Consider the following 114,732-nt stretch of genomic DNA (forward strand, 5'->3'; position numbering starts at 1 on the left):
CGCACCCACAAATGCCGGGAGCAAATCAGATGAGGCAACAGCCAACAATCAGGGAGCATTTCTCGTGAGGCAATGCGCATCCTCTGACATTCAGCGATTGGAATTTCGATTCCAATATGTATACCGACGCGCCCACAGACCATCGCGAATTTGCCTGTTACGACTGGCTTGATCACCCTGTATTGACACTCAACGTCGAATACAACGAGGGCGAGCATGATCACGTCGAATGGAGCGTTTTCTGCGAGATGTCGTATTCGACGGTTGCGAGCGGCTATGCGGAATCTATCGAGGCTGGAAAACACGCAGCGGCAATCATCGCCAAGCGCACGCTAATGATGCTTTCCGCATTGGAAGACGAGCTCGCAGTCAATTAGTCCGAAAGGGGTAAGCCCCCTTTCTTCCACATATCCCGTAAGTCTTACTATACGACAGTGCGCTGTCGTATAGTATAGCTGCGCGACGTTGTTACAAACTGTCTATACTAACCGCATTAGCATAGACAGTTCGTAACATAACGGCAAAACTAGTGGAAACCGCCGCTCAATATCAAGCAAAGTCAACATATTTTTCTCGAAATTATTTTTGATTCTTCCTATATTTACTATTGACGCCGACGATTTCCTCTAAAATACTATATATAGGATGATTGATAGAGATCACCTAAGTATAGGAGAATTTGAATGTCAAATATTGAAGTAAGCAATATCGAAGTCATCAACGAGGGCGGTGGCGACCACTACTATCGTATCATCAATTTTCATGCGCTTGGCAAAGATCGCATCGAATTGCTCGATGTAGATGGCGATCTCTGTCTCAGGGAAGATTCCCAGTTGTATGCAGATGACAGCTTAGATGCTGGTGATGCGAAAAATATCCGCCAGCAGCTTATCGACTGGCTTGAAGCCAATCCCCAGTCTGATTTGACCGAAGAAGCAGCGCTGACCCCAACACCTTAAATGCCTCGCCCAAACCCCTTCTTTTGAAGCCAGAAGGGGTTTTAGAGGGGCATCCAGCCCGATCAATCTCAGGAAAACAAACATGCAGACAGAACACATTCAACTCAACATTCAGATCGGCCATGAAGCCAATTCTGGCATTATCGAACTCAAGCCTGGTTTCATCGAAGATTACGACATCGACACTTCGCAGTCGATTAATCTCGAACTCGCATTTGATGACGGTTACCTCGCAGCGACATGGGTAAATACAGGTGGGGCTTATTGCACCGCCACCAACGACGACCCTGACGTCATCGACACGGTTTGCAGTAACCCCGAAATTGGTGTCTTGGCTGTCATCACGACTGCAATCGACAACGACGATTACGAATGTGAAGCAGACGACGAGCCGGAGCCGTCTTCGTCATCCTTCACAATCTAAAACCCAGCCCCTTCCATCAGGCAGGGGCAACTATTTCAGCACCTATAAGGATTTCAGCCATGTATTACTCCGACCGCCCAATCTTCGCTAAAACGCCTGCCGAAAAGGCTTGGCGTGACGATGAGTATCGTCGCCTCCGTAGCGCGCTATCGCTGTCTCAAGTCGAGCTCGCAAAAGTTGCGGGCTTGACCGTGAGTTCTGTGAACCAGCTTCCGTATCGCTCGCGGTATATATCGCTCGCGGTGCTTGAGCGGATGCGAGGGGTCTTAGAAGAGCGCAATCAGCAGCGCGCTGCATGATTTCGTGTCGTCACGTAAAGGATTTTCAAAATGTATTACACCGCCCGACCTCAGAAAGCGCTGCCTTACTCTAGTGAGGCAAAATGGCGATGCCGGGAATACAACTTTATTCGCGAGTGCTTGGGTCTTTCGTATTCCGAGCTTTCAAAGATTGTGGGGCTATCTGCGATCACGCTTGAGAATAATTCACACCCCTATCAACCTCCAGCACTTATGACTCTTGAACGTATGCGTCACGCTTTAGAACAACGTCAGTCTGTCAACAAAGTATCTAAAAGAATAAATGAGAAATAATATTACAAATAGGAATAAAAATAAGCAGCATAATCGCTAATTATTTTATCAGATTTCCTATATATGCTATTGCGCCGACAGAAATATATAACAATAATATATATAGGATGATTAATAAAGATCATTAAAACAAAATGAATAATCAGATGGAACAATTTATTGAACTATATTCTCAGCTGCCATTAGAAGCCAAAATTGGATATGGCGTCGTTGGCATCATCGTCATTGCAATGATTATTGCAGTCCAGTTCGTTGTTTACTTCTCTATTCGCCTGCCAATTCTTGCCGCCGCCTGGGCAGTCAACAAATTCAATTCCAAGCCAGACGAAAAGAATCCAGACGACAACGACAACAACGACACACCCGCAGCGGCCTAAATGCCTCGCCCTAACGCCTTCCAGACCGAAGGCGTTTTAGAGGGGCATAACAACGAAAACCCTCAAAATGGAAGGAAATACAATGTATTATTCACATAGACCGAAAGTCGCGAAAACGTTTGACGAGAAAGAATGGCGCGCTTGCGAATATCGGAAGTTGCGACGACATCTCAGTCTTACGCAACGGGAAGTCGCTAAACTGACGGGCCTCTCTTACAATACTACCCGTCAGATACCGAACCTTGAGCAAAACAGAATTCCGTCGCTTTACGTGCTAGAACTCATGCGCGAAGAGATCGAACGCAAGCCGTTTTATCAAAAAAACGGATGGGAAGAATCCAAGTCAAGCAACGAACGGGCGCGTGAAGCACGTAAGAGATATCTAGGGCGATACGAAACGAGATTCACCCCCAGCGCCTAATTCCGTGTCGTCACGAAAACCGCCAGAAAGGAGCTAACATGGCAAAAGCAACCTCAGCCACCCGCGCCGCCAACAAGCGCTTAAAACAGGCACTTATTGCTCGCGAAACCGCATCGAAAGTCCATAGCGAGGCCCGCATCTGGAAAATCGGAGCCGCCAGTGAGGATGACCGCCTGTGGGAACTCGCAACCCGCAACAAACTTGACGACGCCATTTGCGAAGTTTCCGCAGCCGAAGCCGAGGTAAGACGAGCAATGCTTGCGAAGTCCTGAGCGACACAGTGAAATCCGGCATGTCGGAAATCTCCGGTGTGCCATGCTCTTTGAAAATTCGACCTGTAGATAGCTTTCAGTGATTTATCCATTGCAAGGGGCCTGAGTTGGGCTAAAGCCCTGCCCACGCAAAACCCCTGGCAATTCAATCACTTGCAGCTTATTATGGGTCAGATTTTCAGACAGCATCTAACAAACCAAGGAGAACCAACATGGCTATTCACCCTTTCGCTCTCATCGTTGCCGCAAGCATCGCATTCTACCCAATCGCCATCGTCGGCGGCCTCGTAATGACGGCTCTCGGCTACTAAGTCGGGAGCCATTTAGTTCCCAACAAAAGGCCCCCAATTTGGGGGGGGGGGGGGCTTTTTGGTGTCTGTACTTTGCTTTTAAGAGCAAGCACGCCCAATCGGATATCTAAACACAAACTTTGCGCCGCTGGCGGGCGCTGAAAATGTATTACAAGTTATTTTATTATCCCCTTCCGGTTTTTCTTCCGGCTTTTCAGGTGCAATAACAGTAAAGTTAACATCGATTTTTTGTTCACTTTGAAGATCGATGACTTGAAAAGTATAAGATGTTGTCTTTTCCGGTGAAATACTACCTTCTATTGTCATCAAATAACTTGTATTCTTCACAGGCAATTCTCTTGGAACATTTTGGGAGGCAAGGGAGCTATAAGGTTTTGAGAATACAATAGAAATCGGCTCTCCCGATTTATATGAATTCTTTAAATTGGTAGTACTGATGAGCTCGTTATCTTTGTATATAAAACTATACGTCTTCGACTGGCCTTGCCATCCCAGCGTTACTTCATACATGCCTGCTGCCATATTCTTTGGCATCCGAAGCGCGCATGTCGATATATCAGTCAGTGTTATATATCCGGCTTGAACGCCATTCCTTGCTATTGGCTGACCGTATTTCCAATTCGCGCTTACCATGCTGCACCAAAGGCTCGCAGGCAGGCTGTTTCCGGAGATAGAAAACGGCAAGAGGTAATAAACATCGTCGCTCGCCGGATTCGCTGTCGACTCGTAAGTATAGGTGTCTTGAGTCGGCAAAAAGGCGGCTTGTGTCGCCGTAACTGAAAATAACGCTACTGTAGCAGTCAGAAGTGCTTTTGGATTTTTGAACATTTTGATTTCCCCAGCGGCTTGTTAATTTTTAATTTCCCTACCGTCGCCGCCATGACGGTAGGGTCTTCTGTTAATTTGTGCTTGTTTTGTCGCCAATTGGCGCGCTTTTTACCGTGCGCTTGCCGCCGCCGTTTTCGCCTTCGCCGGAGCTGTCGCTCGATCCTTTTGGCGTTGAAATTTTCGGTAGGCCAGGCATTCCACGCCCCATAGTCGCGGCAACTGCGGTAGCCGCTGCTAGAGCCATTCCCTTGTCGCCGAAATCGCTACCTTGACCGCCACCAGCCCACATGATCACGCGTTGCGGGATCGTCAGAATCTGGCTGAAAACGTGCATCGTTAGATAGAGTGTGAGGAAAGTAATCATCGCAAAACTGGTGATTAACGCCGTAATTCCGACCGGATAACCGCCCGTTTGGCTATAAAATGCCTTGGCCCAGAGGACTTCAACAGTGCCGACGACCATCGGCAAGAGCACGAATGAAGCGGCATAAGATAAGACACCCAGAGCAGGCATTAGAAAGACCTGATAAATGATTTTCGAGCCGAGTTCCGAGCCGCGATGCATGAATTCATCGCCGTCCATTTTCAGCCATGACAGAGCCCAGACTCCAAGCTGAATTACAACTTCTATCAGTCCAATTAGCCACGTACTTGCAAAGATCATTATGGAAATAAAGGGGATAATCGGCTGGACGTAAGCGCGTAGAATTCCGACGACGCCAAGCGAGCTAATCGGTAAGGTCAGCCAGATCATTGACCAGAGGGCCGCGCCATCCATGCCCGCCACATCTCCTGCAAAAGTATATGCGGCGATGATTGGCACGTAAGCAGCGATCAGCATTCCTCCAGCAATCGTTATAAACCAGTGGCCGGATTCAATCTGGTCAAGGATGGGATCGGATTTTCGAATTTGATCTACGGTCGAATCGTTGGCATCTTTTTTGCCTTTCGACATCGCCCATTCTTGCAGTGGTCTCGAAAACTTATTGATGATTTTCGTGAGAATATTACTGTCTTCGTCGGCGTTGAACGTCATTTCTTGGGAACTGACTTCAATCTCCGCTTCTTCGGCCATGAGCGATAAGCGAAATGCTTTTATCGCTTCTTTTGCTGTTTCATATTGGCCTTTCCCGTCAGCATCTCGTTGCAAAACATTTCGTGTATGTTTTACGTCTGTCAGCGCGAGCACCTGCTGGCTCTGCGTAGACAGGTTCACGAAATACATGCCGATTGAGATAAAGCCTTGCTGTTTCAAGCTTTCCTTGAGCTTGTCGCGAATAGCCTGCCCCTGGCTTTCAGCAGCTAGGTCCTTTTCGACGGCCTTCATATTTTCAGTATCGTATTGATTTGCTAGCGATTTCACACGATCCAGTAATTTCGGTAGAAGTCCGCTATTCATGAAGGCGATTGCCTGCTGTTGGGATTTTATCCCTCTGCTCGTATCGAAGATGAATGATGCGAATGGTTTTACATCATTTCTCGCAGCGAGCACGATTTTGCCGACCGCGATTTGTCTTTCGAGATTTAAGGTCGTATGGCCTTCCAGCATAGGCATTTTTATCGTGCCGCAAGATCCCCATCGCCATTCTGTAGCCTTGTCATCGCGGTAGCCCATCGCAGGCGTTGGCCTGATGAGCTCCAAATAAGTATGTTTTTCCTGCATGAAATTCTTGAACGTGGCGCAAATTTCAGACTCGTATATGTCGAGAACCAGCTCCAACCCGTTTTTCGTCGGCGGGACCATTGGCATTTTTTGAGCGCCGTCGAACCACACATTTGCAATATTGTCTGCAAAATTAATGCCCGCCCGTGCGACGACATCACGTAAAAGATAATGCCCGCTCGCAAAGCTTGCGCCGAGCGGCAGTAGCAGGCCGAAGCCTACAAAGACGCGCAATGGTGCCCAAATTTGATGGAATTTATCACCGAGCACCTTACCCGTATAAGCGCTATGAATAATGCCTTGTAGAACGGCCCATATGACTGCCAGAGCACCGAGATAAACGAGAATAGAATTGAACGCGCCGATTGCATAACCGAACGGCGTGCTCACGTCTGTCGGTATGAGCGTTGTGACCCAGCTCCATGCGATATTGTGTTGTGACGGCTCTCTCAGGAGATCGGTGAAAATTGCCATTTCACTTACTCCTGTTTTGCGATTACCACGCCATCGTTATCGCCATTTTCCACTTCCGTTTTTCCAAAATCGAAAATCGCTTTGTCTCTGTCAGATGCGAACGACATCACCAGATTCTGAATCCAGTTATCGCTTAATTTCCCGTCCGAAACAGCCTTTATGACGCATCCGCCAATGACAATTTTGCGCCTGCTGTCGAGCTTCCTAGCAGCCGTCTTATCCGCATTCTCCAGCCTCTTTATATCCGCTTGCAGTTTCGCCAGCTTCTGCAACTTCGAATCCAACTTCTCGCGAGTGGGTGATTTTAAAACTATCGACATCAATTTTTCTCCCAATAAGCGCCGACGAAACCAAATATTCGCCGAAAGAATTAAGTTTTTTAATTTCCAAAAATGTAGACTACGCAAGTTGTATCTAGTGATACTGCAATATCTATTTTCGTAATCTATTATAATGATTTGCTGACACCTTGTATTAGTCAAGCATCGAAACCAAAATCCTCTTACGGCAACAGCAACGGCCCACTGCCGTTAAGAGCGCGGTTATGCATTCTGCGAATGCACCACGGTCTTGCAGACGGCTTTTAGGTGTCAAATGGGAGAAAATCGATGAATCAAGTCCATCTTCACTACACACACTTTCCAAACCGACAATATATGTCAGTCGCGGCGCTTGGTCTTACACCTGAGCAGCTTGAATATTACACTACACGTGCAGGATTCTTTATAATCAGTGCGCCGAAAAATACTCAGAGATTTTTGACTAAGAAGAACAATCTCAAGGCGAAAGTTAGACTGTTTATGGCTTTGGAAAATGCCGGGTATGATGTGACCGTTTCCGCATCGTCTTGCGACATGCTTCCGCCCACTCCTTCAACACTGCCGCCAGATTCTCCGCTCCGGCAATGGTTGGGCGATGAAGCTTGGTACTGCGGTTTGTGAGGTGCGGCATGACTCTCACAGAAGTCTTCGCATCTTTCGGTCTAGCCGATTGGATCGCTTTCAGCCTGGTGGCTTCAATCATCATCGCATTTCCGGTGATTGTGATCCTCGCAACTTATTACACCGTCCGCACGAATTACCGCGTTGCTGTCCGCCTCTGGCGAGATCGCAAAGAGGTGAGCCGGGACGTAATCAATTCCATTTTTCTTTGAGAGAGGTGAATCATGAGCCTCTTCCTCGAAACCATTCTTCATGATGTATTGACTGGATTTGGTTTTGATCCAGAGTTTGCGATTGTGATTATCGTCGCAACGCCAATCATCATCGTTTTCCTCATTATTGAGATTGTTGTGGCGTGGCGCGTTCTGCGTTTTGTACGCCGCTCATCCTCACCCACCGAAACCACCCCCACCACCGACGCCGCCACGTCGTCGCTTGACGACGACTGGGCAGACATCGCGCTCGAACTCAAAAAGGAAAACGACCATGCTTAAAAAAAGACGCACCAAAAAGGCCTATCCGCAGATTCTTGATCGATTGAACTTTGACGACAAAATCGAGAGCAAGGAAGAATCCGAAGCGCGGTTAGAAGAAGCTGTCAGGGAGCAATACGACTGTAATTGTTTGGGAGGTGTTGCCGTGACCTTCCTTACAGCAGACTGCTTTCTCGGCCCTCGCACCGCAGAAAATCATTCCGCTTACGATCACATCAATTTTCTGCTCGCAGAAATCCGCAACTTGCCAGGTCGTCGAAAGTCGCCCCAGCGGATTGTTGAGGAATTCCACCTGTGCCGAGACATAAACAAAGCATTCGACACCCTGCCGCATCTATGCGGCTGGCGTCTTCTATCAAATGAAAAGTGTGAAAAAGTCTATGAAATAGACGGTAGATATTACATTTGTCAGGCTGGGCGTAGTTCTGATGCTAGTGTTTGGGCGCTTGAGCTATTTTGGCCTGACGAATTCGGCCTGCGGCCTTTCTCTTCTGGGGCATCTCTCCTTATCGCCGCGCAGCGAATAGAAGACCAAATTGAGATTTTGCGCCTCGAAGGCCATGGCCGCGTTGATTGCGAGGGGTTGGGCATATGAACCTCCTTTCTCGCATCCGATTTATTTCCGTCACAGAAGCGAAGGCCAACGCCTTTGAGCGCGTTCATCCGGTCGTCGCGAAACGTAACAAAGCCCTGTTGTGCGATATGACCGCCGCCTGGAATCGCATGCTTGAATGCATGAACGCGGGTGATTTTCGCAATGCTGACCGCTACGCCCAGTCTGTCATCAAGCTCCAGCGCAAATTCGTTGCTCGCGAGTTTCCTGAAAGCCCCGCACATCGTGCACTGCTGCGCGACATGGAGGCCTTTATTGTCGCCAAGCCAGCGACGGTTGAATCCGTCGCTATCGCAAAACGTGGAGGTTTGAATTGAAAACCTCCCTTGCTCCCGATCAGGCCCTTTTTCGCGCCGAACATCAAATCTTCTCCAGATCGAAGGGCAGATCATCATGCGCCGCAAGTGCCTATAGGTCTGCGAGCAAGATAACCGACCCCCGAACAGGTGAAATGTTCGACTATCGCGACAAAGGCCATGTCATTTCCTCGTTCATTGTCGCACCTGAAAACGCGGCGTTTTGGACACAGGATCGCGAACAGATTTGGGGCCGTGCCGAGCTTGCAGAGCGTCGTCAAGATGCTCAAGTCGCCAGAGAATGGCTTATAACAATCCCTCGCGACCTTCCCCTCAATCAGTGGGAGCCGTTCACTCGCGAAATCGTCGCGCCGTGGATCGACGCAGGCGCAATCGCAGATATCGCGATTCATTGTCCTTTGGATCAATACGGCCAGCCGCAACCGCATGCCCACATAATGTTGACAATGCGTAAGCTCGATTCCGGCACGGAAACAGGCTTTGCAAGCAAGAAAAACGCCGATTTAGAAGCCTTACACGCCAGTGGAGGACGCTACGGCGGCGAGCGCGGAGATAAGCTTAAAATCCAGCGTGAACGCATTGCGAGCGTGATGAACACCTACCTCGAACACGCCAATTCCCCGCGCCGAGTTTCCCATCTTTCAAACGCTGCCCGTGGCCTTGAGGCCGAACCAGAACCCACCATGGGCGAGCAAAGAATTCAGACAGCAAAGAGTCTGAAAAAGCCCGATCACGTAATCAACGAGGTCGCAAATCACCGCGCAATTCGCGCGACCAAACAGGCACTCACAACCATAGAGGAGGAACTAATGTCTGAATTCCCACGCATGCAATCCAACGCCGAGAACGGTATCCGCCCGAAGCATCAGCAGAATTTTAAAGCCGACCTCATGCGCAAACACTTGCCAGATGTCGATTGCGATATTCAGCAACTTTACATGATCGACATCAAAGATAAGGCCAAGATTAAGATTCAAATGCGCGATAGCTCTTGGGTCGAAGTCGAGCACGCTACTCGCAAAGCTACCGTTTACGGCCCACGGGGCCAGGCTGATAAGTTAGCTGCTGCCATCGTAGCAGCCGATCATGCTGACTACATCGACCGTCTGGCGGAAACCGCCACTATGGCGAAGCGGGGCCAGAAGCGTCAGCAGCAGGTCGCCCCATCTGGCAATGTATCGCCTCAGATACCTGAAACCGTAGTTGATAATCTGGCACAAAAATGGATGGAGCGTGGCTACACTTCTGTCATTTCTGCTCCAGATGGTTGTTTTGTGACGATTGGCAACTGTCGGATTCAGGACACAGGAGCGGACGTTAAAATTCACGGTAAGCCGAGCGAAGCAGCTATAAACGCTCTTATCGTTAAAGCACTTGATGAATGGCAGGGCGAAGTTGAGTTGCATGCCGGATCGTCTCAGGACTTTAAAGATCGTCTATGGCTCGCCGCTCAACGCGGGGGAGTGAAAGTCTACGACCCTGACACGGGCAAACTTTACGAGCCATCGCCAGCAATCAGAGCTCAATTCGAAGCCGACAAGGCAAAAATGGACGCCCAAGCGCTGGACCTGGAAGGCATCAGACAGCGCAAAAAAGTTTCCGACCTGATGCTGGAGGCCGCGAACGGGAGCAAAGACGCCCTCACAGATTTGCGCGAGCGTGATTTTCATTTGTGGCTATTGCTCACCAACTTTGACGAGGAGCAAATCGCGGCATTCCGGACAGAGACAATTGAATCCATCGAGAGCCAGCTTGATGGCTTCCGCGCAGTCGGTCGCGACATCGAAGCAGAGGCAGGCACGCCGGAATCCGCAGCGCCTACGCCATCGCCCGACGACGAGCCAGAACCGCGCAAAACCAAGGCCCCACAGCCTGCCTAATCAAAAGAAAAGGGGAACGAAAATGAAAACAAATATCGCAAAAAACTTTGACGAATTTTTCGCAAAACACGCCGAGGCATTGGAAGCATATTCCGCCAAAGCGGAAGCGCCCACTTCTGAAAAACCTTATTCCGCCGAAGCTTATATCGATGAAGCGCTAGCAATCGAAGACGACTTTGACGACCTTGATGACGAAGACGTCTACGACTTTGACCCCGTGCCCGAAGACGACGAGCCAGCGCCAAGGTTTACGCCATGACCATCGCCACCGACCTCGCTCCCGATATCGCAGAAATGGCGCAGGCGCATAGCCTTCGCCGCTACCTTTTTCGGCGCTCCAAGGGCCTTAAAATGTCCGAATACTCATCAGGCGGGCAGGAAATCGAAAGGGCGTACGCGCTCGCTAATGCCATGCCTTTTCGTAAAATCCGACAGGATGGGCAACCGTGGGACGTATATTTAGGTCCAGATACGACCGTAAAAGATGATGTCTTCTTGCAAGCCTATTTCACGCTCTGCGCACCCGACCCCGGCGACGCAGAGGCAAGCTATCGCTGGCAGCGGCTCTTGAAAGAATGTCAATCGAACAGGCTCAAGGCCTTGCGCAAGTGGCGCAATCTCGGCGCAGAAGCCATTTCACGCTCCGCTATGCAACGCTCATCACGAATGGCAGATTCAGAAGTCGCCAAAACCAAGCTTAAACCCATCTATCTTCGCAAGCCCAACGGCAAAAAGCCCCTAAAAGCGCCGGTAGAACCAGAAAAACCGCGTGGACGTGTACGGGAGGCCTAAAAACGAGAAAACAGGTCAAAACTAAATTGACTGTTAGCAAATAATACGATTCATATATCGCGTATATATATTGGGGGCGAAATATGGGAAGATCTAGTTCTGGCAAGTTGAGCAATATTCTTTTTTCACTTGCAACAGTTGTAGCCGTTTCACTTACATCACCAGCATTAGCTACTAACGACCCTTATGTCGGTGGTTACATCAAAAACTGTCCCGGAGCGCAGTGTCTCATTGAGATCACGACAAAAAATCACAAGAAATACAATCTCCGATTCGTCGCAGCCGATCCAATGAATGCGAAAAAGATTCTTTGCGAGGCAAATATTCCGATGAAACGGGATGCGATCTCTTTCACCGCTCTTGAGCAGTATGATGATGCATTACTCGGCTCTTATAAATCCGATACGCTCGTATGGTTGCTTCCTGCCAGCGAGTTCGACGGCTCCATAACTTTCCGAATTGAAGACGCGCCGTGCGGAAAATTTGATATGTCGGGTGAATACGGGGCTTTTGGGGATGAATAATGGGGTAGGTATGCGTAAAGTTGATATTGGCGACAATATTTATGTCGTGAACGGAAGAATTACAGAGAGAAGCGGCGGCGAAGGTGATTCACAAATAGGCACCGTTTATAGCCATATACTTATCGATGATACTGCGTTCAGTAATGTTATTATTCCTCACTCGCTGAAGAACCATCTAGAGGGTCAGAAAGAGTTTTATCTTACAAAATTCCGTAGTGCGTGGATTCTGACAGCCGTGAATGATGGGAAAGACGGAAGGATATCAGATTTCACGCAAGTCCCGTTAAATCCGATAGCGATATTCGTCTTTTTCGCTGGTATTGTCGCGTCGTACTTCTCTATTCAAGCCGCTTCCCACCCCGCAGGTGGAATATTTTACGTAATCGCCTTGGTTGTCTTCGTAGGCTTTACGTTTGTGGCCTTCAATGCCAGCAACCTTTTTCTCTTGTCTCGTTATGTCGACAAAAACATATCACTGTTGAAAAAGGCTGCCGTTTGAGCCTCTGGAAACGAAGAAACCCGCCATCAACCGTGGCGGGAGTCTAAGAAAATATCCGTTATGCTCGCAATCATCGGCATCCCTGCCTGTACTGCCCTCATAGCATCGCTCGTCGGCTAACTTGGCGCAAGCCCCACCCATCCGGTTGCTCTACAAATATCCACGGTGAGACATGCGGAGCATGTCGAGGGGCGTGCCCCTTATTCCTTCACCGCTGGCTCTGGCACTTCCGGCACAAGCGGGAGTTTTTCCCGCCGCGACTCTTCACGCACAATTTCGTAGCGCTTCTTCGTCACGGCGCGATAGCTACGAAACTTTTCCAAAAATAGCGTCATGCGATCATGCGCTTTTTGCTCTTGCGCCGCATCCTTAGCCGGATCGTCGGGGTATCGCTTAAATTGCTTAAGCCGCATCGGCCCATCACCAACGCCCGTTTCTACGATTTTCAGCGTCCGCGTTTTATAAACTACCTTCGCAGACCATCTACCGCCCGTGTTTGCCCCATCAAGCATTTCCGCTTCATTGTAGCTCACACTTGTAGCAATCAGATAATCGCCTTTGTCGGTATGGTCCATTGCAGAATCATAGGGGCGATCATCTTTGATTGTTTTCTTAGCCATCAGTGCTATTACCCTGATTTTTCGTTGTTTTCCTTGACGGTATCGCCGCAAGTTTATCAGCAAGGAATGTTTCACGGAGGTTGGCATATCGCTTGAGCGATTTGGGATCGAGGTGGCCCGTTTGTGCCATGACTTCCGTGTCAGACCATCCCGCCTCGATAAGATTTGATGTTCTTTCATGGCGAGCATCGTGCAATCTGAAATGAGGAAGCCCAGCCCGTTTGCGTGCTCTGTCATAGGCTGTTTTCAAGGCATCCTTTGTCATTTTGAAAACTTGCCCGCTACGATTGGGCTCATCAGGCAAACCTTGCAAAATCTCGATAGCGTCGGGCGAAAGGCCAATCTTGATGTCGCGAGCCTCATGCGGATTTCGGCTGTTCTTCACCCGTCTCAACAGTACCGTGCGCTTTTCAAGATCGACATCTTTCCAATCCAGACGCAGGATAGAACCGCGACGAGCGCCGGATTCAAATGCAAACTCGATAACTGGCGCTAGCCACGGATTTCGAGCCTTTCGGCACTCTTTTAGCAGTTTGTCGATATCCTTGTGATCTAACCGAATATCACGCTCGTCATTCACCGTAGGCCGTTTCACGTCCTCGGAATTGACGGGATTGAAAGGGAGGTTCAGCCGCAATTTGCTATGCGCGATAATGTTCTTCCATAATGTGAGTTCCCGCTTCACCGTGCCTGGAGATATCAGTTTTGGCGCGATAGGTGGCGCTTTTGGCTTAGCTGCATTCGTTCTCGGCGTTCCGTCTTTCCGCAACTTCACTTCATGCTCGACCATCTTGTAGCGCCCACGACCGCCTTCCTTACCGCGTGAAGCTGTTTCGGTCAGACGACGATCCCGATACTCAATAAAATGCTCAGGGCGAAGGTTTGCCACTGCATACGAGCATAGGATGGTTTCATCGCGCAAAAAGCGGTCAAGGCGGGCATTCTCCGCTTTTCGAGAATCTTCGCCGGGGCGCTTATCGGTGACCTCTTTCCGATACACTTTTATAAGATCGGCAAGTGTTTCCTCATGTCCGCGAGAACGGTCAAAGAAGACGCCTTTATCCATCGTGGATTCAACATCACGCGCCCAGGTTTCCGCTTCGATTTTCGTCCGAAACGTCCCTGTCTGGTTCGGCCATCCTTTGCGTCGAACTTGAACATGCCATTGCCCCACGCCTTTTTGTCGAATCGTTGCCACCTGAATTCACCGTAATCGCTAGTGTGCCGGGGTTTCGGCACTGTGCCAAAATTGTGCCAACAAATAGCTAAAATCCAATCGCCAATTTTGCGAGTTCGTTAAGTTATTGATTTTATTGAGGTTTTTGGCGCACCCGACAGGATTCGAACCTGTGACCTCTGCCTTCGGAGGGCAGCACTCTATCCAGCTGAGCTACGGGTGCAAACTGGACGGCTGAAAGCCTGTTCTGTCGCGTTTCTAGCTGAACCGCGCAATCGCATCAATGACTTATTTTCATAAACCAAGTTAAATCTGACGCGCGGTGCATGAATCGCCAGTTGGTTCTGTTGCCTATGGATGAATAGGCCTCAGGTCTTAAAACTCCCGGCCAAACGGTCAGCCGGGAGCTTGAATTTTGAAACCTTTATGCGTGATGTTTGGCGAGTTCGCTTCCGCCATTCCTTGCCCGCAGTCCGATCAGAACGACGATGGCAAGCGCACACAGAAGAGCCAGAACGTAGAACCCGGCATCGTGATTGCCGACGGCGACATCGGCCCAGTTCTTGATCTGCGGCGCGAAGAATGCGCCTAGATTGCCGATGGACACGATAAAGGCGATACCGCTTGCCGCACCCACACCACCGAGATAGCGCGTCGGGAGGCTCCAGAAAACCGGTTGCGATGCGGTCAGTCCGGGCACGGCGATGCAGGCCGCAATCAGCATAATCCAGGTATTTCCGGTCAGACCGATCATCCCCAAGGCGATGGTGCCTGCGGTGACCATCAGAGCGCAGATGAGCCGGTGTTTGCCGGTATTATCCGCAAGCACGGTGAAATAGCGGGTTGCTATCACCGAACACAGCCACGGCAGGCTCAACAGCGTGCCGATCAAGAGGTTCATTTCTCCACCCGATGCCGCGTCCGCGAATCGGGAGGGGAAATAGAACGTGAGCGGTGCTGTACCAATCTGCAGGAAGAAGTAGATCGCGATAAAGGCCCAGACTCTGGCGTCTTTCAGAACAGAAAGTGCCGAATGCTTGTGCGTATTCTCCTTGGCGGCTTCTTCCGCCTTCACAACGGTCGTCAGCGCATCTCGTTCTTCCGGCGTGAGCCAGCTCGCCTTTTCGGGCCGGTCGGTCAGGTAAAAGAGCGCAATGATGCCCATGAGTGAGGCGCCAAGACCTTCGACAAGGAACATCCATTGCCAGTTGGTGAGCCCGAATATGCCGTGATGCGTGAGAAGCCAGCCGGACAGGGGGCTGCCCAACACCAGCGCCAGAGGGACGCCGAGATAGAACAGGCCCGTCGCCTTCGCGCGTTCCTTCGCTGGGAACCAATAGGTCAGATACAGCAGAACGCCGGGATAGAAACCAGCCTCGCAAACGCCCAGCAAAAAACGCAGCGTGTAGAACACCGTTTCCGTATGGGCGAACATCATCGCCGCCGATACAAGCCCCCAGCTGATCATGATGCGGCTAAGCCAGAGCCGCGCGCCCACTTTGTGCAGGATGATGTTGCTCGGCACTTCAAACAGCGCGTAACCGATGAAGAATATGCCCGCTCCGAAAGCATAGGCTGCATCGCTTAGGCCCGTATCGAGCTGAAATTCCTTCTTGGCGAAGCCGATATTCGCGCGATCAAGAAAGGCCATGATCAGCATCAGCGCCAGAAATGGCAGCAGTCGCCGTGTGGCCTTCCGAACAGCGCTATCAATATGTGTAGCACTCATTCCGGTGTGTCTCCTCCTCATCACCTCAAGAATGCGCGCACGCTAATGTAAACTCGTATATGGATAAAGACTGCAAATATAAATAGAGAGAGACATGGATGAGGTTTATGGGACGAAAAGCTTTTCGAAGGGCCGGGAAAAGCGGACTAATCTAGCAATTAATTTATATACAAATGGAATGTAATTCTAATGAATTTCTGATGTCGTAAACAAATACTACAATTTGCAACATAGCGTGTTGTCACATTGATTGTATCATATGCGCATCGGAATACGCGGTTTTATCCGCGATTTGGGCCGCGTTAGACCTGCAATCTCCAGCTTCAAGGCGTCTGAAATTCAATTTTCTCGTCCCGAAAGCCGGTCGCCTCGTTTTTGTGAAGATTTGGACGCGCGGATAAGTTTCAGGATTCTACGCTAACGACAGAGCCAACCCGTGCGGTTATCGTCAATCATCTAATAAAGGGCATCCGAAAACACTGTTCAAAGTGGTCGCTGCTATGCGGTCGCTGGGGGAGGTCCTTTGCATTTGAAGAATTGACATAAACCGGATGAGTATCGCGGGAGGTTTTTGTGAGCATCATCTTCAAATCGTCGAGTATATTCGCAGAGCGCATGTCTACGCGCCGCATTCTTGTCGCCGGCGGTGCAGGATTCCTAGGTTCGCATCTTTGCGAGCGACTTCTGCGCGAAGGCAATTTCGTTATCTGCGTCGATAATTTTTCCACGGGGCGCATCGAAAATCTGCGCAATCTGTTGCGCTATGACACGTTCAGCTTCGTTCGCCATGACATTGTGCACCCGCTCGATCTGCCGGTTGATGAAATCTACAATCTGGCATGCCCGGCTTCGCCACCGCATTACCAGGCTGATCCGGTTCACACGATGAAGACGAGCGTTATCGGCTCGCTCAATCTGCTGGAACTGGCCGCTCATTATCAGGCCCGGATTTTCCAGGCTTCGACATCGGAAGTCTATGGCGATCCGCAGGTGCACCCACAGCCGGAAACCTATTGGGGCAACGTCAATTCGTTCGGTCCACGGTCCTGCTATGACGAGGGCAAGCGTTCGGCTGAAACGCTGTTCTATGATTTTCATAAGCAATATGGCGTTGATATCCGCATCGTGCGCATCTTCAACACCTATGGTCCGCGCATGCGCCCGGACGATGGCCGCGTCGTTTCCAATTTCATCGTACAGGCTCTGAAGGGTGATGACATCACCATCTATGGCGATGGCTCGCAGACGCGTTCCTTCTGCTATGTCGATGATCTCATCGAAGGCTTCTGCCGCCTGATGGGCAGTCAGCCTGCCATCCACACGCCGGTCAATCTCGGCAATCCCGGCGAATTCACGGTGCGGGAACTGGCGGAACAGATCATCGCTCTGACCGGTTCGTCATCGCGGATTGTGCAGCGTCCGCTGCCAACCGACGACCCGCGCCAGCGTCGGCCAGATATCACCGTTGCCAAGCGCGAGCTTGGCTGGGAACCGGCGATTGCCCTCACTGAAGGGTTGAAATCAACGATAGCCTATTTCGAGCGCCAACTGGTCCGACCTTCGGGAGAGCTTGTTGAGGTGGCATGATGACCAGGCAAAACGTACTCGTTGCCGGCGGTGCTGGCTTTATCGGTAGCCATACGGCCAAGCTTTTGGCCGGGCACGGATTTTCTCCGGTCGTCTACGACAATCTGTCGACCGGTCACAAGGCTTCGGTACGTTGGGGCGAATTCGTCGAAGGCGATATTCTCTCGCAGGAAAAGCTCATCGCGGCGATCGAGACTTTCGATCCCGTTGCTGTCATCCATTTTGCGGCTTCGGCCTATGTCGGTGAATCCGTCACTGACCCGGCAAAATATTACCGGAACAATGTCTGCGGCACGCAATCGCTTCTGGAAGCGTGCCGTTTGACGGGCGGACGTCCGGTTATCTTCTCGTCCAGCTGTGCGACCTATGGCATCCCAGATCGCTTGCCGATCCGGGAAGGCGAGGTGCAACGTCCGATCAATCCTTATGGGCGGACCAAGTTGATCGCCGAACATATGCTTGCCGATTATTCGACAGCCTATGGGATGCGTTATGCGGCGCTGCGTTATTTCAATGCGTGCGGCGCGGATATCGATGGAGAACTGGGCGAAAAGCACGATCCCGAAACGCATCTTATCCCGCGCGCCATGCTGGCGGCGGCTGGTAGCGCTGATGCGCTTGAAGTTTTCGGCGATGATTACGATACGCCGGACGGCACCTGTATTCGCGACTATATCCACGTTGTCGATCTGGCGCGGGCCCACGTGCTGGCCGTCGAACATCTGGCGAATGGCGGCGGCAATCTCGTTCTCAATCTCGGCACCGGACGCGGCACATCGATCAAGGAAATCGTCGATGCCATCGGGCGGGTAACGGGACGTGAGGTGCCGGTAGAAATGGGCGCGCGCCGGGCAGGCGATCCGCCAGCGCTTTACGCCGATCCGACAGAAGCCGCCGCAAAGCTCGGCTTCACGACGCTTCATTCCGATCTCGATACGATCATTCGTACCGCTGCTCCGTTCTTCGGTCTGGAGGCGCGATCATGAAAACGCCTCGAATTCCTCCGCTCACGGACAATCATGAACCCTTGCTGACACCCATTTTCACAGGCCGCAAGCGGGTGGAATATATTATCGGCATCGTTCTCTGGGCTATGGCCATTGCTTATTTCTGGCAATGGTGGCTGATCAGCGCCGAACATATCCATCCGGTCGGTTCTGTTCTGGTTACGGCGCTTTTGGCCTGGATAACCATACTGCCGCTCTATTTCATCCTGATTTTCTTCCACGCGGCGCGCCCGACCGGCCCGTTACGGCTGCCGAAAGGAAGCCGGGTGGCCATGGTGGTCACCAAGGCACCGTCCGAACCGTTTGAAGTCGTGTCGGAAACATTGCTGGCCATGCTGGCTCAGAATGTCCCGCATGACACCTGGCTTGCCGATGAAGATCCGTCACCATCAACGCTGGCATGGTGCCGTGAGCATGGTGTGTTCGTATCAACGCGCAAGGGACGCGCCGATTATCACCGGCAGACATGGCCGCGCCGCACGCGCTGCAAGGAAGGTAATCTGGCGTTCTTCTACGATCATTACGGCTATGAACGCTATGACTTCGTATCGCAGCTCGATGCGGACCATGTGCCAGAGCCGGATTATCTCTACAACATTCTGCGTCCATTCGCAGACCCGGCAATCGGCTATGTTTCAGCGCCAAGCATTTGCGATCGCAATGCCCATGAAAGCTGGTCGGCACGCGGACGTCTCTATGTCGAGGCGAGCATGCATGGCTCGTTGCAGGCGGGGTACAATGGCGGCTTTGCGCCTGTGTGCATCGGTTCGCATTATGCAGTTCGTACAGCGGCTTTGAAGGAAATCGGCGGCCTTGGTCCCGAACTTGCAGAAGATCATTCGACAACCCTGTTCATGAATGCGCATGGCTGGCGCGGCGTTCACGCACTGGATGCCATTGCCCATGGCGATGGTCCGCGAACCTTCGGCGATCTGGTAACGCAGGAGTTTCAGTGGTCGCGTAGTCTGGTCATGATCCTTTTGCAGTACACGCCGAAGTTGATCGGTCGACTGCCGCTGCGTCTGAAGTTCCAGTTTCTGTTTTCACAGGTCTGGTATCCGCTCTATGCCTTCTTCCTGGCTATGACCTTTCTGTTGCCGATCATTATCCTTGCCTATGGCGATAATTTTGTCAGCGTCACATATCCGGATTTTCTGCTTCACTTCATGCCGCAGTCGCTGATGATTTTGTTCCTCGCGTTCTGGTGGCGGTCGAGCAAGACGTTCCGCCCGGTCGACGGCAAGATTTTCAGCTGGGAAGCGATGCTGTTTCTGTTGGCGCGTTGGCCATGGGTATTGGCTGGAACCTTCGCAGCATTTCGGGACTGGGCAACGGGTTCATTCGTCGACTTCCGCGTTACGCCGAAGGGCTCATCAGAAGTCGATCCGGTGCCGTTCCGAGTGCTTGCACCCTATGCCTCCATCTCCATGCTGTCGCTTGTTCCGGTTCTGTTGGTCGATGACGCTGATCAAACACGCGGCTTCTACGTCTTCGCCATCATCAATGCGTGCTTCTACCTGTTTTTGATCGGCATGATCATTGTGCAGCACGCACATGAAAACAAGGTGCGGATGCAAAGCCGGTTCTATCAGCCGGTCCTCGCAAGCAGCTTCATGGCGCTTGTCATGGTCACAGGTTTCACGACCGCTGAACGGGGCCGCGACGGCATTGAAGCGCTCACCTGGGGCACATTGAGCTTTTCAGTATTCGACGACCAATTCTCGGTAGCCGGAGCAGGCGTCGGCGGACGCGACACGCACAAGACAATATTCAACCCACGTTGGCGCGAGAACCCATTGGGCGGCACGCGCAACGAAAACAACTAGCGGAGAGGCGGGACTTGTTATGAAGATCGCTGTTATTGGAACGGGATATGTCGGTTTGGTCAGCGGCACCTGCTTCGCTGCCTGGGGACATGAGGTTGTCTGCGTGGACAAGGACGCGCAGAAAATCTCCGGACTGGAACGTGGCATCGTGCCCATTTACGAGCCGGGGCTGGACGAACTGGTCGAACGCAACTTCGCCTTCGGTCGTCTCAGCTTCACCTGCAATCTGGCCGAAGCCGTCAAAGGCGCTGAGCTTGTGCTTATCGCCGTCGGTACGCCCGCGCGGGCTGGCCATGGCGATGCGGACCTGTCTTTCGTCTATATGGCGGCACGCGAACTGGCACCGCTCATCGATGACAATACGGTTGTCGTGGTGAAATCCACTGTTCCGGTCGGGACCGGCGATGTGGTGCAGAAGATCATCGGCTCGGTGCGCAAGCCCGGAACATTCTCTGTTGCATCCAATCCGGAATTTCTGCGCGAAGGCGTTGCCATCCGCGACTTTCTGGAACCCGACCGCGTGGTTATCGGCGTCGAGGACGAGCGTGCGCGCAAGCTTCTGGTCGCGCTTTATAGCGCTGCACTCGAAGCAAACCAGACGCCCATCGTGGTGACGCAGCGCCGCACGTCCGAACTGATCAAATATGCGGCCAACGCGTTTCTTGCCACCAAGATCACCTTCATCAACGAACTCGCCGATCTCTGCGAGGAAGTGGGCAGCGATGTCTCCGATCTCGCTTTGGGCATGGGGCTGGACAAGCGGATCGGCACCAGCTTTCTGAATGCGGGTCCGGGCTATGGCGGCTCCTGTTTTCCAAAGGATACCATTGCGCTTCTGCGCACGGCGCAGGACCACGGCGTAGCGTTGCGTCTGGTCGAGGAAACCGTGACAGCCAATGAAGCACGCAAGCGCCGCATGGCGCTGAAGGTCATGGACGCGCTCGGCGGCGATATCGAGGGCCGCACCATTGCCGTGCTTGGCCTGACATTCAAACCCGATACGGATGATATGCGCGATGCGCCGTCCATTCCGCTGATTGAAACCTTGCAGCGTTTCGGCGCACGCATTCGTGCCCATGATCCGGTCGGCATCGAAAATGCACGCCGCATCCTCAGCGATGTGGAGTTTTGCGAGAACGCCTATGACTGTGTGGCCGATGCCGATGCCGCCGTTGTCGTGACCGAATGGGACAGCATTCGCAAGCTTGATCTCGTTCGCATGAAGCGGCTAATGCGCCAGCCGGTTCTCATAGATCTCAGAAATGTCTTTTCCCGGGCGATGGCCGAAAGGCTTGGCTTTCGTATTTCGACCATCGGTCGCCCCGTTCATCTGCGGCAGGAAATAAAACCAATAAACTTGCTGCCGCAGGCGCGCGTCCGCCCACCACAAGAACCCCCGGCGGGCGCGCGCAATCTCAAAATCGTGGGAGGATCAAATGAAACTATCGATGTTTGATACCGGCCGCTATTTCAGCCGCCGGAGCAGGCTGTCCCTTACAACTCTTGCCCTGATGGCTGGCCTGACCGGTCTCGCAGCAGGTGCTGCCGAAGCTGCGACCATGCCCGGTGATAATATCCCCGCCGGGACGCGCGTGATGACGCCGTTTGAAATCTACGTGCTTTACCGTGACAAAAACTGGCAATGGGCCGATGGCTCCGGCCAGATGGTGAGTGCGGATCGTCGTTTTACGGCGCGTGTCGATGGCGAAAAGGGCAAAGCCTGGGCGGAAGGTCGCTGGATGATCACCAAGACCGGGCGCATGTGCTTCAAGGCTGACTGGCACACCGAAAAAGGCAAGTTTCCGGCGAAGACGTGCTTTTCGCACCGTATCGGCGATGGAGCAGTCTATCAAAAGCGCGAGCCCAACGGCGTCTGGTACGTCTTCCGTCACGCTGACGGTCGTGTGGAAGACGAGGCGCGCAAACTCATATCCATCAGTCTTGCGTCGGAAAAAAAGAATGGCGAGCTGACAGCGGCGGAAGCCGCCCAGCGATCGCCAAAACAATAGAAGGGAGGGGGCCATGAAAACCCCTTACAAGATAGCTTCGATCTTGCTCTGCGGAGCATTCGTTACCAGCGCTGTCTATGCCGCAAGCGGGGTTTCCGGTGCGACGGTCGATACGCGCAATCTGTTCCACGACAAGCGCCCGGTGATAACGCCGAAGTCGATCACGCCCGGCGCTTACGACCCGCACGGGGATTACACCAATGATCCCAATTCGAAGATCGAACATCTGTTCTTGCCATGGGAAGATGTGGATCTGACAAGCCTCAGTGCAGCTGATGCCTATGCGCGGGAGCGCGGTCGTGATCTGCTGATCACCATCGAGCCATGGTCATGGGCGCGCGACTGGCGTGTTGCGCCGGATGCGCTCCTGAGCGGAATCGTCAATGGTCGCTACGACTCCAACATGGGTGCCGTCTGTTCGGCGGCGTCAAAACTGAAAAGTCCGGTGACTATTCGCTGGGCGCAGGAAATGGACGACAAGACCGGCCAGTTCACATGGTCATACTGGTCGCCGCAGGGGTATGTCGCCGCTTATCAGCATGCCGTGAAGGTCTGCCGGAAAACCCTGCCTAACGCCAAATATATGTGGTCGCCGAAGGGGGATGAGGGGCTTCAGGCCTATTATCCGGGCGACGCCTTCGTGGATGTGATCGGCCTCTCGGTGTTCGGCTACGAACCTTATGACAAGCTGGAGGTCGGGCGCCCCACGAGTTTCGTCGAACGCGCAAAGCCCGGTTACGACCGCGTGGTGGCCTTCAACAAGCCGATCGTGATTGCGGAACTCGGTTATGAAGGCAGCGACGACTATGTGCGGGCATGGGCTGCGGAGGCAAACAAGCCTCAGCCCGAATTCCCGGAGCTGACAGCCGTTGTCTATTTCAATGACCGTGAAGTCTATCCATGGCCAAGGGGTGTCGGGCGGCCTGACTGGCGCGTCGCGAACCATCCGTTGGATTAACCGAAACTCGAAAGATTGGACAGGAAAGCAAAATGGTTTCGATCCGTTTCACAGCTGTGAGTGCGGCGCTGTCCGTACTCCTCGTGGCAGGTGTCGCCGAAGCTGCACCGAAGCCAAAAGCAGATGACGCAACGGCCAAGCTGGCCGCTGCCGCTTCGCCAATGTCCGCACAGGCGCTTGAGGCGATCTATGCGGGCAAGACATGGAAATGGAAGGACGGCGGCGGCTTTTTCTCTGCCGACCGACACAAACTGGCGGCCTGGTCCCAAAAGGGAAAAGCCTGGTCCTATGGTGAAGGACGCTGGTACGCGACCGACGGCGGCAAGCTCTGCATGCAGGCTTACTGGCGCAATAAATCCAGTGGTGGCGGCGGAGATATAAGCTGCTTCCTGCATCGCGAGAAGGCAGGCGTGATCTACCAGAAGCGCTCCATTGGCGGCGACTGGTACATATTCCGGAACAACCCTTCGAAGCCGACGGATGAAGCACAAAAGCTCGTGCGGGGCGATCTGGTCAGCAAAGGACTGATGCGAATTAAGGCGTCAGCCAAATAAATCCCAGGCGGGGAACCGGCTCGCCGACTTCGTGCGTTAGGAGTGCATGAGCGGAGTTGGCGGGCTGGTGGTCGTTAGAAGCCGACATTCATGTCCCAAGGATGCGAATGTCGGCCCCGGGTTACGAACATTATTAGTCACGCATAAAACAGCGTGACTTTTGCCCAAAGCCGCTCGGTGTGCAGACATAGGGAGTACCGCTATAATACTGCGAAGCCGAAACCTTGACGACCTTGCCCATCGGGTTCTTGTTGTAACGGACTTCGTTATTGACGCGATACTTCACGAGGTAAACGGACTGCGTGTCATTCTTCGGTTTGTATTTGTCTTTGGCCTGCGCATTTGCAGAAAGACACAAAGAAGCTGCAAGACCTATCGCGGCCGTTGCTGCCCATTTTACGCTTTCACGGCGTACAGCATTGAAAAATACATTGTTCATGCGACTGCCTCCTGTTGGTTATTTTGGAGGTGTTTTAGCAAGAGCGATTTAATATTCCTGCCGGAAATTCCAGACAATTTTCATCAAATGGGATGCATCCGCATATATCCCATGAAAGGCGTACGCCTGTCCACTGTTAGGTAATGCTAATATACGAAGGGATATGGAGCATTTGAGGGAACACTGCGTGGCGACTGGTTATTTTGGATTTTGCCGCTACACCAAGATGACTTTTAAAATGGAGTATCAGCGCCAAGTTTTCGCCGACTTTATACATGAAACGAATTTAATAGTTCGCCCGCGAATTCGATTTATTTAATTTTCCCAAATGTTATCATCTAGGCCTAAAGTCTAAGGCGAAGTGCATCGCTTGGATCAAGCGGTGAAATCAAGGAATTGCCGTGACGTCCGACAATGACAAGACCGCGCAAGATTTTGAGTTGGAATTTGTCGAGCGCCGACAATCAGTGCGCGTGCCGGTTTCTCCCTTGGGCGAAATTGCTGGCGGTAGCAACCGTCTGGAACCTCTGGTTTTCACCACGGAATGTTATGAACCCTCCGAACAATTTGCTGCCTGGCAACAGCACATGCTGCCCTTGCTGGACATGCGCCTGCCGGATGGAGTTCATGCCAGCGACGGATTTCTAGCATCTCAAACGGTGTGGAATCTGGGTGGCATGCTCCTCATCCAGCAGTCCGCACCGGCTTTCAGCTACGAGCGCCCGAAGGAAAAGGTGCGTTTCAGCACGATTGATCACTGGCAGATCGGCTTTTTGCGCAGCGGCCACAGCTGGACCGGCGTTGATGGGCGTGTGGCGGAAAATGAGCCGGGCATGATCGACGTGCGCTCGCTCGGCTATCCTTTTCGAGGGCGGGCCATCGCTTCAGAGTCCGTTTCCCTGATCATCCCCGTCGATCAGTTTGCCGGACGCGGCGGCATGCCTGAATCGAGTAACAACGTCACTTTGGGCGGCTACCGCGCCAAATTACTGATCGACTTCGTTTCGAGCCTCGAAGACGGTCTCAGCCGGGTCACCAACGAAGATTTGCCGACATTGCGGGGTAGTCTGCGACAGATCATATTTGACACCATTGCGCCGCTTGTAAAGAAAATCGACGTCAGCGAGCAGATTTCCCAGTTGGGATTGATGACAAAGGCGCGGCGGTTCATCCAGAAAAATCTTATGTCGCGGGATTTGACGCCGGAAGCGTTGAGCCGTGAACTGGCGATTTCGCGCACGCATCTTTATCAGCTCTTTGAAGGGTCAGGCGGCGTGCTGAATTATATTCGCCAACGGCGCTTGTTTGCGGCTCATGCCATGCTGGCGGATGCATCCGAAAATCGAAAGGTTGCGGATGTCGCGCTCGCTTTCGGGTTCGATTCCGCTGCTAATTTCACGCGCGCATTCACACAGCAGTTCGGCTATAGCCCCAGCAGTGTGCGCAAGTCATCGTCAAGGACCGATGCGGTGGCAGACGCGCATCAGGATCAGGCCCAGCCTTCGACATTCGAAACATTGTTGCGAACGCTTGCCATGTACGAGGCATGAAAGGAATATCTGGGCGAGAGCAGGCGAACAGGCATAAAAAAGGCGCCAGCGGCGCCTTGTGTTATGAACTGATCATTCGTCCGACCCATATGAGTATACACGCCCCGACGAAGCCTGAAATCAGATAACCGAGCCAGCCACCGAAGGACACGCCGAGCAGACCGAACAGAAAGCTCGCCACTGCAGCGCCGATGATACCCAAAATGATATTCATGAATATGCCGGTGTTGCTATTCATGAAATTGGAAGCAATCCAGCCAGCAAGGCCGCCGATGATGATGGCAGCAATCCAGCCCACGCCTGCACCGCTCATATGATCCACTCCTCTAATCCGGTCTCGACAAACGGCATAGCCATCTGCCCAACCTTGAAACATGCCTTTCGAAATCATGCCCTCAATGCGGGTTTCATTCGGAAAACAGGCACGCATGACAATAGGTCTTCAGAAGCGTCCAAAAAGTACGGAAACACTTCACAAAATCGGATCGATCGTTCGAACTATCGACAGACGCCCGGAACCTCTGCTTATCCCTTCAGATAAACTCGCCGATCCAAGCGTCTGTTTATAAACGTGTTATGCGGCCAAATGTTCCCATTGGCCGCAAGAATATCAAAGGCCGCTTGGAACGATGCCGCCATTGTCCTTGAGCTTCTGAATGACCTGCTTGTGCAACCAGACATTCATCGTCGCGGAATCACTCGTGTCGCCGGTATAACCAAGTTCCTTGGCAAGTTCCTTGCGGTGTTCAAGGCTGCTGTCGAGCCCGAGCGCCTTCATCAGATCGACGATAGACGTTTTCCAGTTGAGCTTCTGGCCGCTTTTCGCCACCGCTGCATCAAGCACAGCGCTGACATCGATAGAGCCTGTGGCGGCAGGTGCCGACGGCGCTGGCGCTGCAGTCGTGGAAGGTGCTGCTGCTGTTGTCTGGCTTGGTTCGGCGGTTGCGGTCGTTTCGGCGGTAGGTGTCGCTGCTTGTGCCTGACCCCAAATGGCGCCCTTGATCTTGTCGAAAATGCCCATGTCGAACTCCAGTTGTAAAACAGGTGGTCCGACCGGGGGATTGTCACAACAGACGTGGTCGGACACTTCAATCAGCCAAAGGACTGGATGACTGTGCCGAACAGAATGCATTATTTTGCAATTGGTTCCAGACAATATTGCATGTCAGTCTTCGATAACTGAATTTATGTCTGTATATCTAGTTAAGATGAACGACTTCAGCTCGAAATAAAGGGTGTCCGCTCAGTCTGGTGAATATAATAGTGCTCGATAGCAACATCGGGAAGCTCGGACAGATAAAATGATTGTCTGTCTGTTGCTTTCGCCGTTCCTTCACCGGACACGTTCACGTTTGATGCGCTCTTCAAAGGCACGGCAACGGAGAGGCCATAAAGAATGGCGCCCCAGATCACGAAGGGTGAGGCCGCAATAAGTACGAATATGTATTGACCTGTTTCCATGTTGGTAATTTTGAGGTCATAGCCTGTAAACGTCAAAGAAAAGACGACCTCTTCAGGGCATGTCAGGCGCTTTGATTTGCCAATCTTTGCTGGAAAGAGGGGAATAAATGTTCAGCTGCTCCGTGGCAGCGCCTTTCAGTTGCCGACACCCGCCATGCGTGTGCTGTTGAATATCAACAATCTACGAAAACAAACGTTGCATTTTCGCCACAATGCGTTGCATAGATGCAACGCTATTGGGTATCATGGTTAATATGGACGCAGCGAATCTGACCACGGATATGGATAAGACGGAGAAAACGTCGCGCAAAGGCGAGGGGCGCAGGCTTCTTGCATTGCCCGGTATTATCACCGTCGTTTCGGCGCTGATAACGGCGTCTATTTCCTTTGCGATCCTGATCGGCATTACCCCGATCACCCCTGACCGCACAGTCACGCTGGCCTTGGTCATCATCAATGTCGCGTTGATTTTGTTCCTGATTTTGCTGATTTGCCGTGAGGTCTACCGCATTGTTACGGCCCGGCGGTCGGGCAAGGCGGCGTCGCGGTTGCATGTTCGCATTGTCGCGCTGTTCTCCCTGATCGCCGCTGTTCCGGCGATTGTGGTAGCCATTGTCGCATCGGTGACGCTTAATCTCGGTCTGGACCGATGGTTCGACACCAATACGCGCGACATTGTGAATTCCTCACAGAGCCTCACCACGGCCTATATTCGCGAGACCGCGCTCAATCTGCAAAGCACGTCGTACTCGATGCTGCAGGATCTGGATGCGCAGCGTACGCTCTATAGCCTTGATCGGGGCGGGTTCATCGAATTGATGACGCTACAGACGCGTGGACGCGGTCTGCTCGGTGCATTTCTGGTGCGCGAAAACGGTTCCATTGTCGTGAAAAGCGGCACCGGGCTGGAAACGCGCCTGCCGCCGCCGACAGAGGATGCGCTGAAGACGGCGACTGACGGCAAGCCTGTCATCATTCCACCGGGCAACAGTAATTTTGTCGGCGCAATCATCAAGATGCGCGAAATTCCGGACGTTTTTCTCTACACGGTGCGCGCCGTCGATCCCCAGATCCTCGACGCAATGCGCCTGATGGAAGCCAATACGCAGCGCTATCAGGCGATGGATGCGAACCGCATTCCAACCCAGATTGCCTTTGCGCTTTTGTATTTCGGTCTGACACTGATTGTTCTTCTGTCGGCCATCTGGACCGGTATTGCCGTTGCGGATCGTCTGGTTCGCCCGATCCGTCTGCTGATCGGCGCTGCCGATGACGTAACAGCTGGCGATCTTGACGTTTCCGTGCCGGTTCGTTCGTCCGACGGCGACGTCGGCGCCCTGTCGGGTACGTTCAATAATATGGTCGCGGAGCTTAAAAGCCAGCGTAACGAACTGATTTCGGCCAAGGACCAGATCGACGAACGCCGCCGCTTCTCGGAAGCTGTGCTTTCCGGCGTGACGGCTGGCGTCATCGGCATCGAAACCGACGGTTCCATCTCCATTCTCAACCGCTCGGCCGAACATATGTTCGGGGTCGTTTCGGAGGATGCAGTGGGCAAAAGTCTGAGCAGCATCGCACCCGAAGTCGGTCAGGCGTTTGAAGTTGCCCGCACTGCGGACAAACCCGTGCATCGCGAGCAGGTGAGCATGACACGCAGTGGTGTGGCGCGCACATTCAACGTTCAGGTTACGGTTGAAGATATTGAATCTGAAGACCATTCCTATGTCGTGACGGTGGACGACATTACCGATCTGGTGCAGGCGCAGCGCACGTCCGCGTGGGCCGATGTCGCGCGGCGCATCGCGCATGAGATCAAGAACCCTCTGACCCCGATCCAGCTTTCTGCCGAACGCATTCGCCGTCGTTATGGCAAGGTCATTACCGAGGATCGCGAGGTCTTCGACCAGTGCACCGACACCATTATCCGTCAGGTTGGCGATATTGGCCGCATGGTCGATGAGTTTTCCGCCTTTGCGCGCATGCCGAAACCGGAAATGCGACAGATGGATATGCGCGAAGCATTGCGTGAAGCGTCCTTCCTGATCGAAGTCAGCCGTAGCGATATCAAGTTCGAAAATGATTTCGGCCACGAAAAGCTGACTGGCTCTTTTGACAGCCGCCTGATCGGTCAGGCCTTCGGTAATGTCATCAAGAACGCAAGCGAAGCGATTGATGCCGTTGCCAAGGAAGACCGCGGTGAGGGACATATTCTCATTCGGTCTTACAAGGCGGATGGGCAGTTGTTTGTTGATGTGATCGACAATGGCAAGGGCCTGCCCGGTGACGACCGCCAGAAGCTGCTTGAGCCCTATATGACCACGCGGGAGAAGGGCACCGGGCTTGGCCTCGCCATCGTCCGCAAGATTGTCGAGGATCACGGCGGGCATCTCGAATTGCATGACGCGCCAGCGTATTTCCACGGAGGTCGTGGCGCGATGATACGTATGGTCTTTCCTGATACGCAGGCCGGTACACCCGGCGCTGCCAACGGAAATGATGAGACAAAGATAGCTGGACAGGTGAATTGATATGGCAGCCGATATTCTTGTAGTTGATGACGAAGCGGATATCCGGGAGCTCGTAGCTGGTATTCTCAGCGATGAGGGTCATGAAACCCGTACCGCGTTCGATGCGGACAGCGCGCTGGCCGCCATCGGTGATCGCGTGCCGCGACTGGTTTTTCTCGATATCTGGCTTCAGGGCAGCCGTCTTGACGGTTTGGCTTTGCTGGACGAAATCAAGAAGCAGCATCCCGATCTGCCGGTGGTGATGATTTCCGGCCACGGCAATATCGAGACGGCGGTTTCGGCCATTCGTCGCGGCGCTTATGATTTCATCGAAAAGCCATTCAAGGCGGATCGCCTGATCCTCGTCGCCGAGCGCGCACTGGAAACGTCTAAGCTGAAGCGCGAAGTGTCCAATCTGCGCAAGCGCTCCGGCGAAAGCATGGAACTGATCGGCGCATCGCTGGCCATGAGCCAGCTCAAGCAGACCATCGAGCGCGTTGCCCCGACCAACAGCCGTATCATGATCACCGGCCCTTCGGGTGCCGGCAAGGAACTCGCGGCCCGCGCCATCCATGCGCAATCGGCGCGTGCCAATGGGCCCTTCGTGACCGTTAATGCGGCGACGATCACGCCGGAGCGCATGGAGATCGAGCTTTTCGGCACCGAAATGGACGGGGGCGAACGCAAGGTCGGCGCTCTGGAAGAAGCGCATGGTGGTATTCTCTATCTCGATGAAGTTGCCGATATGCCGCGCGAAACGCAGAACAAGATTCTGCGCGTTCTGGTCGATCAGCAATTTGAGCGCGTGGGCGGCACGAAGCGCGTCAAGGTCGATGTGCGTATCATCTCATCCACGGCACAAAACCTTGAAGGGATGATTGCCGAAGGCACATTCCGCGAAGACCTGTTCCATCGGCTGTCGGTTGTGCCGGTGCAGGTTCCGCCGCTCGCAGCTCGTCGCGAAGATATTCCGTCGCTTGTCGAATATTTCATGACCCAGATTGCCGGGCAGGCGGGCATCAAGCCGCGCAAGATCGGTGCGGATGCCATGGCCGTACTTCAGGCCCATAGCTGGCCAGGCAATATTCGTCAGCTGCGCAACAATGTCGAACGCCTGATGATTCTGGCGCGGGGCGACGACGCGGATGCGCCGGTAACAGCTGATCTTCTGCCAGCCGAAATTGGTGACACGTTGCCGCGTGCGCCGACGGAGTCGGACCAGCACATCATGGCGTTGCCATTGCGTGAAGCGCGTGAGCGTTTCGAGAAGGAATATCTGATCGCGCAGATCAACCGTTTTGGCGGCAATATTTCGCGTACTGCGGAATTTGTCGGTATGGAACGCTCGGCCCTGCATCGTAAATTGAAATCACTCGGCGTATAAGCATCTGGTGATTATAGAAGCGGAGCAGTCATGCGGGTGATCGTATGCGGAGCGGGGCAGGTCGGCTATGGCATAGCTGAGAGACTGGCGGCCGAGGAGAACGACGTTTCGGTCATCGATACGTCGGCGCGTCATATCGAAATCGTGCGTGATACTCTGGATGTGCGTGGGTTCGTCGGCCATGGTTCGCAGCCGGATGTGCTGGCTGCGGCTGGCGCTGACGAGGCGGATATGATCATCGCAGTCACGTTGTCTGACGAAGTGAATATGGTCGCCTGTCAGGTTGCACATTCGGTTTTCAATGTGCCGACGAAGATTGCGCGCATTCGCGCCCAGTCCTACCTTCAGGCCGAATATCAGGACCTGTTTCTCCGCGAAAACCTGCCGATCGATGTGATCATTTCGCCCGAACTGGAAGTGGGCGAGGTGGTGCTGCGCCGCATCGCCTTGCAGGGTGCGACGGATGTTCTGCGCTTTGCCGATGATCGCGTCATCGGCCTGGCCATCGAATGTCTGGAAGAATGCCCGGTCATCAACACGCCGCTCAAGCAGTTGACCGATCTGTTTCCCGATCTCGCGGCAACAGTGGTGGGCGTGGTGCGCAATGAAAATCTGTTCATTCCGCGCTCGTCCGATGAGCTGAATGCAGGCGATCTGGCTTATGTGGTCACCACGCGCGAGCAGGTTCGCCGGACGCTGTCGCTGTTCGGCCATGAAAAGCCGGAAGCGCGCCGCATCGTCATAGCAGGCGGCGGGAATATCGGGCTTTATGTCGCCAAGGCTATCGAAGACCGCAAATGGCAAACCCGCGTGAAGATGATCGAAAGCGACCACGAGCGCGCCTTCACGATTGCCGATCAGCTGAAGCGGACCATGGTGCTGCATGGCAGTGCGCTGGATCAGGCTTTGCTGCAGGAGGCCGATATTCAGGATGCCGACCTGATGGTGGCGCTCACCAATCAGGATCAGGTGAATATTCTCTCCAGCATCATGGCGAAACGCCTTGGCTGCAAAAGCAACATGGCGTTGCTCAACACGGTCGCCTATCAGGATTTCACCCACATGGTGGGGATCGACGCCTATATCAATCCGAAGGCGGTGACGGTCTCCAAAATCCTCCAGCATGTGCGCCGCGGCCGTATCCGTGCCGTCTATAGCGTCTATCGCGACATGGCGGAAATCATTGAAGCTGAAGCGCTGGAAACATCGTCGCTCGTCGGCGCGCCGCTAAGGGACCTCGATCTCCCAGTCGGCTTGCGAATCGGTGCGATCTACCGGGATGGGCAGGTGATCCGGCCCAATGGCGACGTCCGCATCAAGCCGAAGGACCGGGTGGTTATTTTCGCTACTGCGGAAGCTGTAAAGCATGTGGAACAGATGTTCCGTGTCAGTCTGGAATTTTTTTGATTATAGAATTCTGATATAGTTAATTAAATATGAATGGTATAAGTCTTCAAGCTGCAATCTTGGGGGCTTGTATGGATATTTGTACCTTCTGGTACGGACCTCGCTTGCGCGAGGTCGATCGGATTTGTCTGGCGTCGATGGTGATGACGGGCCAGCGTGTGAAGTTATTTGCTTACGCGCCAATTGAAAATGTGCCGTCTGGCGTGGAATTGCATGATGCCAATGCGGTTCTGCCGGAAAGTGCATTCACACGGCTGGATTGCGACTATCCGAATTTTCGTTCATCGCGAACCATTGTGCAGTTCAGCGATATTTTCCGCATCATGCTGATGAAACACCAGCAGGGCGTATGGCTCGACACGGATGTTTTTCTCGTAAAGCAATTCCACCCAGATCCGCAGAAGCCGTATCTTGCGCGCGAAAACCGGTTTCGCGTCGGTGTATCGGCGCTTTACTTCCCGTCGGACCATCCGATTATTGGCGAGTTTGAAGCCTATATGGGCGCGACTTATTCCCTACCGCGATGGCTGGGAGTACGGCGTGGAACGCTGCGACCGCTCTATTACCGGGCAATCGGCAAGGAAGTTACGCCAGCATCTATCGGTATCACGGTTTTCGGCAATGACGGCATTTCACGCCTTGCCCGCAAATACGGAGTTTTCAAAAACGCCGCTCAGCAGGAGAATTTCTATTATTGGGTGGGCAAGGATGCGACCCGTATCTACGATCCTGCCTATGGTCTGGAGCCGCTCAATCATCCCGATTTCATTGGCTTCCATGTTCATAAAAAACACAAGGAAGTTGTTTCATTGCAACCCGGAAGTTTTTACATGTGGATGAGGGATCAGGTTAAGCCTTTGCTGGAACGCAATGATAATATTGAGCTTTCAAAGGCAGGCTGACCGACAGCCGACAAGCTTGTGAGCAATATTTGACACGTGTTCAACAAAAATGTCGGTTGCGCAAAGATTCCCATCCTGTTAACCGAAGCTAGAGGGCGAAGCAGTTGTCTTTCCACAGCAATTGCAGTTCTGTACTGGCGCCTCGCGCTCCGGTGCTTGATTTATGCAAATGCGCATGCTCGTCTGGAGCATTTCCAGCAAAAGTGTGAAACGGTTTTGCGTTTGGAAATGAGACAAGGAATAACTGCATTCCAGCAAAAGTGTGAAACGGTTTTGCTGGTCGAGAAGTGCACGAAAACAAAGAGATAAGCGGGTTCACCGCTTTGACGTATCGCGAACAGGCTGCTGATCGATTAAAGGAATAAAAACAATGGCTGAACGATCGCAAAATCTTCAAGACCTTTTTCTGAACTCCGTACGCAAACAGAAGATCTCGCTGACGATTTTTCTGATCAATGGCGTAAAACTGACCGGTATTGTGACGTCGTTCGACAATTTCTGTGTGCTTCTGCGCCGCGATGGTCATTCGCAGCTCGTTTATAAGCACGCAATTTCGACGATCATGCCGAGCCAGCCGGTTCAGATGTTCGAAGGCGAGGAAGCCTGACGCTTTCCGAATTCCATTCGGGTGTAGCGGCTTCGTCCATCGATGTCGCGTCGCGTGGATGTTTTGTTAGGCGATTATTTCCGGGTCTCAGCCATGGGACTCGGATATATTTGCTTTAACGCCCGGGGCGTCTTCCATTTGAAACACGCATTGCGGCGACCTATTTGTGCTTGATGATGGAGCGCAATGTCTCTGCACTCCCCGGAGAAAATTTATTTGTCCAAATTCAAGGATAAAAACGCGTCGTCCTTCGACGCGCATAAAGACGATGCGAACAAAGGCTACGGCCTTTCCGAGCAAGAACCGACCAGAGCTGCCGTCGTCGTTCCCATTTTGCCGGAGCGCTATAGTGCGAACGGCTCGGGCGATGAAGGCGCGCGTACGCAGTTTCAGCGCTCGAACGAAGCACGTCTGGAAGAAGCGGTCGGTTTGGCGCGCGCCATCGATCTGGAAATCATTCACGCAGAAGTGGCGATTGTCACCAATCCACGGCCCGCAACCTTGCTTGGTGCAGGTAAGGTCGAAGCCATTGCCGATACGGTCAAGGAAAACGATATCGGGCTGGTCATTGTCGATCATGCTTTGACACCGGTACAGCAGCGCAATCTCGAAAAGGAATGGAACGTCAAGGTCATCGACCGCACGGGGCTGATTCTTGAGATTTTCGGTGAACGTGCGCGCACCAAGGAAGGCGCGCTGCAGGTCGAACTGGCGCATCTGAATTATCAGAAGGGCCGACTGGTTCGCAGCTGGACCCACCTGGAGCGTCAGCGCGGCGGTGGCGGCTTCCTCGGCGGTCCGGGTGAAACGCAGATCGAAGCCGACCGTCGCTTGTTGCAGGACAAGATTCTGAAGATCAAGCGCGAACTGGAAACCGTGGTGCGCACCCGCACACTGCACCGACAGAAGCGGCGCAAGGTTCCGCATCCGATTGTCGCCCTTGTCGGCTATACCAATGCCGGGAAATCCACGCTGTTCAATCGTATGACCGGTGCCGAGGTGCTGGCCGAAGACATGCTCTTCGCCACGCTCGATCCGACTTTGCGACGCATTCGTCTGCCGCATGGCGAGACGGTGATCCTGTCTGATACAGTTGGATTCATTTCCAACCTGCCGCACCATCTCGTGGCTGCCTTCCGCGCGACGCTGGAAGAAGTGGTGGAAGCCGATCTCATTTTGCATGTGCGCGATATTTCTGATCCGGACAATGCCGCGCAGGCTGAAGATGTCGAGAATATTCTGGCTGGTCTCGGGATTGAGCCGCAGGACCGCAAGCGCGTCGTCGAAATCTGGAACAAGATTGACAATCTGGACGAAAGCGGGCGTGAAGCGGCGCTGCGTCTGGCCGCAGCCGGCGGTGATGAAGGCCGCCCCATCCCCCTGTCAGCCATCACAGGCGAGGGCGTTGATCGCTTGCTAAACCTGATCGAAACGCGGATAGCGGGCGTGCTTGGCACGGTGGATGTCGTTCTGTCGCCTTTCGAGTTGCACATATTGAACTGGATTTACCAGCACGGCAGTGATGTGCAACGCGAAGATCTCGAAGACGGTTCGGTCCGGGTGCAGGCGCGTCTGACCGAAGTGGCGCGCAAGACGCTGGACGAAAAGCGCGGCATCAAGCCGGAGAAGCCGGAAAACGACTGGGAGTAGCACTACAGTTGCAAATTCGTCAGGTCGTGGCGAACCGAGTGGTTTTCGAGCACCGGAGCGGAGCGTACTTTTGGGTACGTGAGCACCGGAACACAGGAAATTGCTCATTGCAGACCGACCTCACGAAGAATGCAACTATAGTGTTAGTCATGATTCCGTGAGGAACCGAGCACCACTTGCGGAACAGGGGCGCAACGCCCTATGTATGGAAGTCCGACGATTCAAATCCACTCAATACGCATCCAATATATGCAGAGGCCCATAATGAGAGATCCGATTGAAACCGTCATGAACCTCGTGCCGATGGTGGTCGAGCAGACCAACCGCGGCGAGCGGGCCTATGATATTTTCTCGCGCCTTCTGAAAGAACGCATCATCTTCGTCAACGGACCGGTTGAAGACGGCATGTCGATGCTGGTCTGCGCGCAGCTTCTCTTCCTCGAAGCCGAGAATCCGAAGAAAGAGATCAACATGTACATCAACTCGCCCGGTGGCGTGGTGACGTCCGGCATGGCGATCTATGACACGATGCAGTTCATCCGTCCGCCGGTATCCACGCTCTGCATGGGCCAGGCCGCGTCGATGGGCTCGCTGCTTCTGACGGCAGGCGCAACCGGCCAGCGTTATGCGCTGCCGAATGCCCGCATCATGGTCCACCAGCCTTCGGGCGGCTTCCAGGGACAGGCGTCCGACATCGAACGCCACGCGCAGGACATCATCAAGATGAAGCGCCGTCTCAATGAAGTCTATGTGAAGCACACGGGCCGCGACTACGAAACCATCGAACGCACTCTTGACCGCGATCATTTCATGACCGCTCAGGAAGCGCTCGAATTCGGTCTCATCGACAAGGTCGTGGAAGCCCGCGACGTGAGCGCCGACGAATCGAAGTGAGCCTGAATCTGGCTCCCTTCCAATTATTGGCCCCTTTTGCCACAAAAGGGGCTCAATTCTTGGACCAACGTGAAGGTTAATGCGCCGCGTTAAGCATCTGTTGGGCATCAAGGCGCTAAAGTTGGTCAGATCAGGCCGAATCTTTGCCGGGAACTTATTTTTTGTTTGTTCGACGGTTCAGGTTCTGCAAAAGTCACCAAATGACTCCTTCGGTCGGGGAGTCTACGGTGATTGGAATCCTAGAGACTACAGGGGCAGTGCGTATCAACTGTCAATGTGACCGGTAGAAGGTGAGTGTTTCCTTCCGTACTGGGTCCGAACCGGAAGAAACGATCGGAATGAACAGCCCAAGGTTCGTTTCGGTTTATTGAAAGGAAACTGCAATGAGCAAAGTCAGCAACAGCGGCGGCGATTCCAAGAATACGCTTTATTGCTCGTTCTGCGGCAAAAGCCAGCATGAAGTGCGCAAGCTGATTGCAGGCCCGACCGTTTTCATCTGCGACGAATGCGTCGAACTTTGCATGGATATCATCCGCGAGGAAAACAAATCCTCGATGGTGAAGTCCCGCGAGGGCGTGCCGACGCCGCAGGAAATCATGGCCGTTCTTGACGACTATGTCATCGGCCAGAAGGATGCCAAGCGCGTTCTGTCGGTCGCGGTGCACAATCACTACAAGCGTCTCGCACATCAGTCGAAGAGCAACGATATAGAACTGGCGAAGTCGAATATTCTTCTCGTCGGTCCGACCGGCTGCGGCAAGACCTATCTTGCCCAGACGCTCGCTCGCATCATCGACGTGCCATTCACCATGGCTGACGCGACGACGCTGACCGAAGCCGGTTATGTCGGTGAAGATGTTGAAAACATCATCCTGAAACTGCTTCAGGCTGCTGATTACAACGTCGAACGCGCACAGCGCGGCATCGTCTATATCGACGAAGTGGACAAGATCAGCCGCAAGTCCGACAACCCGTCCATCACGCGCGATGTATCGGGCGAGGGCGTGCAGCAGGCACTTCTGAAGATCATGGAAGGTACCGTTGCTTCGGTTCCTCCGCAGGGCGGTCGCAAGCATCCGCAGCAGGAATTCCTGCAGGTGGATACGACGAACATCCTGTTTATCTGCGGCGGTGCTTTTGCCGGTCTCGACAAGATCATCTCCGCTCGTGGCGAAAAGACGTCCATCGGCTTCGGGGCGACTGTCCGCTCGGTTGACGAGCGTCGTATCGGTGCGGTGTTCCGCGAACTGGAACCGGAGGATCTGCTGAAATTCGGTCTCATTCCGGAATTCGTCGGTCGTCTGCCGGTTATTGCAACGCTCGAGGACCTCGACGTCGATGCACTGGTCCAGATCCTGACTGAGCCAAAAAATGCGCTAGTGAAGCAGTATCAGCGCCTGTTCGATATGGAAAATGTCGAGCTGGTGTTCCATGACGACGCTCTACGCGCCATTGCCAACAAGGCAGTTGAACGCAAGACGGGTGCGCGCGGTCTGCGCTCGATCATGGAAAAGATCCTGCTCGACACGATGTTCGAACTGCCGACACTGGAAGGTGTTCGCGAAGTCGTGATCTCCGGTGATGTCGTGGATGGCAGCGCCCGTCCGCTCTACATCTATGCGGAGCGTCAGGACGAGAAGGGCAATGTTTCGGCCTAAGAGATAGATTTTCTCCTCAAAAGGCCGCGAAAGCGGCCTTTTTTGTTGCCAGTTTGGCAATTCGCTTTAGTGTTATGGGTTCGAAGCGCTTGTATCGGAGCATATCCAAAGCGGCATATTGTGCAAATTGCCCGGACGGCGCAGGATAGTTAACGATTCTATGAAAGCCGCCCGAAACTGGCTATTGAATTGCCGGGCTTGGCTCTCCAAGTATGAACCGAAGCACGCTGTGCGACCTGCCTCATGATGAAAGGGGGCGTCGGCGTGGCAGTCGGGTCGAAAGGCCTGAGAAAGGACTTGAATTATGACGGGTATTGAAGACAAGACCCTGATGGGTGGAGCAGAAGCGGGCGGTGCAGACGGGCTTTATGCCGTTCTTCCGTTGCGCGATATTGTGGTCTTCCCGCACATGATCGTTCCGCTTTTTGTCGGACGCGAAAAGTCTATTCGCGCTCTGGAAGAAGTGATGGGTGTCGACAAGCAGATATTGCTTGCGACCCAGAAAAATGCTGCCGACGACGATCCGGCGCCGGATGCAATTTATGAAATTGGCACCATTGCCAATGTGCTTCAGCTTTTGAAGCTGCCGGACGGCACTGTGAAGGTGCTGGTCGAAGGCACGGCGCGCGCCAAGATTTCCAAGTTTACGGATCGCGAAGACTATCACGAAGCTTACGCTGCGGCTCTGCCGGAGCCGGAGGAAGATGCCGTTGAAATCGAGGCGCTGGCCCGTTCGGTGGTTTCCGACTTCGAAAACTACGTCAAGCTGAACAAGAAGATTTCGCCGGAAGTGGTTGGCGCCGCCAGCCAGATCGACGACTATTCCAAGCTTGCCGATACGGTTGCTTCGCATCTCGCGATCAAGATACCTGAAAAGCAGGAAATGCTGTCCATTCTCTCGGTGCGTGAGCGTCTGGAGAAGGCTCTTGCCTTCATGGAAGCCGAAATCTCGGTTCTGCAGGTTGAGAAGCGCATCCGCTCGCGCGTCAAGCGCCAGATGGAGAAGACGCAGCGCGAATATTATCTCAACGAGCAGATGAAGGCGATCCAGAAGGAGCTTGGTGACGGCGAGGACGGTCGCGATGAAGCGGCTGAACTGGAAGAACGCATCAACAAGACCAAGCTTTCCAAGGAAGCGCGTGAAAAGGCTCAGGCTGAGCTGAAGAAGCTGCGCACCATGAGCCCGATGTCTGCGGAAGCGACGGTTGTGCGCAACTATCTCGACTGGCTGCTGTCCATTCCATGGGGCAAGAAGTCGAAGGTCAAGCAGGACCTGAACTTTGCGGAAGAAGTGCTCAACAATGATCACTTCGGTCTCGACAAGGTTAAGGAACGCATCGTCGAGTATCTGGCGGTGCAGGCTCGTTCGACCAAGATCAAGGGCCCGATCATTTGCCTCGTCGGACCTCCCGGCGTCGGCAAGACCTCGCTTGCACGTTCGATCGCCAAGGCGACGGGCCGTGAATATGTCCGTATGTCGCTTGGCGGCGTGCGGGACGAAGCTGAAATCCGCGGTCACCGCCGCACCTATATCGGCTCGATGCCCGGCAAGGTCATCCAGTCGATGAAGAAGGCGAAGAAGTCCAACCCGCTCTTCCTTCTCGATGAAATCGACAAGATGGGCCAGGATTTCCGTGGTGATCCGTCGTCGGCAATGCTCGAGGTGCTGGATCCAGAACAGAACGCAACCTTCATGGACCATTACCTTGAGGTTGAGTATGACCTGTCCAACGTCATGTTCGTGACGACCGCCAATACGCTGAACATCCCCGGTCCGTTGCTGGATCGTATGGAGATCATCCGTATCGCCGGTTACACCGAGGATGAAAAGCTCGAGATCGCCAAGCGGCACCTGCTGCCGAAGGCTATCAAGGACCATGCTTTGCAGCCGAAGGAGTTCTCGCTCACGGACGATGCATTGCGTAATGTGATCCGCCTTTATACCCGGGAAGCCGGTGTGCGTAGCCTTGAGCGTGAGATGATGACGCTCGCCCGTAAGGCTGTCACCGAAATCCTGAAGTCGAAGAAGAAGTCGGTGAAGATCACCGACAAGAATCTTTCCGACTATCTGGGTGTGGAGCGTTTCCGCTTTGGTCAGATCGACGGCGAAGATCAGGTCGGTGTCGTTACCGGCTTGGCCTGGACGGAAGTTGGCGGGGAATTGCTGACCATCGAAGGCGTCATGATGCCCGGCAAGGGTCGCATGACCGTCACGGGTAACCTGCGTGACGTGATGAAGGAATCGATTTCCGCTGCTGCATCCTATGTCCGCAGCCGAGCAGTTGATTTCGGCATCGAGCCTCCATTGTTCGACAAGCGCGACATTCACGTCCACGTGCCGGAAGGTGCGACGCCGAAAGACGGTCCGTCCGCAGGTATCGCCATGGTCACGACCATCGTTTCCGTGCTGACCGGCATACCGGTTCGCAAGGACATCGCGATGACCGGCGAAGTGACGTTGCGCGGTCGGGTTCTGCCGATCGGTGGCCTGAAGGAAAAGCTCCTTGCGGCTCTGCGCGGCGGCATCAAGAAGGTTCTGATCCCGGAAGAAAACGCCAAGGATCTGGCGGATATTCCGGACAATGTGAAGAACAATCTTGAGATCGTTCCGGTGTCTCGCGTCGGTGAAGTTCTGAAGCACGCGCTCGTGCGTCAGCCCGAACCAATTGAGTGGACCGAGCCTGAAACACCTGCAAAGGTGCCTTCGGTTGACGATGAAGCAGGCGCCACAACAGCACATTGACAGTCGGTAAGACGACCAACAAACGAAATGCCGGGCCAAAAGCCCGGCATTTCTGTGTTTAACCCCAGAAAACCGGGCTTTTTTGCCATTGACAGGCTTGGTTTGGCGAGCGTTTCGAATAAACTCCGCCCAATCCGGTCACGTTATCCGTTCCGGTAGGTAAAGAAAGGAAATGCCAATGAACAAGAACGAATTGGTTGCCGCAGTCGCGGAAAAGGGCGGTTTGACGAAGGCTGATGCCGGTACGGCTGTTGACGCTGTGCTTGCTGCTGTCACCGGCGCACTGAAGGCTGGTGAAGAAGTCCGCCTGCCGGGCTTCGGCGTTTTCTCCGTTTCGCACCGTGCAGCTTCGACCGGCCGCAATCCGTCGACCGGCAAGGAAGTTGCCATTCCGGCTCGCAACGTGCCGAAATTCTCGGCCGGCAAGGGCCTGAAGGATGCCGTCAACGGCTAATGCATGATCTCGGAAAGCCGACAGGCTTTTCGAAGCATTTATGTGTGAAGGCAAGATTTCGGTCGCTGCGGTTTAAACGTAAGCGGCTGTCGAGAAGGCCCGGCTTGTCCGGGCTTTTTTCGTTTCAGATACTGCGCCGTCACGGATTTTCCGTTCATCGTGCAAAAAAGCCGGGCACAAGGCCCGGCTTTTTTCCAAATTGTCGAACTGCGCTTACTCCGCAGCTTCCGAGTTTCGCTTAGGGCGCCGCTCCAGCAGTTCCTTGAGGAAATGGCCGGTATAGGAGCGCTTTTCCTTAACGATGTCTTCCGGACGGCCCACAGCAACGATTTCACCGCCGCCATCACCACCTTCTGGACCGAGGTCGATCACCCAGTCGGCAGTCTTGATGACTTCGAGATTGTGCTCGATCACCACGACCGTATTGCCCTGTTCGACCAGTTCATGCAGCACTTCCAGCAGCTTTGCTACGTCGTGGAAATGCAGACCGGTGGTGGGCTCATCGAGAATATAAAGCGTGCGTCCGGTTGCGCGACGCGATAGTTCCTTGGCGAGTTTCACACGCTGCGCTTCACCGCCCGAGAGCGTTGTCGCCTGCTGCCCGACCTTGATATAGCCGAGGCCAACCTTGACCAGCGTTTCCAGCTTGTCGCGTACGGCAGGAACAGCGGAGAAGAACTCCGCGCCTTCCTCGACAGTCATATCCAGCACATCGGCGATGGACTTGCCCTTGAACAGCACTTCCAGCGTTTCGCGATTGTAACGCTTGCCGTGGCAGACGTCACAAGTCACGTACACATCCGGCAGGAAGTGCATCTCGATCTTAATGACACCGTCGCCCTGACAGGCCTCGCAGCGTCCGCCCTTCACGTTGAAGGAAAAACGACCCGGCTGATATCCGCGTGCCTTGGCTTCCGGCAGCCCCGCGAACCAGTCGCGGATCGGCGTGAAGGCGCCGGTATAGGTCGCCGGGTTGGAACGCGGCGTGCGTCCAATCGGCGACTGGTCGATATCGATGACCTTGTCGAGGAACTCCAGCCCTTCAATGCGGTCATGCTCTGCCGGATGCTCGCGTGAGCCCATGATGCGGCGCGAAGCGGCCTTGAACAGCGTTTCGATCAGGAAGGTGGACTTGCCGCCACCCGAAACGCCCGTTACAGCGGTGAAAGTACCGAGCGGAATATCTGCCGAGACATTTTTCAGATTGTTGCCGCGCGCACCGACGACGCGGATACGCTTGGTCTTGGAAATCTTGCGGCGTTCCGCCGGAACAGCGACTTCCATAACGCCCGAGAGATATTTGCCGGTCAGCGAATTGGTATTGGACATGACGTCCTTCGGCGTGCCCTGTGCAATCACCTTGCCGCCATGGACGCCAGCCGCGGGACCAATATCGACCACATAATCGGCGGTCAGGATCGCGTCTTCATCATGCTCCACCACGATGACCGTATTGCCGAGATCGCGCAGATGACGAAGCGTGTCCAGCAGGCGGGCATTGTCGCGCTGATGCAGGCCGATGGACGGCTCGTCCAGCACGTAGAGAACGCCAGTCAGGCCAGAGCCGATCTGGGAGGCGAGGCGAATACGCTGGCTTTCACCCCCGGAAAGCGTGCCGGAATTACGCTCCAGTGTCAGATAATCGAGGCCGACATCATTGAGGAACTGCAGGCGTTCACGGATTTCCTTGAGGATGCGCGCTGCAATTTCCCGCTGCTTTTCATTAAAGCTGCCATCGACGTCGCGGAACCAGGCATCTGCCTTGCGGATCGACATTTCGGTGATTTCGCCGATATGCTTCATGCCGATTTTCACGGCCAACGCTTCCGGCTTCAGACGATAGCCATTGCAAGCCGGGCAGGGCGTCGAAGACATGAAGCGTTCAATCTCTTCACGCGACCATGCAGAATCAGTTTCCTTCCACCGGCGCTCCAGGTTCGGAATCACGCCTTCGAAGGGCTTTGTGGTCTGATAGGACCGCAGGCCGTCGTCATACTGAAAGGTGATTTCTTTGCCGTCCGTGCCATGAAGAATGGCGCGTTGCGCTTCCTTGGAAAGATCAGACCAACGGGTGCCGATCTTGAAGCCATAGGCCTTGCCCAGCGCTTCCAGCGTCTGATTGTAATAAGGTGACGACGACCGCGCCCACGGTGCAATCGCACCATCTTTCAGCGCCGCGCTTTCATCGGGAACAATCAGGTTCGGGTCAATGGCTTGCTGCGTGCCGAGACCGTCACAGGTCGGGCAGGCGCCAAAGGGATTGTTGAACGAGAACAGGCGCGGCTCGATTTCCGGGATCGTGAAACCGGAAACCGGACAGGCGAATTTTTCTGAGAACAGAATGCGCTCGTGGGTCTCGTTGGCCGACTTATTGGCTGCGCCGCCTTCCGCCGTTTCTTCGGGCGGAAGCGGCTTGTCGGCGAATTCAGCGACGGCCAGACCGTCGGCGAGCTTGAGGCAAGTTTCGAGACTGTCGGCAAGGCGCGAGGTGAGGTCAGGGCGCACGACGACGCGGTCTACCACCACATCGATATCGTGCTTATATTTCTTATCGAGCGCCGGAACATCGGCAATCTCGTAGAAAGTGCCGTCCACCTTGACGCGCTGGAAGCCCTTCTTCTGAAGCTCTGCCAGTTCCTTCTTATATTCGCCCTTACGCCCGCGTACGATCGGCGCCAGAATGTAAAGACGCGTGCCTTCTTCCAGAGCGATCACACGATCAACCATCTGGCTGACGGTCTGGCTTTCAATGGGAAGGCCAGTTGCAGGCGAATAAGGCACGCCCACACGCGCGAAAAGAAGGCGCATATAGTCGTAGATTTCGGTGACAGTGCCGACCGTCGAGCGCGGATTACGGCTCGTCGTCTTCTGTTCGATGGAAATGGCGGGCGACAGACCATCGATCTGGTCCACATCCGGCTTCTGCATCATTTCCAGAAACTGGCGCGCATAAGCCGAGAGGCTTTCCACGTAACGACGCTGGCCTTCCGCATAAATCGTGTCGAAGGCAAGCGACGACTTGCCCGAGCCGGAAAGGCCTGTCATGACGATCAGCTTGTCGCGCGGCAAATCAAGATCGACATTTTTAAGATTGTGCTCGCGCGCGCCACGTATGGAAATGAATTTCTGATCGCTCATTCCGCGTCCTGCCTGCTTCGTGATGCCATGGATAGATTGGCCCCGGCGATGAACCGCCGCGCCAATCCCATAATATGGGGCGAAGCCCTCCAAAGAAGAAGGGGCTTGGTTATCCTAATTTGCGCTCTTGTAGCACCGGAACAAATATCGAACAACCAAGCTTCTGATAGGCGATACGAAATGTGAACGCAAGAGCGTTGACTGTCACTCCTGACAGGAGCACACTTCCCCTACTCGCTGATGCGAAGAGGTATTGCGGAGGGATGACGCGATATCGGCAAGAGGTTCGCAGGAGGCGGGAAATCCGGTAGGGAGGTAAAGGAGCATGAGTCCACCTGACTACACTGCCTAGCTTTCACACAGATGAAAGCACAATCGATCTTTGTCGCGGATGCGTTCTTTCGCAAGGAATAATACATCGTTGATGAGAAGTTCGATTGCCGAAAATCTATATATGCGCGGAAAACGATTGGCCGCGTGCCTTCGAGTTCCGAAAGATTTTGTCGACGAATTAATGCCGACATATGAGCTTTGCTCAAACCCCAAGCCCCGCGCGCCAAAGAAACAGTGAGCGGCGGGGCTTTTCATTGTCTGACTGTGACGCGCTTTGTTGTATCTTCGGCTGTCGCTATGCGGCGGGTCAGGCATTCTCCTCGTTAGTCACTGGACCTCGTTAGAAATGAGGGATGTTTTGTCGATTTGATGCGACAAGCACTTGCATTTTGAACAAAACAAGAACATAAACTCTGTGGACATTGACCATTCGCCGCCTGGGAAATTGAGCGTGATGCGCGCCAGTCCTGTAAGGTGGATAATTGAGTTTCAGGTGATGGCGCAATTCATGCGCCTGATCCTTCTTTAGGAAAGCGCTCTTGTGAGGATTTCAGATCCGGCGAGGCGCGCATGAGACCCGGAGTAGGTTTTCGATGGCTGGTAGCGTCAACAAGGTCATTCTGGTCGGCAATCTCGGTGCCGATCCGGAAATTCGTCGTCTGAATTCAGGCGATGTGGTTGCCAATCTGCGTATTGCGACCTCGGAAAGCTGGCGTGATCGCCAGTCCGGCGAGCGCAAGGACCGCACCGAATGGCATAGCGTTGTTATTTTCAACGAAAACCTTGCCAAGGTCGCAGAGCAATATCTGAAGAAGGGTGCCAAGGTTTATATCGAAGGCGCGCTCCAGACCCGCAAGTGGCAGGATCAGAACGGCAACGACCGTTATTCGACGGAAGTTGTGCTACAGAAGTTCCGTGGTGAGCTTCAGATGCTTGATAGCCGTGGTGAAGGCGGCGATCAGGGCCGTTCTTTTGATCGCGGCAGCGGTGGTGGACGTAACCAGATGTCGGATTATTCCGGCGGTGGTGGCGATTTCGGTTCGTCCGGCCCATCTTCTTCGGGCGGCGGCGGTGGTTTCTCCCGCGATCTCGACGACGAAATTCCATTTTGATGAATCTAACGGGCGCTTTAGGCGCCCGTTTCATTTTGGTCTGAGGATCAGTAAATCGGAACTTTATGAATTCATATTATCTAACTGATTAATAAAGAAATTCATGAATTTATCGGCTCAATATGTATCGATCGAAAACTCCATGCGATCCGCAGAAAACCGCGTCAGAGAATATTGAAGGGGCTGACCGTTCGTATCGACATTGATGGCGCGTGCCATCAGCACGATCGCACCGGGCGAGAGCTTCAGATGTTTCAGATCATCTGAATCGGCGTGCTGGGCAGATATGGTTGTCGATTTGCGGAAATAATCTTCGATACCAGCTTTCCTGAGCGCCCAGGTAATAGACCCATTTTCAGCATAGTCAGCAACAAAATCGGGAAAGCGCGCCGCATCCACCCAATGCGTTGCGCGCGATACAGGGCGTCCATCGGCACTATGCGCCGTCTCAAGCCGCGTGACTTCGCTTCCGGCGGCGATGCCCAGGGCGTCGGCAATGTCGGCGGTCGCGATTTCGGTGCCGCTGCTGAGCAATATGCCTTTGACTTCGCTCGCCTGCGTGCCCAGTGACTGTGAAATGCGGGTGCGTGGCCCGATCTGGTAGGTCAAACGCTTTGCATTGGCGACGAATGTGCCGCGACCCTGTTCGGCACGAAGTACGCCTTCTTGCGTCAGCGCGGCAATGGCGCTGCGCACCGTATGGCGGTTGACGCCGAAGCGATCCGCAAGTTCCATTTCGGCAGGCATGCGTGCGCCGGACTGAAGTTTCCCGGCCATGATGTCGCCGCGTATCTCATCGGCAATCTGCCGCCAAATCGCCACGCCGCTATTTCTTTCAATTCGTCTGGTCTTTGTCATCAACTGTCATCGTCCTGTCATTGGCAGGGAGTAATAATTTTGTTATTGTATGGTTGTCTAGATAAATAGACAAATGTGCAAAGCAAGTCAATGGAATTGAACAGGGCGGAAAAGCTCATGCAAACGACAGAGCCCAAGGCAGGCAATGGCACTGCCGCCGGTGGGATGCACGCCTCGGCCAGTAACGACAAGTCCGGCAACAGCAAGGCGCTTGACGCGGTGCAGGCTGCACGACAGGCCAGCATGGCAACGCTTGCGCAGGCAAGCGGCGAAGAGCTGAAAGCTTTCTGGCAGAATTGGTCGGACAAGCCTGATTTCGAAATTCTCCGTGGTCCGGAAACAGGACTGGTAATGCTGCGCGGCCGTATCGGCGGCGGCGGTGCGCCTTTCAATGTCGGCGAGGCGACGGTGACGCGCGCGACTGTGCGTCTGACCGATGGTTCCGTCGGGCATTCCTATGCTCTCGGTCGCGATCAGGAAAAGGCACGACTGGCCGCTTTGTTTGATGCGCTCTGGACCGACGAAGCGCGCCGTGAAGCGGTGGAGCGTCAGGTCCTCGACGTCTTGCGCAACCGGCTGGAACAGGCCGACACAAAACTGCGCAGCGAAGCTGCTGCCACCAAAGTTGATTTCTTCACCATGGTTCGGGGAGACAATTGATGCTGCATTCTTCACCCCATTCGTCTCCGGCCTTCGAAGGTGGTTTGGCAAATCCGGTCACGGATGCCCAATCGGCATTTCATGCCGTCATGCATGCGATGGCCAATCCGGGCCGCGTCTACGCTCTGACCCGGGGTGCCACGCCGCCCCAGCCATTGACGCCGGAACTGGGCGTCATAGCCGCCACCTTGCTCGACCATGATGCCACCGTCTGGTGCGACCGCGCCATTGCAGCCGATGCAGACGCTACAGCCTGGCTGACATTTCAAACCGGCGCGCCGCAGGTTGAATCTTCCGCTTCTGCGCAATTCGCATTGGTTACCGATGCTTCGCTGTTGCCGCCCTTGGCTGAATTCTCGCAAGGGCAGCCGGAGTTTCCGGACCGTTCGACAACGGTGGTTCTGGCGGTCAAGTCGTTTGAGAGCGGGCAGGGCCTTGTTCTGAAGGGGCCGGGCATTAACGGTGAGCGGGAAATTCACATCGACGGTCTTCCGCAGGACTTCGTTTCGCAATGGCGAGACAACGGCGCGCAATATCCGCTTGGCGTCGATCTGGTTCTGGTCTGCGACGGCGCGGTCATCGCATTTCCGCGCACCACACGCATAATCAAACTGGAGGGCTGAACATGTATGTTGCCGTAAAGGGTGGCGAAACAGCCATTCGTAACGCCCACCGACTTCTCGATGATCGCCGCCGGGGTGATCGTGCAGTGCCTGCACTGCGTCTGGATCAGATTGTCGAGCAGCTTGCGCTGGCCGTTGACCGCGTGATGGCGGAAGGTTCGCTCTATGATCGCGAGCTGGCCGCGCTCGCCGTGCGTCAGTCGCGTGGCGATCTGATCGAGGCCATTTTCCTCGTGCGTGCTTATCGCACCACATTGCCGCGCTTTGGCTATTCCCGTCCAATGGAAACCGGGCAGATGCTGATCGAGCGCCGCATTTCCGCGACCTATAAGGATCTTCCGGGTGGCCAGTTGCTCGGCCCGACCTTCGACTACACCCACCGTCTTCTCGATCCGGATCTGGCGGGAGACGTTGCTGTGCCAGAGCCGGAAGCACGCGAAACCGAGAAGGAAGAGACGCCCCGCGTCACCGATATTCTCGGCGCGAACGGCATGATCGAGGACGATGGCTCCCTGCCGGAAGGTCATGAGCCCGGCGATCTGACACGCGAGCCATGGACATTCCCGATGGAACGCGATCTGCGCTTGCAGGCGCTGGCGCGCGGTGATGAAGGTTTTCTTCTCGCGCTCGGTTATTCGACCCAGCGCGGCTACGGCAACACCCACCCCTTCGTCGGCGAAATTCGCATCGGCGAAGTGGAGGTCGAGTTCGACGTGCCGGAGTTGGGCTTTGCCGTCTCGCTTGGCCGGGTGCAATTGACCGAGTGCCAAATGGTGAACCAGTTCAAGGGCTCCGCAAAGCAGCCGCCGCAATTCACGCGTGGCTATGGTCTGGTGTTTGGCCAGAGCGAACGCAAGGCCATGTCTATGTCGCTCTGCGACCGCGCCTTGCGGGTTCGTGAATTCGATACCGACGTGACCGCGCCCGCCCAGGATGAGGAATTCGTCATTTCTCACTCCGACAATGTGCAGTCAACCGGCTTCGTCGAGCATCTGAAACTGCCGCATTACGTCGATTTCCAGGCTGAGCTCGAACTCATCCGCAGCATGCGTGCTGAATATGAGAAGACGCAAAATCAAGCAGAATCTCCAGTGAAGGAGGCCGCAGAATGAGCGATCTGGCCAATTACAATTTCGCCTATCTGGACGAGCAGACCAAGCGCATGATCCGCCGCGCCATATTGAAGGCCATAGCGGTGCCCGGCTATCAGGTACCTTTTGCGAGCCGCGAAATGCCGATGCCCTATGGCTGGGGCACGGGTGGCGTGCAGGTGACGGCTGCCATTCTTGGGCCGGACGATGTGCTGAAAGTTATCGATCAGGGTGCGGACGACACGACCAATGCCGTTTCGATCCGCGCGTTCTTCCAGAAGACCGCCAATGTGGCCGTGACCACCAGCACCGGCGAGGCGACGATCATCCAGACGCGCCACCGCATTCCGGAATATCCGCTGACCGAAGGGCAGGTGATCGTCTATCAGGTGCCGATCCCGGAACCGCTGCGCTTTCTGGAACCCCGCGAGACGGAAACGCGCAAGATGCATGCGCTCGCCGAATATGGCCTCATGCACGTGAAGCTCTACGAGGACATTGCGCGTCACGGCCAGATCGCCAAGACCTATGATTATCCCGTGATGATCGAAGGTCGCTACGTGATGGCACCATCGCCGACGCCGAAATTCGACAATCCGAAAATGCATATGTCGCCCGCCTTGCAGCTGTTCGGCGCAGGCCGCGAAAAACGCATCTACGCAGTTCCGCCATACACGCAGGTCGTAAGCCTCGATTTCGAGGATCATCCGTTTGAAGTGCAGAAGTTCAAGGAACCTTGTGCGCTGTGTGGCGCGAAGGGCGTCTATCTGGATGAAGTTGTGCTCGATGATCGCGGCAGCTCGATGTTCGTGTGCTCGGATACCGATTATTGCGAAGACCGTCAGGCAAAGGGCCATTTTGGTCATCTGGCTGCCAATAAGGAGGCCGCAGAATGAACGACGAACCTCTGCTGAGAGTAAACAACCTGTCGAAGTTCTACGGCAGCCGCCGTGGCTGCGAGGATATCTCCTTCAATCTTTGGCCCGGCGAAGTTCTGGCCATCGTCGGGGAATCCGGCTCGGGCAAGACGACGCTGCTCAACAGCCTTGCAACCCGGCTGGAACCGACGTCTGGCACCGTTGAATATCGGATGCGCGATGGCGCATTCCGCGATCTCTACAAGATCGGCGAGGCCGAGCGCCGTTTTCTGATGCGCACTGACTGGGGTTTTGTGCATCAAAACCCGGCTGACGGACTGCGCATGACGGTTTCGGCTGGCGCCAATGTCGGCGAGCGCCTGATGGCGGTGGGTGAGCGCCATTATGGCAATATCCGCTCCACCGCCACGCAATGGCTTGGCCGTGTGGAAATTGCTGCCGACCGTATCGATGATCAGCCGCGCGCTTTTTCCGGCGGTATGCGCCAGCGTTTGCAGATTGCCCGCAATCTCGTCACCGCGCCGCGACTGGTGTTCATGGACGAGCCGACCGGTGGTCTCGACGTTTCGGTGCAGGCGCGCCTGCTCGATCTGTTGCGCGGGCTCGTCAACGATCTGGGGCTTTCGGTCATCATAGTCACGCATGATCTCGCCGTAGCGCGGCTTCTGTCGCACCGGATCATGGTCATGAAAGACGGTCATATCGTCGAGCAAGGTTTGACGGATCGCGTGCTGGATGACCCGCAAGCGCCTTATACGCAGTTGCTCGTATCATCGATCTTACAGGTATAGATCAATTAAAACAGATATTTATCGCGTGTTTTTTCCAAACTGACGGAACTTCATGCGTGAGGTGAGAAATGTCTCTGTTGCAAACATCCGCTTCCCAATCCACGCCGCCCCTGGTGGTATCCGGCGTTATCAAGACCTTCACCATGCATTTGCAGGGCGGCATTGAACTGCCGGTCGTGCAGGGCGTGAATTTTGAACTCAATGCCGGTGAATGCGCCGTGCTGGGCGGCCCATCGGGTGCCGGCAAAAGCTCGATCCTGAAGATGGTCTACGGCAATTATGCTGTGAATGGGGGCTCCATTCTGATCCGCCATGCGGATCGCGCTGTCGATCTGGCCACGGCTGATCCCCGCGAAGTGCTTGGCGTTCGCCGTGACACGATTGGCTACGTTAGTCAGTTTTTGCGCACACTGCCCCGAGTGGCGGCTATCGATGTCGTGGCCGAACCTCTGATCGCTCGTGGTGCCGACCACGACATGGCGCTGGACCGCGCGCGGGAATTGCTGGCCAAGCTCAACCTGCCGGAACGCCTCTGGGCGCTGCCGCCTGCAACCTTTTCCGGCGGCGAGCAGCAGCGCGTCAACATCGCTCGCGGTTTCATCACCGATCATCCGGTGTTGCTGCTGGACGAACCGACAGCTTCGCTTGATGCGAAGAACCGCGCGGTCGTGGTGGATCTGATCAAGACCAAAAAGGAAGAAGGCGTTGCGATGCTCGGCATTTTCCACGACGAGGATGTACGCGAGGAAGTGGCCGACCGCATCATCGACGTTACCGCCTTTTCGCCGAGGGCGGCGGCATGACCAAGCTCTCGGTTGAACCTCTGGTTCACGAAACGGCAGATGTCACCGGCAGCAAGCTTGGCCGTTACACGGAAGTCGGCGCGCGCAGCCGTCTGTCGGAAACTGTGCTGGATGACTACTCCTATCTCGGCATCGATTGCGAAATCTGGTGCGCGGAGATCGGTAAATTCTCCAACATTGCAAGCCATGTGCGCATCAATGCCACCAATCATCCGACCTGGCGTCCAACTTTGCATCACTTCACCTATCGCGCTGGCGATTACTGGCCGGATGCGGAGAATGAAACCGAGTTTTTCGACTGGCGTCGCGGCAATGCGGTTAAGATCGGCCATGACACATGGCTCGGTCACGGATCGACCATCCTGCCGGGCGTCACCGTGGGCAATGGCGCAGTGATCGGTGCCGGTGCGGTCGTCAGCAAAGATGTTGCGCCTTACACGATTGTGGGCGGTGTCCCGGCGCGTTTCATCCGCGAGCGCTTTGACGCCGCGACCGGCAATCGTCTCGACCGGCTGGGCTGGTGGGACTGGAGCCATGAACGCCTGCGCGACGCGCTCGATGATTTCCGCGCGCTCGATATCGAAACTTTTCTCTCGAAATATGAAACTGCCGCCAATACCGAGGCGGTCATGAAAGAGCTTTCTCATGGCGAATGAAATCGTTCTCAAAAATGCGCGCATCGTGCTCGCCGACGAGGTCGTTTCCGGCTCCATCCTGATACGCGACGGCAAGATCGCCGCCATCGATCAGGGCAATGTAAATGGCGGCGAGGATATGGATGGTGATTACGTCATTCCCGGCCTGATTGAACTCCATACCGACCAGTTGGAATCGCATTATGCACCGCGTCCCAAGGTGCGTTGGAACGTGGATGCCGCCGTTCAGGCCCACGACGCGCAGGTTGCCGCATCGGGCATCACAACTGTCTTCGATGCGATGCGGGTCGGTTCCGATTATGATCGCGACTTCGTCGGCAAGGATATGCGTCTGCTGGCCGATGCAATTGAAAGCGGCGTGCGCGAAAACCGTCTGCGCGCGGACCATTTCCTGCATCTGCGCTGCGAGGTTTCCGCAGCCGACTGCCTTGAAGGCTTTGCGCTTTTTGAAAACGATGATCGGGTGAGGCTGGCTTCGCTGATGGATCATGCGCCGGGGCAGCGTCAGTTCGCGGAGATCGAAACCTATCGCACCTATTACATGCGCAAGCTGAAACTCAACGACGAAGAGTTTCGTTTGCATTGCGAACAGCGCATGGCAGACTCCGACGCCTATTCGGCCAAGCATCGCCGGGCGATTGCCGATATGTCGGGCGCACGCGGTATTGTTTTGGCAAGCCATGACGACGCCACCAGCGCTCATGTGGGGGAATCGCTTGATCACGGCGTCCGTATTGCGGAGTTCCCGACCACACTGGAAGCGGCTTCTGCCTCCAAGGGCGCAGGCTTGTCCATCTTGATGGGCGCGCCGAATATCGTGCGTGGCGGCTCGCATTCGGGCAATATCGCCGCCCGCGATCTGGTGGATAATGGCAGTCTCGATATTCTGTCGTCGGACTATATTCCGTTCAGCCTCATCCAGTCGGCTTTCGGCCTTGCTTCCGGCGAGCGCCCGATTGGGCTTCCTGAAGCCATCCGCCTTGTCAGCAAGAACCCCGCCGATGCAATGCGCATGGATGATCGTGGCGAAATTGCTGTCGGCAAGCGCGCCGATCTGGTACGAGCACGCACCAGAAGTGCGATACCGGTGGTGCGCACCGTCTGGCGGGAAGGCGAGCGGGTGCTCTGATGCGTATGGAAAATATCCGGCCGAAAGGCTGTTTCGTTGCTGTCGTCGGCCCCAGCGGGGCCGGCAAGGACACGATCATGGATGGCGCGCGCATGGCCCTCGCAGGCGATGCGCGCTTTCATTTTGTACGCCGCATCGTCACGCGCCCGCAAATGCCGGGAACCGAAGACCACGACAGTCTGGATGAAGCGGCTTTTGCGAAAGCCGCGGGTGAGGGCGCCTTTGCGCTTCATTGGCGCGCCCATGGTTTGAACTACGGTCTTCCGAAGTCGCTTGATACGCTGATCGATGGCGGAACTGTGGTGATAGCCAATGTCTCGCGCCGCGTTCTGGACGACATGCGCAGGCTTTATTCGTCGCGTTCGGTGGTGGTCATTACGGCACGCGCGGAAGTCCTCGCCGAGCGGCTGGCAAGCCGTGGCCGCGAAAGCAAAGACGAGATCGCCTTGCGGCTTTCGCGCGAAGTGAGCTTCAATGACGGGGCTGGCGATGTTGTCATAATAGACAATTCCGGCGATGTTGGTGAATCCACAGAGGCATTTATTCGTCATCTGACAGAAATGTACGCTAAAACAAAGGCTTAACTAATAAACCTATAGTAGCGTGTAAATTTACACAAACGTCACGATGCTTTCATTGCAATGTCATGGAAGCAATTCAGAGTGAGCATGAATGGAGATGAATTCATGCTTCAACTGAAAAACGTAACGCGCCGCTATAATGACAAGGTGGCGGTTTCGGGGGTTGACCTCGAGATCGAGCCCGGCACGTTTGTGGGAATTATCGGACGTTCGGGCGCGGGTAAATCGACGCTGTTGCGTATGATCAACCGCCTCGTCGAACCGTCGGAAGGGACCATTCATTGGGACGGGCGCGATGTGACCGGGCTGAAAGGCTCCGGACTTCGCGATTGGCGCGCGCAATGCGCTATGATTTTTCAGCATTTCAATCTGGTCGATCGTCTCGATGTTCTGACCAATGTGCTGATGGGGCGTCTCAATTACGTTTCGACCCCAAAGTCGCTCTTGCGTATCTGGAGCGATGAAGAACGCCTGATCGCACTGTCCGCCCTGCAGCAGTTCGATATCGCCCATCTGGCCGCTCACCGCGCCGATGAGCTGTCCGGTGGCCAGCAGCAGCGCGTGGCGATTGCCCGAGCACTGGTTCAGCAGCCACGCATTATCCTCGCCGATGAACCGATCGCCTCGCTCGATCCGCGTAATACCCGCAGCGTCATGGACGCCTTGCGCCGCATCAACCGCGAATATGGCATTACGGTTCTCTGCAATCTGCATTCACTCGATATCGCGCGCAGCTATTGCGACCGCCTCGTCGGCATGTCCGCTGGCAAGGTCGTGTTCCGCGGCACGCCGTCGATGCTGACTGATATGGCATCGCGCGATCTTTACGGCATGGAAGCAGCCGACGTTGTCGATAGTGACGACACGGTTGACGCAATGCCTGTACCGGTTCCGCAGTCGGCTGAAGCCGCACTGCGCCAGATTTCCGCCTGAGCGAATAAAGCTGCGGAAAAAAACTCGCTCCAAACTCAGGATTAACAGGAGAGACTTATGCTTAACCGTAGAACTTTTCTGGCGGCTGTTGCGCTCACCGCTACCATGACCTTCCATGCTCAGGCTGCTGACTGGAGCAAGGAATATCCGGAACTGGTTCTGGGTGTTATCCCGGCTGAAAACGCCTCGACCACCAGCGACCGTTATGCGCCGCTCGCCGCTTATCTCGGCAAGGAACTGGGCACCAAGGTCACGCTGCGCGTTGCAAACGACTACGCCGCCGTTATCGAAGGCCAGCGCGCTGGCAATATCCAGATCGCTTTCTATGGCCCGGCTTCCTATGCACGCGCCGTCATGACCGGCGTTGAAACCACGCCGCTCGTCAACCAGCGTCACGACACCGGCGTCAATGGCTATTATTCGGTCGTTTATGTTCGCGCCAACAGCCCATACCAGAAAATGGACGACCTGAAGGGCAAGAGCATCGCGCTCGTCGATCCGAACTCCACCTCGGGCAACAATGCGCCACGCTACTTCCTGAACCGCGACGGCTATAGCGTCGATACGTTCTTCGGGAAGAACTTCTTCGCTGGCAGCCATGAAAACGCTGTTCTGGCGCTTGCTCAGGGCACCGCTGACGCCGCCGCCAATTCGTGGAACTCGGAAAACGACTCCAACCTGACCCGCATGATCAGCCGCGGTGTTCTCAAGGACGCAGACGGCAAGGCGCTGACGAAGGACGATTTCCGCATCATCTTCAAGTCGGACTTCCTGCCGGAAGGTCCGTTTGCCGTGCTCAGCACGTTGCCTGACCAGCTGAAGGCTGACATCAAGCAGGCTTTCCTCGACATGCCAAAGAAGGACAAAGCCGGATTTGACGCCCTTTCCGATGGCAAGGACCAGGAATTCGTGGCGACCGAAACCAAGGATTATGAGCCGATCATCGAGATGCTGAAGTTCAACGACAAGGCACGCAAGTCCTGATCCGAAAAACAATCGAAATGCCCGAAGCCGCAAAAGCTTCGGGCATTTTTGTTAGGGAATCTCGCATGACGATATCCACTCTCGACGGCAGCGGCTCCAAGGGCCTGCTCGCCGAGTATCGCAGGGAAGTCGGGAAACGACGCCTTTACGGCATCGGTTTCCTCGTCGGCCTTATCGTTATCGCCATAGCTGCCTCTGTTGTTGCCGACGTTCGGCCGGGCACACTGGTTGAAAATCTCTTTCGCTTTACAAGTTATCTCGGGCGCATTCTGCCAGATCTGACCATCGCCAATTTCTGGGGCGACATGGCCGCGTGGTACTGGAATATCGGTGGCTGGCTCAAGATGCTCTTCGAGACGTTGCTGATCGCCTATCTCGCCACGCTGATCGGGGCGGTTATCGCTTTTGCGGCTTCCTTCGCAGCGTCCTCCAATATGGCCCCGAACTCGACGGTGCGTTTCATCGTTCGTCGTGGACTAGAACTGCTGCGGACCGTGCCTGAAATCGTGTTCGCCTTACTATTTGTTATCGCTTTCGGTCTGGGACCAATGGCCGGTGTGCTGGCTCTGATGCTTCACACGACCGGCGCGCTCGGCAAACTCTTTTCGGAAGTAGTCGAAAACATCGACATGCGGCCCGTGGAAGGCATCCGTGCTTCCGGCGGCTCCGGCCTTCAGGTCATCCGCTTTGCCGTACTACCACAGGTCGCCGCCAATTTCGCCTCCTACGGGTTGCTGCGCTTTGAAATCAATGTGCGTGGTGCTTCCGTCATGGGCTTTGTCGGTGCAGGCGGTATCGGTCAGGAACTGCTCACTTCCATCCGGCAATTTTATTACAGCGATGTCAGCGCCATCCTGTTGCTGATTATCGTCACGATAGTCGTGATCGATCTCATCACCCAGCGTGTGCGTCACGCGCTTCTGGGCCGCATCGGTTAAAGGGGAGCTTATCATGACAGACATTGCACAAAGCCTCTCCCGCGAAGCCCATGCCCACGATAAGGAATTGCGCGCGGAATATGCGGAACTGTTCGGCAATACGCGCACATGGCGCAATCTGACGATTGCCGGCGTGCTCATCATCGCCTCGTTGTGGTTTGCCTTCTACTGGCTGGATTTTTCGCTGCTGCGTATCCTGAACGGCTTCGGTCGTCTCGGCGATTTCGCCTTGATGATGCTGCCACCGGCATCCAATGGCCGTTTCAGCCTATATCTGTGGTCAATGCTGGAAACGCTGGCCATTGCCTATCTGGGCACGCTTTTGGCCGCCTTACTGGCCTTTCCGTTCGGGTTTCTGGCGGCGAAGAACATCATCCCGAACATCTTCCTGCATTTCGGCATACGTCGCTTTCTCGATACCATCCGTGGCGTCGATACGCTGATCTGGGCGCTGATCTGGGTGTCAGTGGTGGGGCTAGGACCTTTCGCCGGTATTCTGGCTATCGCCTGTTCCGACTTTGGCGCTTTCGGCAAGCTGTTTTCGGAAGCCATTGAAGGCGCGGACAAGAAGCCGGTTGAAGGTGTTCTGTCGTCGGGAGGCAACCGTCTGCACGGTTATCGTTTCGGCGTGCTGCCGCAGGTTCTGCCGCTGATCGGTAGTCAGGTTCTGTACTTCTTCGAGTCCAACACGCGCTCGGCAACGATCATCGGTATTGTCGGGGCAGGCGGCATCGGCGCGCATCTGGCCGAACAGATCAAGGTTTTGAACCTTCAGGACGTTTCGTTCCTGATCATCATGATCCTTATTGCTGTTGCGGTTATCGACTGGTTCTCGTCAAAGCTGCGTCATGCCATGATCGGCAAGAAGGCACAGAAATCGGTATAGAGCGGTTATTAAAAACCGCTCTATACATTCATTCATACGCATTATCCGACGCAAAACCGCTTCGCACTTTTGCTGGAAATGCTCTTAACCGGTTATGAGCGTCTTGATACCGTCGGCGACGAACTGAACGGCGAGTGCCGCCAGAATGACACCCAGCAAGCGGGTAAGAATGGATCGACCGGTTTCGCCAAGGAACCGGTCGACGCGTTCTGCGAGCAGAAGCACGACATAGGTAATGAGCAGGCAAACGAAGATCACCCCCAGAAGGGCGATACGCGGCCCGAAGCCATGGAATGAGTTCGACGTCAGCACGATGGCCGAGATCGCGCCGGGACCGGCAATAAGCGGTATTGCGAGCGGGAAGGCGGCAATATTGCGGATATGATCCTTGGTGATCGCGACTTCGGCACTCTTTTCTTTGCGCTCGGTTCGCTTCTCGAAAATCATTTCAAACGCGATCCAGAACAGCAGCAGACCACCGGCGACGCGGAAAGCCCCGATGGAAATGCCGAACATGCCGAGGATCTGCACGCCTGCCACGGCAAAGAGCGCCATGACGATGAATCCGATGATGGAAGCGCGAAGCGCGACCTGACCGCGATGGTGACGATCCATGCCCGGCGTCAACGCCAGAAACAGCGGCGCCAGGCCCGGTGGATCGATCGTGACAAGAAGGGTGACGAAGGCGCTGAATACGGTATCGTAGAACCCCATGCTACTGTCGCCCTCTCATTGGTCTGTCACGATTGAATTCTAGACGATCAAGCCGCATTGGTCGATGCAAAGTGCCGGATCGAGCAACAAGCTTGCGCCATGTTTATGTGAATATCTTATAAGTCATTGATTTACAAAAACGATTTAGCCGCCGGAAATGGTCTCGAAATTGGCGTTTTGCGCTACTTTCCTTTATAAAGAGACTTTATCGATTCTGTTGAGAAAGATATCTGAATAGTGTCAGATCAAACCCCTCCACCCGGTTCCGACGATATGAATGGCGGCCCGAGCGGTATTGAGCCGATTTCCATTATCGAGGAAATGCAGCGCTCATATCTCGACTACGCCATGAGCGTTATCGTGAGCCGTGCTCTGCCCGACGTGCGCGACGGCCTGAAGCCAGTGCATCGTCGTATCCTTCACGCCATGAACGAGATGAATCTCGCCTATAACCGCCCCTACCGTAAATCGGCGGGTGTGGTCGGTGAGGTCATGGGTAAATATCACCCGCATGGCGATGCCTCGATCTACGATGCCCTCGTGCGTATGGCGCAGGATTTCTCCATGCGCGATCCGCTTGTCGACGGGCAGGGCAATTTCGGTTCCATCGACGGCGATCCCCCGGCGGCGATGCGTTATACCGAATGCCGTCTGGAAAAACTCACCGAAGCCCTTCTGTCGGACATCGACAAGGATACGGTCAATTTCCAGGACAATTACGACGGTCGCGAGCGGGAGCCGGTGGTTATGCCAGCGCGTTTCCCGAACCTCCTCGTCAACGGTTCGGGCGGTATTGCGGTCGGCATGGCGACCAATATTCCGCCGCACAACCTTGCCGAAGTCATCGACGGCTGCATCGCGTTAATTGAAAATCCAGCCATCCCGCTGGAAGAAATCATGGAGATCATTCCGGGTCCCGATTTCCCGACCGGAGGCATCATTCTCGGACGTGCTGGCATCAATTCCGCCTATACGACCGGGCGCGGTTCGGTGATCATGCGTGGACGCGCGGCAATCGAGCCGATGCGCGGCGACCGCGAAGCCATTATCATCACCGAGATTCCGTATCAGGTGAATAAGGCCTCGATGATCGAGAAAATGGCCGAACTGGTGCGCGACAAGCGCATCGAAGGTATTTCCGATCTGCGCGACGAATCCGACCGTGAAGGCTATCGCGTCGTGGTCGAATTGAAACGTGACGCCGTTGCCGATGTCGTGCTGAATCAGCTCTATCGCTACACGCCGTTGCAGACCTCGTTCGGCTGCAACATGGTGGCGCTGAATGGCGGCAAGCCGGAACAGCTGACGCTGCTCGACATGCTGCGCGCCTTCGTGGCCTTCCGCGAGGAAGTCGTCACCCGCCGCACCAAGTTCCTGCTGAACAAGGCGCGCGACCGTGCGCATGTGTTGGTGGGTCTGGCGATTGCGGTTGCCAATATCGATGAAGTGATCGCACTGATCCGTCGCGCGCCCGATCCAACGACCGCGCGTGAACAGTTGATGGAGCGCCGCTGGCCCGCCGCTGACGTTGCACCGTTGATCCGCCTGATCGACGATCCACGTCACCGCATCAATGAAGACAACACCTATAACCTCTCCGAAGAACAGGCCCGCGCCATTCTCGAATTGCGTCTGCAGCGCCTGACCGCGCTCGGACGTGACGAAGTGGCGGACGAACTGAACAAGATCGGCGAGGAAATCCGCGATTATCTGGATATCCTGTCGTCGCGTTTGCGCGTCATGACCATCGTCAAGGACGAGATGATTGCCGTTCGTGACGAGTTCGGCAAGCCACGCCGCACCGAAATCGGTTTCGGCGGCGCGGAAATGGACGACGAAGACCTGATCGCTCGCGAAGACATGGTCGTCACCGTCAGCCATGCGGGCTATATCAAGCGCGTTCCGTTGACGACCTATCGCGCACAGCGCCGCGGTGGCAAGGGCCGTTCCGGCATGGCGACGAAGGATGAAGATTTCGTCACCCGCCTGTTTGTCGCCAATACGCATACGCCGGTTCTGTTCTTCTCCTCGCGTGGCATTGTCTACAAGGAAAAGGTCTGGCGCCTGCCGGTCGGCACACCGCAATCGCGCGGCAAGGCTCTCATCAACATGCTGCCGTTGCAGCAGGGCGAGCGCATCACGACCATCATGCCGTTGCCGGAGGATGAAGATTCCTGGGCAAATCTGGACGTCATGTTCTCGACCACGCGCGGTACGGTTCGCCGTAACAAGCTGTCGGACTTCGTTCAGGTCAACCGCAACGGCAAGATCGCGATGAAGCTCGAGGATGACGGGGATGAAATCCTCTCCGTCGATACCTGTACGGAATTCGACGACGTGCTTCTGACCTGCGCCGGCGGCCAGTGTATCCGCTTCCCGGTTACCGATGTGCGCGTCTTCGCAGGCCGCAACTCGATCGGCGTGCGCGGCATTAATCTGGCGGATGGCGACAAGGTCATCTCCATGGCGATCCTGCACCATGTCGAAGCCGATGCCTCGCAGCGTTCCGCCTATCTCAAGCGTTCGATTGCCGAACGCCGGGCGCAAGGCGCGGACGATGCCGACGATATCGTCGTTGTTGGTGAAGAAGTCGGTACGGACGCCGAACTTTCCGAAGAGCGGTATCAGGAACTGAAGGCGCGCGAACAAACCGTGCTGACGGTCAGCGAATATGGCTACGGCAAACGTTCATCGTCTTACGAGTTCCGTGTTTCGGGCCGTGGCGGCAAGGGCATCCGTGCCACCGACACGTCGAAGACCGACGAAATCGGCAAGCTCGTTTCGCTGTTCCCGGTCGAAGCAAGTGACCAGATCCTGCTCGTCTCCGATGGTGGCCAGCTGATCCGCGTGCCTGTCGATGGTATCCGTCTCGCGGGCCGTTCGACCAAGGGTGTTACGATCTTCAACACGGCTGACGGTGAAAAGGTTGTTTCCGTTGAGCGTATTTCCGAAACGGAAAGCGATGAGGAAAACGGCAATGGTGACGTTGAGGGTGGCGAATCCGCGCCCGGAGGCGAAGCACCCGCAGCCAGCGAAGAATAAGCAAACTAGCCGGGCTTGATGCCCCGGTTGGAGTAAGCGCAATGAAAAAGGCCGATGGCAAAACCATCGGCCTTTTTCAGATGCCAAGACTGGAGGAATTGGCGATCTTCTAATCAGGTTGCGTCATTACGACAGATAGTTGATTTGTTTCGGGAATACCGCCGGTGATGTGTTCTTCTTCTGGATGCTCAATCTCAAGCCGAAAGGCGAGTGTTCAAGCCAGGAAGATACGAATTACCGTGAGCGCATGTTGCGCATGCTGTTTAGGTCGAAGGCCACCTGACGCACGCGTTGGCGTTTGGCTTCGTTCTCCTCAAGGAGCAATATGATTGCCGATGCGGCCATTGCGACCATCATGGATAATGCCAGAAGAAAGATCATCATCGTCATATCCTTTCGACATACATACGCTTCAGAAACGAAAAGGTTGCACCAAACTTGCGCCTATTCTGGTAAATCGGTTGTGAACTTGCCGTGAAATCATCGTTCACATCGCGTTCAATTGGTTTCTTGGTTTCTATTTTCTTATCGTTCTGGTTCTTGTTGAAAATCCTGTCAGAAAAGGCTAGCTGGAAGAAATGACAATCGCGATCTATGCGGGCTCCTTCGACCCGGTGACAAACGGCCATATGGATGTCCTGAAAGGTGCTTTGCGCCTTGCCGATGAGGTTATTGTCGCCATTGGCATGCATCCCGGTAAGAAGCCGCTGTTCAGTTTTGAGGAACGCGTGGAACTGATCGGCCAGAGCGCGAAAGCTGTTCTTGGCGGTGAAGCAGCGCGCGTTTCCGTTATCTCCTTTGATGGATTGGTGATCGACTCGGCGCGCAAGCATAAGGCGCAGCTGATGGTGCGCGGCCTGCGCGACGGCACCGATCTCGATTACGAAATGCAGATGGCGGGCATGAACGGCACTATGGCGCCGGAATTGCAGACCGTTTTCCTGCCGGCCGATCCTGCCGTGCGCACCATTACCGCCACATTGGTTCGCCAGATTGCGTCCATGGGCGGCGATATCAGGCCTTTCGTACCGGCTGTTGTGGCCGCTGCCCTTGAAGCAAAATTCAAATCCTGAGGTTTGGGAGTTTTTCGATCATGAAATTTATCCGTTCGGCGCTTGCCGCTGCCGCGATTTTTACACTGTCTCAAGGCGTGATGGCATCCATCGCCAATGCGGCGGACACGCTCGTTCTGAAGCTCAAGGACGGTGATGTCGCAATCCAGCTGCGTCCCGACCTCGCGCCGAAGCATGTGGCCCAGATCGAGAAGCTGGCAAGCGAAGGCGCCTATGACGGCGTTGCCTTCCATCGTGTCATTCCGGGCTTCATGGCCCAGACCGGCGATGTCGAATTCGGCAATATGAACAAGGGCTTCGATGCATCGCGCGTTGGCACCGGCGGCTCCAAACTGCCTGATATCAAGGCTGAATTCTCGAAAGAACCTTTCGTGCGCGGCACTGTCGGCATGGCCCGCAGCCAGAGCCCGAATTCCGCCAATTCGCAGTTCTTCATCATGTTCGACGACGGTGCTTTCCTGAACGGCCAATATACGGTTGTCGGCAAAGTTGTCAGCGGCATGGAAGCCGTGGACAAGATAAAGAAGGGCAGCGAATCCGATAATGGGTCCGTCGAAAACCCGGACAAGATCGTCAAGGCGACCATTCAGAAATAAATATCCAATACAACGCGTCTTATCGAACGCATTGAAACAGGAGAGGCCCAATGGCTTACAAAGACCCCGAAAACACGCTCGTTCTGGAAACCACCAAGGGCAATGTCGTGCTCGAACTCTATCCCGACCTGGCTCCGGGCCATGTCGAGCGCATCAAGGAACTGGCACGCGAAGGCGCTTATGATGGCGTCGTGTTCCACCGTGTCATTGACGGCTTCATGGCGCAGACCGGCGACGTGAAGTTCGGCAAGTCGGGCGGCGAACATTTCAACGGCTCGCGCGCTGGCATGGGCGGTTCGGACAAGCCGGACCTGAAGGCTGAGTTCTCCAACACCCAGCACAAGCGCGGCACGGCTTCGATGGCACGCAGCCAGAACCCGAATTCTGCCAACTCGCAGTTCTTCATCTGCTTTACCGATGCTCCCTGGCTGGACCGCCAGTACACCGTATGGGGTCAGGTCATTGAAGGCATGGACAATGTCGACAAGATCAAGCGCGGCGAGCCGGTCACCGACCCGGACAAGATCGTGTCTGCCCGCATCGCAGCCGACGCCTGATCGACTATTTCCAATGAAAATTGCGGCTCCGGTTCATACCGGGGCCACAGCTATGTACGAGGCCTATCATGCGTGTTGATCTTTTCGATTTCGATCTGCCGGAAGAGCGTATTGCCCTGCGCCCAGCGGAGCCGCGCGACCATGCTAGGCTTTTGCGTGTTGTTCCGGGCAAGCCCTTCGAGGATCGTCACGTCTATGATCTGCCCGATCTGCTGCAGCCGGGCGATGCGCTTGTTTTCAATGATACCAAGGTGATACCGGCGCAACTTGAAGGTATGCGCGAACGCGACGGCAATATCAGCCAAGTCAGCGCAACCTTGCATATGCGGATGGGACCAGATCGCTGGGCGGCGTTTCTGCGCCCGGCCAAGCGCGTTAAGGAAGGCGACCGCATCCGCTTCGGTCATTCCGGTTCAAGCTGCTTTCTTGGCACCCTCGATGCAACCGTTGCCGAGAAAGGCGAGGCGGGCGAGGCGCTTCTCGTGTTCGATCTGTCCAGCGCGATGCTGGATGAAGCAATCGCTGCTGTCGGACATATCCCGCTTCCACCTTATATCGCTTCGAAGCGCGCGGAAGACGACCGCGACCGCAGCGACTATCAAACCGTTTATGCCCGTGAGGAAGGCGCTGTCGCAGCCCCGACCGCCGGGCTCCATTTCACGCCCGACCTTCTGGAAAAGATCAAGGCCAAGGGCATTGAACAGCATTTCGTGACGCTGCATGTCGGGGCGGGGACTTTCCTGCCCGTCAAGGCCGACGACACCACCGACCACAAAATGCATTCCGAGATCGGCTATGTCTCGCAGAAGACTGCGGATGCGCTGAACGCCGTGCATGAGCGCGGTGGCCGCGTGGTTTGTGTCGGCACGACGTCGCTCCGGCTCATTGAAAGTGCTGCGGGCGAGGATGGTCTCATTCGTCCTTGGTCCGGCCCGACCGACATCTTCATCACGCCCGGCTATAAATTCCGCGCAGTCGACATGCTGATGACCAATTTCCACTTGCCGCGTTCGACGCTGTTCATGCTGGTTTCCGCCTTCAGCGGCCTCGACACCATGCGCGCTGCCTATGAACGCGCCATTGAAACCGGCTATCGCTTTTATTCCTACGGCGACGGCAGCTTGCTTGAACGCGCTTGACATAATAGACAACGGCCATGACCAGCGAAAATTTTGAATTCAAAGTCCTCGCCCGCGACGGCGCGGCCCGTCAGGGTGAAATTTCCATGCCGCGCGGCGTGGTGCGCACGCCTGCCTTCATGCCGGTTGGCACAGCCGGAACAGTCAAGGCCATGTATATGGACCAGGTGAAGGACCTTGGCGCGGATATCATCCTCGGCAATACCTATCATCTCATGCTGCGCCCCGGCGCAGAGCGTGTTGCCCGCCTTGGCGGATTGCACGAATTCGGCGGCTGGAAAGGCCCGATCCTGACCGATTCCGGTGGTTTTCAGGTCATGTCGCTGGCTCAATTGCGCAAGCTTGATGAGAAGGGCGTGACCTTCCGCTCGCATATCGACGGCAAAGCCTATGAGATGACGCCGGAGCGTTCCATCGAAATTCAGGGCCTGCTGGATAGTGATATCCAGATGCAGCTCGATGAATGCGTGGCGTTGCCATCGCCGGAAAAGAACACCGAGCGCGCGATGGAACTGTCGCTTCGCTGGGCCGAGCGTTGCAAGGTGGCCTTTGGCGACCAGCCGGGCAAGGCCATGTTCGGCATTGTGCAGGGCGGCGACAATGCTCGTCTGCGCGAGCGTTCAGCCGAAGCGCTGAAAGCCATGGACCTCAAGGGCTATTCGGTGGGTGGCCTTGCTGTCGGAGAGCCGCAGAACGTCATGCTGGACATGCTGGAAGTCGTCTGTCCGATCCTGCCCGCTGAAAAGCCGCGCTATCTGATGGGCGTCGGCACGCCGGACGATATTTTAAAATCTGTCGCGCGCGGCATCGACATGTTCGACTGCGTCATGCCAACCCGCGCAGGGCGTCACGGTCTGGCCTTCACGCGTTTTGGCAAGGTCAATCTGCGCAATGCGCGCCATGCCGACGATCATCGTCCGCTCGATCCGGAATCCGATTGCCCGGCATCGCGCGACTACAGTCGCGCCTATCTGCACCATCTGGTGAAGTCCGGTGAGGCACTCGGCGCCATGCTGCTGACCTGGAACAATCTGGCCTATTACCAGTATCTGATGAAGGGCATCCGCGCAGCGATTGCCGAAGGTCGTTTCAACGATTTTGCCGCTGAAACCACCGCTGGATGGGAACGCGGAGACATTCCGGCTCTGTGATTCGCAGGCTGTTAAATAAAAGGGCGCTCGGCGCCCTTTTTTCTTAAATACTGTCAGTTTTCTGTCAGCATGTTTTCCAAACGGCAGAGAACGGCACGCTGCTCTTCATCAGTGACAATCTCGCATTCCATCAATTTGGAACACTCAAGCCCGGCCACGGCCAGATAGACGATCAGCGCCGTATCGGGGTCGGTCGTGTCTTTGATCATGCGGTCGAGAAATGTCCGATGGTACTGGCGAACGGGCACCATGAAACCCGGATCTTCGGCGAGTGCCGCAAGAACGCCACAGGCAGGTGGTTCATCGTCGGCCTGAACGCGGTAAACATCCAGAAAAGCCCGCGCAACGCGGTTTTTATCGCCGGACTGGAGCGTTTCCTGAACCTCCATCGCGCGCTCATGTTCTTTCATATATTCTTCGACAACGCCCTCAAGCAGCTTTGCCTTGGTCGGAAAAGAATAAAGCAATCCGCCTTTCGACAGCCCGGCTCGGGCGGCAACGGCGTCAAGTGAAATATGAGCCGGCCCCACTTCCCGGGCTAGCTCAACTGCCGCGCGTAAAATACGATCACGCGAAGAGACCTTCTTTTTAGCTAACAACTTCGCCGGGTCTCCTGACAGTTCATGAGTTGACAATACCGTCCAGACGGTACAGTTATTCGCTCCGCTAATTCAAGTAAAATACGCGCGACCTTTGTGTGATGGCCAAGGGATGCGCTCAACGTCCCCCCTCGACGCTTTTTAACAGCGTTCAGGGCGCCACCCCGGAGTACAACCGCAATGATAAAGCGCCTAATTCTGGCAATCGTGTTCCTGGTGATCGTCGTCGGGGGGCTGGTCGGCTTCAATCTGTGGAGATCACAGTTCATCAAGAACATGTTCGCCAACATGCAGCAGCCTGCGCAGACGGTTTCCACCATGACGGTTGAGCCGGGTACATGGCAGCCGGGTGTTGAAGCCATCGGTACGGCCCACGCGCTGAACGGCGTTGACCTGACGGTTCAGCTCGACGGCATTGTGCAGAAGATCAACTTCACCTCCAATCAGGACGTGAAGCAGGGCGATGTACTGCTTCAGCTGGAAGACAGCATCCAGAAGGCTGATCTTGTCGCCGCCGAGGCGCAAGCTGTCCTTGCCCAGCAGAATCTGAAGCGCGCCGATACGCTGCGGACGCGCGGCGTCGGTGCCGTTTCTAACGTCGATACGACGGCATCGGTCGCCAACGCCGCTGAAGCAGCGGTCGAAAAGATGCGCGCAACACTGGCGCAGAAGACGGTGAAGGCACCGTTTTCCGGCGTTATCGGTATCGCCAAGGTCGATATCGGTCAGTATCTGACGCCCGGCACGGTAATTGCAACCTTGCAGGACACCAACATGATGCGCATCGATTTCACGGTGCCGGAACAGTCGCTGACCTCGATCAAGCTCGGCCAGACCGTCAAGGTCGGCTCCACGGCTGAAAACCTCGACTTCACCGGCACGATTGTCGGTATCGATCCGAAGATCGACCCGACCACACGCCTTGTTTCTGTGCGCGCCGAAGTCAAGAACCCGGATCACAAGCTGACGCCTGGTCAGTTCGTGCAGGTGCGCGTTGAACTGCCTGAAGAAAGCAATGTGTTCGCCATTGCGCAGACTTCGATCGTGTCGAGCCTTTATGGCGATTATGTCTATGCCGTTCGCCCGGAAAAGAAGGCCGAAGAGGGTAAGGCCAATGCGGAAGCAGCCAAGCCAGCCGAAGAGGCCAAGACACCTGCTGCCGATGCAAAGCCCGCAGAAGGCGAAAAGCTGGTCGCGCAGCAGGTCTTCGTCAAGCTTGGCCGTCGCTACAATGGCGTGGTGGAAATCACCAGCGGCCTCAAGGCAGGCGACATCGTCATCACCGCTGGCCAGAACAGGCTTTCGCCCGGCGTTCCGGTGAACATCGACAACGCGGTTAACCCGGCCAATCCGGCTGACAAGAAATAGGCGAACCGATGAGTTTTTCAGATATTTTCATTCGGCGACCCGTTCTTGCAACGGTGGTCGCCCTCATGATCATTCTCCTCGGCCTTCAGGGTATCGCGCAGCTTTCGGTGCGCGAATATCCGAAGGTTGACGAAACGGTCATCACCATCACCACCAACTATGCCGGTGCCAGCGCTGAACTCATTCAGGGCTTCATCACCGCGCCTATCGCTGAATCGGTCGCGACGACCGAAAACATTGACTATGTGACCTCGTCCAGCCGCCCATCGTCGAGCACGGTGACGGTGCAGATGAAGCTTGGCGCCAATCCGGATGCCGCGCTGACGGAAGTTATCGCCAAGGTCAATCAGGTTCGCGGCGATCTGCCGGATGAATCCGATGATCCGATCATCGTCAAGGGGACGGGCCAGAGCTTCGCAACCATGTATCTGGCTGCGCAGAACCCGAACATGACCAGCGAGCAGATCACCGAATATCTGGAACGCGTCATCCAGCCGCGCATGTCCACCATTCAGGGCGTCGCCAAGGCTGAAATCCTCGGTGGTCAGGTCTATTCGATGCGCGTCTGGCTTGATCCGATCCAGCTGGCGGCGCGTCAGATCACAGCACCGGAAGTGCTGGCCGCAATCAATGCGTCGAACTTCCTGTCGGCCCCCGGCACGACCAAAAACGAATATGTCGCGTCGGCGATCACGCTCAAATCCACGCTGCAAACACCGGAAGCCTTCGGCGCAATGCCGATCAAGACTTCGGGTGATGAAGTCGTGCGCCTGCGCGATGTGGCGAAGGTGGAACTGGCGGCCCAAAGCACGGACACCATCGTGTCGTTCAACGGCTCGGCTGGTACGTTCCTTGGCGTTTATCCGACACCAGCGGCAAACCCGATCGACATGGCGGCTGCCGTCAACAAGGAACTGCCATCGATCCAGAACTCGCTCCCGGAAGGCATGTCTCTGGTTCTGGTCTATGACGCGACCGAACAGATCAGTTCGTCGATCAAGGAAGTGTTCACGACCATCGGCGAAGCTGTGGCCATTGTTATTCTGGTCATCATCGTCTTCCTTGGTTCGTTCCGTTCGGTTCTGATTCCGATTGTGACCATTCCGATCTCGCTGATCGGTGTGTGCTTCTTCCTGTTCGCGCTTGGTTTCTCGATCAATCTTCTCTCGCTGCTGGCCATGGTTCTGGCTATCGGCCTCGTGGTCGATGATGCCATCGTCGTTCTGGAGAATATTCACCGCCACATCGAAGAGGGCCTGCGTCCTATGGATGCCGCCTTCAAAGGTATGAAGGAAATCACCGGCTCGATCATCGCCATGACGATCACGCTGGCGGCCGTGTTTGCTCCGCTCGGTTTCACCGGCGGTCTGACCGGCGCGCTGTTCCGCGAATTCGCCTTCACGCTGGCGGGTGCCGTTATCATCTCCGGTGTGGCGGCCTTGACCATCTCTCCGATGATGTGCTCGCGCATGCTCAAGCATGGCAGCGAAACGCGGTTTCAGAAGTTCATCGACCGCACCTTCTCGCGTGTCGAGAAATGGTATCATCGCCGGGTCTCCAACTCGCTGAACTATCGCGGCATTACGCTGATGATCGTCGTGGCGCTGATGGGCCTGACAGGCTTCCTGTTCATGAACACATCGAGCGAACTGGCTCCTGAAGAAGATTCGGGCGCGCTGTTCTCGATGTTCCAGGCGCCGCAATATGCGACTTCGGCCTATACGAACCTCTACGCCGAACAGATCGATGCGCTGACGAAGGATTTGCCTGAGCAGAAGACCCGATTCCAGATCGTCGGTATGGATGGCGGCACGACTTCGGGCATCGCGCTGTGGGTGCTGAGCGACTGGAACGACCGTACCCGCTCGCAGAAGCAGATTCAGGAAGACCTCACCAATCGTCTGACCAAAGTTGCCGGCGTGCAGGCTTTCGTCTTCGCTCCACCATCGCTTCCGGGCACGGGCGGCGGTTTGCCGATCTCGATTGCCTTGCAGTCCACGGGCCCGGCGGACACGGTTTTCGAACTGGCAGAAGAGATCAAGAACGAAGCGCAGGCTTCGGGACAGTTCATCATCGTGCAGAATTCGCTGTCCTTCAACGCGCCGGAAACGACGATCACCATCGACCGTGACCGCGCGGCAACACTTGGCGTGCAGGTCAGTGATATCGGTGCAACGCTCGGTCTTCTGACTGGCGGTGCGTCGATTGCCAAGTTCGACCGCGATTCGAACAGCTATGACATCATCACGCAGGTGCCTGATGCCTATCGTTCGAACCCCGAAAAGCTTGGTGAATTTTATGTCCGCAGCGTTTCGGGTTCGATGATCCCGCTATCATCAGTCATCACGATCACGCAGAACGCATCGCCTGCCGCAATCGAGCAGTTCAACCAGCTCAATTCGGCGACGATTTCGGCGCTGCCTCTGCCGGGCGTCACCACGGGCCAGGGCCTGCAAACGCTTGTGGATCTGACCAAGGCGAAGATGCCGGAAGGCTTCTTCCTGGATTATTCCGGTCAGTCGCGTCTGGAAGTGGAGCAGGGCAACACCATCCTGATCGCCTTCGGCCTCGCCGTTATCGTGATCTATCTGGTTCTGGCTGCGCAGTTCGAAAGCTTCCGCGATCCGTTCATCATCATGATGTCGGTGCCGCTTTCGATCTTCGGCGCTATCGTGCCGCTCAATATCGGTCTCGGCACGCTGAACATCTACACGCAGGTTGGTCTCATCACCCTCGTCGGGCTGATAACCAAACACGGCATTCTGATGGTGGAATTCGCCAATCAGCAGCGCCGCCTGCACGGGCTTTCGCGTCGCGATGCAATCGTCGCCGCCGCTGAAACCCGTCTGCGCCCGATCCTGATGACCACCGCGGCCATGGCGCTTGGCGTCGTTCCGCTGATCATTGCAACCGGCGCCGGTGCCGCAGCCCGTTATTCGATGGGTCTGGTGATTTTCACCGGTATCGTGATCGGTACGATGTTTACGCTGTTCGTGGTGCCAATGTTCTACACCTTCATCGCGAAGAAGGATGTGGAAGGCGAGTATGTGGCTTCGCCGGAAGAGGGGCATGACTCAGCCCCGGCACAACTACATTAAGATTGCTCGATCACTCTTAGTTGCTTTGAATTAAGTATAGGGCGCCCTATTTCTAGGGTGCCCTATTTCTTTGCGGCAGTTGTAACTGCAGTATTCAAGCCCATATGAGCCAGCATGATACCTTTATCCGTACTCGATCTTTCGCCCGTTCCCGATAACAGCGATGCCGGACAGTCTCTGCGCAACACGCTTGAGCTTGCACAGCACGCGGAGAAACTTGGCTTTCATCGCTATTGGCTGGCCGAGCATCACAATATGCCCGGCATTGCCAGTGCCGCCACATCGGTCGTGATCGGCTATGTCGCGAATGGCACTTCGACGATTCGCGTCGGCGCGGGTGGCATCATGCTGCCGAACCATTCGCCGCTGGTGATTGCCGAGCAGTTCGGCACGCTGGCGTCGCTCTTTCCTGGCCGTATCGATCTCGGCCTTGGCCGCGCACCCGGCACGGACCAGATCACGGCGCACGCCTTGCGGCGCAATCTCGACGGCGATGCCAGCGCATTCCCGCAGGACGTGGTTGAACTGCTCAATTATTTCAAACCGGCGGAACCCGCCCAGCGCGTCCGCGCCGTTCCGGGCGAGGGGCTTGAGGTTCCGGTCTGGATTCTAGGTTCAAGCCTGTTCGGCGCGCAGCTTGCGGCCATGCTGGGCCTGCCATACGCTTTTGCATCGCATTTTGCACCAGCGGAGATGGAACGCGCCATCGCGCTTTATCGCGAGCGTTTCGAGCCATCGGAATATATGCAGAAGCCTTACGTCATGCTCGGCCTCAACGTGATTGCAGCAGATACCGACGAAGAGGCGCATTATCTCTTCACCTCGCAATTGCAGGCTTTCGTGAACTTGCGAAGCGGTCGTCCGGGTAAGCTTCCCGCCCCGGTAGAAGGCTATATGGAGCAACTCGACCCGCCAGCCCAGGCGCTTGTCCGCCAGATGCTGTCGTGCCGCGTGGTCGGCGGGCCTGAAACGGTGGCAAAGGGCATTCAGGCTTTTGCCGAAAGCACCGGCGCTGATGAGTTGATGATCACCGGCATGATCCACGATCACAAGAAGCGCCTGCGCTCCTACGAGATTGTCAGCAACTCGATTGCGTGAGGATCGAATTCGCGATTGACTTCACCCAGAAGCCAATCGCGAAACGCATTGACTGCTGGCGTGTTTGCGCGCGCCTTCGGTGTGACGAAATAATAGCTGCTGGGGCTTTTGACCGTGTGCGGGTAGGCCACCACAAGCTGCCCGCTGTCGATTTCCGAGCGGATCAGAAAAAGCGGCATGAGGGCAACGCCCAGCCCCGCGATGCAAGCCTGCGACACATTGGAAAACTGTTCAAACCGCATGCCACCCGGCGCTGGCACGGTGATATCAAGGCTGCGGTACCAGTGATCCCACGCTCCCGGTCGCGAAGCCATGTTGAACAAGGGCAGCCGAAGAAGATCGGTGGGCGCTGACACCGGGTTCTCCTTCAAAAAAGCCGGGCTGCAAACCGGCGCAACCGTTTCATCCATCAAAAACACGCAATCGGCATTCGGCCAATCCGGCTGGCCGATGTGAATGGCCGCGTCCAGACCTTCACGGTCAAAGTCGAACTGGCCGATACGGGTCGCGAAATTCAGAATAATATCCGGAAATTGTGCCACAAAGCGCGGAATACGCGGAATGAGCCAGCGCGTGCCGAATGTGGGCAGAAAAGCGAGGTTTAATGTCTTGCCACGCATCTGCGACATGACCTGAAGCGAAGCGGCCCGAATAACCGAAAGGGCAGGCGCAACGGCATTGAAATAAGCGCGTCCCGCATCCGACAGCACGACGTGGCGGCTGGTGCGGTCGAAAAGTGCTGTGCCAAGCTGTTCTTCGAGCGTCGCGATCTGACGGCTGACCGCGCCTTGTGTCAGCGCGAGTTCTTCTGCAGCCGCAGAAAAGCTTGCAAGCCGCGCAACAGCGTCAAACGCCGCAAGCGCACTGGTGGAGGGAAGGAGCCGTCGCGAGAGTGTCGTCATGATCTATTACTAAATGGAATAGATCGATGAGTAAACATCGTTTGCAGCCTGACACCCTGCGGTTCATAGTCCGGTCAATTCTGAAATGAGGAGAATTTCTAATGTCGCGTACGGCCTTTAACTGGGAAGATCCCTTTCTGCTCGACGAACAGCTGACCGAAGACGAGCGCATGATCCGCGACTCCGCGAAGGCATTCGCGAGCGACGTTTTGCTGCCGCGTGTGGAAAAGGCCTATCTCGACGAAACCACCGACCCGGAACTGTTCCGCCTCATGGGCCAGTCTGGCCTTCTCGGCGTGACGCTGCCGGAAGAATATGGCGCGGCCAATGCCGGTTATGTTGCCTATGGCCTCGTAGCGCGCGAAGTCGAGCGCGTTGATTCCGGTTATCGTTCGATGATGAGCGTACAGTCCTCGCTCGTCATGTATCCGATCTACGCCTATGGCTCTGACGAACAGCGCAAGAAATATCTGCCGGGTCTCGTCTCCGGCGAGTTGATCGGCTGCTTCGGCTTGACCGAACCGGATGCCGGTTCCGACCCTGCAGGCATGAAGACCCGCGCCGAAAAGATCGACGGCGGCTATCGCCTGACCGGCTCAAAGATGTGGATTTCGAATTCGCCAATCGCGGACGTGTTCGTGGTGTGGGCCAAGTCCGCAGCCCATGACAATGCCATTCGCGGCTTCGTGCTCGAAAAGGGTATGAAGGGCCTTTCCGCACCGAAGATCGGTGGCAAGCTGTCGCTACGCGCTTCGATCACCGGCGAAATCGTCATGGACGGCGTGGAAGTCTCGGAAGACGCTTTGCTGCCGAATGTTTCGGGTCTCAAGGGGCCATTCGGCTGCCTCAACCGTGCGCGCTACGGCATTTCGTGGGGCGTTCTGGGCGCCGCCGAAGATTGCTGGTTCCGCGCGCGTCAATACGGCCTCGACCGCAAGCAGTTCGACAAGCCGCTGGCTGGCACGCAGCTTTACCAGAAGAAGCTCGCCGACATGCAGACCGAAATCACGCTCGGCCTTCAGGCATCGCTGCGCGTCGGTCGTCTGTTCGACGAAGGCAAAATGGCCCCGGAAATGATCTCCATCGTCAAGCGCAACAATTGCGGTAAGGCACTCGATATTGCCCGTCAGGCTCGCGACATGCATGGCGGCAACGGTATCCAGATCGAATACCACGTCATGCGCCACGCGCAGAACCTCGAAACCGTGAATACCTATGAAGGCACGCATGACGTTCACGCGCTGATCCTCGGACGCGCGCAGACCGGCATTCAGGCTTTCTTCTGATCGTAACCGCCCGCACTACCCTCCCAAGGCCCGCTCGCTTCTCGCGGGCGGGCTTTTCTACTTTTTCGAGGTATCCGAAATGCAGAACACACCGCTTGACGATTTGAAGGTGGTTGAACTGGCCCGTATTCTGGCAGGCCCGTGGGTCGGTCAGACGCTTTCCGATCTGGGAGCGGACGTCATCAAGGTCGAAAGCCCGGAAGGCGACGACACGCGCAAATGGGGGCCTCCCTTTATTGAAGTCGAAGGCGAGAAGTCGGCTGCCTATTTCCATGCCTGCAATCGCGGCAAACGCTCGATTACAGCGGATTTCCGCTCGGAAGAAGGGCAAGAGCTGGTGCGCCGCCTCGTGGCCGATGCAGATATTGTCATCGAGAATTTCAAGCTCGGCGGCCTCGATAAATATGGCCTTGATTATGAGAGCCTCAAGGCCGTCAATCCGCGCCTTATCTACTGCTCCATCACCGGATTCGGCCATGATGGGCCCTATGCCGAACGGGCAGGTTATGACTTCATGATCCAGGGCATGGGCGGAATCATGGATCTGACTGGCGAGCCGGACCGTGAACCGCAGAAGATCGGCGTGGCTTTTGCAGACATTTTCACCGGCCTTTATAGCGTGATTGCCATCCAGTCGGCGCTGATCATGCGCCAGCGCACGGGCAAGGGGCAGCACATCGATATGGCGCTGTTCGACTGCATGTCAGCAGTCCTCGCCAATCAGGCCATGAACTATCTGGCCTCTGGGGTGTCACCGAAGCGCATGGGCAACGCACATCCCAATATCGCGCCATATCAGACGCTGCCGGTTTCCGACGGCTATTTCATCATCGCTTGCGGCAATGACGGCCAGTTTGGCCGACTGGTCGGTCTCTTGGACCTTGCAGAGCTTGCGAGCGACGAGCGCTTTGCCACCAATGCTGCCCGTGTCGCCAACCGGACCGCACTCACAGAACTGCTGGAAGAACGCACCCGGCAATGGAAGCGCGACGACCTTCTGGCGCGCCTGGAAAAGATCGGCGTTCCGGCCGGGCCAATCAACTCGGTTGCCGATGTCTTTGCCGATCCGCAATTCATCGCACGCGGGATGAAGATCGATCCGCAGGGCGTACCGGGGTTGCGTACGCCGATCCGCTTCTCCGATGCAGAACTGAAAACCGACCATCGCTCACCCAATCTTGGGGAAAACAATTACGAAATATTCAATAAATTAAAATAGTACAATATTATGATAAGACAGTAAATGTAGAGCGCTTTATATATTTATAGATTGAGTTCATCGATCTTGTTATAATTATTATTAATAATATTAAGGTGACTTTATGAGAATATCTAATTTACCTTTTTCTATTTTCCTGGGTTCGACATCTTTTTTGACTGCGTCGACACTTCTCGCTACAGCAACAGACCTACCCGGGGGAATTCCGGGCATAAGTCAGATAAATAACAACGTCCGAGGGGGGACTGGAAACGGTTTTGGGGGCGGTAACGGGCTCGATGGTGTTAGCCCACCAAGCAATGGAAATGGTGGTGCCGGCTTACCCGGCGCCCAGGGTAGTCGATTAACCATCGGGGGAGCTGTCGGCGCGACGACAATTGATCCCACTGTGATGGTGATCCAAGGTAACGCTGGCGGAAATGACAATGGGGGAAGTGACTTTATTCCAGGAGGGCCGACAGCTCGGGGGTCGGGCGGCGGTGGCGGAGGCGCCGGTGTTTATCTTGACGGTGTGACGGCAACAACGCATTCCGGCCTTGTTATAATTGGCGGAATCGGCGGTAGAGGTGGCGCAGCACGAACTAATTCTGGTATTGTCACCGACGCGTTATCTGGCGGCGGTGGTGCCGGTGTCGTCGTGAACGGCGGCTATTTTTCCAATGTTGCAGGAGCGCTTATCGTTGGGGGCGCTGGCGGCAGCGGAGGGAATATTCAGGTCGCCGGTGTAGAGGGTGGTGGCGGCGGCGGCGATGGTGTTGTTGTTCAAAATGGAGCGACGTTTCTAAATGAGGGGCGGATAGAAGGGGGAACAGGCGGCTTGCCAGATCGTCTGGCTGCTCCATCCAATCTTTTTGGTGCCGGTGGTGCTGGTATTCGCGGTGGCAATAATGCTTATATAATCAATGCAGGCACGGCCAAAGCCGGCGATTCAAGGCGAACAACTCAGCCAGCTTCGGATGCAATCATGCTTGTGGGAAGCAACGGAACGCTGGAATTGCGAGCCGCATCGAACATAGACGGGCGGGCCACGGCAATATCCAATTCCAATAATCGTCTTGCTCTTGGGGGTGCAGTCGACGACCGTTTCGATGCGAATGAAACCGGCAGCAAATATGTCGGCTTCGATAGTATCCGCAAAATAGGAACAAGCCGTTGGGATGTCAGCGGTGACACGAATACTTCGCCGTTTTCAGTAGAAGAAGGAACTATGGCTGTCAACGATACGCTGGGTGGCCCTTTGACGGCTTCAGGCGGCAGACTGATAGGTTCGGGCAGCGTGGAATCTATCGTTGATCAGGCGGGTGGGACGGTAGCGCCCGGCGATAATAGCTTTGGAACTATGACTGTTCGGAAAAATTTTACAGCCCAAGGCGGAACGGTGGAAATAGCCACAGTGCTAGGTGGAGACCAGTCTGCGACAAGTCGCTTGCTTGTTGAAGGGAGTACGATTGGCAGTGGTTTCGTCCGAGTGATTAACAAAGGCGGATCGGGTGCACTGACTGAAAAAGGGATTACCGTAATAGCGATCCAAGGGCAGTCCGGGGCCTCTTTTGCTCTTGTAGGGGATGCCGTTGCAAATGATGGGAGATCTGCCGTCGTCGCAGGAGCGCATGCATATAAGATTCTTAATGATGGCGCTGCATCCAATGATCGCTGGTTTCTAAGCTCGCGCGACAAAGATGGCTCTCCCATCCTCAATCCAGGTGCTCCACTCCATGAAGGAGCGGTGCAGACAATGAGGTTGCTTAACCGTTTGCCTACGCTGCAGCAACGTGTTGGTAACCGTTACTGGAGCGGAAGGGCAAATTCAATTGTCGAACAGGGAGACGGGCCAGGGGTAAATGATGGCGCACCTTCTCCTGAAGCCGGTTCAGCAATTGACGGCAATGGCATGTGGGCGAGTATAGGAGGAGACCATACGCATCTGAAGCCAGAGTGGTCGCCAACGGGCCTGAAACAGGAAACGAATATTTTTACACTTCGCGCCGGATTTGACGCGCTTCTTTATGAAAATGGAACAGGAAAACTGATCGGTGGCCTATTAGGTCAATATGACAATGCCCGCTCAAAAATCAGAGCTACGCAATGGAACGGCCAGGTTGACACGCAAGGAGGCGGTGTTGGAGCCACATTGACCTAGTATAATTCTAATGGATTCTACGTTGATGGTCAGGGGCAGATCAACTGGTACAATAACGACTTCTACTCTTCCAGTGCATCGCGATCAATTGCGGACGATAAGGATGCCAGAGGTTACTCCCTCAGCATTGAAACGGGACAGAAAATCGCCATCAGTGATCGTTGGTCGGTCATACCGCAATTACAGTTACTTTGGTCATCGCTTCGGGCTGATCGCTTTCGCGATGTCTGGAATGTGGACATAAATCTGTCAAAAGGACAATACTTAACAGGACGTGCCGGATTATCCCTTGATCACGGACGCTCATGGTATTCGCAGAATGGCACTCTTAGTCGGGCTAGTGTAGCTGGAATCGTCAATATATATCAGGAAATGATAGACGATTCGGTAGTTCGTATTTCAGATATTAAGCTTGATACCAAAACAGACCGTACCTGGGGCGGGATTGGGATCAATGGAAACTATTCCTGGAGAGACGATAAATATTCCGTATATGCCAACAGCGGAATAGATACGTCACTTAACAACTTTTCAGACAGCTATTCATTCAATGGCGCACTTGGCTTCCGAGCAAAATGGTGAGCTGTAACCCAACGCAAGCTTAGCTCTGCAGCAGCATGATTTGTATTGGAATTTCCACAGCCAACATCTCGATTACGATTGTACCAGGGTGTTGACAAGCATGACATTCAGCTATTCTCGGGAATCTACATTTTGCCCATCCGCAGTCCATCGTACGCGGGATGAAGATCGACCCGCAGGGCGTACCGGGGTTGCGTACGCCGATCCGCTTCTCCGATGCAGAATTGAAAACCGACCATCGCTCACCCAATCTGGGCGAACATAGCGAAATGGTCCGGTCTGAACTGGATCGAAAATGAAGTGATCAACCCCGCTCCCGCGGGGTTTTCTTTGTGTGGCATCGTTACTTGAATCTGAGCGCAAAGCCACGCCACGAAAATGCCGCTCCCCTTGATAAAGATGACCGCCTAAACCAAATACCACTCGTTGCCTAGGCTTGGCGTTCGCCGGCGGATCTTGCTGGTATAGGCGCGCCCAAACTTATTGACGTTAAATAAGACAGACCACCCAATGCCTGCTTGGCAATGCTCAAAATTTTTTTTCACCCTAATGTATTAACAGAATTTCATTCAGTTATCTGAACGAGTATACGATGAAAATAACCTCAGGAATTCAAAAATAGTTCTTGAGATAGTTTTTTAACGCAAAAATTCATGAACGAATTTTTATGCTTATCGAGCTCAATTTCAAGCCGTATTCTCGCAACTGTCGGATTTGTTATTAGAAGAATCATCATCAAGCATTCCCAGAATCATTTCGGAGAGCAGGTCCTGCGTTCCCTTCAATGCATCTGCCAAATCCTCGTCGGTTGGGAATACCAGTTCAGCAGCGACATTGTCCTGCACAATCCTGGCGAGATTGTCCAAAGCTACATAAATGTAATCGTCCGGCGTTTGCGCGGTTGGCAAATCAATGAGGTGTGTATCGACCTGCTTTGGGTTCATGAAATCACGGATGATGATTGAGTTTTGATTCAATACAGACGTCGTCCAGATCGATAGAACTACAACATATAGATTCTTCCAGTGCCGGTCGCCAATTTCCTTCTTCCATCGCTCCAAGGTTTGGCTAACGCCTTTAATCTGCGCATCTGCAGCAAACCGCATGTTCGTACTTATGTTGTCGTGGATGCTAGCGGTGAATTTTTTGAATTCCTTGATCGAAATTTGCCCGGATTCAATCGTCTTATCGATATAGCCAACTCCAGCTTTGATAATTTTCCGGCTGGATATCTCCAGTTCATCAGGAATATCAGCGCTCCGAAGTTGACGCTTGGCGGTCTGAAGCGTTCTTGAAAACTCAGACAGCTTGGCGACCCAATCCGTGGTGTCCGATCCATTAAGGTAAGGGGCTATCAGTGTGAATATTCCCAATGGGACATGTGCAACCGATTTCGCCAACTCGAAAGTCACAGCGATGGGATGGAGCGTCTCCCTTTTGCCATTAAATATCAGCGTGTACTCTCCACCCTTCGCATCGTTGTTCACGATGATCACCGGCGAAAGATGATTGATGAGCTCGGCTTTCAACGCAGCATAGTTATGCTGCATGTCGGTATCGATCTGAATGATCGCATTGCGGCCTCTGACCCGTTCGCTCGACCAGAACTCCGTCATGTCCAGATCATGCGGATCAATGTCTTTTGACCTGCGATGATGAGAGCGCGACCGTGTACTCTGGCTGATTGGCTGGCGGCCCGCGCCGTGTTTGACCGGGCATGCTTGCTTGTGCTGTTCCATGATTCAATTTGTTCCCCTTGTTTGTAATGAAGGCACCACGGATACCCCGTTTTCTTGTTGGCACGGCAATGACTAGTGCCAACAAGATGCGCCTGTTTCTTTATCCGAGTTCGTCAACGCTCGGAACGACTACACCGTAGAGATCGGCAATAGTTGCCAATGCGCTGTGATGCAGTTGTTCTGATGAAACTTCGGTAAGATTGATTTGCAACGGCCGCGTGGCACATGCATTGGCAACAATGGTTGGTTTCTTCCCCTCCAAGAAAGCCCTTGCCGTCGTGAACAACACACACATATGGGTCATGAAACCCGCGACGATGACGTTATCGTGGCTTGCGCTGTTCAGAAGATCCGCCAAGTTCGTCCCCACGAATGCATCGGGGGCGGTTTTGACAACGACGGCTTCGCTTTCGATCGGGGCCACATGGGAGTGAATCTGCCCAATCTCTGCATGGGTGTCGTATGGAGTGCCAACTCCACCGTCATTGACGATGTGGATCACCGTTGCACCCGCTTCGCGCGCGCGCTTCAACAACTTGGCAGCGGAATCGAGCGCCTGTTGCCAGCCATCGAGTTCCATAACACCCTGAGTGTAAGTGTTCTGGAAATCGATCATGATTAACGTCGAGTCCCCCAAATGAGCAGGGGTCTCGTCAAAGCCATTGAGTTGACGGAGTGTTGTACGTGCCATAGCCTACCCTTCCTGAATCTACAGGTTTAAGAGCCCAACTGAAAATTAAGTTGCGCGATTTCAGCAATTTGCGATTCCCTGTTTGTTGAAACCGGAAGATCACATGGATTGGACTGAAACCGCTCGCAAAGACCATGACCTGAGAACCCTACCATTTGCAACTGACAGTACCGACAGGTTGGTAGCCGAGTAAGAAGGGAACAACTGAGATTACCGTCCCGCTTCTCCGATGCCGAGCTTAAAATCGACCACCGCTCACCCAATTTGGGAGAGCATAGCGAAATGGTTCGATCGGAGCTGGACAAGGCATGAATCAAAAATCCCGCTCAGGCGGGGCTTTTCTTTGCTGATATGCCGTTGGTGCAGTCTTCCACGGCAACCATGACGCTGAACGCCTTGACGACGGCATAAGCCGTGCCGCCAACAGCAAGATGCAGTTCGTCAACAGCTTCATTGGTGATCCGCTCCCACTGGTCGTCCCGAAGTGAGTCGCAATCCATCGCAGATCTCCAAAAATCAGCATTGAACCTGATTTGCACGTCCGGGGGAATCCCAAAACATTAAATCGTCACCACAGCCTAGCACAGCCATCTAAGAGAAGGAGAATATCGAGAGTCGGAGCTGAAACTGTTTATAGCAGAGCTTGGAAAAACAAAAACGCCCGAAAGGGCGTTTGCTTAAAATCTAACGATTTCAACTCTCTATAAAGAGAATGGTGCGGTCGAGAAGACTCGAACTTCCACGGGTTGCCCCACAGCGACCTCAACGCTGCGCGTCTACCAATTCCGCCACGACCGCCCGTGGTAGAAGCCGAATTGCTCCGGCGAGTGGGCATTTAGCAAATCACCTTGGGGTGTACAAGCCCCATCTGCATCATCAGCCAATCTTTTTCGAAAAGAATGTGCAAAACCGCAGCACGGTCATCTCCTTAAATGCCAGGAAGCCATATTTTGCGGGCTTTTTCAAAGACTTCCCTCGGATGATATTTTTTCAGAAAAACTTCACAGAGCTACTCGCCCACACGTCAAAAAGGCATGACGCGACCGGAATAGCCGGCAAACTCGCGAATCCTCGCTCCAGAAGATTCGTGAAAAACTGAAAAATCAGCCCGCTATGCCCTGAAGACGCCGGATATCCTCCAGACGTTTGATCGTTTCGACATATCCGGCATCGATTGCCTCGGAAGCGCGGTGAAAATCTGCAAGGCCAATCTGGCCAACCACAGGCATCAGCGAAAGGTCTGGTGGATCGCCCGCCATACGCGCACGGGAAATGCGGTCCTGAATGATGTTGAAGGCGTCCATCATCACGCCGGTGATTCCCAGACGCGCTTCCTTTTCACCATGGATCGCGCCGGGCAGACTTTCCTGACGCATCTGCGCGTGTTTGATGACCGCCGCGCGGCCATACTGATCGTAATGAAGGTTGACCGCCAGAACGAGCCGCTGCTCATAGGCGCGGCAAACGGAAACCGGCACAGGATTGACGAGCGCACCATCGACCAGCACGCGCTCGTCCCAGCGCACGGGTTCAAACACGCCGGGCAGAGCATAGGAAGCCCGCATGGCATCCACAAGCGGCCCCGACGACAGCCATATCTCATGGCCGGTACGCAGTTCGGTACAGACCGCCACAAAGGGCCGGGTGAGTTCTTCTATCCGCAGGCCATCGAGATGTTCACGAAGGCGTCCATCGAGCTTCATGCCGCCGAAAAGACCGCTGCCGCGAAAGGTAATGTCGAGGAGATTGAACATGCGGCGTCGGGTCAGGCTGCGGGCGAATTCTTCCAGCTCGTCCAGCTTGCCCGCCAGATAACAGCCCCCGACAAGCGCGCCGATGGATGTGCCGGCAATCATTTCGATTTTGATATTGGCCTCGTCCAGCGCGCGCAGCACACCGATATGCGACCAGCCGCGTGCAGCACCGCCGCCAAGCGCCAGCGCTATCTTGCGCGGCTCACGCTTGATTTCAGGCTTCTCAATGACTTCCTGAGCAGGTGCTTCGACGTCTACACTGACAGTCCTGCGCCTTACCCCCCAGTTAAGCATCACCACGGACACCTCATCGTTTCGTTCAGACTAGCGAAACTTGGTATCCAAAGAATAAATGCTGCAAATTAATGACGCGAGACCTATTCGCGTCATCACATCGAATTGAAAACGATCAATGATCGTGATCGCAAGCGCCGTCGGCTTCCATTTCCAGCGTCGTTTCACCGTTCTCGGTAACCACCTGCCGGTAGAAGCAGGACCGGCGTCCGGTGTGGCAAGTGGGACCGTCACCAGCGACGCGCACCTTCAGCCACAAGGCGTCCTGATCGCAATCGGTGTGCAATTCGATGACGCTTTGCAGATTACCGGACGTTTCACCCTTTTTCCAAAGTGTGTTGCGCGAGCGTGACCAGTAATGCGCGATGCCCGTTTCCAGCGTCAGGCGCAGCGCTTCCGCATTCATATGAGCCACCATCAAAAGCACGCCGTCCCGTTCATCGGTGACGACAGCCGTGATGAGGCCGGAAGCGTCGAAGCGCGGCATGAATACCGCACCTTCTTCTATCGTCTTTTTATCAGAGGGCTGGGCAGGGAAGGTCGTCATTGTCTCGCCTGAAACGGATAAGAGGCACGGGCTTTCTACCACGTGCCTCGAAATATTTGAAAAACGTCGGTCATGCATGCCCGAAAAGCCGAAACCTTTCGGGACAGTGCATTATTTGCTGCGCGAGAGGGTCATGAAGCGCACCTGTTCATCCACCTTGGTCTTCATCTCACCGGTGAAGGTGGTGGTGATGGTGGTCGAACCCTGCTTGCGGATACCGCGCATGGCCATGCACATATGCTCGGCCTCGATCATCACGGCAACGCCGCGTGGCTTCAGAATGGTCTGAATGCTGTCGGCGATCTGGGCGGTGATGCTTTCCTGCGTCTGCAGGCGATGCGCGAAAATATCGACCACGCGGGCGATCTTCGACAGGCCGACAACCTTGTGGTCGGGCAGATAGGCGACATGCGCCTTGCCGATGATCGGAACCATATGGTGTTCGCAATGCGAGAAGAAGGAAATGTCCTTCACCAGCACCATATCGTTATAACCGGCGACTTCTTCGAACACGGTGCCAAGCACTTCTTCGGGGCTTTCCGCATAACCGGAAAAAAGCTCCTTATAGGCTTTGGCAACACGCTTTGGCGTTTCCAGAAGGCCTTCGCGGTCCGGATTATCGCCAGCCCACAGCAAAAGCGTGCGGACTGCCGCTTCCGCGTCGGCCTGCGTTGGCGTGCCGTGCAACGGGGTTACATTTGCCTGCTTCTTCGAAGGCAGGCCGGATTCGTCATCTTCTTTGAGGATGCGCGCGTCCATCAGTATTCTCCAGTAGTCTCCTTCGGGGAGGAGACGAGTTAAACGGACAATACAACGATACGCTTTGCGAGCGGGCGATGTATTGATCCGGCGGTTAGGCCCACCGGACAGGTTTTCATGCCGCCACCACGGCGTTGTGCTAAAACATGATACCTGAAAGCACAAAGGCTTTTTTATACGTTATCATGCTCTAAAACACACTATCAGAACGTTCAACAATAGTTTTAAGTCCAACGTCCTGACACCATCCAAAGTGCAGGCATTACTTGCCTAATATATAGGGAGTAAATTGCAACTTCAAACTGCCGTCGAAAAACATTTTTTTGTTTTTTCTCAGGCTGGTGTCACCATTGTGAAATTCGTATCATTTCGGCGCAATGAAAAGCGGCAGGGGCAGGATTCGAAATCAGCTGAATCTGGCGCTATCTACGGATTTGAAGTTCCTGACTGCTGGCACCATGTAAGAACATGAGGCTGCATAGCCAGCATACCGGGCGGAAGGCTCACGCATATGATCGACGACATTTACAACAAGCGCATTCTGGAATTTGCGGGCAATATGGAACGTATCGGTCGGTTGGCCGAGCCTGATGCCGTCGCAACGATGCATTCCAAACTGTGCGGTTCGACGGTCACCGTCTATCTCAAGATGGCCAATGGTGTCGTCACCGATTTTGCGCATGAGGTGAAGGCGTGTGCACTGGGGCAGGCGTCCTCGTCGGTCATGGCGCGCAATATCATTGGCGCGACCGCCGACGAACTGAAAGCCGTCCGCGGTGCAATGTATGCCATGCTCAAGGAAAACGCCCCGGCTCCGGAAGGACGATTCGAAGACCTCAAATATTTCGAGCCGGTGCGCGAATACAGGGCCCGCCATGCATCGACGCTTCTGACCTTCGATGCTGTTGTCGATTGCATTCGCCAGATCGAAGACAAAGCCAAGGCCGCCTGACGCCATGTGTTCCTGTGGTAAAGACCACACGGCTGATACGCCGCCTCAGGCAAAGCGATACAGCCGCAACTTCACCGATGGCTGGCGCAAAACGCCGGGGAGGGTGTTCGGCACGGCATTCGTTCGACTCTATCAGCTGACGCTGTCGTCGCTGATCGGCAACTCCTGCCGCCATATGCCGACCTGTTCCGAATATGCCTATGAGGCAATCGCCCGCCACGGCCTGTGGAGCGGCGGTTGGATGGGGCTTTTTCGCGTCATGCGCTGTGGCCCGTTCGGCACCCATGGTTTCGATCCGGTGCCGCGCGAACTGGCGGGCGACCTCAAATGGTATTTGCCCTGGCGCTACTGGCGCTGTTCGGCTCCTCACGACTAAATACCCATGTTTTTACGCGATGCTTAGAATTCATTAACGATATCAATGTTTCTTAGGGAATAAGAATTGAGGCATCGTTATGGTCTTTTTCAGGCCGCAATTTGCCTGCACATCCAGCTAGCAATTCCATATCCGCGAGCCATCATGCTAACATTGCCGTCCCGTTTCGCACGTTTCGTTGCTTCCGTAGCGTTTGGAGCCACCGTTCTGTGTGCCTCCACAGCATTGGCGAAGCCGTCGTGGGTCGTGTTCGACGCTGATAGCAACCGAATACTCGGTCAGGACGACGCGAATCTCCAGCGCGCACCGGCCTCGCTCGCCAAGATGATGACGCTCTACATCACATTCGAAGCGCTGAAGACGGGTCGTCTCCATTGGGATGACGAGATGCCCGTCTCCAAAAATGCCGCTGCGAAAGTCCGCATGAAGCTCTGGCTCAAGCCGGAGCAAACCATTTCCGTGCGCGACACCGTCAATGCAATGATCATCATCTCGGCCAATGATGCTGCCACTGTGATGGGCGAATATATCGGCGGGTCCGAAGCGGCCTTCGGGCGTTTGATGACACAGCGCGCACGCCAGATCGGCATGAAGAGCACTTTCTTCGTCAATCCGTCAGGACTGACCGCCAATATGACGCAGCTCACCACAGCACGCGACATGGCGGTGCTTGGCATGGCGCTGCGCCGTGATTTCCCGGAACAATATGCGCTGTTTTCCCAGCGCTCCTTCACCTATCGCGGCCGGGTTTATAACGGCCACAACAATCTGATGTACCGTTATGGCGGCGTCGATGGAATCAAGACGGGCTATACGAATGTATCCGGCTACAATCTTGTTTCGTCTGCGATCATTGATGGCAAGCATCTTGTCGGCGTTGTTCTGGGCGCCGGGTCGGCAGGCGAGCGGGACGGCCAGATGGCCAAGCTTCTGACCCGCTATGGCAATGCCAGCGGCGAGGGCACGGCTGTGGCTATGGCAAAGCCGGTCGCTTTTGCGCCAGCGCAAAAAGCAGCTCCGAAAAGAGATTCGGTTGCGGACTTGATCGACGATTCCCAGATCGAACAGGGTGACGGCGGTTATCTCGTCGCATCGGCAGGCGCGGCGTGGCGCATTCAGCTTGCCGCAACACCCACGCGTGCCGGAGCCAACGAACTTCAGGAAAAGTTCCGTCCCGCGGTGGATCAGGTCGCTCATGGGCTGAAGGGCGAGATTTCGCCGGACGGCAAGCGCCGCAAGGTCTATCGCGTCTGGTTTGGCGGCTTCAAGGATTCCGCTTCCGCCGAAAAGGCCTGCGCCAAGTTGAAAAAGCAGAATATCGACTGCTTGCCTATCAAGGGCTGACATCCCATTTACAAATTGGCTTATAAATCCCGACAAATAGCCCTGTCGGGATGCCGTGCTTTACTGGCCGGACAAAAAATATTAGAAGCCTCACGATACAAGCACGCATGATCATGAACCACCCGCAATCGTTGGCGGGACTGGATAAGGACGAATAGAATGTCGAATACCGTTTCCATGCAATTCCCCGATGGTTCCGTACGGGACTATGATGCGTCGACCACCGGCGCTGCACTCGCGGAATCAATCTCCAAATCTCTCGCAAAAAAGGCGGTGGCCTATGCCGTCGACGGCACCGTGCGCGATCTTTCCGATCCGCTTGGCGCTTCCGGCAAGATCGAGATTCTGACCCGCGAAGATCCGCGCGCGCTCGAACTGATCCGCCACGACACGGCACACGTTCTGGCGGAAGCCGTTCAGGAGCTTTTCCCCGGCACTCAGGTTACGATTGGCCCCGTCATCGAAAACGGCTTCTATTACGACTTTGCGCGCAATGAACCGTTTACCCCGGACGACCTTCCGGTGATTGAAAAGAAGATGCGCGAGATCATTCAGCGCAACAAGCCGTTCACCAAGGAAATCTGGTCGCGCGACAAGGCCAGGCAGGTTTTTGCCGACAAGGGCGAAGCCTATAAGGTCGAACTCGTCGATGCGATTCCGGAAGGTCAGGACCTCAAAATCTATTACCAGGGCGACTGGTTCGATCTTTGCCGTGGTCCGCATATGGCTTCCACCGGCCAGATCGGCAATTCCTTCAAGCTGATGAAGGTTGCCGGTGCTTACTGGCGCGGTGATTCCAATAATCCGATGCTCACCCGCATCTACGGCACCGCTTTCGCAAACGACAACGACCTTCAGGCCTACCTGCATATGCTTGAAGAGGCCGAAAAGCGCGATCACCGTCGTCTTGGCCGCGAAATGGATCTGTTCCATTTTCAGGAAGAAGGTCCGGGCGTTGTGTTCTGGCATGCCAAGGGCTGGAAAATGTTCCAGAATCTGGTGAGCTATATGCGCCGTCGCCTCGACAGCCACGGCTATCAGGAGGTCAACGCGCCGCAGGTGCTGGACAAGTCGCTCTGGGAAACCTCCGGTCACTGGGGCTGGTATCGCGACAACATGTTCAAGGTGACGGTTGCCGGTGACGATACCGACGACGACCGCGTCTTTGCATTGAAGCCGATGAACTGCCCAGGTCACGTGCAGATTTTCAAGCACGGCCTGAAATCCTATCGCGATCTGCCGATCAAGCTTGCCGAGTTCGGCAACGTCCATCGTTACGAGCCGTCCGGCGCTCTGCACGGCCTGATGCGCGTGCGCGGCTTCACGCAGGACGACGCGCACATCTTCTGCACCGAAGAGCAGATGGCGGCGGAATGCCTGCGCATCAACGATCTCATTTTGTCGGTTTATAAGGATTTCGGCTTCGAAGGGATCACCATCAAGCTCTCGACCCGACCTGAAAAGCGCGTCGGTTCCGACGAGCTGTGGGATCGCGCTGAGAGCGTGATGATGAAGGTTCTGGAAGAAATCGAACAGCAGTCAGACGACATCAAGACCGGCATTCTGCCGGGCGAGGGTGCCTTCTACGGACCGAAGTTCGAGTATACGCTGAAAGACGCCATTGGCCGTGAATGGCAGTGCGGCACCACGCAGGTCGATTTCAACCTGCCGGAACGTTTTGGCGCGTTCTACATCGACAAGGAATCCGACAAGCGCCAGCCGGTCATGATCCATCGCGCCATCTGCGGTTCGATGGAGCGCTTCCTCGGTATTCTGATCGAGAACTTCTCCGGTCACATGCCGCTCTGGTTCGCGCCGGTTCAGGTCGTGGTGACGACGATCACTTCGGATGCGGATGATTATGCGGTCGAAACAGCCGCCAAGCTGAAGGCTGCCGGTTTGCAGGTCGTCACCGATCTGCGCAACGAGAAGATCAACTACAAGGTTCGCGAACATTCGCTCCAGAAGGTTCCGGTCATTCTCGTTTGCGGCAAGCGTGAAGCGGAAGAACAGACAGTCAATATGCGCCGCCTCGGCTCTCGTGATCAGGAATCGATGACGCTTGATGAGGCTATTGCCCGTCTTACCGAAGAGGCCACCCCGCCGGATTTGATCCGCCTCAAGAATGGCGGCAGATAACAAACGCCTCGCTCCAAACAAAAAGACCGCGCCTTGGCGCGGTCTTTTCTATTTTCACGATTCTATACAAAACGGCCACCACGGTATGAATCTGCATTCCTTTGCGGGAATCAGCCGTTTAGCTGGAACTGGGAGGCATCCGGTCCCAAATTCCGTACATTGAACCGAAGCCATGCCCTGGTTCGCACTATTTACACTCAATTCCGCAGCTCCTGCATAGACTTGTGAAGCAACAAGAACGCTAAATGTCAAAACAATAAGCTTTTTCATTCGAATACCTTGAAGAAATATTAAAGGGACGAATGTAAGTTTATTTGAAAAATAAAAATTCAAAATGCCAATATCGCGCTATGGATAATTGTCTAATTAAAAATTGTCATTGTTTGTATTGACGCTCATCTCTTCCGAAAAAAAAATACATGTCTTTTCGGGGTTATCTCTAATCAAGAGAGTCGTCAGATGCCTCAGATTCCTTGTTGGCAATGACTTCGACTTCCTCATTTTTTCCGGACGTAACCTTGAAATCCCGTTGATAGATGCGGTCTTTGTTCTTTGCGACGGCGACATAATCGCCTTCGATCAGAACCAGCGAGGAATAGGCGCCCACACTTTCGCGCACCACATCGCCCGAGGCGTTGAGAACGGACCACGACGTGTCGGCCAGCGCTTCACCGCCCCGTTCGCGCACGAGCTTGAGGGTCATTTCCGCAGCACGATGCTCGACCGTGGCTTCGGTGAGTTTGCCTGCTTCGACACGAATATCGGCACGGATGATCGCATTGGCCGAACCATAATTGGAAACGACGTGGTAGGTGCCGCTATTGAGCCTGATGATCGCATTGGGCTTCACATCGGGAACGATCAAGGAACGATCACTATTGTCTTCGTCCGCATAGATCGAGAACCGCAGCAGATCATTGTTAATCTTGCTTTTGTCGGGCAGAACCGCACTCAGCTTCATCCCGCCCGCATCGAGCATCATGAGTTCCTGTCGGGCGTTGCCACCAAGCGTAATGCGCTTGGTTGCGCCAGCGCGCCCATAGGCCACGTGAACGAGGTAACTTCCCTCCGGCAGATTGAAGACAGCGCTTCCGCCCTGTGCACTGGCGATCAGCGGCAATTGTCCGTCTGGCCCGACATTGGGAGAGAAAACGCGCCAGACCAAACCCGTTGGTATGTCGCTGCCATCATCCACGAGGCGTGCCTTGAGATCCAGTTCACTGGTTTTCATCAAGGGATTGTTTTCCGGGCTCGTCGGTGACGCATAGGGGCTGAGCGTTGGCAGATCGAGCGGCGGTTCAGGCAGGTTCAATCCACTGCTTGCCTCGGCAGCAGGATCGAGACCCTGCGCCCATGCGGGTACACCCGGAATCGCGGATAGCAGTGCGACAGCAACCCATTTGCCGCGAAAGTATCGGGATATTTGAACGCAAGGCAGAAGTTTGAAAACCGACATAGCTTTTTTGATCCCATGCCGGTGTCGAATTCAAGGCCAAATCGTTTCTGCCACCGGCATTTTTTTAACCATGGCTGTGCTGCGGTTTGCCAGAGTTTTGACTTTACACCGCCCCTGTGACGGGCGAGAAGAGGCGGCCCTCTCTAAACCGGAGTGGCAGTTCAGGTTTTAGCAAGTTCCAGTCGTGAGGTTTCCCGTGGCGCATCCGGTGTTCGATTTTCTAGCTCAGCGTAGTTCCACGCCGATTTCCGCAATCGGCGCTCCCGCACCGGAAGGTGAAGAACTGGCCGAACTGCTCAAGGTCGCGGCCCGCGTTCCCGATCATGGCCGCCTCACGCCCTGGCGCTTCATTTTGTACCGCGGCGATGCTCGCAAACGGGTAGGGGAGTTGCTGGTCAAGCGCGCCGAAGAGCGCGAAGGCCCACTGCCGGAAGGCCGCAAGGAGCAGGAATTGACCCGATTCTCGCGCGCGCCGCTGGTGATCGGCATCATATCGTCCCCAGTGGGACATGAGCGCATCCCGGAATGGGAGCAGTTTCTGTCAGCTGGCGCCGTTGCGATGAACCTCTGCATTGCTGCCAATGCGCTCGGCTATGCCACCAACTGGATCACCAACTGGTATTCAAATGACGCGCCGTCCCGCGCGTTTCTCGGTCTCGCGCCGAATGAACGCGTGGCTGGTTTCGTTCATATTGGTACAGCCGAAAACAAGATGCCAGAGCGCCCCCGCGCTGATATGGACAAGATTGTTTCCGACTATTCCGGCCCGTGGGCGGGATAAGTTATCGCCTTAAAATCATTTCCTAACACAAGGAAATATCGATGTTTTATGAGCCGAAAGAGGGGCATCCGCTGCCCCATAATCCCTTCAAGGCAATTGTCGCGCCGCGTCCGATCGGCTGGATCGGCACCTGTTCGAAGGACGGAGCAGTCAATCTCGCTCCATACTCGTTCTTTAACGCGATCTGCGACACGCCGCCGATGGTGATGTTTTCGTCCAGTGGCATCAAGGACAGCGTGACGTTTATCGAAGAAACGGGCGAGTTCACGGCCAATCTGGTGAGCGACCATCTCAAGACGCATATGAATGCGTCATCCGTCGACGCGCCGCGTGGTGTCAGCGAGTTCGACTATGCCGGATTGACCCGCGCATCGTCGAAAATCATTGCCGCTCCGCGTGTCAAGGAAGCCTACGCGTCACTGGAATGTGTCGCCGTGGACATCCGGCGATTGCAGGACAAGGAAGGCCAGACGACCAATAACTATATGGTCATCGGGGAAGTCGTCGGCGTCCATATCGATGAAAACATTCTGACTGACGGCCTTGTCGATATCGCCAAGGTAAAACCGGTAACCCGGCTTGGTTATATGGATTACGCCACGACGGAGAGCGTCTATCAGATGTTCCGGCCGAAATGGAAAGATCAGTAAGAGGGGCTTGTTAAAGCCCCTTTTTCTTGGCTTCGGTCCAGATATCTTCCATTTCCTCAAGGCTTGCTGAATCGAGGCTGTTTCCTGCCTCATCCAGCGTCTTTTCGATGAAATGGAAGCGCCGCTTGAACTTCTCATTGGCAGAAATCAGCGCCGTTTCTGCGTCAATCTCAAGGTGACGGCCCAGATTGACCATGGCGAAGAGCAGGTCGCCATATTCTTCCGCGATATTGGCTTTGTCCTGTGCGGCCATCGCTTCCTTCAGCTCGGCGGTTTCTTCCGAAATCTTGTCGAGAATCGGTGCCGCCTCAGACCAGTCAAAGCCAACTTTTGCTGCTTTCTGCTGCAATTTCAAAGCGCGGACGAGGGCAGGGAAGGCATTCGGAACATCGTCAAGAAAACCGTTGCTCTCGCTCGTATCAAGCCCGAGATTGGCGCGGCGTTCCGCCCGCTCCGCCTTCTCTTCCGCCTTGATCCGGTTCCACGACCCCTTGGCCATACCGGCGCTTCGGGCTTGCGCATCGCCAAAAACATGCGGGTGGCGGCGGATCATCTTGTGCGTAATCGCCTGCACAACGTCGCCGAAGGCAAAACTGCCCTGTTCCTCGGCCATCCGCGCATGGAAAACCACTTGCAGCAGAAGATCGCCCAGTTCCTCGCGCAGATCGTCCATATCGTCGCGCTCGATGGCGTCGAGAACCTCATAGGCTTCTTCCAGCGTATATGGCATGATCGAGCGGAAGTTCTGCTCCACATCCCAGGGGCAGCCGGTTTCCGGATTTCGAAGGGCGGCCATAATTTCGAGCAGGCGGTCGATATTGCGGGAAGGGGTCATCTGCGCTCCATCGAACTTCGTTAATACCGTTGCCAGTTGCTCCCAAAGAATCATCTGGAACGGGTTGAAGTCCGTTGCCGATTTTGCATAGTCAGCTCGGGATCGCACATCGGGGCGGCATGTTCAACAAGTGGATACTTGATCAATGACAATTCTTGTGACTGGCGGTGCCGGCTATATCGGCTCTCATACCTGCGTTCAGCTGATCGAGGCAGGCCATGAAGTGGTCGTGGTCGACAATTTCGACAACAGTAACCCGGAAGCCCTTCACCGGATCGAAAAAATCACCGGTCGCGCGCCCATTCGCGAGCCGGGCGACATTCGCGATCGCGCGCTTCTGGAGCAGATCATCACCCGTCACAAATGCACGGCGGTGATCCATTTTGCGGGCCTGAAGGCTGTCGGAGAATCAAATGAGAAGCCGCTGCATTATTATGACTGCAATGTGCTGGGCACGCTGCGGCTGTTGCAGGCGATGGAGGCCACCGGCGTCAAAACGCTGGTCTTCTCATCCTCCGCCACCGTCTATGGCGATCCGCAAAAGCTGCCGATCACCGAAGACCAGCAGCTTTCCGCGACCAATCCCTATGGCCGTACCAAGCTGATCATCGAAGAAATGCTGCGCGATCTCTATAACAGCGACAACAGCTGGAGGATCGCCATTCTGCGTTACTTCAATCCCGTCGGCGCGCATGAAAGCGGCCTGATTGGCGAAGACCCGAAAGGCATTCCGAACAATCTGATGCCGATCATCGCCCAGGTTGCAACTGGACGCCGGGAAAAGCTCAACATCTGGGGCAATGACTATGCGACACCGGATGGCACGGGCGTCCGCGATTACATCCACGTGGTCGATCTGGCCGCTGGACACCTCAAGGCTCTGAAAAAGCTGGACGAGCCGAAATGCTTCGCCGTCAATCTCGGCACAGGGCAGGGCTACAGCGTCCTCGATGTCGTCAAGGCGTTCGAGCATGTCTCCAACCGCCAGATCAATTACGAAATCGCACCGCGTCGTCCGGGCGACGTTGCCGAATGCTACGCCGATCCAACTTTTGCCAATGATTTCCTCGACTGGTCGGCTGAAAAGAACTTGCGCGAGATGTGTCAGGACATGTGGAACTGGCAGGCAAAAAATCCCAATGGTTACGAATAGGTCGGCGTCACGCGCTCATCGCAAGTAAATCCCGGAAAAGTGAAGCAGACGGGTCTGTTTTCGATCCACCAATGGTTGAAAACAGGCCCGATGCGTTTAATAAACAGGCCCCGCAAAATGGGCTTATGTCCCTGAATATCCCTGTTTCATGGATACGAAACGGCGCCCAATTTCCTAAAAGGCGCGCCGAACAAGATTGGACGAAAGAATGCGCTTCCTGCCGGATAAATTCACCACAATGTTGATCGCCACAATTCTGCTGGCATCGGTGCTCCCGGTACAGGGCGAGTTTGCCGAATGGTTCGGCATGGCGACAAAAGTGGCCGTCGGTCTTCTTTTCTTCCTGCATGGAGCGCGGTTGTCGCGCGAAGCCGTTATTTCAGGCATCACCCACTGGAAGCTGCATCTCGTGGTCTTCCTGTCCACTTTCGTGCTGTTTCCGATTCTGGGCCTCACAGCGGGATGGGTTATTCCGGGCCTCGCACAATCGGCCTTCTATACCGGCATTCTCTACATCTGCGTTCTGCCTTCGACGGTCCAGTCATCCATCGCATTCACATCGATGGCGGGTGGCAATGTGTCCGCGGCGATTGTCTCGGCTTCTGCGTCGAATATTTTCGGCATGTTTCTGACGCCACTGCTGGTGGGCTTGCTTTTTGCGGTGCAAAGCGGAGGAGGCGGCATCTCTCTCGATGCGTTTGAATCTATTCTGCTGCAATTGCTGCTGCCCTTCGTTCTGGGTCAAACCCTGCAGCCCTGGATCGGCAATTTCATGCGGCGCAACAGCAAGCCGCTCAGCTTCGTGGATCGCGGTTCGATCCTGATGGTCGTCTATCTGGCTTTCAGCGAAGCCATCGTGGAAGGCCTTTGGAAATCGGTCTCCTGGGACGATCTGGTGATGATGCTCGGTGTCAACATCGTGCTGCTGATTGCCGTCTTGTTGATTACCTGGTACGGCAGCAAGCGACTGGGCTTCAATCGCGCTGATTGCATAACCATCCTGTTTTGCGGCTCCAAGAAAAGCCTTGCCAGTGGTGCGCCGATGGCTAGTGCCATTTTCGCGAGCGCCAATGTCGGCAGTATTGTGCTACCATTGATGCTGTTTCATCAGATACAGCTTATGGCTTGCGCGGTGATTGCGCGAAAACTGGCCGATCATAAATAAGCTGCACGACCATCAGACTTTGAAAAGGCATTACGACAATGGCGCAGACCGACGACAAATCCTTCGATGAGGACGCTCTGGCGGAAGCCTATGATCGTGCGCTTGCGCTTGAAAAGGCTGGCGATTTCGACGGCGCTGCTAAGGCCTATGAAGAAGTTCTGGCCATCGATCCCGACGATCATGGCGGCGCTACCGTGCGGCTTGCCAGCATGGGACGCGGCGCAGTTCCGCTGAAAGCGCCAGATGCTTATGTGGCGACGTTGTTCGACCAGCATGCCGAAATGTTCGACACAATTCTCGTGGACCAGCTCGGTTACGACGTGCCGCTGCAATTGCGCGAAATATTGCTGGAGATCGACGACGAGTTTCATCGTGATCGTATGCTTGATCTTGGTTGCGGCACGGGCCTTTCCGCCGATGCACTCGACGACATGGCGACGCACAAGACGGGCGTGGACATTTCTGAAAACATGATCGAAGTCGCTTTTGAAAAAGGTGATTACGACGCGCTGTTCGTCGGCGAAGCGGTACGCTTTCTGGAAACCACCGCCGAGGACAATTGGGACCTCATCGTGGCAACCGACGTGCTGCCTTATATGGGCGAACTGGATCGGTTCTTTGCAGGCGTGGCGACGCAACTGGAGCCGGACGGCTATTTTGGCTTCTCCAGTGAAACGCAGGACGATACGCGCTTTGCGGGCCGGGCGTTTATGGTCGGCGATTATCAGCGTTTCGCGCATGCAAAATCATACGTGACAGCAATGCTGGATGCGCACGGCATGGACTGCATCCGCTGTGAAAACATCACCGTGCGCAGCGAACAAGGATCGCCGGTTCCCGGACATCTTTACGTCGCGCGACGTCGCTGACATTTCGATCCAGCGTGGTTGAACTGAACCACGCTAGATCGCTTGATGACGGTTGGCGTAATTGTCTGGTTCATCGAATAGTCGTGGAGCTGGACGTGCTTTCACATCGCCGTTTCATGAACATGATTGTTCCATAATCTATCTTATGTGATCGACATATATAACAGGGGTGGGTTCTAGCTTGAAGTGCGACCGACCTACGATGGCCATACCGATCTGACCTGCGATATGGGCCTGACACCAATGGCGTATCGTTCCCTTCGAAACGCGAGAAACCATCATTGCTCGTGCCTTCACTCACTTCGCCGCGCCGAGATATTTAGTCCTCAGCTTTGCGATCTCCTCGCTTTCATGCAGGCTGATGATGGCTACGCTGGCTGGTTGGACGAGTTCGCTGTGACGCGGAAATGCAAATCCGTATTTGTCCGGGCTGAATGCACCGCCGACAAGATCGAGCGGCTGATCGGTATGCTGATGCATATAATATTCCAGCACGGGACCGTCTGCGACGATTGCCGCTATCTCGTCATTGACGAGCGCGGTAACGGCTTCCGGCAAATGATCGAACGAAACTGTGGCGATGGACCGGGATTTCAGAAACTGTTCTGCAACGCTGCCAGTTCGCACACCAACGGATTTTCTCTGCAGGTCGCTCAGGTTCGATATCCTGTTGTCGATATGCGCCACGGTCATCACGCTGGTGATCGATGATGTGACATAGGCGATAATGGCGATGCCGAAGACCATCCAGAAGGTTTGCCAGATACGTCCAATCCAACCGAACAGATTTTTGCGTGAGGTTTTGCCGGAAGTGGCAATCGAAACCACATGATGGAAGCTCTCCGCCAGCCCTTCCCGCCACCGTTTCGGAAAACTTTCATCAAAACGCCTGTCGAACAGTGTCAGAAGCACCGTTGCCGCAAGCAGAATTCCCAGAATCCAGACATAGGTGGTCAGATGGCCAGCGCGGCCGAGGTGTCCGACAAGGTCACCCCAGCCGGTACCGGCCTGGGTATGCACCATGATACGCAGACCAGCATCGAACCATGGATAGGTAAAATCGGCGACCTCAGCCCGACTTTCGGTGATAGTCAGATTGGTAACGGCTGCATCGACTTTGCCCTCGGAAACGGCCCTCATCAACGCGCCGTAGTTTTGAAATTCCACATAATGCGATGCAATATTCAGGCGTTCAGCGATGTTCTGCCAGATGTCGATCGCCATGCCGGAGTAACTATTGCCCTCATTGTTGACGAAAGGTTCGCTGACATAAACGCCAACTTGCACAGGCTTTGGGGCTTGTGTCGGCCCCTGCGCATTAGCAGTTGCGCAAATCGTCAACAGAAACAAAACGAAAAAAAGAATGGATATTAGTCGATAATATAAATTATAGAATAATAATATAATCATATCCCCCGCCCCGTTATCAATTTAATATGATGCATTGAAATGTAAATTGCAAAATATATTTGTTTTATTGTTGAATAAATATAAGTAATATCTAATTATATTAAGATAACAAACACAAAAAACGTGACCGGCCCGACGCTTAAAGCGTGACTGATCAGGCGTTTCATCTCATCTGTGATTGACAAAATCGGCGGTTGATTAAAATCATTTCCTCACTGCGCGCATCATGAGAATGACTGAAAAGTGTATGGAGCCTGGAACGGTCTAAGACCAAAGCAGCATGTATTCGTCGTGTACATGTTGTATGACCCGACATGGGTTCCAGCGCTCGCGTTCCTGACCGGCATTTGTGGGTCTTGACGCATATTAAACGGGCATTCCCGGCCCGCTGGCTGGATGGGATAGAAGGTAGAGTTATAGATGTTGGAAGCACGTATTCGAAACGCTTCGCTGCGAGAAAAGATCATCACGCCGGAGCAGGCGGCCAGCCTCATTAAGGATGGCATGATCGTCGGCATGAGCGGCTTTACCCGCGCCGGTGACGCCAAGGCAGTTCCGGTTGCCATGGCAGCGCGTGCGGCAACCGATCCTTTTCAGATCACGCTGATTACCGGCGCTTCGCTTGGACATGACGTCGACAAGATCCTGACCGAAGCCCATGTGCTTGCGCGCCGTATGCCATTTCAGGTCGACCGTACCCTGCGTTCCGCGATCAATCGCGGTGAGGTCATGTTCATCGACCAGCATCTGTCTGAAACGGTCGAGCAGTTGCGTTCCAACCAGATCGGTCCGATCGATTATGCTGTTGTCGAGGCGCTGGCGATCACCGAAAGCGGTGGCATCATTCCGACCACGTCGGTCGGCAATTCGGCAAGCTTTGCCATCCTGGCCGAGAAGGTGATCGTCGAGGTCAATCTCAATCAGCCTATGGCGCTTGAAGGCCTGCACGACATCTATATTCCGACGAAGCGCCCTACCCGCGACCCCATCCCGGTCACGGCCTGCGACAGCCGCGTCGGCCTGCCCTACATTCCGATTCCGGTCGAGAAAATTGCCGGTATCGTCATTACGCAGGAAAACGACAGCGCCTCGACGGTCGAACCTGCCGACAGCGAAACCGTTGCCATTGCCACCCACCTGATCAATTTTCTTAAGCAGGAAGTGGAGCATGGCCGTCTCGATCTGACACTGAACCCGCTTCAGGCCGGCATTGGCACCATTGCAAACGCTGTGCTCAACGGTTTTGCCGATAGCCCTTTCCACAATCTGCGTATGTATAGCGAAGTGCTGCAGGACAGCACCTTCGAGCTTTTCGATGCTGGAAAGCTGGACTACGCCTCCGGTGCATCGATCACGCTCAGCCCCGCCGTCGGCGAGCGCGTCTTCAACAATATCGACCGCTATCGCGACAAGCTGATCCTGCGCCCGCAGGAAATCAGCAACCACCCGGAAGTCATTCGCCGCCTCGGCATTATCGGCATCAACACCGCGCTTGAGTTCGATATTTATGGCAATGTGAATTCCACCCATGTCGATGGCACACATATGATGAACGGTATTGGCGGCTCGGGCGATTTTGCGCGCAATGCTTATATCTCGATCTTCGTCAGCAAGTCCGAAGCCAAAAATGGCGCCATTTCATCCATCGTTCCGATGGTCACCCATGTGGACCATACGGAACATGACGTCGATATTCTGGTGACCGAACAGGGCCTTGCCGATTTGCGCGGCCTCGCCCCGCGTGAGCGCGCCCGTGTGATCATCGACAATTGCGCGCATCCGGATTATCGGGACCAGCTCAATGATTATTTCGAGCGCGCCTGCGCGCGTGGCGGCCACACGCCACACCTTCTGGAAGAAGCTTTCAGCTGGCACACACGCCGTCGCGAAAGCGGCACCATGAAGCAGGGATAATATTCTTCTGCGGGTGGCGGTAGTTCAAATCCAGCCACCCTTCGCCCTTCCCGCTCGCAGTTCCAGCGGAACTTTCTCTACGTCGAAACGTTATCCGGCATATCGTTTTCCAACGGGAGACGAGAATGCTGCGAAAGGACTTGGGCTCTTGCACCAGCCTTTTCGCTTAACGTTCAGTCTGACGTTCTGGAGGAGCGGCGGTCAGACGGTAAGAACAATGCGCCGTTCCAGTAAGGGTCAGAACAGCTATGTCCATCCTCATCGGCCTTCTGATAACAATTCTTGTTATCTTCCTCGTTCTTTATCTCATCAACATGCTGCCACTGGATGCGAAGGTGAAACAGATCGCTCAAGTTATCGTGATCATCATCGGCATCATCTCGCTTCTGAAATACCTCGCTGTCTTCTGACGACCACCGCCTTACCGGTTCACAACCGGAAATCTCCAAACGTTATGCACTGCCCGGATAAGACGAGTTCTTTCGAAGCGTCCTTGCCATCTGTACGCCTCGGAAGGCTCGTCTTCGTCGCTTGAGCATGGTTCGAAAAGCACGAAGCTGTTTCGGATAAGATGTGGGCAAAAGCCAAAGATTATAGGGATTACGGTGATTCAACTTTCGCTGAAACTGCTCCGGGCGGTTGTTTCCGTCCCTTGCTTATGTTAGCCATTTCAAAGCGAATATATCCTTCGAAAATCCCGATACCTCCCCCGCTCTTGTTGTCTTTTTGCTTGCCCGCACGAGGACAACTAAAACCTTAAATTGTGTCTTTCGGGGTACGCTTCTTGGAAAAGTTGCATTCGGGCTTTTTGGTATCTTTTCCTTACGAGCAGTTGCTCTTATAAGCCGTTCAATCAATTGCTCCCTTAACGTAAGGTTTCGAGTGGCAAACAGATAATCCTGATCCGGGGACGGGGAGTAAGGAAATGAAGGCAGCTTTATGGAAAGCAGGAGTGATAACCCTTTCTGTCGTGCTGTTTTCTGTCACGCTGACCTGGACTGCTGCCGCCCTGTCTGGTGAAAGACCTGGGATTGTGGCGCTGGCGCTCAGCTCTGGAATTCCCTTTGCCACGGCTTTTCCGTCACTCGCTTATATTTTCCGGCAGCATAACAGGCTGAAAGACGCCTATACCCAGCTTGAGAAAGCGCATGTTGAATTGCAGGCGCGCGCGCGCGTCGATCACATGACGGGATTGCTCAATCGCGAAGCGCTTTTCGACGCCATGAAAGTCAGCCGGTCGCGTATTGAAACAGGTGTACTGATGGTGATCGATGCCGACCACTTCAAAGCCATCAACGATACGTTCGGCCACAGCGCCGGCGACCGTGCTTTAAAGCTGATTGCTTTTGCCCTGCAAAACGTGACGCGTAAAGGCGATCTGGTCGGGCGCATCGGCGGCGAGGAATTCTGCGTCTTCCTGCCGGGCGCGAGCAGCGAAACCGGCGTGCGCGTAGCGCAGCGCATCCGTACGGAAGTGGAAGGCACGCCCTTTCACTCGACCGAATATCAGGTCTATCCGCTGACGATCAGCATCGGCGTGGCTTCCGCTCCAAAAACCGAAACCAATTCGCAAGTGATGAGCCGCGCCGACCGCTGCCTGTATATGGCCAAGCAACGCGGACGCAATTGCGTGGTGCTGGATGAAGAAAGCGCTCGACTGGCGAGCGCTTCAGTTGTCTCTATCAACAGTGGTCGCGAAATAGCGCGCAGCTGATATTCGGTGAGCTATTCAACCCAAGGGATAACTTCTTCCTCCGACCAGCCGACCGGAACAAAACCCATCTTCTGATAGAGCTGCAAAGCGCGCGGGCTGTCGAGCGTATTGGTATGGATCGCAATTTTCTGCGGCCCGTGCGCCCAGGCCGCCGAGATTGCTTCACTGAGAAAGAACTTGCCAAGCCCCCGCCCCTGAAAATCGGGTATCAGGCCAAAATAGAGGATTTCTGCCGTTTCCGGCATGGCTGTCAGATCGAGTTCCACAAAACCGGCTGGATTGCCATCGGCATAAAGCACGTGAATTTCACTCGTATCGGCGTGGATAATGTCGGCCACTTCCGCATCGCTCTGCAGGCGGCGCATCATCCAGTGATGCTGCCGCCCCACCTGCTCGTAAAGATAGCGATAGAAATGCACCGGCATGCCGCTCGCCCGCATTATGGCGAGCCGCAAACCAGAGGGAACCGGCACGGAAATCGCCGGTCGCGTCTGCATTTCCAGATGCGTAATGCGGGCTTTCAGCTTTTCGACCATGATCAGTCGGCTTCGCCCGTCACTACCGGGGTATCCTGCCTGCTACCCCATTCGCTCCAGGAACCGTCATAAAGCCGGTTATCCTTATGGCCGAGCGAGGCCAGCGCCAGCATGATGACCGCCGCCGTGACACCAGAGCCGCAGCTTGTGACGACAGGCTTGGTGAGATCGACGCCAGCCTTGTCGAAAATTGCGCGCAGACTATCCAGATCCTTCAGCTCGCCGTTCTCCGACAGCGTCCCGACTGGAACATTACGCGCGCCCGGCATGTGACCAGAGCGCATGCCCGCGCGCGGTTCGGCGTCGCGACCGGTAAAACGTCCGGCAGCGCGTGCATCGGCAATCTGCGAACGGCGCTCATCGACGATTTCCCGCATTTCGGCAAAATCGACGACGCCAGCCGGATCGAAAGCAGGCGTGAACAGCGTCGCCGCAATTTTCGTCGGTTCGTCGGTCACAGGATATCCTGCTGCCTTCCAGCCATCGAAACCGCCATCGAGAACGAAGACGTTTTTAACGCCCATGATGCGGAACATCCACCAGACACGCGGTGCTGCAAACATGCCGGGCCCATCATAGACCACCACGGTTTCATCTGCCGTGATGCCCATGGCGCCGACATGCTGCGCGAAGAGTTCGGGCGATGGCAAAGTGTGCGGCAGGCCGGAATCCTTGTCGGCGATCACGTCCTGATCGAAGAACACTGCGCCCGGAATGTGTGAGGCATTATATTCTTCAAGGCCATTGCGTCCCGCCGCAGGCAGATACCAGGATGCATCCACAATGGCGATGCCGGGCTTTTTCAGCCGCTCCTTCAACCAGTCGCGCGATACGACAAATGCGCTTTTCTCAACCATAGTCAAAACTCCTGTATGCTCACGCGTCCGGCAAAGCACCGAAGCGGATACGAAAACGGCGGTTTTCCTTGCCCTTTTTCTCGATCTTGCCGATATGGATTTCGCCCACTTCCTGCGTTTCGGACACATGGGTGCCGCCGCATGGCTGGGAATCGACTGCGCCATTTTCACCAATGGCGACAAGCCGGATACGTCCGAGCCCGACAGGCGGACGGACATTCTTCGATTTCACAATATCGGGGTTGGCGAGAAATTCTTCATCGCTGATCCAGTTGATCGAAACTGGATCATTGGCCTTGACCAGTTCCATGATCTTTTCGGTCACGAATTCCTTCGTGTAGGTCGGATCGGGCAGATCGAAATCGACACGGCTTTCATCCTCGCCCACCGCAGCACCGGTGATCGGGAACGGACAGGCGACCGACAACAGATGGCAGGCAGTGTGCATGCGCATCAGCTTATAGCGGCGCGGCCAGTCGATATGCAGGACGAGTGTTTCACCGACTGTCGGCACGGCCTGACCTTCGCCGGGCACATGGACGATTTCATTCTTGTTTTCGCCGGTAACGGTCGCAGTAATCTCGATCCGCGATCCATCGGCGCGCTCGAAAAAGCCGATATCCCCCGGCTGTCCGCCGGAGGTGGCATAGAAATTGGTCTGGTCCAGAATAATGCCGCCGGTGTCGGTAATGGCGAGAACCTTGCCCTCCGCCGTTGAAAGATAGGAATCTTCACGGAAAAGAGCATCGGTCTCATAGGCCATTGTTTTATTCCTCGAACGGTATGTCTATCTCGGTTTTTGTTTCCAGCCAGCCCGGCACCGGCAGGTTCTTGCCGCGCAGGAAGGATGGATTGAACATTTTCGATTGGTAACGATTACCATAGTCGCAAAGCACCGTCACAATTGTGTGGCCCGGACCGAGATCTTTTGCAAGCCGGATCGCACCGGCGATGTTGATGCCAGAAGAACCGCCAAGGCAAAGCCCCTCATTCTCCACGAGATCGAACACAACGTCGAGCGCGTCGGCATCCGCAACGCGATAGGAAAAATCAGGTGTGAACCCTTCCAGATTGGCCGTGATACGCCCCTGCCCGATGCCTTCGGTGATCGAATCGCCCTCGGCTTTCAATTCGCCGGTCGTGTAATAGGAGTAAAGTGCCGCGCCATAAGGATCAGCGAGCGCGATCTTGATGTCGCGATTGTGTTCCTTCAAACCAATGGCCGTCCCGACGAGCGTACCGCCCGATCCGACCGCCGCCACGAAACCGTCGACCTTGCCATTGGTATCGCGCCAGATCTCCGGCGCAGTGGTTTCGATATGCGCCTGACGATTGATTGGATTATCGAACTGGTTGGCCCAGATCGCGCCATTCGGTTCGGTTTTGGCCAGCTGCTCTGCCAGCCGCCCTGACAGTCGTACATAATTGTTGGGATTGCGATAAGGCGCTGCCGGAACTTCGATGAGTTCCGCTCCGAGCAGACGCAGCGCATCCTTCTTTTCCTGGCTCTGCGTTTCCGGAATGACGATGACCGTGCGATAGCCGAGCGCCTTGGCAACGAGCGTCAGGCCAATGCCGGTATTGCCTGCCGTGCCCTCAACAATGACACCGCCGGGGCGAAGCAGGCCGCGCTTTTCGGCGTCACGGATAATGTAGAGCGCCGCGCGGTCCTTGACCGACTGTCCCGGATTGAGGAATTCAGCCTTGCCGTAAATCTCGCAACCCGTAATTTCGGAAGCCTTCTTGAGACGAATCAATGGCGTGTTACCGATTGCGTCGAGGACCGATTGGAGCATAGCTTCCATCCTTCATCTTGGGCCGAATTGTTTGCCCGGAAAGTATGAGGAACTGCCCTGCCCTTCAAGGAAGGATGGAATAATTTTCCACGCGAACCGGCAAACTCAATCCACAAAAAGCCATCCCAAAAGAAAAAGCCGCCCGAAATGGGCGGCTTTTGTAAAAGATGTTCCGAAAGACGGTTACGCAGCGCGCTGACCACCGCCGCCATTGCCTGTGCGGCGCTTGCGGCGGAATGGGCGCTTTGCCTTCGGTGCAGCTTCGCCAGTCGCATTGGCATGGCCACCTGCGGAAGCGTGGTTGCCCCCACGATGTTCGCCCGGCTTCTGCGCTGGGCGACGATGCTGCTGCGGCGACGGGCCCTTGCGGTGCTGCGTCTTCTGCGGTTTGTCTTCGCCCACAATCGAAATGCGCGGCGCTGCTGCTGGCGCCGGAGCAAGCTTGACCGGAGCCTCCTTGATCGGAAGCTTGGTGCGGGTCACACGTTCTACTGCACGCAGCTTCGAATCCTCGGTCGCCTGATCGTACAGGGTGATCGAAGCGCCGCTTGCGCCATTGCGCCCGGTGCGACCGATACGATGCACGTAAGTTTCCGGCTCGTCAGGAAGGTCGTAGTTGACGACATGGCTGATGCCGGGAACATCAATACCGCGCGCGGCGATGTCGGTCGCAACCAGAATGCGTAAAGTGCCATCGCGGAAACCGTTCAGCGCGCGCTGGCGGGCATTCTGCGACTTGTTGCCGTGAATGGCCGCAACGTCGAACTTGTCGCGCTCAAGGTGGCGCACAACCGCATCCGCACCATGCTTGGTGCGGGTGAAGACGATGACCGAGCGCATGTTCTTGTCGGCCAGCAGAGCGGAAAGAAGACGACGCTTTTCCTTGGTCGGCACAGGATGCACAACCTGGGTGATTTCGGCAGCCGTCGTGCCCTGCGGCGCAACTTCCACACGAACCGGATCACGAAGCAGGCTACCCGCAAGCGCCGCGATTTCCTTCGGCATGGTGGCCGAGAAAAGCGCAGTCTGACGGTCGGCATGGGTTGCCTTGGCAATACGCTTCACATCGTTGATGAAGCCCATATCGAGCATGCGATCGGCTTCATCGAGCACCAGCCAGCGGGTCTGCGAAAGGTCAACCAGACCTTCGCGCATCAGATCCGTCAGACGGCCCGGCGTTGCGATCAGCACGTCAATGCCGGGCGCGATACGCTTGATCTGCGTCAGCTTCGATACGCCACCGAGCACGAGCGCAGTCGAGATATGCGCACTCTTGGAAACATTGCGGATCGTCTGTTCAATCTGGACTGCCAGCTCGCGGGTCGGTGCGAGGACAAGCGCACGCGCCGTCTTCGGGCGGCGCTTATCGCCCAGACCGATGATCTTTTGCAGGATCGGCAGGCTGAAAGCCGCGGTCTTGCCCGAGCCGGTCTGCGCAATGCCGAGAATGTCCTTGCCTTCCAACTGCGGCGGGATGGCCTGCGTCTGGATCGGCTTCGGTTCGGTCATGCCAGCAGCTTCGACACCTTTAAGCAAAACGCCGGTGACGCCAAGAGCGGCAAAGCCGCTCGTATTTTCATTTGTCAATTCAATCTCTTTCGGCGGCACCGCACATCTGCGGTCCGCTTTCAATGCCGGGAAAGCGCAACTTGCCCGAGCCAAATCTGTTTTTATGATAACGACGGGACGCCGGGAAAACCCCTGGCGACTTGCGCAGCCGTGCCCGAGCAAATCTCAGGTCCCCTCCGTTTCCAGACCATTCCGGAAGACAAAGGTGTGACGCAACAAGTCCAATGCCGGGAAAGCCGACAACTAACGTCGGCCCATGCGCCTGCCGCCCATATGGGGTGGTTTGAGCAAAAAAGCAAATGATTTCGTTTTCGCCTCTGATCCAAAAGCCATCATGCCGGTCTGCAAATGGCAATTTCTGCGCTTCCGGTGCTCACGTACGTTCAAGTACGCTGCGCTCCGGTTCTCGAAATCACCATTTTCGCCGTGGCCTGTCGCCTTTTTGATTCAGACGCTTAGCTCCGGTTCAAATGATGAAATCAGCCAGAACCTGATTATCCGTAATGTCCTGATAAGCCCAACCGGCTTCACCGAATTTCTTTTCCAGAAGCTTGAAATTCGCGGCATCCTTCGTTTCGATGCCGATCAGCACCGAGCCGAAATTGCGCGCCGATTTCTTCAGATATTCGAAGCGGGCAATATCGTCTTCCGGCCCCAGCAGATCGAGGAACGAGCGCAACGCGCCCGGACGCTGCGGGAAGCGGAAAATGAAGTATTTCTTCAGACCTTCAAAGCGAAGCGCCCTTTCGCGCACATCCGGCAGGCGTTCGAAATCGAAATTGCCGCCAGAAACGACAATCACGATGCGCTTGCCCTTGATTTCGCTTTTCTTGAAATCCTTCAGCGCGTCTATGCCCAAAGCGCCCGCTGGCTCCAGCACCACGCCCTCAATATTGAGCATTTCGATGATGGTCGCGCAGAGACGGTTTTCCGGAACCGTTATGACAGACTTTGCGTCGAAGCCTTTGAGAAGCTTGAAGTTTTCTTTGCCGATCTCGGCAACCGCCGCCCCGTCAACAAAATTATCGACATGGGCAAGCTTGATGCGCTTGCCGGCCTCAAGGCTGCCTTTCAGGCTTGCGGCGCCCTTCGGTTCGACAAAGCGAAACGCGGTTTTCCAGCCGAGATCGGAAATATACTGCGTCACACCACCGGAAAGCCCGCCGCCGCCCACCGGCAGCAGAACCAGATCGGGCTTTTGGCCCTCCGGTAGCTGCCTTTCGATTTCCAAAGCGACGGTTGCCTGTCCTTCCACGATACCCGGATGGTCGAATGGCGGCACCATGACACCGTTGTTGCTGGCCGCAAATTCCTGCGAAGCGGCATAACAAACGTCGAAAATATCGCCGACCAGCTTGATTTCAATGAATTCAGCACCGAAAGCGCGGGTCTTGTCGATTTTCTGCTGCGGCGTGGTCACCGGCATGAAAACAACACCCTTGCGACCGAAATGGCGGCAAACGAAAGCGAAACCCTGCGCGTGATTGCCTGCCGAAGCGCAGACGAACACCGCGTTCTCATCAGTCGTTTTCACTGCCTTGGAAATGAAATTGAAAGCGCCGCGAATCTTGTAGGAGCGCACCGGCGTCAGATCTTCGCGCTTCAACCAAATCTCCGCACCATATTTGCGGGAGAGATAATCGTTGAGCTGCAATTGTGTCTCGGGGAAAAGCGCACGCATTGCCTTTTCGGCCTGAGCCACGGATTTGACGAAGGCGGTCATACTGAAACTTTCTTCATTCCTACTCGATAGGGCTTATCGCTATACGGGTTTGCCCATGCAAACAAGGATGAAGGGAAACGTCTCTAACCAACGTAATAAATATTGACGATCTTGCGGTCTCCAAAGACCACCAGCGGACCGTCATTCAAAAGTTCGAACAGAACGGCTTCGTTAATTGGAAGCGGGATCGTTATTTCTTCCAGGTAAAGCGCCTGCCACGAAACAGACCGTTCCCTCTGTATCTCGCGATGCATCAAACGAAGTGCTGCCTCGGCTTCTGCGCGCTGGTCCTGGCGGAAAAATCCGCCACACCAATCCTGAACATGATCATAGGTGATTGTGTAATAGGTTACAGTGTCTGTCATACCGGCCACACCCAAAAGCACTCTCGCGGTACGCCCCCGCGTTGTGCCCTTCGATCTTTGGTGATCAGGGTGTTAGTACACCGTGTTGCCAGCGGCCCCACGACCTTTAGCTTCAGAGAAGCCTGGACATACGTCGCAGGCACCCTGACCATAAAGGACGAAGGTTGGGTGTCTTTAGGCGACACCAGCCAAGGTAACAGGGGGTACTAATCCCCGGACCGCCGCGTAGCGGTCCATCCGTAGGCGTAGACCATTCCCGGCGGCTTGTCACATCGAAAATTCGGAGGACAACAGGCTTTTGCGGGAATGCCTCGTTATGCGCGAACCGATCAAATCCATGGCCGGGAAAGCATGTCGATTATACTGCTTTTCTATTTTAGAACATGCAGATATTCGGAAATTCGCTGTTATTGCTGACAAGCTTTCTGTCTTGAAATCATCGCGCAAATCATGACATAGAAATCCAGTCGCTGCGGTCGTGGCGAAATTGGTATACGCAACGGACTTAAAATCCGTCGCCTTTTAGGCTTGCGGGTTCAAGTCCCGCCGACCGCACCACAGCTTTTTGGAGAATGTTGCATTTAAAACAATTTAATTATTTCAAAGGACCAGCGAAGCACTAACGCCCGTGTCCAACAGCAATATAGTAAGCAGTGTTATTGTAAAATTTCGGGGTAGAATGTGCCAATGTTGAAAACTTCAACGAGTTGAACAGGCTGTAATAACAGGTGCTGCAAACTCATCGGGAGTAGAAATACAAGCAGTTTTCAACTAACACGCAGAAGGCTGCCTGTTTTCATTTCATGAGAAGAAAACCCTCGCCTCTGGCGAAGGATTGGAAGAGTTTTACGCAGCATAAAAGAAACCTCCGGTTTGAGCCACGAAGTGGTCAAAGACCGGAGGTTACAAAGGAAATTGAAGGATACGCTGCCCCTTTATGTTGCCAATAAATTAGCACGGAATCGCCAGAACTGCAGCCATCAGTTTTTGTAGCCGCAAGATGCTTCGTCAAGTCCATCGGTTACGATGAACAGGTCGTTAGACGTTATATCCGTGATCAAAAAGGCCGACGAGGCTTCAAGCATGTCGACCTTTTAAGAATTCCCACTACGGCATAACAAAACCACTTCTAGTGGTTCAAACGTAGCATCCCAAACCTCCATCTCTTGTGGAGGTCATGACTTCACCATTACGGACAAGTCACCAAATGAAGTGCCGGCGTCTTCTTAACGTATCGTCTAACGAGGTTTATAATGACGGCGCAACCATGAGCAGAGCCCTTCAACCCCCGGAAAAAGCAAACGTTCATTAATATTCGATTGATCAAGTTTGTCACGCACCTCCCATTTTAAATCTTTCGGAATAATAATCATTCTAGACCTAACAACCTTCGGAATATCACCACTAAGCAACCAGTCCGTCATCTTCATTGTGTCATCGCTCAAAGCTGAAAAATATGCGAACTGATTCGTTATTCTTCCATCAATTGACGGAGGCTCGAAGAATATTGCCAACGGCGTTTTACTAATGGGAGTATTAACTGTTTGTTCTGCAAATTTTTCGAGCGTTGGAAATGCATTTGCTAATGATTCAAATGTGAAAACGCTGCTTCCTGTTTCTCGCAGAAATTTTTTATGCTCATCCTTCAACAACGAATGAACATCTTTGAAATTAGCTTTCCAAATCACACCATCATCATCATAATTTTCTAGACTTGAGGTTGCAAAATGCAGCGCAACCTGTGGAGAATAAGACCAGTCCAGTAAACGTGTTGGTAACCCATAATGCTGGCCGATGCTGAGCGTTCGCCACGGGTTGCCATCCAATCGAATTACTTCACCAGCGTACTTCTCGAACTGTTTGACGATATTAAGCTCCATACCGTCATAAGGTTTACCTAGACGGGATAGACTTGTGACGGCTTCCCAATTGGAGGACGACATCCCACGATAAGCGTAGGTTGATCTGTGCCTTTGGATACCAACATCAAAAGTATCTTCATGGAGCAAATCCATTAAATGAGACCAATTTTTTGCCGTCACTCTTTCGTGTTTTTCTTTCGATCCATCAGTAAGAAGCATTTATACCCACTATATTATTATATACTAAAATTAGTATCGCAAATATTCCTATAATATTTGTTAAAATTCCAAATCCATGATTGCCACTCATAAAAATTGATATTGTTTTAATTATATTGATAAATATAAAATATTAAACTCATTTATGAAATAATATATTGATAAATATATTAAAAAAATTCGTATTTTAAAATAATAAAATAGAAATAATGAAGTAAAAAACTCCATAGATACCCCAAAAAAAATTAATCTTTTTCATTTACATATGTTAATTACGGCATTGTGCTATTTGCCGTTCTTTTCATGCGCAAAAGCCGCCGTGTTTTCCCGGCGGCTTTTGTTTTACTCAGATATCTCAGCCGTGCAGCTTGGCGGTGATTTCTGCAACACGCTTGCCCTGAAAACGCGCGCCTTCCAGTTCCTGTTCGGATGGTTGGCGCGAGCCGTCGCCGTCCGCCGTCGTCGTCATGCCATAGGGCGCCCCGCCGCGCACGACATCATTGCCCATCTGCCCCTGATAGGCATAGGAAAGCGGCACGATGATCATGCCATGATGCTGCAACTGCCACTGCGCCGAAATCAGCGCGAGTTCCGCGCCGCCATGTTGCGTCGCCGTTGAAACCATCACCGAGCCAACCTTGTTGAGCAGCGCGCCCTTTGCCCACAGACCACCGGTCTGATCGAGAAAATTCTTCATCTGCGAGGCCATCATGCCATAGCGGGTCGCCGTGCCCAATATAATGGCGTCATATTCGACCAGATCGTTCGGCGATGCGATGGGTGCGTCCTGATCGACCTTGTAATGCGAGGCCTTGGCGACTTCGAGCGGCACCAGTTCGGGCACCCGTTTGATCGTGACCTCTGCGCCGCCTTCGCGCGCACCTTCTGCCGCAGCCTTGGCCATCTGCTCCATATGTCCATAGGACGAATAGTACAGCACCAGAACCTTTACCATCTGACGTCTCCGTTTTCGATTTTACGGAACCCCTTTTCCGCATTCACTCAACTAGAGAGCATTTTCATTTTGGAAAGATGGACCAAGGGAGGAACATTTTGCCTTTTGCGAAAACCGGTTGCGGCTGGGTGCGGCTGAGGCTTAACTGTCGCCAGATTGAAATGGAGTCTGGGTATGACCGACACTTCGCAGCAGGCCGTAAGGGCTGCAATGCTCGCCATTGGCGACGAACTTCTTTCCGGGCGCACCAAGGATAAGAATATCGGGCATCTCGCCGATCTGCTGACGGCTGCGGGCATTGACCTCAAGGAAGTGCGGATCGTGCCGGACGAGGAAGACGCCATCGTTGCCGCCCTCAATGCCCTGCGTGCGAACTATGATTATGTCTTTACGTCTGGCGGCATCGGCCCCACCCATGACGACATCACCGCCGACGCTGTATCAAAAGCCTTTGGCGTGCCCTGCATCTATGATGAAAAAGCCATGAAGCTTCTCGGCGACAATTATGCGCGGCGCGGTCTGGAATTCACCGATTCCCGCAAGCGCATGGCCCGCATGCCAGAGGGTTCGGAACATATCGACAATCCGGTTTCTGCCGCACCGGGCTTTCATATCGGCAATGTTTATGTGATGGCGGGCGTGCCGTCCGTGTTTCAGGCCATGCTCGACAATGTTCTCCCTACGCTGCGGACCGGGCGCAAGCTGTTGTCGCGCGCGGTGCATTGCCCGTTCGGCGAAGGCGTCATCGGCGCGCCACTGGCCGAAATCCAGAAGCAGAACCCTGATACGATCATCGGTTCCTATCCGAAATTCGAAGGCGGGCGCTTCAGCACCGAACTCGTGGTGCGCGGCAGCGATCCGCAAAAGATTGATGCGGCAGTTGTCGAAATTGAAGCCATGATTGCCGGGCTGGTGGCTTCTGGCGCAAGCTGACAACTCTTTATGCCTTGCAACCTTTTGCCTACGCAACGCGTTGCTTTCTATGCTAAAATGGAAACACAGCTGGAAGGAGATCGGTCATGACCTACAAAACGGTGGTTGCCTATTCCCGGAGCGAGGCTGAACTGAAGCGGGTTCTGTCCGCCGTCGCGCTTTTAATGCGAAAAGTGCCCGACCTTCATGTCATCGGCCTCTATTCCATCCCCTCTCCCATCGTCTATGCCGATCCCAACGGCTTTATCGATCCCGGCATGTTCGAGCTGCACGACAAGCAGCACAAGGAACTCTCCGAGCGGCTGAAACACGTCTTTGAAGAAGAAATGCGCCGTCAGGATGCGCATTTCGAATTTCGTATCACCCGCTCGGAAACCGGCACCGCCGCTGATGGCGTGTTGACCTCCTGTCTCGGCGCGGAATTGCTGGTCGCGGGCCAGCCGGACCCCGATGATCCGGCTACCAATGACGAAACCGCCGACACGATTGTCTTCAATGCAAGCTGCCCTGTGCTGCTCGTGCCCTACGCACCCGTCTTGCCGCAATTGTCGCTTGACCGGATCGTCGTTGCCTTCAACGGCAAAAGAGAGGCCGCGCGCGCCGCTTTCGATGCGCTGCCCTTGATGAAACAGGCTGGACGGACGGAAATCGTCTGGGTCGATCCGCCTGAAGCCGAGGGCGAGGACGAAGCGCTCGCCGGAACCGAATTGGCCGAATCCATCGCCCGCCATGGCATTGAAGTCAACGTGACGCCGCTCGCCTCGCATGGGCGCTATGCGCAGGATGCGCTGCGGGAGCACATCGTTGCGGAACGTGCCGATCTGCTCGTCATGGGCGCCTATAGCCATTCGCGCCTGCGCGAGCTTGTTTTCGGTGGAGTGACGCGATCCATGCTGAATGACCTCCCCGTCCTGACACTGTTTTCTCGGTGACATGTCCGCTCATTCAGAGCGGGCAATTATCCCCAATTGGTGGCAATGAACGCCTTCAAGCCATAACAGACTTGCAAGATCGGTGTTTTTGCGGTTATCAGCACTACCCGGCGCTGACTGTGCCGGGTTGAAGAAACCTTTTCATCGTATTGCAGCCCCTATTATGGTGGGCGCAGATGGCGAAAGCGAAGGTCTACACAGTTCAGCGCGCTTGACGGTGGTCATCGCGCATTTTTGGTTTAGCCAGTCTGTGGCCACAGCCCACGGACTGTTCCATGGAGCGTTTCGATGTCCTTGCCCGATAAAGCCTTTCCCGTATCCTGGGATCAGTTCCACCGCGATGCCCGCGCGCTTGCCTGGCGCATTTCCGGCATGGGGCACGATTGGCGTGCGATCGTCGCCATTACGCGCGGCGGTCTGGTGCCTGCGGCCATTATCTGCCGTGAACTTGGCATCCGCCTGATCGAAACCGTCTGCATTGCCTCCTATCACGACTACACGTCGCAGGGCGAAATGCAAATTCTGAAGGGTATCGGCGACCAGCTTCTGGAAAATGGCGGCGAAGGCGTGATCGTCGTCGACGACCTCACCGATACCGGCAAGACGGCCGCAATCGTGCGCGAGATGATGCCCAAGGCACATTTCGCAACGGTTTATGCCAAGCCGAAAGGCCGTCCGCTGGTCGATACATTCGTGACCGAAGTATCGCAGGACACCTGGATCTATTTCCCGTGGGATATGGGCTACACCTATCTGGAACCGATTGCAGGCGACAAGCGCGGATAGTCTTCGTTTAGCGCGCGCCCCGAAAAGGGTGAAACGGATTTCGGACATAAGGCGCGTTATGACAAACTGTTAGAGTGCCGATCTGATCCAATCAGATTGAAACGCGCTCTAACGCCCGATAGTAAATTCTAAATGCCAGCCTTACCGGCTGGCATTTTTTATTGTCCGTCACTGTTATCGCCCCAAGACCATTCAGAATGGAGGGATTTCTCAAAAAACCACGAAAGTTTTCAAGGACGTGCGAAAACGAAAAAAAGCGAAAACAAAAAAATGATATTTTTGCCGTATTCACGTGCTATAGAAAGCACATGAAATGACGCTGATCACGCTCAGGTTCGGCGTTCGAAAACGATACGCCTCTCCTGTATTTTAATAGTGGCTTTTAAATAAAGGGCTTTTTTCCCCTTTGTAAGAACTGTTGCGTATTTGATCAGTTGTTATTTTGGCGAATCGTTCCATTTTAAGGAAAAGAGGGAAACCAGCAGTGAAGACGGCAGCCAAACAACTTATCGCAACGGAAAAGCGTATTCTTACGCCTTCTGGCCGTTTGCAGCAGGTTGCAGCCCTTGTCTACCGCCGCGAAATGGATACCCTTCAGGTTCTCGTTATCACAAGCCGTGGCACGGGCCGCTGGATCATCCCCAAAGGTTGGCCGCAAGTCGGTCGCACGCTTGCGGAAACAGCCTTGCGCGAAGCCTTCGAAGAAGCAGGCATACGCGGCGATGTCTCCCCGGAACCCATTGGCAGCTATAATTACTGCAAGATGGATATGCCGCCAGAGCGGATCAACCAGTTTTCGGTGGCCGTTTACGCCGTCCGTTTCACCGGCCAGGAAAAAAGCTGGCCAGAACGGGATCAGCGCATCTGCGAATGGGTTTGCCCGGATGAAGCTGCCCGGCGCGTCGAAGAGACAGAGTTGAAGCAGATTCTTCTCCGTTTCGGTGATTCGGGTATGGTCGTCGCCGCCGAATAGCAGCGTCGTTTCCCCCTCAACGCTTTTTATCCATCGTCATTCGGCTTTGATGCGGCGTTTCCTGCGGCTATTCCAGCCATAGAGCCGTATGATCCCCGTGGGCATCACGCTGACGGTGAAAATCGCGAGCGTCCAACGGCGGCATTTTTCGGCAATTGCAGCGTGAATGGCGGGGCCGGAAGAGGCATTTTGCTCAAAGCTTGCATTAGCAAGCGGCTTGA

The 114,732-nt window shown here is 54.7% G+C and carries 109 protein-coding genes, 3 tRNA genes and 3 pseudogenes (1 of these 115 only partly in view); 77 read left to right on the forward strand and 38 right to left on the reverse strand.

The annotated features are described in order from the left end of the window. Positions 1-116: 116 nt before the first annotated feature. The 5 genes from FIC94_RS11185 to FIC94_RS11205 all read left to right on the forward strand — a co-directional run bounded on the left by FIC94_RS11185 (position 117) and on the right by FIC94_RS11205 (position 3,046). Positions 117-377, forward strand: a complete 261-nt coding sequence (locus FIC94_RS11185; protein ID WP_140024926.1) for a hypothetical protein — start codon at positions 117-119, stop codon at positions 375-377. A gap of 306 nt (positions 378-683) precedes the next feature. Next, positions 684-959: a hypothetical protein gene (locus FIC94_RS11190; RefSeq protein ID WP_140024927.1), complete on the forward strand. Its 276-nt coding sequence runs from the start codon at positions 684-686 to the stop codon at positions 957-959. A gap of 82 nt (positions 960-1,041) precedes the next feature. Further along, complete coding sequence (locus FIC94_RS11195; RefSeq protein ID WP_140024928.1) at positions 1,042-1,383, forward strand: hypothetical protein; 342 nt, start codon at positions 1,042-1,044, stop codon at positions 1,381-1,383. Positions 1,384-2,122: 739 nt separating this feature from the next. Continuing rightward, positions 2,123-2,353 (forward strand): hypothetical protein, encoded by a 231-nt coding sequence (locus tag FIC94_RS11200; RefSeq protein WP_140024929.1) that lies wholly within the window; start codon positions 2,123-2,125, stop codon positions 2,351-2,353. Between the two features lie 459 nt (positions 2,354-2,812). Further along, positions 2,813-3,046, forward strand: coding sequence for a hypothetical protein (locus FIC94_RS11205; RefSeq protein ID WP_140024930.1), 234 nt, complete (start codon positions 2,813-2,815; stop codon positions 3,044-3,046). Between the two features lie 389 nt (positions 3,047-3,435). Here FIC94_RS11205 and FIC94_RS11210 read toward each other — a convergent pair whose 3' ends face one another. From FIC94_RS11210 to FIC94_RS11220, 3 genes are all read right to left on the reverse strand, one after another. Then, positions 3,436-4,185 (reverse strand): hypothetical protein, encoded by a 750-nt coding sequence (locus FIC94_RS11210; protein WP_140024931.1) that lies wholly within the window; start codon positions 4,183-4,185, stop codon positions 3,436-3,438. 70 nt (positions 4,186-4,255) lie between these two features. Further along, positions 4,256-6,322, reverse strand: coding sequence for a DotA/TraY family protein (locus tag FIC94_RS11215; protein WP_140024932.1), 2,067 nt, complete (start codon positions 6,320-6,322; stop codon positions 4,256-4,258). A 5-nt stretch (positions 6,323-6,327) separates the two neighbouring features. Further along, entirely contained in the window at positions 6,328-6,642 is a 315-nt protein-coding gene (locus FIC94_RS11220) for a hypothetical protein (RefSeq protein WP_140024933.1), read from the reverse strand. A 288-nt stretch (positions 6,643-6,930) separates the two neighbouring features. Between FIC94_RS11220 and FIC94_RS11225 the strand changes: the two genes are divergently transcribed. From FIC94_RS11225 to FIC94_RS11270, 10 genes are all read left to right on the forward strand, one after another. Further along, complete coding sequence (locus FIC94_RS11225) at positions 6,931-7,263, forward strand: hypothetical protein (protein ID WP_140024934.1); 333 nt, start codon at positions 6,931-6,933, stop codon at positions 7,261-7,263. An 8-nt stretch (positions 7,264-7,271) separates the two neighbouring features. Further along, entirely contained in the window at positions 7,272-7,475 is a 204-nt protein-coding gene (locus FIC94_RS11230) for a hypothetical protein (protein WP_140024935.1), read from the forward strand. Between the two features lie 12 nt (positions 7,476-7,487). Further along, on the forward strand, positions 7,488-7,757 hold the full coding sequence (locus FIC94_RS11235; RefSeq protein WP_140024936.1) for a hypothetical protein: 270 nt from the start codon (positions 7,488-7,490) through the stop codon (positions 7,755-7,757). Beyond that, positions 7,750-8,352: a hypothetical protein gene (locus FIC94_RS11240; RefSeq protein ID WP_140024937.1), complete on the forward strand. Its 603-nt coding sequence runs from the start codon at positions 7,750-7,752 to the stop codon at positions 8,350-8,352. The genes FIC94_RS11235 and FIC94_RS11240 overlap by 8 nt, the downstream gene beginning before the upstream one ends. Beyond that, positions 8,349-8,687 carry a hypothetical protein gene (locus tag FIC94_RS11245; protein WP_140024938.1) on the forward strand — a complete coding sequence of 113 codons (339 nt, stop codon included), beginning with the start codon at positions 8,349-8,351 and terminating at the stop codon, positions 8,685-8,687. Before FIC94_RS11240 ends, FIC94_RS11245 begins: the two co-directional genes overlap by 4 nt. Next, complete coding sequence (locus FIC94_RS11250; RefSeq protein WP_180917965.1) at positions 8,684-10,567, forward strand: MobA/MobL family protein; 1,884 nt, start codon at positions 8,684-8,686, stop codon at positions 10,565-10,567. Before FIC94_RS11245 ends, FIC94_RS11250 begins: the two co-directional genes overlap by 4 nt. Before the next feature lie 22 nt (positions 10,568-10,589). Beyond that, positions 10,590-10,826: a hypothetical protein gene (locus FIC94_RS11255; RefSeq protein WP_140024940.1), complete on the forward strand. Its 237-nt coding sequence runs from the start codon at positions 10,590-10,592 to the stop codon at positions 10,824-10,826. Next, positions 10,823-11,359: a hypothetical protein gene (locus FIC94_RS11260; protein ID WP_140024941.1), complete on the forward strand. Its 537-nt coding sequence runs from the start codon at positions 10,823-10,825 to the stop codon at positions 11,357-11,359. Before FIC94_RS11255 ends, FIC94_RS11260 begins: the two co-directional genes overlap by 4 nt. An 83-nt stretch (positions 11,360-11,442) precedes the next feature. Continuing rightward, positions 11,443-11,883, forward strand: a complete 441-nt coding sequence (locus FIC94_RS11265; protein WP_140024942.1) for a hypothetical protein — start codon at positions 11,443-11,445, stop codon at positions 11,881-11,883. Between the two features lie 10 nt (positions 11,884-11,893). Further along, a complete protein-coding gene (locus FIC94_RS11270; protein WP_140024943.1) occupies positions 11,894-12,382 on the forward strand; it encodes a hypothetical protein in 489 nt (162 codons plus the stop codon). A gap of 200 nt (positions 12,383-12,582) precedes the next feature. Here FIC94_RS11270 and FIC94_RS11275 read toward each other — a convergent pair whose 3' ends face one another. From FIC94_RS11275 to FIC94_RS11290, 4 genes are all read right to left on the reverse strand, one after another. After that, positions 12,583-13,002 carry a hypothetical protein gene (locus FIC94_RS11275; RefSeq protein ID WP_140024944.1) on the reverse strand — a complete coding sequence of 140 codons (420 nt, stop codon included), beginning with the start codon at positions 13,000-13,002 and terminating at the stop codon, positions 12,583-12,585. Then, positions 12,995-14,200 (reverse strand): site-specific integrase, encoded by a 1,206-nt coding sequence (locus tag FIC94_RS11280; RefSeq protein ID WP_140024945.1) that lies wholly within the window; start codon positions 14,198-14,200, stop codon positions 12,995-12,997. Before FIC94_RS11280 ends, FIC94_RS11275 begins: the two co-directional genes overlap by 8 nt. 125 nt (positions 14,201-14,325) lie before the next feature. Next, positions 14,326-14,402: transfer RNA gene (locus FIC94_RS11285), tRNA-Arg, on the reverse strand. Between the two features lie 201 nt (positions 14,403-14,603). Then, the gene (locus tag FIC94_RS11290) at positions 14,604-15,908 is read right to left on the reverse strand and encodes an MFS transporter (protein ID WP_140024946.1); all 1,305 of its coding nucleotides are present in this window, start codon (positions 15,906-15,908) and stop codon (positions 14,604-14,606) included. A gap of 573 nt (positions 15,909-16,481) precedes the next feature. Here FIC94_RS11290 and FIC94_RS11295 point away from each other — a divergent pair. From FIC94_RS11295 to FIC94_RS11325, 7 genes are read left to right on the forward strand one after another with little or no spacing between them, the layout of a single operon-like run. Continuing rightward, positions 16,482-17,495 (forward strand): UDP-glucuronic acid decarboxylase family protein, encoded by a 1,014-nt coding sequence (locus tag FIC94_RS11295; protein ID WP_371830781.1) that lies wholly within the window; start codon positions 16,482-16,484, stop codon positions 17,493-17,495. Continuing rightward, complete coding sequence (galE, locus tag FIC94_RS11300; protein WP_109370223.1) at positions 17,495-18,481, forward strand: UDP-glucose 4-epimerase GalE; 987 nt, start codon at positions 17,495-17,497, stop codon at positions 18,479-18,481. The genes FIC94_RS11295 and galE (FIC94_RS11300) overlap by 1 nt, the downstream gene beginning before the upstream one ends. After that, entirely contained in the window at positions 18,478-20,328 is a 1,851-nt protein-coding gene (locus FIC94_RS11305; RefSeq protein WP_140024947.1) for a glycosyltransferase family 2 protein, read from the forward strand. Before galE (FIC94_RS11300) ends, FIC94_RS11305 begins: the two co-directional genes overlap by 4 nt. 19 nt (positions 20,329-20,347) lie before the next feature. Beyond that, entirely contained in the window at positions 20,348-21,784 is a 1,437-nt protein-coding gene (locus FIC94_RS11310; RefSeq protein ID WP_140024948.1) for a UDP-glucose dehydrogenase family protein, read from the forward strand. Continuing rightward, a complete protein-coding gene (locus tag FIC94_RS11315; RefSeq protein WP_235891998.1) occupies positions 21,765-22,337 on the forward strand; it encodes a DUF995 domain-containing protein in 573 nt (190 codons plus the stop codon). Before FIC94_RS11310 ends, FIC94_RS11315 begins: the two co-directional genes overlap by 20 nt. 13 nt (positions 22,338-22,350) lie before the next feature. Further along, positions 22,351-23,295 (forward strand): glycoside hydrolase family 26 protein, encoded by a 945-nt coding sequence (locus FIC94_RS11320; RefSeq protein WP_140024949.1) that lies wholly within the window; start codon positions 22,351-22,353, stop codon positions 23,293-23,295. A 32-nt stretch (positions 23,296-23,327) separates the two neighbouring features. Then, the gene (locus FIC94_RS11325) at positions 23,328-23,849 is read left to right on the forward strand and encodes a DUF995 domain-containing protein (RefSeq protein WP_121536139.1); all 522 of its coding nucleotides are present in this window, start codon (positions 23,328-23,330) and stop codon (positions 23,847-23,849) included. 133 nt (positions 23,850-23,982) lie between these two features. On the opposite strand, the gene FIC94_RS11330 is transcribed toward FIC94_RS11325, so the two are convergent. Beyond that, entirely contained in the window at positions 23,983-24,288 is a 306-nt protein-coding gene (locus tag FIC94_RS11330; protein WP_109368948.1) for a hypothetical protein, read from the reverse strand. Between the two features lie 401 nt (positions 24,289-24,689). On the opposite strand from FIC94_RS11330, the gene FIC94_RS11335 reads away from it, so the two are divergent. Next, complete coding sequence (locus FIC94_RS11335; RefSeq protein ID WP_140024950.1) at positions 24,690-25,838, forward strand: helix-turn-helix domain-containing protein; 1,149 nt, start codon at positions 24,690-24,692, stop codon at positions 25,836-25,838. Between the two features lie 61 nt (positions 25,839-25,899). Here FIC94_RS11335 and FIC94_RS11340 read toward each other — a convergent pair whose 3' ends face one another. The 3 genes from FIC94_RS11340 to FIC94_RS11350 all read right to left on the reverse strand — a co-directional run bounded on the left by FIC94_RS11340 (position 25,900) and on the right by FIC94_RS11350 (position 27,335). Beyond that, entirely contained in the window at positions 25,900-26,151 is a 252-nt protein-coding gene (locus FIC94_RS11340) for a GlsB/YeaQ/YmgE family stress response membrane protein (protein WP_109368950.1), read from the reverse strand. Between the two features lie 297 nt (positions 26,152-26,448). Next, positions 26,449-26,859, reverse strand: coding sequence for a DUF3597 domain-containing protein (locus tag FIC94_RS11345; protein WP_140024951.1), 411 nt, complete (start codon positions 26,857-26,859; stop codon positions 26,449-26,451). A 197-nt stretch (positions 26,860-27,056) separates the two neighbouring features. Next, a complete protein-coding gene (locus FIC94_RS11350; RefSeq protein ID WP_140024952.1) occupies positions 27,057-27,335 on the reverse strand; it encodes a hypothetical protein in 279 nt (92 codons plus the stop codon). A 176-nt stretch (positions 27,336-27,511) separates the two neighbouring features. On the opposite strand from FIC94_RS11350, the gene FIC94_RS11355 reads away from it, so the two are divergent. The 10 genes from FIC94_RS11355 to FIC94_RS11400 all read left to right on the forward strand — a co-directional run bounded on the left by FIC94_RS11355 (position 27,512) and on the right by FIC94_RS11400 (position 41,505). Next, positions 27,512-29,827, forward strand: coding sequence for a sensor histidine kinase NtrY-like (locus FIC94_RS11355; protein WP_140024953.1), 2,316 nt, complete (start codon positions 27,512-27,514; stop codon positions 29,825-29,827). 1 nt (position 29,828) lies between these two features. Further along, positions 29,829-31,190, forward strand: coding sequence for a nitrogen assimilation response regulator NtrX (gene ntrX, locus FIC94_RS11360; RefSeq protein WP_124915978.1), 1,362 nt, complete (start codon positions 29,829-29,831; stop codon positions 31,188-31,190). A gap of 30 nt (positions 31,191-31,220) precedes the next feature. Beyond that, positions 31,221-32,597 (forward strand): Trk system potassium transporter TrkA, encoded by a 1,377-nt coding sequence (trkA, locus tag FIC94_RS11365; RefSeq protein ID WP_109368955.1) that lies wholly within the window; start codon positions 31,221-31,223, stop codon positions 32,595-32,597. A 71-nt stretch (positions 32,598-32,668) separates the two neighbouring features. Continuing rightward, the gene (locus FIC94_RS11370; RefSeq protein ID WP_140024954.1) at positions 32,669-33,499 is read left to right on the forward strand and encodes a glycosyltransferase family 32 protein; all 831 of its coding nucleotides are present in this window, start codon (positions 32,669-32,671) and stop codon (positions 33,497-33,499) included. 370 nt (positions 33,500-33,869) lie between these two features. Continuing rightward, positions 33,870-34,106, forward strand: coding sequence for an RNA chaperone Hfq (hfq, locus tag FIC94_RS11375; RefSeq protein WP_002964239.1), 237 nt, complete (start codon positions 33,870-33,872; stop codon positions 34,104-34,106). Positions 34,107-34,322: 216 nt separating this feature from the next. Then, positions 34,323-35,756 carry a GTPase HflX gene (gene hflX / locus FIC94_RS11380; RefSeq protein WP_140024955.1) on the forward strand — a complete coding sequence of 478 codons (1,434 nt, stop codon included), beginning with the start codon at positions 34,323-34,325 and terminating at the stop codon, positions 35,754-35,756. Between the two features lie 264 nt (positions 35,757-36,020). Then, on the forward strand, positions 36,021-36,650 hold the full coding sequence (gene clpP, locus FIC94_RS11385) for an ATP-dependent Clp endopeptidase proteolytic subunit ClpP (protein ID WP_078338597.1): 630 nt from the start codon (positions 36,021-36,023) through the stop codon (positions 36,648-36,650). Between the two features lie 383 nt (positions 36,651-37,033). Beyond that, positions 37,034-38,308 carry an ATP-dependent Clp protease ATP-binding subunit ClpX gene (gene clpX, locus FIC94_RS11390; RefSeq protein ID WP_078338598.1) on the forward strand — a complete coding sequence of 425 codons (1,275 nt, stop codon included), beginning with the start codon at positions 37,034-37,036 and terminating at the stop codon, positions 38,306-38,308. Positions 38,309-38,612: 304 nt separating this feature from the next. Next, a complete protein-coding gene (gene lon, locus FIC94_RS11395; protein WP_109368959.1) occupies positions 38,613-41,051 on the forward strand; it encodes an endopeptidase La in 2,439 nt (812 codons plus the stop codon). A gap of 178 nt (positions 41,052-41,229) precedes the next feature. Continuing rightward, positions 41,230-41,505 carry an HU family DNA-binding protein gene (locus FIC94_RS11400; protein ID WP_006470422.1) on the forward strand — a complete coding sequence of 92 codons (276 nt, stop codon included), beginning with the start codon at positions 41,230-41,232 and terminating at the stop codon, positions 41,503-41,505. A 213-nt stretch (positions 41,506-41,718) separates the two neighbouring features. Here FIC94_RS11400 and uvrA read toward each other — a convergent pair whose 3' ends face one another. Further along, positions 41,719-44,643: an excinuclease ABC subunit UvrA gene (uvrA, locus tag FIC94_RS11405; protein WP_140024956.1), complete on the reverse strand. Its 2,925-nt coding sequence runs from the start codon at positions 44,641-44,643 to the stop codon at positions 41,719-41,721. Between the two features lie 109 nt (positions 44,644-44,752). Next, positions 44,753-44,978, reverse strand: a pseudogene (locus FIC94_RS11410) (hypothetical protein). Between the two features lie 591 nt (positions 44,979-45,569). Here FIC94_RS11410 and ssb point away from each other — a divergent pair. Then, positions 45,570-46,088 carry a single-stranded DNA-binding protein gene (gene ssb, locus FIC94_RS11415; protein ID WP_121536157.1) on the forward strand — a complete coding sequence of 173 codons (519 nt, stop codon included), beginning with the start codon at positions 45,570-45,572 and terminating at the stop codon, positions 46,086-46,088. Positions 46,089-46,205: 117 nt separating this feature from the next. On the opposite strand, the gene phnF is transcribed toward ssb, so the two are convergent. Further along, the gene (gene phnF / locus FIC94_RS11420) at positions 46,206-46,949 is read right to left on the reverse strand and encodes a phosphonate metabolism transcriptional regulator PhnF (RefSeq protein ID WP_180917967.1); all 744 of its coding nucleotides are present in this window, start codon (positions 46,947-46,949) and stop codon (positions 46,206-46,208) included. A 162-nt stretch (positions 46,950-47,111) separates the two neighbouring features. Between phnF and phnG the strand changes: the two genes are divergently transcribed. From phnG to phnE (FIC94_RS11485), 13 genes are all read left to right on the forward strand, one after another. Next, a complete protein-coding gene (gene phnG, locus FIC94_RS11425) occupies positions 47,112-47,606 on the forward strand; it encodes a phosphonate C-P lyase system protein PhnG (RefSeq protein ID WP_109370225.1) in 495 nt (164 codons plus the stop codon). Further along, on the forward strand, positions 47,606-48,229 hold the full coding sequence (phnH, locus tag FIC94_RS11430) for a phosphonate C-P lyase system protein PhnH (RefSeq protein WP_140024958.1): 624 nt from the start codon (positions 47,606-47,608) through the stop codon (positions 48,227-48,229). The genes phnG and phnH overlap by 1 nt, the downstream gene beginning before the upstream one ends. Positions 48,230-48,231: 2 nt before the next feature. After that, positions 48,232-49,341: a carbon-phosphorus lyase complex subunit gene (locus tag FIC94_RS11435; protein WP_121536163.1), complete on the forward strand. Its 1,110-nt coding sequence runs from the start codon at positions 48,232-48,234 to the stop codon at positions 49,339-49,341. Continuing rightward, complete coding sequence (locus FIC94_RS11440; RefSeq protein WP_140024959.1) at positions 49,338-50,216, forward strand: alpha-D-ribose 1-methylphosphonate 5-phosphate C-P-lyase PhnJ; 879 nt, start codon at positions 49,338-49,340, stop codon at positions 50,214-50,216. Before FIC94_RS11435 ends, FIC94_RS11440 begins: the two co-directional genes overlap by 4 nt. Further along, positions 50,213-50,989 carry a phosphonate C-P lyase system protein PhnK gene (gene phnK / locus FIC94_RS11445; protein WP_140024960.1) on the forward strand — a complete coding sequence of 259 codons (777 nt, stop codon included), beginning with the start codon at positions 50,213-50,215 and terminating at the stop codon, positions 50,987-50,989. The genes FIC94_RS11440 and phnK overlap by 4 nt, the downstream gene beginning before the upstream one ends. A gap of 68 nt (positions 50,990-51,057) precedes the next feature. Then, positions 51,058-51,792, forward strand: coding sequence for a phosphonate C-P lyase system protein PhnL (gene phnL, locus FIC94_RS11450; protein WP_140024961.1), 735 nt, complete (start codon positions 51,058-51,060; stop codon positions 51,790-51,792). Beyond that, entirely contained in the window at positions 51,789-52,448 is a 660-nt protein-coding gene (locus tag FIC94_RS11455; RefSeq protein ID WP_140024962.1) for a DapH/DapD/GlmU-related protein, read from the forward strand. Before phnL ends, FIC94_RS11455 begins: the two co-directional genes overlap by 4 nt. After that, the gene (locus FIC94_RS11460; RefSeq protein WP_109368969.1) at positions 52,438-53,577 is read left to right on the forward strand and encodes an alpha-D-ribose 1-methylphosphonate 5-triphosphate diphosphatase; all 1,140 of its coding nucleotides are present in this window, start codon (positions 52,438-52,440) and stop codon (positions 53,575-53,577) included. The genes FIC94_RS11455 and FIC94_RS11460 overlap by 11 nt, the downstream gene beginning before the upstream one ends. A gap of 5 nt (positions 53,578-53,582) precedes the next feature. After that, positions 53,583-54,161, forward strand: a complete 579-nt coding sequence (gene phnN, locus FIC94_RS11465; RefSeq protein ID WP_140025075.1) for a phosphonate metabolism protein/1,5-bisphosphokinase (PRPP-forming) PhnN — start codon at positions 53,583-53,585, stop codon at positions 54,159-54,161. Positions 54,162-54,263: 102 nt separating this feature from the next. Further along, complete coding sequence (gene phnC, locus FIC94_RS11470) at positions 54,264-55,091, forward strand: phosphonate ABC transporter ATP-binding protein (RefSeq protein WP_140024963.1); 828 nt, start codon at positions 54,264-54,266, stop codon at positions 55,089-55,091. Between the two features lie 57 nt (positions 55,092-55,148). Continuing rightward, positions 55,149-56,075 (forward strand): phosphonate ABC transporter substrate-binding protein, encoded by a 927-nt coding sequence (gene phnD, locus FIC94_RS11475; protein ID WP_140024964.1) that lies wholly within the window; start codon positions 55,149-55,151, stop codon positions 56,073-56,075. Positions 56,076-56,140: 65 nt separating this feature from the next. Then, positions 56,141-57,013: a phosphonate ABC transporter, permease protein PhnE gene (phnE, locus tag FIC94_RS11480; RefSeq protein WP_140024965.1), complete on the forward strand. Its 873-nt coding sequence runs from the start codon at positions 56,141-56,143 to the stop codon at positions 57,011-57,013. A 13-nt stretch (positions 57,014-57,026) separates the two neighbouring features. Next, positions 57,027-57,899 (forward strand): phosphonate ABC transporter, permease protein PhnE, encoded by an 873-nt coding sequence (phnE, locus tag FIC94_RS11485; RefSeq protein ID WP_140024966.1) that lies wholly within the window; start codon positions 57,027-57,029, stop codon positions 57,897-57,899. An 84-nt stretch (positions 57,900-57,983) separates the two neighbouring features. On the opposite strand, the gene FIC94_RS11490 is transcribed toward phnE (FIC94_RS11485), so the two are convergent. After that, on the reverse strand, positions 57,984-58,613 hold the full coding sequence (locus FIC94_RS11490; protein WP_109368972.1) for a MarC family protein: 630 nt from the start codon (positions 58,611-58,613) through the stop codon (positions 57,984-57,986). A 273-nt stretch (positions 58,614-58,886) separates the two neighbouring features. On the opposite strand from FIC94_RS11490, the gene gyrA reads away from it, so the two are divergent. Continuing rightward, positions 58,887-61,655, forward strand: a complete 2,769-nt coding sequence (gene gyrA / locus FIC94_RS11495) for a DNA gyrase subunit A (RefSeq protein WP_140025076.1) — start codon at positions 58,887-58,889, stop codon at positions 61,653-61,655. 234 nt (positions 61,656-61,889) lie between these two features. Here gyrA and FIC94_RS22425 read toward each other — a convergent pair whose 3' ends face one another. Further along, on the reverse strand, positions 61,890-62,039 hold the full coding sequence (locus FIC94_RS22425; protein WP_167836029.1) for a hypothetical protein: 150 nt from the start codon (positions 62,037-62,039) through the stop codon (positions 61,890-61,892). A 194-nt stretch (positions 62,040-62,233) separates the two neighbouring features. Here FIC94_RS22425 and coaD point away from each other — a divergent pair, with 194 nt between their 5' ends. The 5 genes from coaD (at position 62,234) to tgt (ending at position 66,171) form a co-directional block, all read left to right on the forward strand. Further along, on the forward strand, positions 62,234-62,728 hold the full coding sequence (gene coaD, locus FIC94_RS11505) for a pantetheine-phosphate adenylyltransferase (protein ID WP_140024967.1): 495 nt from the start codon (positions 62,234-62,236) through the stop codon (positions 62,726-62,728). 20 nt (positions 62,729-62,748) lie between these two features. After that, the gene (locus FIC94_RS11510; RefSeq protein WP_109368975.1) at positions 62,749-63,324 is read left to right on the forward strand and encodes a peptidylprolyl isomerase; all 576 of its coding nucleotides are present in this window, start codon (positions 62,749-62,751) and stop codon (positions 63,322-63,324) included. 50 nt (positions 63,325-63,374) lie between these two features. Beyond that, positions 63,375-63,881, forward strand: a complete 507-nt coding sequence (locus tag FIC94_RS11515) for a peptidylprolyl isomerase (RefSeq protein ID WP_109368976.1) — start codon at positions 63,375-63,377, stop codon at positions 63,879-63,881. Between the two features lie 68 nt (positions 63,882-63,949). Continuing rightward, the gene (gene queA / locus FIC94_RS11520) at positions 63,950-65,020 is read left to right on the forward strand and encodes a tRNA preQ1(34) S-adenosylmethionine ribosyltransferase-isomerase QueA (RefSeq protein ID WP_140024968.1); all 1,071 of its coding nucleotides are present in this window, start codon (positions 63,950-63,952) and stop codon (positions 65,018-65,020) included. Positions 65,021-65,037: 17 nt separating this feature from the next. Further along, positions 65,038-66,171 (forward strand): tRNA guanosine(34) transglycosylase Tgt, encoded by a 1,134-nt coding sequence (gene tgt / locus FIC94_RS11525; RefSeq protein ID WP_140024969.1) that lies wholly within the window; start codon positions 65,038-65,040, stop codon positions 66,169-66,171. Between the two features lie 53 nt (positions 66,172-66,224). Here the strand turns inward: tgt and FIC94_RS11530 are convergent, their stop codons facing one another. Then, entirely contained in the window at positions 66,225-66,770 is a 546-nt protein-coding gene (locus tag FIC94_RS11530) for a TetR/AcrR family transcriptional regulator (protein WP_109368979.1), read from the reverse strand. Positions 66,771-66,950: 180 nt separating this feature from the next. On the opposite strand from FIC94_RS11530, the gene FIC94_RS11535 reads away from it, so the two are divergent. The 3 genes from FIC94_RS11535 (at position 66,951) to FIC94_RS11545 (ending at position 72,334) form a co-directional block, all read left to right on the forward strand. Next, positions 66,951-68,138: an efflux RND transporter periplasmic adaptor subunit gene (locus FIC94_RS11535; protein WP_140024970.1), complete on the forward strand. Its 1,188-nt coding sequence runs from the start codon at positions 66,951-66,953 to the stop codon at positions 68,136-68,138. Positions 68,139-68,146: 8 nt separating this feature from the next. Further along, positions 68,147-71,236, forward strand: a complete 3,090-nt coding sequence (locus FIC94_RS11540; protein WP_121536188.1) for an efflux RND transporter permease subunit — start codon at positions 68,147-68,149, stop codon at positions 71,234-71,236. Between the two features lie 114 nt (positions 71,237-71,350). Then, complete coding sequence (locus tag FIC94_RS11545; protein ID WP_121536190.1) at positions 71,351-72,334, forward strand: LLM class flavin-dependent oxidoreductase; 984 nt, start codon at positions 71,351-71,353, stop codon at positions 72,332-72,334. On the opposite strand, the gene FIC94_RS11550 is transcribed toward FIC94_RS11545, so the two are convergent. Further along, complete coding sequence (locus tag FIC94_RS11550) at positions 72,304-73,236, reverse strand: LysR family transcriptional regulator (RefSeq protein WP_140024971.1); 933 nt, start codon at positions 73,234-73,236, stop codon at positions 72,304-72,306. The two genes, FIC94_RS11545 and FIC94_RS11550, sit on opposite strands and share 31 nt — an antisense overlap. A gap of 101 nt (positions 73,237-73,337) precedes the next feature. On the opposite strand from FIC94_RS11550, the gene FIC94_RS11555 reads away from it, so the two are divergent. The 4 genes and pseudogenes from FIC94_RS11555 to FIC94_RS11575 form a co-directional block, all read left to right on the forward strand. Next, positions 73,338-74,522 carry an acyl-CoA dehydrogenase gene (locus FIC94_RS11555; protein WP_078338624.1) on the forward strand — a complete coding sequence of 395 codons (1,185 nt, stop codon included), beginning with the start codon at positions 73,338-73,340 and terminating at the stop codon, positions 74,520-74,522. 79 nt (positions 74,523-74,601) lie between these two features. Beyond that, positions 74,602-75,741: a CaiB/BaiF CoA transferase family protein gene (locus tag FIC94_RS11560; RefSeq protein WP_140024972.1), complete on the forward strand. Its 1,140-nt coding sequence runs from the start codon at positions 74,602-74,604 to the stop codon at positions 75,739-75,741. Positions 75,742-76,705: 964 nt separating this feature from the next. Further along, positions 76,706-78,463: pseudogene (locus FIC94_RS22620) on the forward strand (autotransporter family protein). A gap of 131 nt (positions 78,464-78,594) precedes the next feature. Further along, positions 78,595-78,762: pseudogene (locus FIC94_RS11575) on the forward strand (CoA transferase); the annotation flags it as partial. 387 nt (positions 78,763-79,149) lie between these two features. Here the strand turns inward: FIC94_RS11575 and FIC94_RS11580 are convergent. From FIC94_RS11580 to folE, 7 genes are all read right to left on the reverse strand, one after another. Continuing rightward, positions 79,150-80,202, reverse strand: coding sequence for a hypothetical protein (locus FIC94_RS11580; protein ID WP_210237290.1), 1,053 nt, complete (start codon positions 80,200-80,202; stop codon positions 79,150-79,152). A 100-nt stretch (positions 80,203-80,302) separates the two neighbouring features. Continuing rightward, complete coding sequence (locus tag FIC94_RS11585; RefSeq protein ID WP_140024974.1) at positions 80,303-80,893, reverse strand: cysteine hydrolase family protein; 591 nt, start codon at positions 80,891-80,893, stop codon at positions 80,303-80,305. Between the two features lie 326 nt (positions 80,894-81,219). Next, positions 81,220-81,393 (reverse strand): hypothetical protein, encoded by a 174-nt coding sequence (locus tag FIC94_RS22430; RefSeq protein ID WP_180917980.1) that lies wholly within the window; start codon positions 81,391-81,393, stop codon positions 81,220-81,222. Positions 81,394-81,606: 213 nt separating this feature from the next. Next, positions 81,607-81,691: transfer RNA gene (locus FIC94_RS11590), tRNA-Leu, on the reverse strand. 305 nt (positions 81,692-81,996) lie between these two features. Continuing rightward, on the reverse strand, positions 81,997-82,944 hold the full coding sequence (locus FIC94_RS11595) for a patatin-like phospholipase family protein (protein ID WP_371830782.1): 948 nt from the start codon (positions 82,942-82,944) through the stop codon (positions 81,997-81,999). A 112-nt stretch (positions 82,945-83,056) separates the two neighbouring features. After that, positions 83,057-83,488 carry a phosphoribosyl-AMP cyclohydrolase gene (gene hisI / locus FIC94_RS11600; protein WP_140024975.1) on the reverse strand — a complete coding sequence of 144 codons (432 nt, stop codon included), beginning with the start codon at positions 83,486-83,488 and terminating at the stop codon, positions 83,057-83,059. Between the two features lie 111 nt (positions 83,489-83,599). After that, positions 83,600-84,247 carry a GTP cyclohydrolase I FolE gene (gene folE, locus FIC94_RS11605; protein ID WP_109369080.1) on the reverse strand — a complete coding sequence of 216 codons (648 nt, stop codon included), beginning with the start codon at positions 84,245-84,247 and terminating at the stop codon, positions 83,600-83,602. Positions 84,248-84,758: 511 nt separating this feature from the next. Here folE and FIC94_RS11610 point away from each other — a divergent pair. The 4 genes from FIC94_RS11610 (at position 84,759) to thrS (ending at position 89,058) form a co-directional block, all read left to right on the forward strand. Beyond that, positions 84,759-85,199, forward strand: a complete 441-nt coding sequence (locus FIC94_RS11610; protein WP_140024976.1) for an iron-sulfur cluster assembly scaffold protein — start codon at positions 84,759-84,761, stop codon at positions 85,197-85,199. Positions 85,200-85,203: 4 nt separating this feature from the next. Next, on the forward strand, positions 85,204-85,575 hold the full coding sequence (gene yidD, locus FIC94_RS11615; protein ID WP_140024977.1) for a membrane protein insertion efficiency factor YidD: 372 nt from the start codon (positions 85,204-85,206) through the stop codon (positions 85,573-85,575). A gap of 144 nt (positions 85,576-85,719) precedes the next feature. Next, positions 85,720-86,919, forward strand: coding sequence for a D-alanyl-D-alanine carboxypeptidase (locus FIC94_RS11620; protein ID WP_140024978.1), 1,200 nt, complete (start codon positions 85,720-85,722; stop codon positions 86,917-86,919). 159 nt (positions 86,920-87,078) lie between these two features. Next, positions 87,079-89,058 carry a threonine--tRNA ligase gene (gene thrS / locus FIC94_RS11625; protein ID WP_140024979.1) on the forward strand — a complete coding sequence of 660 codons (1,980 nt, stop codon included), beginning with the start codon at positions 87,079-87,081 and terminating at the stop codon, positions 89,056-89,058. A gap of 439 nt (positions 89,059-89,497) precedes the next feature. Here the strand turns inward: thrS and FIC94_RS11630 are convergent, their stop codons facing one another. Further along, entirely contained in the window at positions 89,498-90,514 is a 1,017-nt protein-coding gene (locus FIC94_RS11630; RefSeq protein WP_235891999.1) for an RgsD C-terminal domain-containing protein, read from the reverse strand. 196 nt (positions 90,515-90,710) lie between these two features. Here FIC94_RS11630 and FIC94_RS11635 point away from each other — a divergent pair, with 196 nt between their 5' ends. Then, the gene (locus FIC94_RS11635; protein ID WP_140025079.1) at positions 90,711-91,295 is read left to right on the forward strand and encodes a nitroreductase family protein; all 585 of its coding nucleotides are present in this window, start codon (positions 90,711-90,713) and stop codon (positions 91,293-91,295) included. Between the two features lie 41 nt (positions 91,296-91,336). Next, a complete protein-coding gene (locus FIC94_RS11640; protein WP_140024980.1) occupies positions 91,337-91,945 on the forward strand; it encodes a flavin reductase family protein in 609 nt (202 codons plus the stop codon). Between the two features lie 10 nt (positions 91,946-91,955). Here the strand turns inward: FIC94_RS11640 and mazG are convergent, their stop codons facing one another. Further along, positions 91,956-92,780 carry a nucleoside triphosphate pyrophosphohydrolase gene (gene mazG / locus FIC94_RS11645; RefSeq protein WP_140024981.1) on the reverse strand — a complete coding sequence of 275 codons (825 nt, stop codon included), beginning with the start codon at positions 92,778-92,780 and terminating at the stop codon, positions 91,956-91,958. Between the two features lie 145 nt (positions 92,781-92,925). Here mazG and galE (FIC94_RS11650) point away from each other — a divergent pair, with 145 nt between their 5' ends. The 3 genes from galE (FIC94_RS11650) to FIC94_RS11660 all read left to right on the forward strand — a co-directional run bounded on the left by galE (FIC94_RS11650) (position 92,926) and on the right by FIC94_RS11660 (position 95,967). Continuing rightward, on the forward strand, positions 92,926-93,933 hold the full coding sequence (gene galE / locus FIC94_RS11650; protein ID WP_140024982.1) for a UDP-glucose 4-epimerase GalE: 1,008 nt from the start codon (positions 92,926-92,928) through the stop codon (positions 93,931-93,933). A gap of 208 nt (positions 93,934-94,141) precedes the next feature. Then, entirely contained in the window at positions 94,142-95,098 is a 957-nt protein-coding gene (locus FIC94_RS11655) for a bile acid:sodium symporter family protein (RefSeq protein ID WP_140024983.1), read from the forward strand. Between the two features lie 38 nt (positions 95,099-95,136). Continuing rightward, positions 95,137-95,967 carry a class I SAM-dependent methyltransferase gene (locus tag FIC94_RS11660; RefSeq protein ID WP_109369088.1) on the forward strand — a complete coding sequence of 277 codons (831 nt, stop codon included), beginning with the start codon at positions 95,137-95,139 and terminating at the stop codon, positions 95,965-95,967. 297 nt (positions 95,968-96,264) lie between these two features. Here FIC94_RS11660 and FIC94_RS11665 read toward each other — a convergent pair whose 3' ends face one another. Beyond that, positions 96,265-97,254 (reverse strand): transporter substrate-binding domain-containing protein, encoded by a 990-nt coding sequence (locus FIC94_RS11665; RefSeq protein ID WP_235892000.1) that lies wholly within the window; start codon positions 97,252-97,254, stop codon positions 96,265-96,267. A 543-nt stretch (positions 97,255-97,797) separates the two neighbouring features. Here FIC94_RS11665 and scpC point away from each other — a divergent pair. The 3 genes from scpC (at position 97,798) to FIC94_RS11675 (ending at position 101,005) form a co-directional block, all read left to right on the forward strand. Then, on the forward strand, positions 97,798-99,291 hold the full coding sequence (gene scpC, locus FIC94_RS11670; RefSeq protein WP_140024985.1) for a succinyl-CoA:acetate CoA-transferase ScpC: 1,494 nt from the start codon (positions 97,798-97,800) through the stop codon (positions 99,289-99,291). Between the two features lie 248 nt (positions 99,292-99,539). Continuing rightward, positions 99,540-99,701, forward strand: a complete 162-nt coding sequence (locus FIC94_RS22435) for a Thivi_2564 family membrane protein (protein WP_167836030.1) — start codon at positions 99,540-99,542, stop codon at positions 99,699-99,701. A 515-nt stretch (positions 99,702-100,216) separates the two neighbouring features. Next, complete coding sequence (locus FIC94_RS11675) at positions 100,217-101,005, forward strand: GGDEF domain-containing protein (protein ID WP_140024986.1); 789 nt, start codon at positions 100,217-100,219, stop codon at positions 101,003-101,005. A gap of 11 nt (positions 101,006-101,016) precedes the next feature. On the opposite strand, the gene FIC94_RS11680 is transcribed toward FIC94_RS11675, so the two are convergent. From FIC94_RS11680 to FIC94_RS11710, 7 genes are all read right to left on the reverse strand, one after another. Beyond that, complete coding sequence (locus tag FIC94_RS11680) at positions 101,017-101,541, reverse strand: GNAT family N-acetyltransferase (RefSeq protein WP_140024987.1); 525 nt, start codon at positions 101,539-101,541, stop codon at positions 101,017-101,019. A gap of 2 nt (positions 101,542-101,543) precedes the next feature. Continuing rightward, the gene (gene sseA / locus FIC94_RS11685; RefSeq protein ID WP_140024988.1) at positions 101,544-102,398 is read right to left on the reverse strand and encodes a 3-mercaptopyruvate sulfurtransferase; all 855 of its coding nucleotides are present in this window, start codon (positions 102,396-102,398) and stop codon (positions 101,544-101,546) included. A gap of 19 nt (positions 102,399-102,417) precedes the next feature. Beyond that, positions 102,418-103,161: an alanyl-tRNA editing protein gene (locus FIC94_RS11690; protein WP_109369094.1), complete on the reverse strand. Its 744-nt coding sequence runs from the start codon at positions 103,159-103,161 to the stop codon at positions 102,418-102,420. 4 nt (positions 103,162-103,165) lie between these two features. Further along, a complete protein-coding gene (locus FIC94_RS11695; protein WP_140024989.1) occupies positions 103,166-104,194 on the reverse strand; it encodes a cysteine synthase A in 1,029 nt (342 codons plus the stop codon). A 183-nt stretch (positions 104,195-104,377) separates the two neighbouring features. Next, a complete protein-coding gene (locus FIC94_RS11700; RefSeq protein ID WP_371830907.1) occupies positions 104,378-105,781 on the reverse strand; it encodes a DEAD/DEAH box helicase in 1,404 nt (467 codons plus the stop codon). 448 nt (positions 105,782-106,229) lie between these two features. After that, on the reverse strand, positions 106,230-107,486 hold the full coding sequence (gene ilvA, locus FIC94_RS11705; RefSeq protein WP_140024991.1) for a threonine ammonia-lyase IlvA: 1,257 nt from the start codon (positions 107,484-107,486) through the stop codon (positions 106,230-106,232). An 83-nt stretch (positions 107,487-107,569) separates the two neighbouring features. Then, positions 107,570-107,851, reverse strand: a complete 282-nt coding sequence (locus tag FIC94_RS11710) for a hypothetical protein (protein WP_140024992.1) — start codon at positions 107,849-107,851, stop codon at positions 107,570-107,572. Between the two features lie 472 nt (positions 107,852-108,323). Here FIC94_RS11710 and FIC94_RS11715 point away from each other — a divergent pair. After that, positions 108,324-108,409, forward strand: a tRNA-Leu gene (locus tag FIC94_RS11715). 680 nt (positions 108,410-109,089) lie between these two features. Here FIC94_RS11715 and FIC94_RS11720 read toward each other — a convergent pair. Both FIC94_RS11720 and wrbA read right to left on the reverse strand, forming a co-directional pair. Further along, a complete protein-coding gene (locus FIC94_RS11720; protein WP_140024993.1) occupies positions 109,090-109,932 on the reverse strand; it encodes an FRG domain-containing protein in 843 nt (280 codons plus the stop codon). A gap of 355 nt (positions 109,933-110,287) precedes the next feature. Then, the gene (wrbA, locus tag FIC94_RS11725) at positions 110,288-110,887 is read right to left on the reverse strand and encodes an NAD(P)H:quinone oxidoreductase type IV (RefSeq protein WP_109369097.1); all 600 of its coding nucleotides are present in this window, start codon (positions 110,885-110,887) and stop codon (positions 110,288-110,290) included. Positions 110,888-111,061: 174 nt separating this feature from the next. Here wrbA and FIC94_RS11730 point away from each other — a divergent pair, with 174 nt between their 5' ends. The 4 genes from FIC94_RS11730 to FIC94_RS11745 all read left to right on the forward strand — a co-directional run bounded on the left by FIC94_RS11730 (position 111,062) and on the right by FIC94_RS11745 (position 114,511). Continuing rightward, positions 111,062-111,820, forward strand: a complete 759-nt coding sequence (locus FIC94_RS11730) for a competence/damage-inducible protein A (RefSeq protein WP_140024994.1) — start codon at positions 111,062-111,064, stop codon at positions 111,818-111,820. 86 nt (positions 111,821-111,906) lie between these two features. After that, on the forward strand, positions 111,907-112,752 hold the full coding sequence (locus tag FIC94_RS11735; protein WP_109369099.1) for a universal stress protein: 846 nt from the start codon (positions 111,907-111,909) through the stop codon (positions 112,750-112,752). A gap of 288 nt (positions 112,753-113,040) precedes the next feature. Further along, entirely contained in the window at positions 113,041-113,538 is a 498-nt protein-coding gene (gene gpt, locus FIC94_RS11740; RefSeq protein WP_109369100.1) for a xanthine phosphoribosyltransferase, read from the forward strand. Positions 113,539-114,022: 484 nt separating this feature from the next. Next, a complete protein-coding gene (locus FIC94_RS11745) occupies positions 114,023-114,511 on the forward strand; it encodes an NUDIX hydrolase (RefSeq protein WP_140024995.1) in 489 nt (162 codons plus the stop codon). Between the two features lie 36 nt (positions 114,512-114,547). Here FIC94_RS11745 and FIC94_RS11750 read toward each other — a convergent pair whose 3' ends face one another. Continuing rightward, positions 114,548-114,732 carry the 3' portion of a hypothetical protein gene (locus tag FIC94_RS11750; RefSeq protein WP_140024996.1) on the reverse strand. Its footprint extends 130 nt past the window's final position, so only the last 185 of its 315 coding nucleotides appear in the window; its start codon lies off the right edge, out of view; the stop codon is at positions 114,548-114,550.

This window comes from Ochrobactrum teleogrylli, from assembly GCF_006376685.1.
Lineage (GTDB): Bacteria > Pseudomonadota > Alphaproteobacteria > Rhizobiales > Rhizobiaceae > Brucella > Brucella teleogrylli.

Coding starts and splice junctions, on each gene's coding strand:
- FIC94_RS11735 (WP_109369099.1), top strand. CDS start 111,907: ATGACCTACAAAACGGTGGTTGCCTATTCCCGGAGCGAGGCTGAACTG.
- FIC94_RS22435 (WP_167836030.1), top strand. CDS start 99,540: ATGTCCATCCTCATCGGCCTTCTGATAACAATTCTTGTTATCTTCCTC.
- FIC94_RS11550 (WP_140024971.1), bottom strand. CDS start 73,236: ATGACGACACTCTCGCGACGGCTCCTTCCCTCCACCAGTGCGCTTGCG.
- FIC94_RS11515 (WP_109368976.1), top strand. CDS start 63,375: ATGGCTTACAAAGACCCCGAAAACACGCTCGTTCTGGAAACCACCAAG.
- FIC94_RS11320 (WP_140024949.1), top strand. CDS start 22,351: ATGAAAACCCCTTACAAGATAGCTTCGATCTTGCTCTGCGGAGCATTC.
- hisI (WP_140024975.1), bottom strand. CDS start 83,488: ATGACGACCTTCCCTGCCCAGCCCTCTGATAAAAAGACGATAGAAGAA.
- FIC94_RS11680 (WP_140024987.1), bottom strand. CDS start 101,541: ATGGTCGAAAAGCTGAAAGCCCGCATTACGCATCTGGAAATGCAGACG.
- FIC94_RS11710 (WP_140024992.1), bottom strand. CDS start 107,851: ATGACAGACACTGTAACCTATTACACAATCACCTATGATCATGTTCAG.
- phnD (WP_140024964.1), top strand. CDS start 55,149: ATGCTTAACCGTAGAACTTTTCTGGCGGCTGTTGCGCTCACCGCTACC.
- wrbA (WP_109369097.1), bottom strand. CDS start 110,887: ATGGTAAAGGTTCTGGTGCTGTACTATTCGTCCTATGGACATATGGAG.
- FIC94_RS11560 (WP_140024972.1), top strand. CDS start 74,602: ATGCAGAACACACCGCTTGACGATTTGAAGGTGGTTGAACTGGCCCGT.
- FIC94_RS11215 (WP_140024932.1), bottom strand. CDS start 6,322: ATGGCAATTTTCACCGATCTCCTGAGAGAGCCGTCACAACACAATATC.
- FIC94_RS11255 (WP_140024940.1), top strand. CDS start 10,590: ATGAAAACAAATATCGCAAAAAACTTTGACGAATTTTTCGCAAAACAC.
- phnH (WP_140024958.1), top strand. CDS start 47,606: ATGCTGCATTCTTCACCCCATTCGTCTCCGGCCTTCGAAGGTGGTTTG.
- FIC94_RS11245 (WP_140024938.1), top strand. CDS start 8,349: ATGAACCTCCTTTCTCGCATCCGATTTATTTCCGTCACAGAAGCGAAG.
- galE (WP_140024982.1), top strand. CDS start 92,926: ATGACAATTCTTGTGACTGGCGGTGCCGGCTATATCGGCTCTCATACC.
- phnK (WP_140024960.1), top strand. CDS start 50,213: ATGAACGACGAACCTCTGCTGAGAGTAAACAACCTGTCGAAGTTCTAC.
- phnN (WP_140025075.1), top strand. CDS start 53,583: ATGGAAAATATCCGGCCGAAAGGCTGTTTCGTTGCTGTCGTCGGCCCC.
- FIC94_RS11640 (WP_140024980.1), top strand. CDS start 91,337: ATGTTTTATGAGCCGAAAGAGGGGCATCCGCTGCCCCATAATCCCTTC.
- FIC94_RS11270 (WP_140024943.1), top strand. CDS start 11,894: ATGCGTAAAGTTGATATTGGCGACAATATTTATGTCGTGAACGGAAGA.
- FIC94_RS11675 (WP_140024986.1), top strand. CDS start 100,217: ATGAAGGCAGCTTTATGGAAAGCAGGAGTGATAACCCTTTCTGTCGTG.
- queA (WP_140024968.1), top strand. CDS start 63,950: ATGCGTGTTGATCTTTTCGATTTCGATCTGCCGGAAGAGCGTATTGCC.
- clpP (WP_078338597.1), top strand. CDS start 36,021: ATGAGAGATCCGATTGAAACCGTCATGAACCTCGTGCCGATGGTGGTC.
- FIC94_RS11660 (WP_109369088.1), top strand. CDS start 95,137: ATGGCGCAGACCGACGACAAATCCTTCGATGAGGACGCTCTGGCGGAA.
- phnE (WP_140024966.1), top strand. CDS start 57,027: ATGACAGACATTGCACAAAGCCTCTCCCGCGAAGCCCATGCCCACGAT.
- ntrX (WP_124915978.1), top strand. CDS start 29,829: ATGGCAGCCGATATTCTTGTAGTTGATGACGAAGCGGATATCCGGGAG.
- FIC94_RS11345 (WP_140024951.1), bottom strand. CDS start 26,859: ATGGGCATTTTCGACAAGATCAAGGGCGCCATTTGGGGTCAGGCACAA.
- FIC94_RS11340 (WP_109368950.1), bottom strand. CDS start 26,151: ATGAGCGGTGCAGGCGTGGGCTGGATTGCTGCCATCATCATCGGCGGC.
- FIC94_RS11240 (WP_140024937.1), top strand. CDS start 7,750: ATGCTTAAAAAAAGACGCACCAAAAAGGCCTATCCGCAGATTCTTGAT.
- FIC94_RS11460 (WP_109368969.1), top strand. CDS start 52,438: ATGGCGAATGAAATCGTTCTCAAAAATGCGCGCATCGTGCTCGCCGAC.
- coaD (WP_140024967.1), top strand. CDS start 62,234: ATGACAATCGCGATCTATGCGGGCTCCTTCGACCCGGTGACAAACGGC.
- FIC94_RS11260 (WP_140024941.1), top strand. CDS start 10,823: ATGACCATCGCCACCGACCTCGCTCCCGATATCGCAGAAATGGCGCAG.
- lon (WP_109368959.1), top strand. CDS start 38,613: ATGACGGGTATTGAAGACAAGACCCTGATGGGTGGAGCAGAAGCGGGC.
- FIC94_RS11225 (WP_140024934.1), top strand. CDS start 6,931: ATGAATCAAGTCCATCTTCACTACACACACTTTCCAAACCGACAATAT.
- FIC94_RS11230 (WP_140024935.1), top strand. CDS start 7,272: ATGACTCTCACAGAAGTCTTCGCATCTTTCGGTCTAGCCGATTGGATC.
- FIC94_RS11275 (WP_140024944.1), bottom strand. CDS start 13,002: ATGGCTAAGAAAACAATCAAAGATGATCGCCCCTATGATTCTGCAATG.
- FIC94_RS11290 (WP_140024946.1), bottom strand. CDS start 15,908: ATGAGTGCTACACATATTGATAGCGCTGTTCGGAAGGCCACACGGCGA.
- clpX (WP_078338598.1), top strand. CDS start 37,034: ATGAGCAAAGTCAGCAACAGCGGCGGCGATTCCAAGAATACGCTTTAT.
- trkA (WP_109368955.1), top strand. CDS start 31,221: ATGCGGGTGATCGTATGCGGAGCGGGGCAGGTCGGCTATGGCATAGCT.
- FIC94_RS11310 (WP_140024948.1), top strand. CDS start 20,348: ATGAAGATCGCTGTTATTGGAACGGGATATGTCGGTTTGGTCAGCGGC.
- FIC94_RS11585 (WP_140024974.1), bottom strand. CDS start 80,893: ATGGCACGTACAACACTCCGTCAACTCAATGGCTTTGACGAGACCCCT.
- FIC94_RS11545 (WP_121536190.1), top strand. CDS start 71,351: ATGATACCTTTATCCGTACTCGATCTTTCGCCCGTTCCCGATAACAGC.
- FIC94_RS11315 (WP_235891998.1), top strand. CDS start 21,765: ATGAAACTATCGATGTTTGATACCGGCCGCTATTTCAGCCGCCGGAGC.
- folE (WP_109369080.1), bottom strand. CDS start 84,247: ATGGACGCGCGCATCCTCAAAGAAGATGACGAATCCGGCCTGCCTTCG.
- FIC94_RS11690 (WP_109369094.1), bottom strand. CDS start 103,161: ATGGCCTATGAGACCGATGCTCTTTTCCGTGAAGATTCCTATCTTTCA.
- FIC94_RS11720 (WP_140024993.1), bottom strand. CDS start 109,932: ATGCTTCTTACTGATGGATCGAAAGAAAAACACGAAAGAGTGACGGCA.
- FIC94_RS11195 (WP_140024928.1), top strand. CDS start 1,042: ATGCAGACAGAACACATTCAACTCAACATTCAGATCGGCCATGAAGCC.
- mazG (WP_140024981.1), bottom strand. CDS start 92,780: ATGACCCCTTCCCGCAATATCGACCGCCTGCTCGAAATTATGGCCGCC.
- FIC94_RS11435 (WP_121536163.1), top strand. CDS start 48,232: ATGTATGTTGCCGTAAAGGGTGGCGAAACAGCCATTCGTAACGCCCAC.
- FIC94_RS11440 (WP_140024959.1), top strand. CDS start 49,338: ATGAGCGATCTGGCCAATTACAATTTCGCCTATCTGGACGAGCAGACC.
- sseA (WP_140024988.1), bottom strand. CDS start 102,398: ATGGTTGAGAAAAGCGCATTTGTCGTATCGCGCGACTGGTTGAAGGAG.
- FIC94_RS11265 (WP_140024942.1), top strand. CDS start 11,443: ATGGGAAGATCTAGTTCTGGCAAGTTGAGCAATATTCTTTTTTCACTT.
- FIC94_RS11190 (WP_140024927.1), top strand. CDS start 684: ATGTCAAATATTGAAGTAAGCAATATCGAAGTCATCAACGAGGGCGGT.
- FIC94_RS11540 (WP_121536188.1), top strand. CDS start 68,147: ATGAGTTTTTCAGATATTTTCATTCGGCGACCCGTTCTTGCAACGGTG.
- FIC94_RS22425 (WP_167836029.1), bottom strand. CDS start 62,039: ATGATGATCTTTCTTCTGGCATTATCCATGATGGTCGCAATGGCCGCA.
- FIC94_RS11330 (WP_109368948.1), bottom strand. CDS start 24,288: ATGAACAATGTATTTTTCAATGCTGTACGCCGTGAAAGCGTAAAATGG.
- gyrA (WP_140025076.1), top strand. CDS start 58,887: ATGAATGGCGGCCCGAGCGGTATTGAGCCGATTTCCATTATCGAGGAA.
- gpt (WP_109369100.1), top strand. CDS start 113,041: ATGTCCTTGCCCGATAAAGCCTTTCCCGTATCCTGGGATCAGTTCCAC.
- FIC94_RS11695 (WP_140024989.1), bottom strand. CDS start 104,194: ATGCTCCAATCGGTCCTCGACGCAATCGGTAACACGCCATTGATTCGT.
- ilvA (WP_140024991.1), bottom strand. CDS start 107,486: ATGACCGCCTTCGTCAAATCCGTGGCTCAGGCCGAAAAGGCAATGCGT.
- FIC94_RS11235 (WP_140024936.1), top strand. CDS start 7,488: ATGAGCCTCTTCCTCGAAACCATTCTTCATGATGTATTGACTGGATTT.
- FIC94_RS11210 (WP_140024931.1), bottom strand. CDS start 4,185: ATGTTCAAAAATCCAAAAGCACTTCTGACTGCTACAGTAGCGTTATTT.
- phnG (WP_109370225.1), top strand. CDS start 47,112: ATGCACGCCTCGGCCAGTAACGACAAGTCCGGCAACAGCAAGGCGCTT.
- phnL (WP_140024961.1), top strand. CDS start 51,058: ATGTCTCTGTTGCAAACATCCGCTTCCCAATCCACGCCGCCCCTGGTG.
- scpC (WP_140024985.1), top strand. CDS start 97,798: ATGTTGGAAGCACGTATTCGAAACGCTTCGCTGCGAGAAAAGATCATC.
- uvrA (WP_140024956.1), bottom strand. CDS start 44,643: ATGAGCGATCAGAAATTCATTTCCATACGTGGCGCGCGCGAGCACAAT.
- FIC94_RS11620 (WP_140024978.1), top strand. CDS start 85,720: ATGCTAACATTGCCGTCCCGTTTCGCACGTTTCGTTGCTTCCGTAGCG.
- FIC94_RS11535 (WP_140024970.1), top strand. CDS start 66,951: ATGATAAAGCGCCTAATTCTGGCAATCGTGTTCCTGGTGATCGTCGTC.
- FIC94_RS11555 (WP_078338624.1), top strand. CDS start 73,338: ATGTCGCGTACGGCCTTTAACTGGGAAGATCCCTTTCTGCTCGACGAA.
- FIC94_RS11610 (WP_140024976.1), top strand. CDS start 84,759: ATGATCGACGACATTTACAACAAGCGCATTCTGGAATTTGCGGGCAAT.
- hfq (WP_002964239.1), top strand. CDS start 33,870: ATGGCTGAACGATCGCAAAATCTTCAAGACCTTTTTCTGAACTCCGTA.
- FIC94_RS11325 (WP_121536139.1), top strand. CDS start 23,328: ATGGTTTCGATCCGTTTCACAGCTGTGAGTGCGGCGCTGTCCGTACTC.
- FIC94_RS11370 (WP_140024954.1), top strand. CDS start 32,669: ATGGATATTTGTACCTTCTGGTACGGACCTCGCTTGCGCGAGGTCGAT.
- FIC94_RS11400 (WP_006470422.1), top strand. CDS start 41,230: ATGAACAAGAACGAATTGGTTGCCGCAGTCGCGGAAAAGGGCGGTTTG.
- FIC94_RS11730 (WP_140024994.1), top strand. CDS start 111,062: ATGACCGACACTTCGCAGCAGGCCGTAAGGGCTGCAATGCTCGCCATT.
- FIC94_RS22430 (WP_180917980.1), bottom strand. CDS start 81,393: ATGGATTGCGACTCACTTCGGGACGACCAGTGGGAGCGGATCACCAAT.
- phnC (WP_140024963.1), top strand. CDS start 54,264: ATGCTTCAACTGAAAAACGTAACGCGCCGCTATAATGACAAGGTGGCG.
- thrS (WP_140024979.1), top strand. CDS start 87,079: ATGTCGAATACCGTTTCCATGCAATTCCCCGATGGTTCCGTACGGGAC.
- FIC94_RS11220 (WP_140024933.1), bottom strand. CDS start 6,642: ATGTCGATAGTTTTAAAATCACCCACTCGCGAGAAGTTGGATTCGAAG.
- FIC94_RS11510 (WP_109368975.1), top strand. CDS start 62,749: ATGAAATTTATCCGTTCGGCGCTTGCCGCTGCCGCGATTTTTACACTG.
- FIC94_RS11355 (WP_140024953.1), top strand. CDS start 27,512: ATGCGTTGCATAGATGCAACGCTATTGGGTATCATGGTTAATATGGAC.
- yidD (WP_140024977.1), top strand. CDS start 85,204: ATGTGTTCCTGTGGTAAAGACCACACGGCTGATACGCCGCCTCAGGCA.
- FIC94_RS11630 (WP_235891999.1), bottom strand. CDS start 90,514: ATGTCGGTTTTCAAACTTCTGCCTTGCGTTCAAATATCCCGATACTTT.
- FIC94_RS11455 (WP_140024962.1), top strand. CDS start 51,789: ATGACCAAGCTCTCGGTTGAACCTCTGGTTCACGAAACGGCAGATGTC.
- ssb (WP_121536157.1), top strand. CDS start 45,570: ATGGCTGGTAGCGTCAACAAGGTCATTCTGGTCGGCAATCTCGGTGCC.
- tgt (WP_140024969.1), top strand. CDS start 65,038: ATGACCAGCGAAAATTTTGAATTCAAAGTCCTCGCCCGCGACGGCGCG.
- FIC94_RS11185 (WP_140024926.1), top strand. CDS start 117: ATGTATACCGACGCGCCCACAGACCATCGCGAATTTGCCTGTTACGAC.
- FIC94_RS11205 (WP_140024930.1), top strand. CDS start 2,813: ATGGCAAAAGCAACCTCAGCCACCCGCGCCGCCAACAAGCGCTTAAAA.
- FIC94_RS11490 (WP_109368972.1), bottom strand. CDS start 58,613: ATGGGGTTCTACGATACCGTATTCAGCGCCTTCGTCACCCTTCTTGTC.
- FIC94_RS11580 (WP_210237290.1), bottom strand. CDS start 80,202: ATGGAACAGCACAAGCAAGCATGCCCGGTCAAACACGGCGCGGGCCGC.
- FIC94_RS11655 (WP_140024983.1), top strand. CDS start 94,142: ATGCGCTTCCTGCCGGATAAATTCACCACAATGTTGATCGCCACAATT.
- FIC94_RS11305 (WP_140024947.1), top strand. CDS start 18,478: ATGAAAACGCCTCGAATTCCTCCGCTCACGGACAATCATGAACCCTTG.
- galE (WP_109370223.1), top strand. CDS start 17,495: ATGACCAGGCAAAACGTACTCGTTGCCGGCGGTGCTGGCTTTATCGGT.
- phnE (WP_140024965.1), top strand. CDS start 56,141: ATGACGATATCCACTCTCGACGGCAGCGGCTCCAAGGGCCTGCTCGCC.
- FIC94_RS11200 (WP_140024929.1), top strand. CDS start 2,123: ATGGAACAATTTATTGAACTATATTCTCAGCTGCCATTAGAAGCCAAA.